At 42.7% G+C, this 115,343-nt stretch carries 107 protein-coding genes and 2 tRNA genes (2 of these 109 cut by a window edge); 50 read left to right on the forward strand and 59 right to left on the reverse strand.

From position 1 onward, the window contains the following. Positions 1-1,076, forward strand: the 3' portion of a protein-coding gene (locus K7G75_RS03890) for a Gfo/Idh/MocA family protein (protein WP_222982911.1). 61 nt of this gene lie to the left of the window's left edge; the window shows 1,076 of its 1,137 coding nt (coding positions 62-1,137); its start codon lies beyond the left edge, outside the window; it ends in the stop codon at positions 1,074-1,076. Between the two features lie 49 nt (positions 1,077-1,125). On the opposite strand, the gene K7G75_RS03895 is transcribed toward K7G75_RS03890, so the two are convergent. Continuing rightward, positions 1,126-1,590: an ASCH domain-containing protein gene (locus tag K7G75_RS03895; RefSeq protein ID WP_222982912.1), complete on the reverse strand. Its 465-nt coding sequence runs from the start codon at positions 1,588-1,590 to the stop codon at positions 1,126-1,128. 156 nt (positions 1,591-1,746) lie between these two features. Here K7G75_RS03895 and K7G75_RS03900 point away from each other — a divergent pair, with 156 nt between their 5' ends. The 5 genes from K7G75_RS03900 to nadD all read left to right on the forward strand — a co-directional run bounded on the left by K7G75_RS03900 (position 1,747) and on the right by nadD (position 5,725). Next, positions 1,747-2,799: a sugar phosphate isomerase/epimerase family protein gene (locus K7G75_RS03900; protein WP_222982913.1), complete on the forward strand. Its 1,053-nt coding sequence runs from the start codon at positions 1,747-1,749 to the stop codon at positions 2,797-2,799. Between the two features lie 80 nt (positions 2,800-2,879). Beyond that, positions 2,880-3,602 (forward strand): 3-keto-disaccharide hydrolase, encoded by a 723-nt coding sequence (locus tag K7G75_RS03905; protein ID WP_262420265.1) that lies wholly within the window; start codon positions 2,880-2,882, stop codon positions 3,600-3,602. An 80-nt stretch (positions 3,603-3,682) separates the two neighbouring features. Next, positions 3,683-4,540, forward strand: coding sequence for a YicC/YloC family endoribonuclease (locus K7G75_RS03910; RefSeq protein ID WP_222982915.1), 858 nt, complete (start codon positions 3,683-3,685; stop codon positions 4,538-4,540). Continuing rightward, positions 4,537-5,136: a guanylate kinase gene (gmk, locus tag K7G75_RS03915; protein ID WP_222982916.1), complete on the forward strand. Its 600-nt coding sequence runs from the start codon at positions 4,537-4,539 to the stop codon at positions 5,134-5,136. Before K7G75_RS03910 ends, gmk begins: the two co-directional genes overlap by 4 nt. A gap of 4 nt (positions 5,137-5,140) precedes the next feature. Then, positions 5,141-5,725: a nicotinate (nicotinamide) nucleotide adenylyltransferase gene (gene nadD / locus K7G75_RS03920; protein ID WP_222982917.1), complete on the forward strand. Its 585-nt coding sequence runs from the start codon at positions 5,141-5,143 to the stop codon at positions 5,723-5,725. A 17-nt stretch (positions 5,726-5,742) separates the two neighbouring features. Here the strand turns inward: nadD and K7G75_RS03925 are convergent, their stop codons facing one another. The 4 genes from K7G75_RS03925 to K7G75_RS03940 form a co-directional block, all read right to left on the reverse strand. Beyond that, the gene (locus tag K7G75_RS03925) at positions 5,743-6,852 is read right to left on the reverse strand and encodes a glycoside hydrolase family 130 protein (RefSeq protein WP_222982918.1); all 1,110 of its coding nucleotides are present in this window, start codon (positions 6,850-6,852) and stop codon (positions 5,743-5,745) included. Positions 6,853-6,856: 4 nt separating this feature from the next. Beyond that, complete coding sequence (locus K7G75_RS03930) at positions 6,857-7,567, reverse strand: DUF6503 family protein (protein WP_222982919.1); 711 nt, start codon at positions 7,565-7,567, stop codon at positions 6,857-6,859. 31 nt (positions 7,568-7,598) lie between these two features. Continuing rightward, entirely contained in the window at positions 7,599-9,893 is a 2,295-nt protein-coding gene (locus tag K7G75_RS03935) for an inorganic phosphate transporter (protein ID WP_222982920.1), read from the reverse strand. Positions 9,894-9,963: 70 nt separating this feature from the next. Continuing rightward, positions 9,964-11,178 carry a porin gene (locus tag K7G75_RS03940; RefSeq protein ID WP_222982921.1) on the reverse strand — a complete coding sequence of 405 codons (1,215 nt, stop codon included), beginning with the start codon at positions 11,176-11,178 and terminating at the stop codon, positions 9,964-9,966. 310 nt (positions 11,179-11,488) lie between these two features. Between K7G75_RS03940 and dgt the strand changes: the two genes are divergently transcribed. Beyond that, the gene (gene dgt, locus K7G75_RS03945) at positions 11,489-12,847 is read left to right on the forward strand and encodes a dGTP triphosphohydrolase (protein ID WP_222982922.1); all 1,359 of its coding nucleotides are present in this window, start codon (positions 11,489-11,491) and stop codon (positions 12,845-12,847) included. On the opposite strand, the gene K7G75_RS03950 is transcribed toward dgt, so the two are convergent. Both K7G75_RS03950 and dxs read right to left on the reverse strand, forming a co-directional pair. Next, on the reverse strand, positions 12,844-13,902 hold the full coding sequence (locus K7G75_RS03950; protein WP_222982923.1) for a DUF3078 domain-containing protein: 1,059 nt from the start codon (positions 13,900-13,902) through the stop codon (positions 12,844-12,846). The two genes, dgt and K7G75_RS03950, sit on opposite strands and share 4 nt — an antisense overlap. After that, positions 13,893-15,671 carry a 1-deoxy-D-xylulose-5-phosphate synthase gene (dxs, locus tag K7G75_RS03955; RefSeq protein ID WP_222982924.1) on the reverse strand — a complete coding sequence of 593 codons (1,779 nt, stop codon included), beginning with the start codon at positions 15,669-15,671 and terminating at the stop codon, positions 13,893-13,895. The genes K7G75_RS03950 and dxs overlap by 10 nt, the downstream gene beginning before the upstream one ends. A 79-nt stretch (positions 15,672-15,750) precedes the next feature. Between dxs and K7G75_RS03960 the strand changes: the two genes are divergently transcribed. Beyond that, positions 15,751-16,203, forward strand: coding sequence for a nucleoside deaminase (locus K7G75_RS03960; RefSeq protein ID WP_222982925.1), 453 nt, complete (start codon positions 15,751-15,753; stop codon positions 16,201-16,203). Positions 16,204-16,259: 56 nt separating this feature from the next. On the opposite strand, the gene K7G75_RS03965 is transcribed toward K7G75_RS03960, so the two are convergent. The 4 genes from K7G75_RS03965 to aspS form a co-directional block, all read right to left on the reverse strand. Continuing rightward, positions 16,260-16,451 (reverse strand): cold-shock protein, encoded by a 192-nt coding sequence (locus K7G75_RS03965; protein WP_222982926.1) that lies wholly within the window; start codon positions 16,449-16,451, stop codon positions 16,260-16,262. An 83-nt stretch (positions 16,452-16,534) separates the two neighbouring features. Continuing rightward, positions 16,535-16,798, reverse strand: a complete 264-nt coding sequence (locus K7G75_RS03970) for a hypothetical protein (RefSeq protein WP_222982927.1) — start codon at positions 16,796-16,798, stop codon at positions 16,535-16,537. After that, entirely contained in the window at positions 16,795-18,579 is a 1,785-nt protein-coding gene (locus K7G75_RS03975) for a chloride channel protein (protein ID WP_222982928.1), read from the reverse strand. Before K7G75_RS03975 ends, K7G75_RS03970 begins: the two co-directional genes overlap by 4 nt. 60 nt (positions 18,580-18,639) lie before the next feature. Continuing rightward, positions 18,640-20,388 carry an aspartate--tRNA ligase gene (aspS, locus tag K7G75_RS03980; protein ID WP_222982929.1) on the reverse strand — a complete coding sequence of 583 codons (1,749 nt, stop codon included), beginning with the start codon at positions 20,386-20,388 and terminating at the stop codon, positions 18,640-18,642. 424 nt (positions 20,389-20,812) lie between these two features. Here aspS and K7G75_RS03985 point away from each other — a divergent pair, with 424 nt between their 5' ends. Next, positions 20,813-21,079 carry a toxin-antitoxin system YwqK family antitoxin gene (locus tag K7G75_RS03985; RefSeq protein WP_313777809.1) on the forward strand — a complete coding sequence of 89 codons (267 nt, stop codon included), beginning with the start codon at positions 20,813-20,815 and terminating at the stop codon, positions 21,077-21,079. Positions 21,080-21,148: 69 nt separating this feature from the next. Here K7G75_RS03985 and K7G75_RS03990 read toward each other — a convergent pair whose 3' ends face one another. The 6 genes from K7G75_RS03990 to K7G75_RS04015 form a co-directional block, all read right to left on the reverse strand. After that, positions 21,149-24,658: an efflux RND transporter permease subunit gene (locus K7G75_RS03990; protein WP_222982931.1), complete on the reverse strand. Its 3,510-nt coding sequence runs from the start codon at positions 24,656-24,658 to the stop codon at positions 21,149-21,151. A gap of 9 nt (positions 24,659-24,667) precedes the next feature. Beyond that, positions 24,668-25,843, reverse strand: coding sequence for an efflux RND transporter periplasmic adaptor subunit (locus K7G75_RS03995; RefSeq protein WP_222982932.1), 1,176 nt, complete (start codon positions 25,841-25,843; stop codon positions 24,668-24,670). A 19-nt stretch (positions 25,844-25,862) separates the two neighbouring features. Continuing rightward, positions 25,863-27,197, reverse strand: coding sequence for a TolC family protein (locus tag K7G75_RS04000; RefSeq protein ID WP_222982933.1), 1,335 nt, complete (start codon positions 27,195-27,197; stop codon positions 25,863-25,865). After that, positions 27,198-27,803 (reverse strand): TetR/AcrR family transcriptional regulator, encoded by a 606-nt coding sequence (locus K7G75_RS04005; RefSeq protein ID WP_222982934.1) that lies wholly within the window; start codon positions 27,801-27,803, stop codon positions 27,198-27,200. It abuts the gene before it with no gap. A gap of 222 nt (positions 27,804-28,025) precedes the next feature. Beyond that, positions 28,026-28,448, reverse strand: a complete 423-nt coding sequence (locus tag K7G75_RS04010) for a hypothetical protein (RefSeq protein ID WP_222982935.1) — start codon at positions 28,446-28,448, stop codon at positions 28,026-28,028. Further along, positions 28,427-28,996 carry an RNA polymerase sigma factor gene (locus tag K7G75_RS04015; RefSeq protein WP_222982936.1) on the reverse strand — a complete coding sequence of 190 codons (570 nt, stop codon included), beginning with the start codon at positions 28,994-28,996 and terminating at the stop codon, positions 28,427-28,429. Before K7G75_RS04015 ends, K7G75_RS04010 begins: the two co-directional genes overlap by 22 nt. Before the next feature lie 168 nt (positions 28,997-29,164). On the opposite strand from K7G75_RS04015, the gene K7G75_RS04020 reads away from it, so the two are divergent. Then, on the forward strand, positions 29,165-30,148 hold the full coding sequence (locus tag K7G75_RS04020) for a polyprenyl synthetase family protein (protein WP_222982937.1): 984 nt from the start codon (positions 29,165-29,167) through the stop codon (positions 30,146-30,148). Here K7G75_RS04020 and K7G75_RS04025 read toward each other — a convergent pair. From K7G75_RS04025 to K7G75_RS04050, 6 genes are all read right to left on the reverse strand, one after another. After that, positions 30,145-31,287 carry a lycopene cyclase family protein gene (locus tag K7G75_RS04025; RefSeq protein WP_222982938.1) on the reverse strand — a complete coding sequence of 381 codons (1,143 nt, stop codon included), beginning with the start codon at positions 31,285-31,287 and terminating at the stop codon, positions 30,145-30,147. The genes K7G75_RS04020 and K7G75_RS04025 overlap by 4 nt on opposite strands. Positions 31,288-31,353: 66 nt before the next feature. Further along, on the reverse strand, positions 31,354-32,895 hold the full coding sequence (locus tag K7G75_RS04030) for an amidohydrolase family protein (protein ID WP_222982939.1): 1,542 nt from the start codon (positions 32,893-32,895) through the stop codon (positions 31,354-31,356). A gap of 158 nt (positions 32,896-33,053) precedes the next feature. Continuing rightward, positions 33,054-33,884, reverse strand: a complete 831-nt coding sequence (locus K7G75_RS04035; RefSeq protein ID WP_222982940.1) for a LytTR family DNA-binding domain-containing protein — start codon at positions 33,882-33,884, stop codon at positions 33,054-33,056. 40 nt (positions 33,885-33,924) lie between these two features. Next, entirely contained in the window at positions 33,925-34,224 is a 300-nt protein-coding gene (locus K7G75_RS04040) for an antibiotic biosynthesis monooxygenase family protein (RefSeq protein WP_222982941.1), read from the reverse strand. Between the two features lie 43 nt (positions 34,225-34,267). Continuing rightward, complete coding sequence (locus K7G75_RS04045; RefSeq protein ID WP_222982942.1) at positions 34,268-34,909, reverse strand: cation efflux transmembrane domain-containing protein; 642 nt, start codon at positions 34,907-34,909, stop codon at positions 34,268-34,270. Positions 34,910-34,986: 77 nt separating this feature from the next. Continuing rightward, positions 34,987-37,254: a TonB-dependent receptor gene (locus tag K7G75_RS04050; RefSeq protein ID WP_222982943.1), complete on the reverse strand. Its 2,268-nt coding sequence runs from the start codon at positions 37,252-37,254 to the stop codon at positions 34,987-34,989. Positions 37,255-37,333: 79 nt separating this feature from the next. On the opposite strand from K7G75_RS04050, the gene K7G75_RS04055 reads away from it, so the two are divergent. After that, positions 37,334-37,987, forward strand: a complete 654-nt coding sequence (locus K7G75_RS04055; protein WP_222982944.1) for a metal-dependent transcriptional regulator — start codon at positions 37,334-37,336, stop codon at positions 37,985-37,987. 1 nt (position 37,988) lies between these two features. Next, positions 37,989-38,810: a ZIP family metal transporter gene (locus K7G75_RS04060; protein ID WP_222982945.1), complete on the forward strand. Its 822-nt coding sequence runs from the start codon at positions 37,989-37,991 to the stop codon at positions 38,808-38,810. A 3-nt stretch (positions 38,811-38,813) separates the two neighbouring features. Here the strand turns inward: K7G75_RS04060 and K7G75_RS04065 are convergent, their stop codons facing one another. Next, positions 38,814-39,287, reverse strand: coding sequence for a hypothetical protein (locus tag K7G75_RS04065; protein ID WP_222982946.1), 474 nt, complete (start codon positions 39,285-39,287; stop codon positions 38,814-38,816). A 434-nt stretch (positions 39,288-39,721) separates the two neighbouring features. Here K7G75_RS04065 and K7G75_RS04070 point away from each other — a divergent pair, with 434 nt between their 5' ends. Continuing rightward, a complete protein-coding gene (locus tag K7G75_RS04070) occupies positions 39,722-43,681 on the forward strand; it encodes an FG-GAP-like repeat-containing protein (RefSeq protein WP_222982947.1) in 3,960 nt (1,319 codons plus the stop codon). Positions 43,682-43,719: 38 nt separating this feature from the next. Here the strand turns inward: K7G75_RS04070 and K7G75_RS04075 are convergent, their stop codons facing one another. The 5 genes from K7G75_RS04075 to K7G75_RS04095 form a co-directional block, all read right to left on the reverse strand. Then, positions 43,720-44,478 carry an SDR family NAD(P)-dependent oxidoreductase gene (locus tag K7G75_RS04075; RefSeq protein WP_222982948.1) on the reverse strand — a complete coding sequence of 253 codons (759 nt, stop codon included), beginning with the start codon at positions 44,476-44,478 and terminating at the stop codon, positions 43,720-43,722. Between the two features lie 180 nt (positions 44,479-44,658). Further along, the gene (locus K7G75_RS04080) at positions 44,659-45,405 is read right to left on the reverse strand and encodes a DUF6090 family protein (protein ID WP_222982949.1); all 747 of its coding nucleotides are present in this window, start codon (positions 45,403-45,405) and stop codon (positions 44,659-44,661) included. A gap of 76 nt (positions 45,406-45,481) precedes the next feature. After that, positions 45,482-47,059, reverse strand: coding sequence for an acyl-CoA thioester hydrolase/BAAT C-terminal domain-containing protein (locus tag K7G75_RS04085; RefSeq protein ID WP_222982950.1), 1,578 nt, complete (start codon positions 47,057-47,059; stop codon positions 45,482-45,484). Between the two features lie 5 nt (positions 47,060-47,064). Then, on the reverse strand, positions 47,065-47,583 hold the full coding sequence (locus K7G75_RS04090) for a hypothetical protein (RefSeq protein WP_222982951.1): 519 nt from the start codon (positions 47,581-47,583) through the stop codon (positions 47,065-47,067). Positions 47,584-47,644: 61 nt separating this feature from the next. Beyond that, positions 47,645-48,772, reverse strand: coding sequence for a helix-turn-helix domain-containing protein (locus tag K7G75_RS04095; RefSeq protein WP_222982952.1), 1,128 nt, complete (start codon positions 48,770-48,772; stop codon positions 47,645-47,647). A 63-nt stretch (positions 48,773-48,835) separates the two neighbouring features. On the opposite strand from K7G75_RS04095, the gene K7G75_RS04100 reads away from it, so the two are divergent. The 6 genes from K7G75_RS04100 to K7G75_RS04125 all read left to right on the forward strand — a co-directional run bounded on the left by K7G75_RS04100 (position 48,836) and on the right by K7G75_RS04125 (position 54,145). Beyond that, the gene (locus K7G75_RS04100; protein ID WP_222982953.1) at positions 48,836-50,866 is read left to right on the forward strand and encodes a S9 family peptidase; all 2,031 of its coding nucleotides are present in this window, start codon (positions 48,836-48,838) and stop codon (positions 50,864-50,866) included. Further along, a complete protein-coding gene (locus tag K7G75_RS04105; RefSeq protein ID WP_222982954.1) occupies positions 50,866-51,996 on the forward strand; it encodes a helix-turn-helix domain-containing protein in 1,131 nt (376 codons plus the stop codon). The genes K7G75_RS04100 and K7G75_RS04105 overlap by 1 nt, the downstream gene beginning before the upstream one ends. Positions 51,997-52,073: 77 nt before the next feature. Next, the gene (locus K7G75_RS04110) at positions 52,074-52,805 is read left to right on the forward strand and encodes a CPBP family intramembrane glutamic endopeptidase (protein WP_222982955.1); all 732 of its coding nucleotides are present in this window, start codon (positions 52,074-52,076) and stop codon (positions 52,803-52,805) included. 62 nt (positions 52,806-52,867) lie between these two features. Further along, complete coding sequence (locus K7G75_RS04115) at positions 52,868-53,302, forward strand: hypothetical protein (protein WP_222982956.1); 435 nt, start codon at positions 52,868-52,870, stop codon at positions 53,300-53,302. A gap of 35 nt (positions 53,303-53,337) precedes the next feature. Continuing rightward, entirely contained in the window at positions 53,338-53,748 is a 411-nt protein-coding gene (locus tag K7G75_RS04120; protein ID WP_262420238.1) for a DUF2141 domain-containing protein, read from the forward strand. Between the two features lie 4 nt (positions 53,749-53,752). After that, positions 53,753-54,145: a DUF423 domain-containing protein gene (locus K7G75_RS04125; RefSeq protein ID WP_222982957.1), complete on the forward strand. Its 393-nt coding sequence runs from the start codon at positions 53,753-53,755 to the stop codon at positions 54,143-54,145. A gap of 3 nt (positions 54,146-54,148) precedes the next feature. Here the strand turns inward: K7G75_RS04125 and K7G75_RS04130 are convergent, their stop codons facing one another. The 7 genes from K7G75_RS04130 to K7G75_RS04160 form a co-directional block, all read right to left on the reverse strand. Next, positions 54,149-54,862: a DUF4097 family beta strand repeat-containing protein gene (locus K7G75_RS04130; protein ID WP_222982958.1), complete on the reverse strand. Its 714-nt coding sequence runs from the start codon at positions 54,860-54,862 to the stop codon at positions 54,149-54,151. 24 nt (positions 54,863-54,886) lie between these two features. Further along, a complete protein-coding gene (locus K7G75_RS04135; protein ID WP_222982959.1) occupies positions 54,887-55,639 on the reverse strand; it encodes a DUF4097 family beta strand repeat-containing protein in 753 nt (250 codons plus the stop codon). Positions 55,640-55,659: 20 nt separating this feature from the next. Continuing rightward, positions 55,660-56,451: a HEAT repeat domain-containing protein gene (locus tag K7G75_RS04140; RefSeq protein WP_222982960.1), complete on the reverse strand. Its 792-nt coding sequence runs from the start codon at positions 56,449-56,451 to the stop codon at positions 55,660-55,662. A gap of 2 nt (positions 56,452-56,453) precedes the next feature. Then, entirely contained in the window at positions 56,454-56,978 is a 525-nt protein-coding gene (locus K7G75_RS04145) for an RNA polymerase sigma factor (protein ID WP_222982961.1), read from the reverse strand. A 272-nt stretch (positions 56,979-57,250) separates the two neighbouring features. After that, the gene (feoB, locus tag K7G75_RS04150; protein ID WP_222982962.1) at positions 57,251-59,488 is read right to left on the reverse strand and encodes a ferrous iron transport protein B; all 2,238 of its coding nucleotides are present in this window, start codon (positions 59,486-59,488) and stop codon (positions 57,251-57,253) included. Continuing rightward, a complete protein-coding gene (locus tag K7G75_RS04155; protein WP_222982963.1) occupies positions 59,485-59,727 on the reverse strand; it encodes a FeoA family protein in 243 nt (80 codons plus the stop codon). The genes feoB and K7G75_RS04155 overlap by 4 nt, the downstream gene beginning before the upstream one ends. 84 nt (positions 59,728-59,811) lie before the next feature. After that, positions 59,812-60,486 carry an SCO family protein gene (locus K7G75_RS04160; RefSeq protein ID WP_222982964.1) on the reverse strand — a complete coding sequence of 225 codons (675 nt, stop codon included), beginning with the start codon at positions 60,484-60,486 and terminating at the stop codon, positions 59,812-59,814. On the opposite strand from K7G75_RS04160, the gene K7G75_RS04165 reads away from it, so the two are divergent. The 3 genes from K7G75_RS04165 to K7G75_RS04175 all read left to right on the forward strand — a co-directional run bounded on the left by K7G75_RS04165 (position 60,485) and on the right by K7G75_RS04175 (position 62,095). Continuing rightward, positions 60,485-60,625, forward strand: coding sequence for a hypothetical protein (locus K7G75_RS04165; protein ID WP_222982965.1), 141 nt, complete (start codon positions 60,485-60,487; stop codon positions 60,623-60,625). The two genes, K7G75_RS04160 and K7G75_RS04165, sit on opposite strands and share 2 nt — an antisense overlap. A gap of 17 nt (positions 60,626-60,642) precedes the next feature. After that, on the forward strand, positions 60,643-61,959 hold the full coding sequence (gene rseP, locus K7G75_RS04170; protein WP_222982966.1) for an RIP metalloprotease RseP: 1,317 nt from the start codon (positions 60,643-60,645) through the stop codon (positions 61,957-61,959). Between the two features lie 62 nt (positions 61,960-62,021). Further along, positions 62,022-62,095 (forward strand) — tRNA-Asn (locus tag K7G75_RS04175). On the opposite strand, the gene K7G75_RS04180 is transcribed toward K7G75_RS04175, so the two are convergent. Together K7G75_RS04180 and K7G75_RS04185 are read right to left on the reverse strand one after the other, a co-directional pair. After that, positions 62,061-63,593, reverse strand: coding sequence for a recombinase family protein (locus tag K7G75_RS04180; protein ID WP_222982967.1), 1,533 nt, complete (start codon positions 63,591-63,593; stop codon positions 62,061-62,063). The two genes, K7G75_RS04175 and K7G75_RS04180, sit on opposite strands and share 35 nt — an antisense overlap. Before the next feature lie 221 nt (positions 63,594-63,814). Next, the gene (locus K7G75_RS04185; protein WP_222982968.1) at positions 63,815-64,603 is read right to left on the reverse strand and encodes a MerR family transcriptional regulator; all 789 of its coding nucleotides are present in this window, start codon (positions 64,601-64,603) and stop codon (positions 63,815-63,817) included. A 229-nt stretch (positions 64,604-64,832) separates the two neighbouring features. Between K7G75_RS04185 and K7G75_RS04190 the strand changes: the two genes are divergently transcribed. From K7G75_RS04190 to K7G75_RS04205, 4 genes are read left to right on the forward strand one after another with little or no spacing between them, the layout of a single operon-like run. Next, positions 64,833-68,075, forward strand: coding sequence for a helicase-related protein (locus K7G75_RS04190; RefSeq protein ID WP_222982969.1), 3,243 nt, complete (start codon positions 64,833-64,835; stop codon positions 68,073-68,075). Positions 68,076-68,077: 2 nt separating this feature from the next. Further along, the gene (locus K7G75_RS04195) at positions 68,078-71,602 is read left to right on the forward strand and encodes an Eco57I restriction-modification methylase domain-containing protein (RefSeq protein WP_222982970.1); all 3,525 of its coding nucleotides are present in this window, start codon (positions 68,078-68,080) and stop codon (positions 71,600-71,602) included. Between the two features lie 4 nt (positions 71,603-71,606). Further along, complete coding sequence (locus tag K7G75_RS04200; RefSeq protein ID WP_222982971.1) at positions 71,607-73,004, forward strand: GmrSD restriction endonuclease domain-containing protein; 1,398 nt, start codon at positions 71,607-71,609, stop codon at positions 73,002-73,004. 3 nt (positions 73,005-73,007) lie between these two features. Further along, entirely contained in the window at positions 73,008-74,828 is a 1,821-nt protein-coding gene (locus K7G75_RS04205) for an AAA family ATPase (RefSeq protein ID WP_222982972.1), read from the forward strand. A gap of 2 nt (positions 74,829-74,830) precedes the next feature. Here K7G75_RS04205 and K7G75_RS04210 read toward each other — a convergent pair whose 3' ends face one another. Both K7G75_RS04210 and K7G75_RS04215 read right to left on the reverse strand, forming a co-directional pair. Next, positions 74,831-75,094, reverse strand: coding sequence for a hypothetical protein (locus K7G75_RS04210; protein ID WP_222982973.1), 264 nt, complete (start codon positions 75,092-75,094; stop codon positions 74,831-74,833). Positions 75,095-75,326: 232 nt separating this feature from the next. Continuing rightward, complete coding sequence (locus K7G75_RS04215; protein WP_222982974.1) at positions 75,327-75,482, reverse strand: hypothetical protein; 156 nt, start codon at positions 75,480-75,482, stop codon at positions 75,327-75,329. 237 nt (positions 75,483-75,719) lie between these two features. Between K7G75_RS04215 and K7G75_RS04220 the strand changes: the two genes are divergently transcribed. From K7G75_RS04220 to K7G75_RS04240, 5 genes are all read left to right on the forward strand, one after another. Next, positions 75,720-76,352, forward strand: coding sequence for a Crp/Fnr family transcriptional regulator (locus K7G75_RS04220; protein WP_222983452.1), 633 nt, complete (start codon positions 75,720-75,722; stop codon positions 76,350-76,352). A gap of 62 nt (positions 76,353-76,414) precedes the next feature. After that, entirely contained in the window at positions 76,415-78,148 is a 1,734-nt protein-coding gene (locus K7G75_RS04225; protein ID WP_222982975.1) for a SulP family inorganic anion transporter, read from the forward strand. A 59-nt stretch (positions 78,149-78,207) separates the two neighbouring features. Further along, positions 78,208-79,617, forward strand: coding sequence for an MBL fold metallo-hydrolase (locus tag K7G75_RS04230; RefSeq protein WP_222982976.1), 1,410 nt, complete (start codon positions 78,208-78,210; stop codon positions 79,615-79,617). Positions 79,618-79,624: 7 nt separating this feature from the next. Then, positions 79,625-80,005, forward strand: coding sequence for a rhodanese-like domain-containing protein (locus K7G75_RS04235; protein WP_222982977.1), 381 nt, complete (start codon positions 79,625-79,627; stop codon positions 80,003-80,005). A 63-nt stretch (positions 80,006-80,068) separates the two neighbouring features. After that, complete coding sequence (locus K7G75_RS04240) at positions 80,069-80,410, forward strand: rhodanese-like domain-containing protein (RefSeq protein ID WP_222982978.1); 342 nt, start codon at positions 80,069-80,071, stop codon at positions 80,408-80,410. 36 nt (positions 80,411-80,446) lie between these two features. Here the strand turns inward: K7G75_RS04240 and K7G75_RS04245 are convergent, their stop codons facing one another. Genes K7G75_RS04245 through K7G75_RS04260 form a run of 4 tightly spaced genes read right to left on the reverse strand, consistent with a single transcriptional unit; the run spans position 80,447 to position 83,973 of the window. Further along, positions 80,447-81,319 carry a sterol desaturase family protein gene (locus K7G75_RS04245; RefSeq protein WP_222982979.1) on the reverse strand — a complete coding sequence of 291 codons (873 nt, stop codon included), beginning with the start codon at positions 81,317-81,319 and terminating at the stop codon, positions 80,447-80,449. A gap of 2 nt (positions 81,320-81,321) precedes the next feature. Continuing rightward, positions 81,322-82,221 carry a sulfurtransferase gene (locus K7G75_RS04250; RefSeq protein WP_222982980.1) on the reverse strand — a complete coding sequence of 300 codons (900 nt, stop codon included), beginning with the start codon at positions 82,219-82,221 and terminating at the stop codon, positions 81,322-81,324. A 52-nt stretch (positions 82,222-82,273) separates the two neighbouring features. Beyond that, positions 82,274-82,753, reverse strand: coding sequence for a monoheme cytochrome C (locus K7G75_RS04255; RefSeq protein ID WP_222982981.1), 480 nt, complete (start codon positions 82,751-82,753; stop codon positions 82,274-82,276). Continuing rightward, positions 82,753-83,973, reverse strand: coding sequence for a sulfite oxidase (locus K7G75_RS04260; protein WP_222982982.1), 1,221 nt, complete (start codon positions 83,971-83,973; stop codon positions 82,753-82,755). Before K7G75_RS04260 ends, K7G75_RS04255 begins: the two co-directional genes overlap by 1 nt. 585 nt (positions 83,974-84,558) lie before the next feature. On the opposite strand from K7G75_RS04260, the gene K7G75_RS04265 reads away from it, so the two are divergent. From K7G75_RS04265 to K7G75_RS04295, 7 genes are all read left to right on the forward strand, one after another. Further along, positions 84,559-85,110 (forward strand): YeeE/YedE family protein, encoded by a 552-nt coding sequence (locus K7G75_RS04265; protein WP_222982983.1) that lies wholly within the window; start codon positions 84,559-84,561, stop codon positions 85,108-85,110. Positions 85,111-85,112: 2 nt separating this feature from the next. Next, positions 85,113-85,526: a YeeE/YedE family protein gene (locus tag K7G75_RS04270; RefSeq protein ID WP_222982984.1), complete on the forward strand. Its 414-nt coding sequence runs from the start codon at positions 85,113-85,115 to the stop codon at positions 85,524-85,526. Positions 85,527-85,630: 104 nt separating this feature from the next. Continuing rightward, a complete protein-coding gene (locus tag K7G75_RS04275; protein ID WP_222982985.1) occupies positions 85,631-86,041 on the forward strand; it encodes a response regulator in 411 nt (136 codons plus the stop codon). A gap of 100 nt (positions 86,042-86,141) precedes the next feature. Continuing rightward, positions 86,142-86,213 (forward strand) — tRNA-Arg (locus tag K7G75_RS04280). Positions 86,214-86,267: 54 nt separating this feature from the next. Then, positions 86,268-86,708 carry a molybdenum cofactor biosynthesis protein MoaE gene (locus tag K7G75_RS04285; RefSeq protein ID WP_262420239.1) on the forward strand — a complete coding sequence of 147 codons (441 nt, stop codon included), beginning with the start codon at positions 86,268-86,270 and terminating at the stop codon, positions 86,706-86,708. Between the two features lie 3 nt (positions 86,709-86,711). Beyond that, positions 86,712-87,140: a cyclic pyranopterin monophosphate synthase MoaC gene (gene moaC, locus K7G75_RS04290; protein ID WP_222982986.1), complete on the forward strand. Its 429-nt coding sequence runs from the start codon at positions 86,712-86,714 to the stop codon at positions 87,138-87,140. Positions 87,141-87,209: 69 nt separating this feature from the next. Beyond that, positions 87,210-87,521: a hypothetical protein gene (locus K7G75_RS04295; protein WP_222982987.1), complete on the forward strand. Its 312-nt coding sequence runs from the start codon at positions 87,210-87,212 to the stop codon at positions 87,519-87,521. A gap of 4 nt (positions 87,522-87,525) precedes the next feature. On the opposite strand, the gene K7G75_RS04300 is transcribed toward K7G75_RS04295, so the two are convergent. Next, positions 87,526-88,467, reverse strand: a complete 942-nt coding sequence (locus K7G75_RS04300) for an NAD-dependent epimerase/dehydratase family protein (RefSeq protein WP_222982988.1) — start codon at positions 88,465-88,467, stop codon at positions 87,526-87,528. 66 nt (positions 88,468-88,533) lie between these two features. Here K7G75_RS04300 and K7G75_RS04305 point away from each other — a divergent pair, with 66 nt between their 5' ends. Both K7G75_RS04305 and K7G75_RS04310 read left to right on the forward strand, forming a co-directional pair. Continuing rightward, on the forward strand, positions 88,534-89,031 hold the full coding sequence (locus K7G75_RS04305) for a hypothetical protein (protein ID WP_222982989.1): 498 nt from the start codon (positions 88,534-88,536) through the stop codon (positions 89,029-89,031). Then, on the forward strand, positions 89,021-89,518 hold the full coding sequence (locus tag K7G75_RS04310; protein WP_222982990.1) for a nuclear transport factor 2 family protein: 498 nt from the start codon (positions 89,021-89,023) through the stop codon (positions 89,516-89,518). Before K7G75_RS04305 ends, K7G75_RS04310 begins: the two co-directional genes overlap by 11 nt. Before the next feature lie 23 nt (positions 89,519-89,541). On the opposite strand, the gene K7G75_RS04315 is transcribed toward K7G75_RS04310, so the two are convergent. From K7G75_RS04315 to K7G75_RS04325, 3 genes are all read right to left on the reverse strand, one after another. Then, complete coding sequence (locus tag K7G75_RS04315; protein ID WP_222982991.1) at positions 89,542-90,234, reverse strand: tetratricopeptide repeat protein; 693 nt, start codon at positions 90,232-90,234, stop codon at positions 89,542-89,544. A gap of 78 nt (positions 90,235-90,312) precedes the next feature. Further along, complete coding sequence (locus K7G75_RS04320; RefSeq protein WP_222982992.1) at positions 90,313-91,122, reverse strand: NAD-dependent epimerase/dehydratase family protein; 810 nt, start codon at positions 91,120-91,122, stop codon at positions 90,313-90,315. Continuing rightward, positions 91,115-93,394, reverse strand: coding sequence for a M28 family peptidase (locus tag K7G75_RS04325; RefSeq protein WP_222982993.1), 2,280 nt, complete (start codon positions 93,392-93,394; stop codon positions 91,115-91,117). The genes K7G75_RS04320 and K7G75_RS04325 overlap by 8 nt, the downstream gene beginning before the upstream one ends. Positions 93,395-93,516: 122 nt before the next feature. On the opposite strand from K7G75_RS04325, the gene K7G75_RS04330 reads away from it, so the two are divergent. After that, complete coding sequence (locus tag K7G75_RS04330) at positions 93,517-93,987, forward strand: CBS domain-containing protein (protein ID WP_222982994.1); 471 nt, start codon at positions 93,517-93,519, stop codon at positions 93,985-93,987. A gap of 9 nt (positions 93,988-93,996) precedes the next feature. Here the strand turns inward: K7G75_RS04330 and K7G75_RS04335 are convergent, their stop codons facing one another. Together K7G75_RS04335 and K7G75_RS04340 are read right to left on the reverse strand one after the other, a co-directional pair. After that, positions 93,997-94,350 carry a hypothetical protein gene (locus K7G75_RS04335; protein WP_222982995.1) on the reverse strand — a complete coding sequence of 118 codons (354 nt, stop codon included), beginning with the start codon at positions 94,348-94,350 and terminating at the stop codon, positions 93,997-93,999. 116 nt (positions 94,351-94,466) lie between these two features. After that, positions 94,467-97,622: a VPS10 domain-containing protein gene (locus K7G75_RS04340; RefSeq protein WP_222982996.1), complete on the reverse strand. Its 3,156-nt coding sequence runs from the start codon at positions 97,620-97,622 to the stop codon at positions 94,467-94,469. 159 nt (positions 97,623-97,781) lie between these two features. Here K7G75_RS04340 and K7G75_RS04345 point away from each other — a divergent pair, with 159 nt between their 5' ends. Together K7G75_RS04345 and K7G75_RS04350 are read left to right on the forward strand one after the other, a co-directional pair. Further along, the gene (locus K7G75_RS04345; RefSeq protein WP_222982997.1) at positions 97,782-98,531 is read left to right on the forward strand and encodes an SDR family oxidoreductase; all 750 of its coding nucleotides are present in this window, start codon (positions 97,782-97,784) and stop codon (positions 98,529-98,531) included. A 38-nt stretch (positions 98,532-98,569) separates the two neighbouring features. Then, positions 98,570-99,154 (forward strand): TetR/AcrR family transcriptional regulator, encoded by a 585-nt coding sequence (locus K7G75_RS04350; RefSeq protein ID WP_222982998.1) that lies wholly within the window; start codon positions 98,570-98,572, stop codon positions 99,152-99,154. 23 nt (positions 99,155-99,177) lie between these two features. Here K7G75_RS04350 and K7G75_RS04355 read toward each other — a convergent pair whose 3' ends face one another. After that, the gene (locus tag K7G75_RS04355) at positions 99,178-99,669 is read right to left on the reverse strand and encodes a DUF6265 family protein (RefSeq protein WP_222982999.1); all 492 of its coding nucleotides are present in this window, start codon (positions 99,667-99,669) and stop codon (positions 99,178-99,180) included. 37 nt (positions 99,670-99,706) lie between these two features. Beyond that, positions 99,707-100,408, reverse strand: a complete 702-nt coding sequence (locus K7G75_RS04360; protein WP_222983000.1) for an SIMPL domain-containing protein — start codon at positions 100,406-100,408, stop codon at positions 99,707-99,709. A 117-nt stretch (positions 100,409-100,525) separates the two neighbouring features. Here K7G75_RS04360 and K7G75_RS04365 point away from each other — a divergent pair, with 117 nt between their 5' ends. Next, a complete protein-coding gene (locus tag K7G75_RS04365; RefSeq protein ID WP_222983001.1) occupies positions 100,526-101,677 on the forward strand; it encodes a glycerate kinase in 1,152 nt (383 codons plus the stop codon). On the opposite strand, the gene K7G75_RS04370 is transcribed toward K7G75_RS04365, so the two are convergent. The 4 genes from K7G75_RS04370 to K7G75_RS04385 form a co-directional block, all read right to left on the reverse strand. Then, positions 101,668-102,264, reverse strand: a complete 597-nt coding sequence (locus K7G75_RS04370) for a GNAT family N-acetyltransferase (protein ID WP_222983002.1) — start codon at positions 102,262-102,264, stop codon at positions 101,668-101,670. The two genes, K7G75_RS04365 and K7G75_RS04370, sit on opposite strands and share 10 nt — an antisense overlap. A gap of 61 nt (positions 102,265-102,325) precedes the next feature. Further along, positions 102,326-102,595 (reverse strand): Ada metal-binding domain-containing protein, encoded by a 270-nt coding sequence (locus K7G75_RS04375; RefSeq protein WP_313777810.1) that lies wholly within the window; start codon positions 102,593-102,595, stop codon positions 102,326-102,328. Continuing rightward, the gene (locus K7G75_RS04380; RefSeq protein WP_222983003.1) at positions 102,579-103,289 is read right to left on the reverse strand and encodes a 2OG-Fe(II) oxygenase; all 711 of its coding nucleotides are present in this window, start codon (positions 103,287-103,289) and stop codon (positions 102,579-102,581) included. The genes K7G75_RS04375 and K7G75_RS04380 overlap by 17 nt, the downstream gene beginning before the upstream one ends. 19 nt (positions 103,290-103,308) lie before the next feature. After that, positions 103,309-104,148: a methylated-DNA--[protein]-cysteine S-methyltransferase gene (locus K7G75_RS04385; protein ID WP_222983004.1), complete on the reverse strand. Its 840-nt coding sequence runs from the start codon at positions 104,146-104,148 to the stop codon at positions 103,309-103,311. A 332-nt stretch (positions 104,149-104,480) separates the two neighbouring features. On the opposite strand from K7G75_RS04385, the gene K7G75_RS04390 reads away from it, so the two are divergent. The 4 genes from K7G75_RS04390 to K7G75_RS04405 all read left to right on the forward strand — a co-directional run bounded on the left by K7G75_RS04390 (position 104,481) and on the right by K7G75_RS04405 (position 109,524). Further along, on the forward strand, positions 104,481-105,278 hold the full coding sequence (locus K7G75_RS04390) for a LytTR family DNA-binding domain-containing protein (protein ID WP_222983005.1): 798 nt from the start codon (positions 104,481-104,483) through the stop codon (positions 105,276-105,278). Between the two features lie 102 nt (positions 105,279-105,380). Further along, on the forward strand, positions 105,381-105,845 hold the full coding sequence (locus K7G75_RS04395) for a (2Fe-2S)-binding protein (RefSeq protein ID WP_222983006.1): 465 nt from the start codon (positions 105,381-105,383) through the stop codon (positions 105,843-105,845). Continuing rightward, complete coding sequence (locus tag K7G75_RS04400; RefSeq protein WP_222983007.1) at positions 105,842-107,329, forward strand: CRTAC1 family protein; 1,488 nt, start codon at positions 105,842-105,844, stop codon at positions 107,327-107,329. Before K7G75_RS04395 ends, K7G75_RS04400 begins: the two co-directional genes overlap by 4 nt. After that, positions 107,326-109,524 (forward strand): xanthine dehydrogenase family protein molybdopterin-binding subunit, encoded by a 2,199-nt coding sequence (locus tag K7G75_RS04405; RefSeq protein WP_222983008.1) that lies wholly within the window; start codon positions 107,326-107,328, stop codon positions 109,522-109,524. The genes K7G75_RS04400 and K7G75_RS04405 overlap by 4 nt, the downstream gene beginning before the upstream one ends. 448 nt (positions 109,525-109,972) lie before the next feature. Here K7G75_RS04405 and K7G75_RS04410 read toward each other — a convergent pair whose 3' ends face one another. The 3 genes from K7G75_RS04410 to K7G75_RS04420 form a co-directional block, all read right to left on the reverse strand. Further along, positions 109,973-110,458: a hypothetical protein gene (locus tag K7G75_RS04410; RefSeq protein WP_222983009.1), complete on the reverse strand. Its 486-nt coding sequence runs from the start codon at positions 110,456-110,458 to the stop codon at positions 109,973-109,975. Between the two features lie 110 nt (positions 110,459-110,568). Continuing rightward, entirely contained in the window at positions 110,569-110,748 is a 180-nt protein-coding gene (locus K7G75_RS04415) for a hypothetical protein (protein WP_222983010.1), read from the reverse strand. A 325-nt stretch (positions 110,749-111,073) separates the two neighbouring features. Then, on the reverse strand, positions 111,074-114,235 hold the full coding sequence (locus tag K7G75_RS04420) for a tetratricopeptide repeat protein (protein ID WP_222983011.1): 3,162 nt from the start codon (positions 114,233-114,235) through the stop codon (positions 111,074-111,076). Between the two features lie 257 nt (positions 114,236-114,492). Here K7G75_RS04420 and K7G75_RS04425 point away from each other — a divergent pair, with 257 nt between their 5' ends. After that, positions 114,493-115,017, forward strand: a complete 525-nt coding sequence (locus K7G75_RS04425; RefSeq protein ID WP_222983012.1) for a hypothetical protein — start codon at positions 114,493-114,495, stop codon at positions 115,015-115,017. Between the two features lie 265 nt (positions 115,018-115,282). Next, positions 115,283-115,343, forward strand: partial view of a single-stranded DNA-binding protein gene (locus K7G75_RS04430; RefSeq protein ID WP_222983013.1) — the 5' portion only. Its footprint extends 272 nt past the window's final position; only the first 61 of its 333 coding nucleotides appear in the window; its start codon is at positions 115,283-115,285; the stop codon falls past the right edge of the window.

A 115,343-nucleotide genomic window follows, 5' to 3' on the forward strand; every position in this document is an offset into this window, starting at 1 on the left:
TTCACAGGATAGCCGCTTTCATAAACGACAACTATGAAATCACGGGAGGTGTCTTCAATGCGGTATACGAGGAAAGCATCAAATTTGCAAAGGAGATTGATATTCCCACTGACCGCATCTATGGCGATCTTGATGCCCTGGTTGAAGCGGAGCTAAAACTTCCAAAAGAAGAACGCATACAAGTTTGTTCCATACTTACCCCAAATTTTTTGCACTTTCCCATGGCAAAAAAGCTTTTGGAAAACGGGTTCCATGTCATCTGTGAAAAACCCATGACCACCACCTATGAGGAGGCCAAAATATTGCGGGACACGTTGAGGAAGGCGGGGACTGTTTTTGCGGTCACCCATACCTATACCGGTTATCCCATGGTGCGCCAAATGCGCGAAATGATCAAGGAAGGCGCAATCGGCAAAATCCACAAAGTGGATGCGCAATACTACCAAGGATGGATGAACCCTATTATCCATGATAAGGAAAAACGTTCCACAGTATGGCGCTTGGATCCCAAAAAGGCGGGCATCAGTTCTTGCATGGGCGACATAGGTGTGCATGCCTTCAATATGATAGAGTTCACCACTGGATTGCAGGTTGAGTCACTGCTTTGTGACTTCAACTACCTATATGACGACAACCAGATGGACATGGACGGTACCGTGCTCATCCGTATGGGGAAACATGTAAAGGGCATCATTAGGGCAAGCCAGGTCGCAACAGGAGAGGAAAACAATCTATCCATTGCCATTTATGGTGATAAGGGAGGACTGAAATGGGAACAGGAGAATCCCAATTATCTATACAAACTGAACGACCCTGAACCTTTGCAGGTATACAAACCGGGTCATCAATACAACTCCAAACTTTCCTTGGATGGCTCCAAGTTGCCTCCCGGTCATCCCGAAGGTATTTTCGATGCCATGGCAAACATTTACCTAGGCGTTTCCAAAGCCATAAGAGGACAGGAATATAACGACGGGGAATTCCCAACAATAACGGATGGGGTCCGTGGACTGAACTTTATTGAGGGCACTGTGGCTTCCCATAAAAAAGGGAATGTTTGGATAAACTTGGATTAACCACCTTACAATAAATCATGAAGGATGATGGTCGCCCGAAGGGCGGCCATTATTTTTGAAAGAGATTTTCAAACTCCTCAAAAACAATGATCATGCTTTCCCTTGGGATTTTACCAAACGCGGATAGTTCCCGGGTATAGTAGTCCCAATGGGTTTTTTTCCAATGCTCCAGACTTTTGTCGCCCTCCCCTTCCAAACGGGCATGTTCTTCCCGAATGCTGAAAAAGGGAACCAACCTTACCGATGTGGTCCGAATAATGCATTTAGCCTTTCCCGACCAATCGGTCACAACGGCAAAATCCCCGATTCTGGGAAGTTCCTCATGCCTGTGTTGCAAGCCCAGGAGCGAATGTGAAGTGGCCCTCTTTATGTCTTTGCAGACCAAATCGGCACAGGTATTGGCATCTTTTTCGTTATCGCAAAAATGAAACACCTTCGGAGCATCTTCGGAGGCGAACTCCAAGTGTTTGTCTAAAAAATCGCCCCAAAGATTTCGGGCGGAAGCATTTTCCATAAGTAGTATTTAAGAAGATTTATAACACACTAATTATTAACGAATGGTTATATTTATGTTTTGCTACGATTGGGGCAAAGAATCGTAGATTTTTCTTAAATATATGGGATAATTCGTAATTATTTGCGGATCTACCCAAACCTAAAACCAAATTTAATGAGGACAATAAAAGGACCAGCCGTATTTCTGGCCCAGTTTGTGGACAATCAACCCCCCTTCAACTCGTTGGACGGAATGTGTAAATGGGCTGCCGACCTGGGTTATAAAGGCATTCAGATTCCCACGTGGGAGACATTCCTGATCGACCTGGACAAAGCCGCCGAAAGCCAGGATTACTGCGATGAGCTCAAAGGAAAGATAAACTCTTATGGACTGGAGATCACCGAGCTGTCAACACACCTACAGGGACAATTGGTGGCCGTACATTCTGCATACGATATTATGTTCGACAATTTTGCCCCTGATGCCCTAAAGGGCAAACCTAAGGAAAGAACAAAATGGGCGATTGAAACCGTAAAAAAGGCGGCCACTGCAAGCAGAAGACTGGGAATAAAGTCCCACGCCACTTTTTCTGGGGCGTTGCTTTGGCACACAGCCCATCCCTGGCCACAGCGACCTGCTGGTTTGGTGGAAATGGGATTTGGGGAACTGGCCAAAAGATGGATGCCCATACTGAATCATTTTGATAAGGAAGGGGTAGATGTTTGCTATGAGATCCATCCCGGAGAGGATCTGCACGATGGTGATACTTTTGAAAGATTCTTGGAGGCCACAGGCAACCATAAAAGGGTCAACATTCTGTACGACCCCAGTCATTTTGTTTTGCAACAATTGGATTATATAGCATACATTGACCATTACCACGAGTTTATCAAGGCCTTTCATGTCAAGGATTCGGAATTCAATCCAACTGGAAAAAAAGGTGCTTTTGGGGGCTACAACGACTGGGGCGATAGGGCTGGAAGATACCGTTCGCTTGGGGATGGACAAATCGATTTCAAGACCATTTTTTCCAAACTTACGCAGTATGGGTGCGATGTTTGGGCTGTTATGGAATGGGAATGCTGCATCAAAAGTCCTGAACAGGGTGCCAGGGAAGGAGCAAAGTTCATCCAAGATCATATAATTGAGGCAACCACAAAAACTTTTGATGATTTTGCCGGTGCGGAAATCGATTCCGAACAGCTTAAAAGAATATTGGGACTATAAAAATACCCACCAAACATCAACCTTAAAATCGAAAAAATTAGGATATGACCAGAACAAATATCATTTCATTGGCATTTTTTATGGGGGCTTTCGGATTTCTTTGTGCCCAGGAAAAGGAACCGACCAACCCGGAAGCAACCGAGGCCTACGAACCGATTCCCCCCAAAGTTGTTCCGGGAAAAAATGGAGCACCACCCAGCGATGCCCTTGTGCTTTTTGATGGCACTGACCTAGATGCATGGATCAGTGCTGTTGATAGTACGGAGGCCAAATGGCATCTGAACAATGATGGCAGCATGACGGTGAGGGACAAGAGCGGTGACATCCAGACCAAAAGAAATTTTGGAAGTGTCCAGTTGCATTTGGAATGGAGATCCCCCAAGGAAGTGAACGGACAGGGCCAGAGCAGGGCCAACAGCGGAGTTTTTCTACAAAAACGATACGAAGTGCAGGTATTGGACAACAATGACAATGACACCTACGTAAATGGCCAGGTAGGCTCAATATACAAGCAAAGTGTTCCCTTGGCCATGGCTTCGGTGCCCTCGGGAGAATGGAATACCTATGACATTATATTCCATACCCCACAATTTAGTAGGGGAGGAAACCTAACCAAACCGGCTACTATGACAGTGCTTCACAATGGGTTGCTTATACAGGACCATTTCGAGCTTGAAGGTCCAACAGAATATATCGGTTGGCCGACATACCAAGCGCACGGTAAGGGACCAATAGTGCTACAGGACCATCGGGACAATAGCCGGGTGAGCTATAGGAATATTTGGGTAAGGGAGCTCGATTAAAAGTTTTGATAATGGGCGGACAGCCGTCAACCCTTGCCATGAGCTATTTTGGTTACCTTTGACAAAATTTATCATTCTTTATGATACAATCCATGACCGGCTTTGGAAAACATGTGGTTCAATTGCCTTCCAAAAAAATTACCGTAGAGCTTAAATCGCTCAATAGCAAAAGCTTGGACATCAATGCCAGAATGCCTCAATCCTACCGTGAAAAGGAGCTGGAACTGCGCAAAATGATAGCAGATACCTTGATCCGGGGCAAAGTGGATTTCGGACTCTATGTGGAGATCACTGGGGAGGAGACCACAGCGGAAATTAATCAGGGCGTGGTCAAAAAATATATGGAACAATTGTCCCAAATCGCCCAGGGAGATGACCTCAAATTGCTAGAACTTGCGCTTCGCATGCCAGACACCTTAAAAACGGATAAGGACGATATGGATGCCGATGAGTACGAAGCCATAAAAAAGGCCATGGAACAGGCGCTTATGGAAATAGATGATTTCCGCAGTGAGGAAGGGAAGGTTTTGGAAAAGGATTTTGTGCAGCGTATTAAAAATTTGAACGATTTGCTCGTAGAAATCAAGGAATTGGATCCGGAGCGTCTGGGAACAATCAGGGAAAGACTTGATAAAGCAGTCGCCGATTTGAAAGTGGAGGTCGATGCCAATCGATTTGAACAGGAATTGACCTATTATCTGGAGAAGTACGACATTACTGAGGAAAAAGTGCGGTTGGCCAATCACCTGGATTATTTTGAGAATACCTTACATTCTGCCGATTCCAATGGAAAAAAACTTGGTTTTATCGCTCAGGAAATAGGTAGGGAGATAAATACCATTGGCTCCAAGGCCAATTATGCGCCCATGCAGCAATTGGTGGTGCAAATGAAGGACGAACTGGAAAAGATCAAGGAACAAATGCTCAATGTATTATGACCGAGGGAGGAAAACTCATCATTTTTTCGGCCCCTTCCGGTAGTGGAAAGACCACTCTGGTCAGGTATTTGTTGGACCAGCCCGAACTGAACCTGGCATTTTCCGTTTCTGCCACCTCACGGCCCCGAAGGGGAAAGGAAAAACATGGGGTCAATTACTACTTCATGTCCATTTCGGAGTTTAAAAACCATATAAAAAAGGGTGATTTTTTGGAATGGGAAGAGGTGTATAGGGACAATTTTTATGGCACCTTAAAAAGTGAAGTGGAACGCCTCTGGGCCGATGGAAAGAACGTTATTTTTGATATTGATGTGGTTGGGGGGCTGCGCATAAAGAAAAAATACCCGGAGCGTACACTGGCGGTATTTGTGAAACCTCCCAGTGTGGATGAACTCAAGATACGATTGAAGAAGCGGAGCACGGAAAGCGATGACAAGATAAACATGCGCGTGGCCAAGGCTTCCGTGGAGCTTGCCACAGCACCACAATTTGACAAAGTCATAAAAAACTACAATCTCGATGTAGCCCTTAAAGAAGCACACCAATTGGTGGCCGATTTTTTGGGTGTAAACATTCCCAAGCAAGAAGAGGAATAGATCAATGAAAAAAGTTGGGCTGTTTTTTGGAACCTTCAACCCCATACACATAGGTCATTTGGTCATCGCCAACCACATGGTTGAGTTTTCCGATTTGGATGAGGTATGGTTCGTCATCACACCACAGAGTCCATTCAAAACCAAACAGTCCCTGTTGGATGATCACCATCGTTACCAAATGGTCTATGAAGCCGTTAAGGATTACCCCAAACTGAAACCCAGCAAAGTCGAGTTTGACTTGCCCCAACCCAATTATACCGTGGATACCTTAACCCATTTGTATGAGCAATATGGGGAACAGCATGAGTTTGCACTGATCATGGGCGAGGATAACCTGAAGAGCTTTCACAAATGGAAAAATTATGAGGCCATTTTGGAACTCTATCCCATCTATGTGTACCCCCGAATTTCGAAGGGAGCCGTTGACCATCAATTTGAGGGACACCCAAAGATTTCCAAGGTGGACGCACCAATTATGGAAATATCATCCACCTTCATAAGAAGTCAGCACAAAAAAGGAAAAAATATAAGGCCACTTCTTTCGGAAAGCGTTTGGCTGTATATGGACGAGATGAATTTTTATAGGTAAAGCTTACCTGAATGCCATTATTTGGCGGTTACGACACTCACCATGCTGTCCGCTGTGCCATAATAGAGATACCACTGCCCGTTGAAGCGCACCAAACCTTCCAAAAAGGTGGTTCCATCCTTGTACTGGCCAGATTTTTCAAAAGGAAGTTCTGGCTTAATGAAAGGCGCATCTCCCCGGTCGAGCAATTTCCAAGGCTCTTGGGCATCAAAGAGGGCCTGTCCCCCGGTATAGACCCTGTTGCCCAAATGGGAAACACCTATGTTCTGCGAATTACCTGCATTATAGAGCATCACAATGCCTTCATCGGTGAGCAGGGGTGGAGGGCCTGCTTCCACCAACCACGAATCAAAATATCCAGGTCTTGGACTCAAAACAGGCGCTAAAGTTCCCTCATAGGTCTCAATGGGCTCCCAGTCCACCAAGTTTTCAGAACTGGCCAACCAAATATGGGGCACGCCGTAGTACATCCAATATTTACCATTGATTTTGGCCGCTACAAGTTTTCCATTCTTGAGTTGGGTGATAATGGCACCAGATTTTGTCTCCCGATCTAAATAGACACCTTCCCTATGTTTTTGAAATGCAGGGCCATGTTTTTCCCAATTCATCAAATCGGTTGAAGTGGCCACTGCCAACCGAGGAACTTTCCGGTTCCATTGCGTATAGGTCAGCACGTACAGCCCATCTTCGGTTTCCACGATACGTGGGTCTTCCACACCTCCAGGCCATTCATTCTTTTTTTGGTCATCTTCTGCGGGATAAAATGCAGGGACCGCTTTTTTGTTGTAAACAAGACCATCCACCGAAGTGGCCATTCCAATTCTGGAACGGTGTCCACCAATTTCCTGTTCCCCTAATTTTTCCTCGGCTCTATAAAGCACAAATAGGGTATCGTTTTTTATGATGGCCGCCGGATTAAAAGTGGCCATGGATTCCCAATGGACATCTTCACCCGTGATGGGATCCGTAAACCGCGAGGCAGCATCTTTCTGGAGTATGGGCTTTGCATTTTGGGGTCTATGGAAGGGACCGAGCATCCACTCTTTTTCCTTGTGTTGTGCTTGGAGTGAAATGTTGGCAAAGAGTAGGGCAATGACGGGTAAGCACTTTAAAATGAATCTCATCTTTTTATTTTTGCAAGTGATCGGTGCCCAGATAGGCATCATTGTTGTTTACATACCAAGACCTCACCTTTGGCATTTTGATACCATTGATTTCTTCCAACCCTTCCAAAAGGATGTATTCACCATCATTTTTCGCCTCTTCATGATAAAACTGGTACACTTCCATGGCATATGTATTGGGGTCGAAGTAAAAATACCAAACATCTTTGCCGACCGTTTCATCATAGTTCACCTTCAGCACCAAATATTCCTTCCCTTTAAACTTTCTTGTATGTACATTAGGGTCCAGTAAGGTTCCAGGGTCCTTTAGTTTCATGGGCAAACCGTAGAGATAGGTATAGTAGTTGCGCATCATTTTACCCCTATCGCAGGTCAACCTATGGGTTTTTCTATCCTCTTCGGAAATCTGTGAGGACCCATTGAGGGTTGTCGTGCAGCGTTCACCATCGAATACGTAGCTGTAAACGGTCTCATCCTTTTCCACATTCAATTCAAATGTTCGCCCTGGATGGTCCATGGAAATGGCACTCAATCGGTCGCTGGAATTGGGCGTTTTCATCAAAACCTTGAACGAGCCCTTAAAAGCCTTCCATTGCCCATTGGGGTCATGAAAGGCTATGGTACTGTCCAATAAATCGGTTGGGGTGATTTTCTGGGAATACAATGGATTGCCTCCACAGAAAATCAAAAATGATAGACAGAGAATGTTCCGCATGGAAACAAAAGTACACAAAGTTCCGGTTGTGTTACTTTCTTTCTACCCGTGCCGGTTCCACGGTGCTGTCGTGTTCACGGTAATACTGCTCCAAAAGATTCATCATGGCGGTCATCAAATCCTTGGTCTCCAACAAAAGGGAAAAATACAGGGTAGTGTTCTTTGGACTGGATTCCTCGGCCCTGGTTCTGGCAACCTGGATGTCTATTTTTTGGGATACCAAATCATAGAGCTCCTGCTTTGAGCTCAAAATGGCCCCAATTTGTTCAAAGGATTTTTCTTCGAACGCTTTCTGGGCATTGTCAAATATTTCCTCGAGCTTAAGATCAATTTCCTTCAACTCTTTGATTTGGTTATATTTAAGCTTTTTGTGGTTATTGTTGACATGGTTATAGCTAACCTTACCAATATATTCGAGCGATTGGGACATGTCCGTCAAATGGGCCATGGCATTTATATAAAAATTACTGGCACCAATATGGGCTTCCTCCAGATTTTTGATGAAGTAGAAGGTATGCTCCCGAAGATCCTCAATCTCCATGGCAAGTTTGTTGCCCTGTTTTTTATTCTTCTTCAACAGGTCAAGATCTTTTTTGGCCAATCCGTTGATAGAATTCGAATAAATCTTGTTGCTTCGCTTTACAACATTGGCAATGTTCGCAGCACTTTCTTCAATTACACCTTGAATGGAACTGCTTTCCGCTTTTCTTAGGCGATCCTCGGCCTTAATTTCTTTTGTTTTTTTGTTGTAGGACACATAGTTCCTAATCAATAAAAGTACTGCGGCGAACAGGAGAATGGCTATCGCCGCCCCTTTTCCAAAACTTATCAGCGCAAGTACGGTTCCGGAGGCTATAAAGGCAATGATCGCCGTACTAAACCATCCCGCAATGACATTGAGTACACCAGCGACCCGATACACGGCACTTTCGGCACCCCAAGCCCTATCTGCCAAGGATGTGCCCATGGCCACCATAAAGGTTACATATGTTGTGGACAAGGGCAATTTCATGGAGGTAGCTATGGAAATCAATACGCTCGCTACCATTAGGTTCACCGAGGCCCTTACCATATCGAATGCCGGCAATTGTAGAACCTTGTCCTTTGAAAGTGTTATTACTGGTTTTTGGAATCTTTTGTCGATGGCGTGTTTCCAGGAATTGGGAACGATGGAGCTGAACCAAACGGAAACCGCAATGGAGAACCGAACGAGTCCTCTTGACAGAAAATTTGGTTGGAACCTTTCCTTGGCATCACCCTCTCTTGAAAGGTTAATCTCCGTGTCGGCTACATAACGGGCTTTTTTGGAGAGCCATAAGGTAACGACCATTACAATTCCGGATAAGAAAAGTAAAAGCGTGGGAGTCTCTACTTTTTCGGAAAGTACCTCCATGCTAAACTCAGAAGCGGGGACACCTGATGCAATCCAGGCCTCGTACGATTGCCAAGCAGCAATGGGTACTCCAATAAAGTTGACCAAATCGTTGCCAGAAAAGGCCAATGCCAGGGCAAAAGTGCCCACTCCAATAATAAGCTTGTATATGTTGGAATTGGCAAATTTGATGAACAAATAGGATATCAATGACCACAGTGCAAAGTTGACCACAACGATTTGATACACCTCTGTTTCGAGAAAATCCTTGATTTTAACACCTCCAATGAAATCATAGGTCTGTTCGGCAAACGGGGTCCCTTTAATTCCTTTTAAAAGAATAAAATAGGTGATGGCCGAAAGTGCGGCACCTCCAAAGATGGCCCCGACCCATTTTGGTTTTTTAAGAAAATCATATGAGAGTAGAACTCTTGAGACCCATTGCACAAATGCCCCAATAGTAAATGCAATGACCACGGAGGATAGGATACCAGTGATAATGCTCAACGCTTTGTCCGTGTTTATATATTGGATTACATCGGTGAAATTACCGCCTTCGTCACCAATTTTCAGGAATGCCATGGCAACGGCGGCACCCAATAAATTGAAAACAATGGAGACTGTGGTAGATGTGGGCATCCCAAGTGTGTTGAAAAAATCCAAAAGCAGGATATCCGTGATCATGACGGCCATGAAAATGAACATGATCTCGTCAAAATAAAACTCACCTGGATTGAAGATGCCTTTTCGAGCAACTTCCATCAGGCCACTTGAAAAAATAGCACCACATGCAATGCCGATGCTTGCCACAATCATTATGGTCCTAAATGAAATAGCCTTGGACCCTATGGCTGAATTCAGGAAGTTGACGGCATCATTGCTTACACCAACAACCAGGTCGGCAATGGCAAGCACCGCCAAAGCAACCATTATTAAAAGATAAATATTGTCCATTGTTAAATTTCAAAAAATTGTTCAAATATCAAGAGAATGCCCTATCGTTAGGTTACGTAAAGGTTATTTTTTAAAAATGTACGTCCAATTGTAGTCTGTACATCAATTCATCAGTTCCATTTTGTACGTTCAAATAGCTCAAATCTGTCTGTACTTTCAATTTATGGCCCACAATATATTTGGACAAGCCCAAAGTATATTGTTGTTCTGGGTTTCTTCCAGTTATATTCTGGTCCAGCTTTATTGTTGTATACCTTCCTGAGATTTCCCAGTCTTTTCTTAAAAGATAGCCTGTTTGTAGGTTCAGTCCAGAACCAACTTGTACCACATCTCCTGTTTCTGTTCCATCGGAGTTTAATGCAATGGGAGCATCGGCATCACGCTTTGCATATTCACCCATAAGGGAAAACCCATTGTACTTGAACATAAGGTCCACGAATAGGGTATTGATGTCCGTCTCATAAAACCCGGTATCGTTGAACATATAGGAGCCCAGATTGCTCCTAGTTTTAACGGCGTCGGCATTGATGTCGTAGGTGGCAGCCAACATCAATTTTGGCTTAGGTTCCCTTGCCAGGTCGCTTCCGCTGTAATCTCCCTTGTTTTTGAATTTTCCAAATGGCAATAGTTCCAACCTTCCCGTATATTGATGCCCTCCTAGATTGCCTTCGGTGATATTTCTACCTTCTCCTTGGGAGAACGCCAGTTTTTCCCTTACCAGAAAATTTGGACCAATGTTGAAATGGTGCCTCAATTGAAAACCAATGTCCCGGTCTATATTGAACCGACTGTTCACCAAGGAACGATCTACCTGTTGCATATTGCCAGAGGAAATCACCCGTTCAATATTTCCAGGTAACTTGGTCTGTCCAAACCACAGTTCAAAGTTTTGGTAGAAATTCCACATAACCACGGCATCCAAAATATACCTGGGCGTATTTCGGGTGAATTCAGATCCTCCAGAGATATCACGATTGGAAAGCCCAAGTTCAATCTTGTACTTAAGCTTTGGGGTATATGCGAATCCATCAAACTTTAACCTCGCCCTTCGAACCAAAAAATTCTGTTCCGGATTTCCAAAGCCATCATTGTCATCGTTGCTCCAATCCGCAATGGCCAAAATTTGCATTCTGGTTCCTATTTTCATTGTCCAACTGCTGTCCTTGCCCACAATATTGAACAATCCTTTTCCGAAAGATGAAGAGTTTATTTCCTGAGCCCGGGAAAAGGGCACAAATAAAAAAAGTAGAGTAAAGCCAATAATGGCTAACTTTCTAGAATTCATTACGGTACTTGTTTTTGTCGCCGCAAATAACCGTACTTAATGTTAAGTAAACGTTGTTTTAGTGTTATATTAAGGCCCGAAAATAAAAAGCTACCTCGTGAGAGGTAGCTAAGGACTTCAAATCATAGTCGACAAAAACTAATAACCGTAAGAAATCCGCTCCAAAAGTTGCTTAACTACATGTCTTAGACGTAATGCTAAGTTTAAGTAATCATTAAACTTTGAACTCCTTATGGTTTATTGTTTGAATGAAATTGAGTATTCTTGGAGTATACCTAGCGTTGGATGTATATTGCGCCAATAATATGATATGGACTGGGAACGGCTACTTTCCTTGAAACGACAGGGGGATGTTAACAAAAGACTCCGCAAAGAGCAGAAAGAAACACGTTTGGGTTTTGAGGTCGACTATGACCGGATCATCTTTTCTTCAGCTTTTAGGAGCCTTCAGGATAAGACGCAAGTGATTCCGATGCCCATCCATGTGGGGTCCAAGAAGGATTTTGTGCATACCCGGCTTACCCACAGCCTTGAGGTTTCAGTGGTTGGCAGAAGCTTGGGTAGGATTGCCGGACAGGAAATTTTGTCCAAGTACCCCCATCTCGGTGAGGTTCATGGATACCATTTCAACGATTTTGGGGCCATTGTTGCCGCTGCGGCCCTGGCGCACGATATTGGCAACCCGCCCTTTGGTCATAGTGGGGAAAAGGCCATTGGCAATTATTTTGAGAGTGGCCCAGGGTCAAAGTACAGGGAAAGTCTCTCCAAAGAGGAATACCAAGACTTGATAGATTTTGAGGGCAATGCCAACGGGTTTAAACTGTTGACGGAGTCAAGGGATGGGGTTCCCGGCGGACTACGGCTAAGCTATGCCACCTTGGGAGCCTTTATGAAGTATCCAAAGGCTTCACTGCCCAAAAAGCCGTCAAAACATATCGCAGATAAAAAGTTTGGGTTCTTCCAGTCCGAAAAACAGTTTTTTCTGGAAGTTGTGGAGGAGATTGGATTGGCCAGGAACCCTGGCAATTCCGGAGTGGGATTTTACAGGCATCCCTTAACATATTTGGTAGAGGCGGCAGATGACATTTGCTATACCATTATAGATTTTGAGGACGGCATCAATCTGGGGCTGATCTCGGAGGAATATGCACTGGAATATCTCATCAACCTGGTCAAGGACAGCATCAACATTAAAAAGTACAATGCCATGACCAATGCCAGTGATCGGTTGAGCTATTTGCGGGCATTGGCCATAAACACCCTGATCTCCGACGCCATTGATGTCTTTGTGCAGAACGAAACCGAAATAAGGGATGGAAGCTTTGGCACCGCACTATTGGAAAAGGGGAGGTACAGGGCGCAGGTTGAGGACATTATTAACCTGAGTGTTCAAAAAGTATACCGGTCGACAGAGGTAACCGATAAGGAATTGGCAGGATACAGAATCATTTCGGACCTGCTTGAGGTCTACACCTCAGCTTTGGTGAATGCCATGCATGGCAAGGCCACCAATTATGACCAATTATTGATTCGGAGTCTGCCTGAAAATTATAGGAACACGGATACGAGTCTTTATAAAATACTTTTGGACACCAGTTGCTTCGTTGCCAGCTTGTCGGACAGTGCAGCCGTGCACATGCATAACAAGGTTATGGGGCGGCAGTTCTAAAAAGTGTACAGCAGCCCGATGCCCAGCAATTGCTTAAACTGGATTCGGGGCACCCCTGAGTCGATTATGGTGCCATCATCGGCGATGATCTCATCAAATTTAATATCGTCATCAAAAATCAAGTGGGTGCCAATATTGGCATTGATGTACTGGTTCACTTTTAAGTTGAAGTTAAGCTCCCAATCCACATCCACATTGCCAAAACTCAATAGGTAATCGGTGTACAAACTGATACGGTGGTTCATCAATATGTTCTTGATGATTTCCTTTTCCCAGGTATTGGTCACCAAAAATCCCAGTTCCAGAAACACATTCTCCCCACTTTCCACACCAAAGGCCCCCTGTTCGGATAAGGTTTCGTCCAGTACAAATGTGGATTTCAAGGTTGCTGGGGATATGAACAGGTCAAATTTTTTGCCCGCCGAGATGTAGGACTTGCCCATACCCAAAAAAAGGTATCCAGGAGACATGAACCTCGATATCGGGTTATCCCTATCCGGATATTTGAAACCGTTGGAAAACTGGGTGTTGAAATTGGCCTTGAACGAATAGTACCAATTGGTGATGGTATCCTTTCTGTAGCTGATGGTGGAAGACAGCCTTATTTGGTCATCTGTTTTCCGGAGCTTTCTTCCTTCTTGCGCATTGATGCCATAACGGAATATGATCTCATTGTCCCAGTTAAAGTACCTGAACTTGTAGTTTCTTTCAAAACGCATGTTGGCAAGCGCCGAAACCGAATTATCGCCCCCGGCGTTCCAGTTTACAAAGGCAACTTCATTAATGTTCAGGCCAAATTCGTTCGTTTTGTCCCAAAAAGAGGTCGGAATAAAGCGCTTGTATCTTTTTCTAACTGGCTTCACACGGTTCAAAACGGTTCTGGGATCGGTGAGTTTGGCGCCCCGCTTAAGATATTTCAGCTTCACGTCCTTTATGCGCACCACCTTAAAGCCCACTTCGCTGCTGTCGCGTTCAAAGACTTTGAGATTTGTCACCTGGGCTTCGGCAGAACGAACTACAAAAAGGAAAAGGATACAAATACCAACTATTCGCATTGTTTCAAAGCTGATTTTAAGTAGGAACGGATGGATTCAAAATCTATGCCCGCCAAGCTGTGGGTTTCCTCCATGGTTCCATGCGCAATAAACCGATCGGGTATGCCGAAAATCTTGATGGGCTTAGAAAAGGCTTCTTTATTGGCAAATTCGAGAATGGCCGAACCAAAACCTCCCATTTCGCAGCCATCTTCAATGGTGACTATATGGTCATAACCTTTAAATATTTTTTTTAGCATTTTTGAATCCAAGGGCTTTATGAAGCGCATATCGTAGTGGCCCACATGTTCTGGATGCTCTAGGTCTTCCAATATTTTGGCCACCATGTTGCCCACATGACCTATGGTCAAAACAGCAATGGAACTGCCTTCTTTCAAACATCTTGCCGAGCCGATTTCAATAGCGGAGTATTCTTTTCTCCAATCCAAGTTGACCCCTCTTCCCCTTGGATATCGAATAGCAAGCGGACCGTTTTTGTGGAACTGCGCAGTGTACATGATGTTGCGAAGTTCCATCTCGTCCATTGGAGCAAATAGGGTGAGATTCGGGATACATCTCAGATAGGCGAGATCGAAGACCCCATGATGCGTGGGCCCATCGTTACCGACAAGACCTGCTCGGTCCAAACAAAAAATAACGGGCAGTTTTTGTAATGCCACATCGTGAATGACTTGATCATAGGCCCGCTGCAAAAAGGTGGAGTAAATATTGCAAAAGGGAACAAGGCCCTGGGTTGCCATTCCGGCTGCAAGGGTAACCGCATGTTGCTCTGCAATGCCAACATCAAATGCACGGTCGGGAATCGCATCCATCATAAGCTTCATGGAGCTGCCCGTGGGCATGGCCGGGGTGATGCCAACGATAGTTTCATTTTCAAGGGCAAGTTCCACCAGAGTATGTCCAAAAACATCCTGGTATTTGGGAGGCAGGGGTTCTTGACTTTTTTTTAGTTGTTCTCCAGTGTGTTTGTCAAATTTTCCGGGAGCGTGGTAAACCACTTGGTCTTCCTCCGCTTTTCTGAGCCCTTTTCCCTTGGTGGTTATTATGTGGAGGAATCGAGGCCCCTTATTTTTTTTGATTCGTTCCAGTTCCTCTACCAATTTGGGTAGGTCGTGTCCGTCCATTGGACCTGAGTAGTCCAAGTTTAGGCATTCAAACAAATTCTCATCCTTTGCTGTGCCGGATTTCACATTGGTCAGATATTTTTTGAGGGCACCAACACTGGGATCAATTCCAATGGCATTGTCATTCAGCACAATGAGCACATTGGCATCCGTTACACCGAGATGGTTCAATCCTTCGAAGGCCATGCCACTGGCGATGGAGGCATCCCCTACCACTGCAATGTGCTGTTTGGAGGTTTCCCCTTTGAGTTGTGAAGAAAGGGCCATCCCCAAAATAGCGGAGATTGCGGTGGAACTGTGTCCGGTCCCAAAATCGTCGAACTCACTCTCATCCCGTTTTGGAAAACCGCTTATGCCCCCAAGCTGCCTGTTGGTGTCAAAAACTGCTTTTCTCCCGGTCAATATTTTATGACCATAGGCCTGATGGCCAACATCCCATATGAGTTTGTCGTTGGGCGTATCAAAAACATAGTGAAGGGCAATGGTGAGTTCCACAACGCCCAGGCTGGCACCCAAATGCCCTTCTTTCGAGGAAACCACATCAATGATGAAGTCCCTTAGTTCTTGGGCAAGCTGAGGCAAGCTTTCCACAGGAAGCTTTCTAAGGTCGTTAGGTGAATTGATATGTGGTAAAAGCTTTTTCAATGGACGAAAAACAAAAGTACCTATTATTGATCAAAATTTTTTATGTGTAGTTTAGCGAACGCAATCATCTTTTAAAAAAATGGTCGATAACCCCTTTGACGATACTTATTTTATGAAGAGGGCCCTCCAAGAAGCGGAAATTGCCTTTGAACAAGGTGAGGTTCCGGTCGGGGCCGTTGTTACCGTGAACAACAGGATCATTGGCAGGGCGCACAACCTTACCGAACGCTTAAAGGACGTGACGGCCCATGCGGAAATGCAGGCCATAACTGCGGCCTCAAACTTTTTGGGGGGCAAGTATTTGCACGGGTGCACGCTATACGTAACCCTGGAGCCTTGCCAAATGTGTGCTGGGGCACTCTATTGGAGCCAGGTTTCCAAAGTGGTATATGGTGCGGCGGATCTGGAAAGGGGATTTAACGTAATGGGGGGACACCTCCATCCGAAGACGGAAGTTATCGGCGGCATTTTGGAAAATGAGGCTTCCGAGCTTTTGAAGCGCTTCTTCATCCAAAAACGCAACTTGAACTAATAAAAAACCCTGGTCATGAACCAGGGTCTACTCAAAATCAAAATAAAATGTTATCGTCAGATTACCTGCACCTGTGCGGCAACTAATCCTTTTCTTCCTTCTTCTTCTTGGTATTCTACTTTGTCTCCTTCGTGTAATTCCACTCCGTTCAATGAGGTAACATGAACAAAAATGTCCTTTCCGGTTGCGTCGTTGGTAATGAAGCCATAACCTTTGGATTCATTGAAAAATTTTACTGTACCAGTCATTCAAAAAAAATATAATTGTTAAAATGCGAAAGTAGGGTATTTTATGGGGCTTTGTATAAAATGGACATTAAATCTTTTGAAAATTATTGATTTTCAGTTTTTTTACGCTCTTTATCCTGCATTTTTTTAATATTATCATGGGTCAGCATATAATCTTTCATGTTTTTGCCCTTACTTTCCTTGATCAGGAACAGGGGCATGGCTACCAAAAAGAGCCCGATTGTTCCCAAACCTATGCATTTATGGCCCGCAGCCGGCCGGGCTTCCTTGATGGAAAAACCATAGATGATGGAACCAAAGGAGAGCAGCATAATGAGCACGACGATATATTTAAGCTTGAGCCTCATCCTGTATAATTGATTAGTTCCCTGCGATAGGCTGTAAGCAGCTTGGACTTCGAAATGAATCCGATATATTTTCCGTCCTTGATGACCGGCAAATTCCAAGCACCGCTTTCCTGAAATTTTTTCATTACCTGTTTCATGCTATCCTTTCCATAAAAGATTTGTTCCGGGGGGGCATGCATCAGGTTTTCGACGAACACCGAGTCGTAAAGGTCGGTATTGAACATGAAATCCCGGATATCGTCCAAGACAATTATGCCCATTAGCCTTTCGTCCGCATCCAGCACGGGAAAAATGTTCCTTTTGGATTTGGAAACGGAATCATGGAGCATTTGGCCCAGGGACATTTTAGGGCCAACGGCCTTAAAATTTTGCTCAATAACGTCGTCCATTTCCATTAGACCCAAAACCATTTGGTCCTTGTCATGGGTCAATAAGGCGCCAATTTTTGCAAGCTCTTTGGTATAAATCGTATAGTCCAGGGCATTCTTCGTCATAAGGTAGGAGATGGATGCAGTAATCATTAGCGGAACAAACAGTTGGTACCCTCCAGTGATCTCGGCAATCAAGAAAATGGCGGTCAAGGGTGCGTGGATAACCCCTGCAATCAACCCGGCCATTCCGATTAGTGTAAAGTTGCTCTCCGAAACCGCAAATCCGAGCCCAAGATTGTTGATGACCTTGGCGACCACGTTGCCCAGGGCACTGCCCATGACCATGGTAGGGATAAAGATGCCCCCGGCTCCCCCGGCAGCAAAGGTTGTGGTCATGGCAATGGCCTTGAAAATGGTGATGCCGAACAACAGGGCTATGACCACCCAAATGTTATGGGTATAGGAGTCGAAGGGAGTTTTCCCCAAAGCTTTTAAGTGATCCCCGTCGAGAAGGTTGTTGATGAACCCGAAACCTTCACCATACAATGGTGGAATGGCGTACAACATGATGCCGATGGCAATACCCCCTATCAGGAGTTTATATTTTGGACTTTTGAAACGTTTAAAAAAACTGAAAATGGCAAAGTACATCTTGGTAAAATAGATGGATGCAAAGGCCGTGCCCACACCCAAAACAATATAGAATGCCGTGTCTTTCAACTGAAAGCCCTCGGATAACGAAAAATTGAACAATACCTGGTTGCCCAAAAAGAAATAGGAGGTAAGCACTCCTGCAATGGAAGCCAAAAGCAGCGGAAGCATAGACAACATGGTGAGGTCCAAAGTGAATACCTCTACGGCAAAGATAATGGCGGCGATTGGGGACTGGAATATGGAAGAAATGGCACCCGCCGAGGCACAGGCCACTAAAAGCGAACGCGTCTTGGCATCAACACGGAAAAGACGGCTCAAGTTGGAGCTCAACGCCGACCCCGATTTGACGGCAGGCCCCAACAATCCCACAGATCCACCGAAACCAACGGTAAGCGGCGCGGCAATCAAAGGGGTGTAAATATCCTTTACCCGCAGTAGTCCCTTCTTTTTGGACAATGAAAAAATTATGGAAGAAACGGCGTGTTGAAGAGGTTCTTTATGGATGAATTTGACATATAGAAAAACCAATGTCAAACCAATGGTGGGCAGTACAAAGTACAGTTGGTTCTCCGAAAAGATGATGCCCATTTTCAAAAGGGACTCAATGAAATAGGTCAGGTTTTTTAGGGTAACGGCCACCAGCCCGGCCAAAAACCCAACAACCAAGCTCATGATATGCACAAAGGTCTTGTTGGAGATATTTTTGTACCTCCACTTCAGGAATTTTGTGAACAGCTTTTTGTATCTGCTTGGCATATGGTTTAATGGGGATACTTAAATGTATTAAAAAATCTCGCCGAAAGCAGGACAAAAAACTCATAAGTCCAACTTCAGATGCAGTTCTTTAAGTTGTTCTTCATCAATAGTGGCCGGAGCATCTATCATCACGTCCCTACCACTGTTGTTTTTTGGGAATGCTATGAAATCACGTATGGTCTCCTGTCCGCCCAAAATGGCCACAAGTCTGTCCAAGCCAAAAGCAATTCCGCCGTGGGGAGGGGCACCGTATTGAAAAGCATCCATCAAAAAGCCAAATTGTTCCTTGGCCTGTTGCGGGGTAAAGCCCAAATGCTTGAACATGATGGCTTGTGTTTCCTTGTCGTGGATGCGGATGGATCCCCCGCCAATTTCGTTGCCGTTGAGTACCAAATCGTAGGCATTGGCCTTTACGGCACTGGGGTTGGTTTCCAGCAACTCCAACTGACCTGGTTTGGGTGAGGTGAACGGATGGTGCATGGCGTGGTAGGTCCCTGTCTCCTCATCGAGTTCCAACAGAGGAAAATCCACTACCCAAAGAGGAGCAAATTCACTAGGTTTTCTAAGACCAAGGCGTTCAGCCAATTCCATGCGCAGTGCGCTGAGTTGCGCACGGGTCTCTTTTATGCTGCCGGAAAGGATGCAAATAAGGTCACCCGGGTTTGCCCCAGTGAGCTCAGCCCATTTGGCCAAATCTTCCTGATCATAGAATTTATCCACAGAAGACTTATAGGTGCCATCTTCATTGCATTTTACATACACCATTCCCTTTGCTCCCACCTGTGGCCTTTTCACCCAATCAATAAGGCTGTCGATTTCCTTTCGCGTGTATGATCCTGCACTTGGCACGGCTATGCCCACCACCAGTTCTGCTGCGTTGAACACATTGAAATCCCTGTGCTGGGCCACTGCGTTCAATTCGCCAAATTGCATTCCAAACCGGATATCGGGCTTGTCATTGCCATACAGTTTCATGGCCTCATCATAGGTCATTCTTGGGAACGCGCCGATTTCCACACCTTTTATTTCTTTGAGCAAATGTCTGGTAAGTCCTTCGAAGGTATTGAGGACATCTTCCTGCTCCACAAAGGCCATTTCACAGTCTATCTGGGTAAACTCCGGCTGCCTATCGGCCCTAAGGTCCTCATCCCTGAAGCATTTCACAATTTGGAAGTATTTATCCATGCCCCCTACCATCAATAGCTGCTTGAACGTTTGGGGAGATTGGGGCAGAGCGTAGAACTGGCCTTCGTTCATTCTACTGGGAACCAAAAAGTCGCGGGCCCCCTCTGGGGTGGATTTTATAAGATAGGGAGTTTCCACATCTATAAAACCTTGGTCGGAAAGATACTTACGCACTTCCATGGTTACTTTATGCCTGAAGATGAGGTTGTTCTTCACAGGATTCCTGCGGATGTCCAGATAGCGGTATTTCATGCGGATATCCTCTCCACCGTCCGTTTCGTCCTCAATGGTGAAAGGAGGAAGAATGGATTTGTTGAGTACTTTTAACCCATTAACCAACACCTCAATGTCCCCAGTGGGAATGTTTGGATTTTTTGATGCCCTTTCGATAACGTTCCCCACGACCTGAATCACCGTTTCCCTGCCCAGTTCCCAGGCCTGTTCCAGAAGCACTTTGGAAGTCCTGTCCTGATCAAAGACCAATTGGGTGATCCCATAGCGATCTCTCAGGTCTACCCAAACCACAAAACCTTTGTCCCGGATTTTGTGAACCCAACCACTCAACACAACTTCGGAACCGATATCGGATGTCCTTAAATCCCCACACGTATTGCTTCTGTACATAATGCGTTCTATGAAAGGGCAAATTTAAGAGGAATGCGAAAATTTATCGGTAGATATGGGGAATTTCTGCTCTAACAAAATTTTTTGTCTGCTAACTACGTTATAATAAAGCAACCTTAAATTAACATAAAACTTACATTGTGTGCCATAAAAGCCAAAAGAATCATGCTTATAGGCCTTAAACACACAGTTAAATGTTTTATATGGTATTGATAACAAAGTGTTTATGATATCAATGTTAATTTAATGTAAACTAAATGTTACTTTAATATATATTTATAGTAAAATTTAAGTAACTTTACAGTTCTGGTTAAAGATTGTTTTTGAACTTATATCATATACAATGAAGAAAGCGATATTTTTTTTGGCGGTTATGTTTTCGGTTTGCATCCATTCCCAGGATACCGAACCCAAATTCGAAAAAATGGGGAAAATAGTAAAAGCCACCTATTTTCACGAAAACGGTGAGGTAGCCCAAACGGGATATTTGATGAATGGAAAGCTACACGGCCAATGGTTGATGTACGCCTTGGATGGTAAAAAAATTGCTTCCGGCAAGTATGTTGAAGGCAAGAAATCTGGGAAGTGGTTCTTTTGGGAAAATCAAATCCTTAAAGAAGTTGATTATGACGATAACAGGATCGTCAACGTAAAAAATTGGAACCAATCGGAAGTTGTCGCTGTTCAATAGCGGTGAACCTGTGTTCCAAAAAAAGGCCCGACCATTTGGTCGGGCCTTTTTTGTTTCCCATTAAAGCGTTTAAGCCGCTAGGTCCAATTGCTCTTTTTCCGCTTCCAGTTTTTTGAATTGCCTCCTTTTTATCCTAACCTTGATCCGGTAGACCAAACTGAACAGGATGGGCACCACTATCAGCGTTAGGAAGGTGGCTACCAAGAGTCCGTAGATAACGGTCCAGGCCAAAGGCCCCCAAAAGATTACGTTATCACCTCCAAAATAAATGTTGGGGTTGAACTCACTCATCAAAGTGAAGAAGTTGATGTTGAAGCCAGTTGCCAAAGGAATCAATCCCAGGATCGTGGTAATGGCCGTCAACAGAACGGGACGCAATCTTGCCTTTCCACCCTTTACCACGGCCTCAAGAAAATCCTCTGGTTCCAAAAGGTCATCCTCTTCCAGTTCCAGCACTACTTTTTTGCGGTCTATCAACAATTGGGTATAATCCAGAAGTACCACCCCATTGTTCACCACAATACCTGCCAGTGAAATGATGCCCATCATGGTCATCATGATCACAAACGCACTTCCTGTGGCCACAATTCCACCAAAAACACCTATCAAGCTCAAGAAAATGGCCAACATGATGATTCCCGGTTTGGAAATGGAGTTGAATTGGAATATCAAAATGAAGAAAATAAGTCCAAGACCTGTAAAAAAGGCACCCATCAAAAAGGCCATCTGTTTGTTCTGCTCCTCAATTTGACCGGTATAGTCAATGCTGATACCGGAAGGCAAACCTTCAAAGTCATCCATTTCTTCCTGAATTTTGCTGACAATGGCACCTGCATCGGTATAACCCGGGGCCAGGGCGGAGTACACCGTAACCACCCGTTTGGTATCCCTATGCTTTATGGCACTGAACCCGGTGCTGTTCAATTGGTTCGCCACTGCAGAAACAGGTACTTCCTTGATTTGTCCCGAGGACGGGTCCCTGAACGTGATACGTTGGTTAAAGATGGCGCTTGTATTGTAGCGGTTCTCCTCGTTGAAACGAACGTAAATGTCATAATCCTCCCCATCTTCTTTATAGATGCCCGCTTTTGCACCGAAGATGGAGTTACGTAGCTGTTGTCCCACCTGACCTGTGGCCACGCCGAGTTCCCCGGCTTTTTTTCTGTCCACAGCGACCAGCATGGAGGGCTTCGACTTGTTCACGTCAATTTTGAGCTCATCAATGCCCTGGATATTTTTGGAATTGATGAAGTTTCTCATTTCTTCGGCAGTGGCAATGAGCTCTGTATAGTCATCGCCCTCCAATTCTATATTTATGGGATAACCCGCCGGAGGTCCCACGGCATCTTTCTCAACAGAAATGGCCACACCAGGGTACACATCCTTGAGAGCTTCCTGGACCTTTTTCAGCAATTCGTTGCTATCCGCTCCCTCCCTAAATTTATACTCGCGCATGGTGGCCGTGATTTTCCCCCTATGCGGCATTTCGGCAGAGGAACCACCATCGGTTTGTGGATTTCCGGCACCTTCACCAACCTGGGACACGGCACTTTCGGTAAGGAAATTGTAGTCCCCGTGCAAGTACGCATCCTGATTGATGATGGTGTAAACGCGCTGCTCAATGTCTTTGGTGATCTCATTGGTCTTTTTGATATCGGTACCTTCAGGATACTCAATGTATACAATGATCTGGTTCGGGGTGTTGTCCGGAAAGAACTCCACCTTGGTCCTTTGGCTACCAACGGAGCCCCCAAAGCCCATAAAGGCAATAAAGAGCAGAGCAAAGGTTCCAACAGCGATAAAAATGGGTTTTCTGCCCGCAAGGGCATAGCGCAATGTTCTTTCATAAAACTTCTCCCAACGGGGTAAAACCCTATTTTGAAAACCATTGGCCCATCCTCTGAGAAACAGTCGGTATCCCCACAGCAAAATTGCGGTTACCACCATCAGGGTGCCCAAAGCACGATATTCGCCTCCAAAGAGCATTATCAAAATACCAATGGCCGATATGATGGACGTGATGCGGATGATCTGCTTCAATGGCATTTTCTTGTCCTCTGTGGTCATGTAACGGGATACCAATACCGAATTGAAAAAGATGGCCACGAACAGCGATGAGCCCAAAACCACCGACAGGGTCACAGGAAAATAGATCATAAATTGCCCCATGACACCTGGCCACAACCCTAGCGGAACAAATGCCGCCACAGTGGTAAGTGTGGAGATGATAATGGGAAAGGCAATCTCACCGATCCCCTTTTTGGCAGCTTCAATTCTGGACATACCTTCCTCATCCATCAATCGATATACATTCTCCACCACAACGATACCATTGTCCACCAACATACCCAATCCCATGATCAATCCAAACAAGATCATGGTGTTCATGGTATAGCCTAGTGTGTTCAGGATCATCAATGACATGAACATGGACATGGGGATGGCAAAACCAACAAAAAGGGCATTTTTGAACCCAAGGAAGAACATCAAAACGGTAACCACCAAAATGATCCCGAAGATGATGTTGTTCACCAAATCGTCCACTTGGCCAATGGTCTTGGACGATTGATCATTGGCAATGGTAACTTTTAGGTCCTGGGGGAACACGTTTTTGATTGCATCGTCCACGATTACCTGAACCTGCTCGGCTGCAGCAACCATGTTCTTCCCGGCACGTTTTTTCACATCCAGCATCACTACCGGATGTCCGAACTCCCTGGCGTAAGTGGTCTTGTCCTCCTCTTTGAAGGTGACCTCAGCTATGTCCTTCAGGTAGATTGGATTGTCATTTTCTGATTTGACCACAAAGTTTTCGAGATCGCCCGGATCTTCAATCTCACCGACAATACGAATGGTCCTGCGCTGGCCACTTGCTATTAGGTTGCCTGCGGAAGTGGTTATGTTTTCATTGGCAATGGTGTTCACCACATCATTGAAGCTGACCTTGGCAGCCGTCATCTTGTAGATGTCCACCGCTACTTCAACCTCTTTTTCCTGCGCCCCACGAATATCCACTTGCTTTATTTCCTGCAAACCTTCAATCTCATCCTGAAGGTATTCCCCATATTCCTTGAGCTTTTCAACGGGATAGTCCCCAGAAATGTTAATGTTCAATATGGGAAACTCTTCGGACAGGCTGAGGTCAAAAACGTTGGGTTCCACTTTGGCACCGTTAAATGTTGGCCAATCTTCACTGGATGTTTTGGAATCCACTTCGTCCTTTACCTTTTGCAAAGCCCCTTCAACGGTTATCTTCTCATCAAACTCCACGATGATGATGGAATAATCCTCTTGGGATGTGGAAGTGATCTCCACCACATTGCTGACGGTTTTCAGCTCGTCCTCCAAGGGATCTGTAATGAGTTTTTCGATATCCTCGGCGGTGTTTCCTGGATATACAGAACTTATATAGATCTTGGTCTCCTTGATTTCAGGGAAATTTTCCCTGGGCATGCTGAAATAGGCCGATGCCCCAAGAAATAGGATCACCGCGATCAGCACATACATGGTGGTCTTGTTGTCAATAGCCCATGAGGCAAGTCTGAATTCCTTGTCTACACTTTTCTTTTGCTTACTCATAATGTTTGGCTATATGTTGTTCTTGATCTTTACTTGCTGTCCTTCTTTCACGCTTCTTGCGCCTTCGTCGATAATGCCGTCGCCCACATTTACTCCAGAGAGCACCTCCACGTAATCTCCTTGTGTCTTCCCTGTTTTGATGACCACTTTTTTGGCGATGGGTTCAGAGGAAATGGAATCGGCGTCCACCAAATACACGTACTGCTCCCCATCGGCATTTTCCGAAACAATGCTCTGTGGGATCAAAATGGCATTCTCGCTGGTATAGTCGTTGATCATTACCTTGGCGGTCAGATTTGGTTTAATTTTTCCATCATTGCTTGGAACCGGAATTTCGGCTGTGAACGAACGGTTGCTCGGATTGATGAAATTTCCTGTCTGCCTGATCTTGGTTTGCACACTATCCCCCAAAATCGGGAAATAAACACGCACATCTTTACCTGGGGTAACATTTGTTAAATGGCTTTCGGGGACTTCCACTTCAATATACATATTGGAAAGGTTGACTATCCTAAAAACCTCTGATCCCTGTCCAGGAGCTACCACGGTGCCCTGATCTTTGATTACATCGTCGATAATACCTGCAAATGGTGCCCGAATGGTGGATTTTGCGAGCTGGCTCTCCATTTGTTTTACGGCACTTTCCTGGGCCTCATAGTTGGTTTTGGCTTGCAGGTATTGGATTTCGGAACCAATGTTCTGTTCCCAAAGTCTTTTTTGACGTTCAAAGGTGGTCTTGGCAAGTGCTGCCTGCGTCCTCATTTGGGCCAGGCTACTGGAAAGTCCACCATCATCAATGGAGGCCAAAAGCTGTCCTTTTGCCACGCTTTGACCTTCTTTTACATATATGCGATAGAGGGTCCCGGCCATTTCTGGATAAATGAGCACATTTTGCTTGGTCATCACATCGCCCTGCAGTTCCAAATAGTGGTCAAACTTTTGCGGTTGGGCCTGTATGGTGGTCACCAAGGGCAGTTTGGCATTGTCATCCAACTGGGCTATTACGGAATCAAGGGTCTTAAGGTCGGATTCCAACGCTTTTTGCTGTTGGGAAATTTCTGCCTGTTTGGCACGGATTGCCTCCAGGTCCTGTGTGGCAATGACACTTTCCAGGGAATTATTGCCGCTGTTACCACAGGATGCCAAAAGGATTCCGGTAAGTACTATATATATTGTTCGTTTCATGATGGTGTGGATTATGCGTTTATTGATTTAGAATAGTTTCCAGTTCGGTTTTTTTGTTGATCACGGAGACCATGGATTGCAGGTATTCCTGTTGTGTGGAATAAAGCTGTGTTTGGGCCTGTCTTAGCTCAAAACTGGTCGCCAGGCCTTCGGCGTATTTGATTTGGTTCTTGTTCTCTATGCGTTCTGCCAGCTCCAAGTTCTGTTTGGAGGTGCCATATTCCTCAATTGCCAAAATGTAATCGCTTTTGGCGCTTTCCAACTGTAGCCGTATTTGTTCCTGGGCCTCGGTGAATTGGGTCTTGGCCTTTTCCAGGGCAATTTTGGCGCGCTGGGTACTGGCACTTCTTCCCAAGGAACTAAAAATGGGGATACTCAAGTCAAATCCTAGGACCGAGGATTCAAACCAGGGTTGTCCGCTGCTCAGAAAATTGAATCGGTCACTGAAGGAGTTGCCCCCATAGTTTACAAAAGCGTTCAGGGTGGGCAACGCCCGGCTCTTGGCCAACTTCAGCTCAAAGAATCGCTGTTGGTTCAGATTTTGGGCCAGTTTGTAGTCCACGTTGTTTTCAATGTTGAACTCAGAATCCAATAGTCCCAGGTCAATCTGTTTTTTGGTAAGGTCATCTAGATTCTCTGTGAGCAATGTTTCATTTTCAATCGGCAGACCCATGACCAAATTGAGCATTTGGAGTGTGATTTTCTCCAAACGCTGGGCATTCTTCAATTGATTTTCCACTGAGGAAAGTGTTATCTGTAGTTGGTCCACACTTTCTTCATCCCCAAGGCCATTTTCATAAATGCGCTTGGTCTCGTAGAGATTCTTTTCGAGCGTAGCTTTGTTCTTTTCAAAAATGGCAACACTCTCTTTTGCCAAAAGTACATTGCCATAGGCCTCAACAACCGCTTTTCTGACCTCGAGGTCGGTTTTTTCCTTGTTGTTACGACTGTAGCTCAAAAAAGTCTTTGTGGCCTGTACCCCAACAATGTAAGAGCCGTCGAATATTTGCTGTTTCAATGTGGCCGTTGCGGTTGCCGATTGGGGCTGGCCAAACACGACTTCTTCAAAGGTGCCGGGTTCTCCACCAAAAAACTCCGCGGGAATCTGGGCCACGGGCTGGATCAATTGATTTTGGTAACCAATGGCACCCGAAATCTGGGGCAGGCCCGTTGCAATGGTTTCCCATTTTTGCTTTTGGGCATCCACCAAATCCCTTGAGGCATTCATTGCACTGTAGTTATTTTCCATGGCATGGGCAATGGCTTCGTCCAAACTGAAACTGTTGTTGGGAGTGTCCTGTGCCCATGATGACCATGACAATATTATGAGTAAGGTGATAAGGGTTGATCGCATTTATTCTTGATTTGAATTGATGATTGAGTTCAATATTTTCCTACCCTGCGGGGTAACAATGCCCCTGATGTGGTATTCCAGGTAAAAATCCATTAGTTGTGGCATGGAAAAGATGTGTGTTGGGAAAATGTCGTTGTCCTTAATGCAGGTGACCCCTGAAAAATAGATCCTCGCCACAAACTCCACGTTCAGGTTGTCCCTATAGATTCCCATGGCAATACCGCGCTTTATGTTGTCCACCACACACTCCAACATCACCTCGTACTGCCGCTGCTTCAAGGTATTGTGTATCTTGGGATAGTACTTCTGCAGCTGGTACTGGGGTGAGGACTTCTCATCTTTGAGATGGAGCATGACGAATTTTTTTATTTCGTACAGTTCTTCAATAGGGTTTTTTCGTTGGTCCATGATCACATCTATACCATCCGAGATAAAACAGAACAGGTTCAGGGTACATTCCTCCACCAATTGCGTCTTGTTCTCAAAATGGGAATAGATGGTCTTTTTTGATATGCCCATTTCATTGGCAAGATCATCCATGGTGACACTCTTGAATCCAAGATTCAGGAACATGTCGGTTGCTTTTTGTAAAATCTTCTCCTTCATACGGGCCGCTAAAGTAGCGAGGAAACTTTAAAAACAAAAAAAGTTTCCAAGGTTTTACATTTTTTTAACGTATGCCCAACATCTTGTTTTCAAAGAGGCCAGTCCACAAAAGAATGACGAAGCAGGAGTGCCTTTTTGGACCGAGTCATATTTTTGGCATTCAAGCTCCAGAAAAACGATCTGTACTGATGTCGGTGCCTTTGTTCCTTTGGTCTTTTCTCGCTAGGTATCATGATTTTCGTTTTTGATTCGTTCCACATAGGCCTTGTAGGCTTCCTCGCCTTCCTCTTTCCAGAATTTTTCATAATGTTTCCATTCTTCAAAATCCCTGCGCAAGGAACCACATCGGTTTGACGCTTTGTGCCTTCCTTGTTTACTGGAGCTGCCTTTGCTTTTTCCGCCACCTCCTCCAAAGCCAAAAAGGAGCTTGGCCATCACCATTATGCCAAAGGCTTGCCAATAGTTGATGGTGGACAGTCCAAAAAGGTCTGGCATAAGCCAGTTCCATAGGTACATGAGCACATAAATTGCCAGTAAAAAGAGTACTGTAAAAATCAGTACCATCATAAAAACTTTTATGATTTTCTTTAAATAGTGTTCTGCTTTTCTTTCCATTCTGCTTTCTATATCTCTTGTATGTTCCATAACTGATTGTTTTTAGATTCTTTAATGTTTTCTAAATTTTTTGATAATAGTGAAAGGGCGCGATGCCTTCTGGACATTAGGGTCCCGGAGGGGATGCCTGTCCGTGTTGCTATTTCTTTATAGGAGTAACCTTCAAAATCCACTGCAATGATGATATCCCTATATGGAGCTTTCAATTCGGTGACGGCAGTTTTAAGGGCCGCTTCCATTTCTGGTGCGTACGAATTGTCCGCAGCACCATAAAATAGTTCCGCAAAATCCCGCCATTGGAGATCAATGTCCTCGCTGGAATATTTTCTTTCCGGTCGGCCTCGCATAATGTCTATGATCCTATTTCTTATGGCACTATAAACAAAGCCACCAATGTTATTGATTGGCAGTATGTCATCAGCCTTGGAGAACACGCGCAGCGCGACATCCTGCACAATGTCCTCCGCATCCCGCTCCGAGGTGTCCCGTATCTTGGATTGCACATAGGACCTCAACGAATGATATTCATCATTGAAAAAAGCCGTTAAGTTGTTCCTGTTCTCTGTTTTGGATGCCATTTTAATAAAGGCTGGTTGTGTTCCTCATCTCTAAAGACGAATGATTTCAAATCTATTGCATTTTATGGGCAACTTTTTTTTTCAATTGATGGAATTCGTGAATCATCAACCCAAATGATTCATGAAATGGCAGGTTAGATTTTGGTTTTTTGCACGTATTTTTGGCCCATGGCAGATTCCAACACCATTGAACAGTACCGGACCAAGTTCATCGCACAGCTTGAAGCTAGGATTCAACTTTCCGAACCCAAGAATCTTTACGAACCCATCCAATACATATTGGGTCTGGGCGGAAAGCGCTTGCGGCCCGTTTTGACGCTGATGGCCGTGGAGCTTTTTGGAGGAAAGGCCGAAGCGGGCATGGATGCTGCCCTGGCTGTGGAAATGTTCCATAACTTTTCGTTGATGCATGATGACATCATGGATGATGCCCCCCTGAGAAGGGGAAAGACCACCGTCCATGAAAAATGGGATGTGAAAACGGGCATACTCTCTGGGGACGCCATGTTGATATTGGCCTATCAGTTTTTTGAAAGCTATCCACCCGAGGTTTTCAAGGAGCTCTCGAAGCTTTTCAGCCAAACGGCAATTGAGGTTTGTGAGGGCCAACAATATGATGTGGACTTTGAGACACGTTGGGATGTGACCATTCCGGAGTACCTCAAAATGATTGAATACAAAACTTCCGTATTGGTTGCCGCAGCGTTGAAAATGGGTGCGATTGTCGCCAATGCGCCAAAGGAGGATGCGGAGGCCATTTATGGCTTTGGAAAGAACTTGGGGATTGCCTTTCAATTGCAGGACGATTATCTGGATGCTTTCGGAGACCCCAAAACCTTTGGCAAACAAGTGGGCGGGGATATCATGGAAAACAAAAAAACCTTTCTCTATTTAACATCCATTGGGAAAGGAACAAAAGAACAGCGGGAAAGTTTGCTCCATCTCTATTCTATTAAACCAAAGGACCCGACCGCCAAGGTGGAAACAGTGAAATCCATATTTGAGGAGTGCGGTGCGGTGGAGGCCACCAAAGCTGAAATAAAATCCTTTACGCAAAAGGCTTTTGACACGCTGGAGAGGATGAGACTTTCAGAAGCTAATAAAGGACTTTTGTTGCAATTCGGAAAAAATTTGATGCAGCGTACCGTTTAAAAAAGCCGATGCCATAACGCCCTTAAAAATGGAAGTTTGGGACAGGCACTAATTATTTGAAGTTCCTCCCAGACACTGGTTTTGTCATCAAGGAACTTTAGGATAAGGCTGGCTTTTCTTTTTTTGAACATGGACTCAAATACGGAACGGCCCCTGGAGTTGTCATGATGCAGGACGTCCAGCAAGAGCATATCATAGAACTGGAAACGACTTTTTTTGTAAAATTGGGTAAGTTCCTTCCCCTGTCTGATATGCTCCACAAGGTTTTTTACCTGTCTGCTGGTGTTGTAAAAGGTAAAACCAGTGCTAGGTTTGGCCCATCCACCAGCAATACCAATATGTAGAAGGCGTTCGGTGTTCAGGGCGTGAAAGGGATAGCACGTCATGGGAATGCTACCAAACTCCCGATCAACAATTTTATAGGGAACGGCATCATATTTTTCTGCTACATAGGATTTGATGGCACTTTCATAGTCTTCTTTTTTCAGCAATTTTTCCGAGAACAGTGTGTACTCCACCAAGGCTTCCGTTTCTGAAAAAGGAAGCACGTACATGAAGCGGGTATTCCCGTTTTGCGGAATTGAAAAATCCATAAAGGTGGCTTCCCTTGGATTAAAGGCCGCTTTTTCCGTTTTGATGAACCAACCCAAAAAATGCTGTTGCAGTACAGGAAACCTATCTTGGTTTTTTACAGGATCAACATCAAAAATGCTATTGAAGACCACTTGGCCCCCATATTCACCCTTTTCAGTTTTGACGGACACATGATGCTTACCTTCCGAGATGTCAAATACCAGATCTTCCACCCATGTGATGTTTGCATACGACTTTACCTTGGGCACGTAGTGACGGTAAAAATCTATCCCCCGCATCATTTTGTAGGCGTAAGGTACTATGGAAGTGGACAAGCGGAGCTTTTCACCAGCAACATAGATGTTATCCCATTTTTTGTGGACCAAGGCATCAAAATCACCCGAACCCCTTTCCCAAAAGCACCAAGTACGATCATTACTGGCTTTGGTTCCTTTTTCCAACACCAATATGGACTTGGAGTGGAAATAGGGATCCTTTCCTAGAGCATCCGCCAGCAGCAAACCTGAGGCACCGGCACCAACAATGATATAATCGTACTGGGACATGGGCTAAAAATACGGAAAGGATGTATAATGGGAACATGAACGATCAAGATTGAATCGATGGTTTGTCTATTTGATGAATCTATCTATATTGACTTTTCTACTTGCATCATTGGCTTCCTTTACTGAGGCCAATATACTATCTAGCAAATCACGATCGTATACAAGACCGTTGTTGATAACCATATTAATGGTTTTGGTATTCGCAATGTTTTCCAGTGGATTATTATCAAGCAGTACAAGATTAGCCCGATAACCGGTTTCTATCTTTCCAGAATTACTCTTTAACCAAGCGGCTGGTATGGCTGTTGCCGATTGAAGTATTTGTGCTGTGGACATCCCTGCCCGATTTAGACTTTGTAATTCATCATGTAGTGAAAATCCGGGTACTGCGGGAGGTAGATTTGAATCGGTCCCAGTCATAATCTTAACACCTAAGCTGGAAAGTTTGTTTGCCAATATTTGGCAAGCCTTTGTATAGGTTTTCCAGTATTTTTTTCTGCCGTTCTTTTCTTCTTCTGTTAGATTTTCAGGCAGTTTGTACCGATTTACTTCGGGAAGCCAGCCCAACCCTTGTGGAATGTAACTGACCCATTCACTAATACCTGGATTTTCGTATTCCAGTTCAACTTCCTTCAAAACTTCCTCAATGGCAAAAGGTTGCCTGGCGAAGCTTTCTGTAAGCCATAAGGTGGAAGTAACGGCGATATCATGCTTTTTAAGGTTCTCGGCCAAGGAAGCACAACGATCTTCGACAAAAGTCAGGAATTCTTCTTCCTTTCCATAGAAGCTCCCAATGTTTACTTTGTCGCTAAATTCCCGACTTAGCGCATTCATCAATTCCTCAAAATGAGCAATTCCACGTTGTCCATTTTTCCAAACCTCAGCCAGTTCAAGTTGCCAGGGGATATGTCCAAAAACAGGCATGCCAAGAGAATCGGCAGTTTGCAAAACCGCCATGTAACTCTCCTTATTTATTTGGCTATATATTTTTATGCCGTCATAGCCTTTATCGTGAAGGCTTTGGACCTTTTCACGGGCTTGTTGTGCATTTTGGACATTCATGTATCCCTGTGACCAAGACATAAACCATCCCTCCATGGATTTAAAACTGCCCAATCTTGGAGAGGCAACGAACATTTTGGGACCTAGCCTTTTTCCTTGGTCTATCTCATCGCGCCATTTTAGATGATCTTCCTCACCAATCAACTCTCTAATTTCAGTAACTCCATTGGCTAAATACAATAGCAGATCGTTGGGGCTTTGAAACAGATGCACATGGGTGTCAATCAAACCAGGTATAAGATATTTTCCCTCGGCATCAATCACTTCGGTTTTGGCTGAAATTGTTGTCGGGGGGCCTATTTTGGAAATCAACCCATTTTCAATCAAAACAGTTTGGTCAGGGATAATGCTATCCATTTCGGAGTGTACAATATTCACATTCACAATGGCAAAAGACCCGTTCTTGGGAGAGAATTGTTCTGAATTTACTCTTTTGGTGAGTCCTCCATACATACGTTTGCCATCTTTGGTCATTACTAATATTCCAATCCCCAACAATAGGATGAATGAAATTCCAGTGTACTTTAATGTTTTTTTCCAGTTCATTTGTAAAAGTTTTAGCTGTTTGTCTTGCCAAACTTATCATGACCTTTTTTTGATCACAAGCAAAATGTGACGGCCTGTTTGTTTTGGGATGGATGACAAACTAAAAGGGATAGACGGCAAAGAACTGGGACGAATGACAAAAGTGGCAGAGTCGAATTCTAGCGAAAAACAGAGACAAAAGATCTGGAGACGGGAACCAAATGATTGCATCCGGAAAGGGCCAATAGTAGACCTTGGGCATTTCCTGAGGTAGAAACAATGGCATTTTTGTTGACAAGATATGATCTATGGCATTTGACTATTCCACTATTTTTGGCTTTGGCCAGAACCTCTTTTAAGGTGGTACGCTCTATTACTGTCCTTAACTGGTCCTTTGAATCGATGTAATAAACCTTCACATAGTTTTGTAGAGCCTCTATGTATCTTATCTGTTTCGTGGGAATTTCCAAAAAATCACGATTCCTTGTTTCAACATCCCTGAAACCATGTATGTTTTTTTGGTTGATATGATTTGCAATGCCCTGATATTTTCTCTCTTGATTAAAAACGGTAATGACTCCAAGAACGGTAATGGGGATTATGCCGATCATAAAGGTGCTGTATATCATTGTGGGGAAAAGGGACCAATCGATATAACCTATGATCAAAATTCGTGCAAAAAGAAAATTGGCCAAACTGATGAGCAACATAATGCCAAGGTTGTGGATTATCCATTTTCCAAGGGTCCAATCTTGTTGCTTTCCCCTCAAACCAAGAAGTCTATATACCACTAGGTCGTATAGCATGGCGGCAATAAAGGTCATACTGCCAAATCCCAAACAGATAGGAAACTTGTTGGATTCCAATGTTTGGATTCCAAAAGGTTGGAAGATGAACAGAAAGAAAGTTACAAATACGCTAAGGACGACACTGTTCCTCAAATAGACCTTCCCAGTGTCAAAAGGGAAAGGTTTTTTAAAAAACCCAATAAATTGATTGAGGATGCCCATAGGTTAAAAATACGGAAAGGAACTAGATGTTGTGCAAACTTCAAGCCAATTCAATGTGCTCGAAATGGGACACGGAGCACGCCGTTATATATTTTTCCATGCCTTTAGGTATATGGGCCTGGTTCCAATCCTCCCCTGCAAATACGATGAGGTCCTTTACACTTTCCCATTTGGAGATCATTACAAAATCGTTGGGATTCCATTTTGATGGCCTCCCGATTTCCAAAGACACCAAACCTTGGTATTTTTTTACCAAAGGGACCGAAATTTCTTTGAACTTGGCCTCAAATTCGTCGTGTAGGTCTGTGGGGATCGTGGCGGTAAAGATTCTTATTATCATTTTTTCTATAGGGTTTTAAAACAGATTCTGGCCCGGGGCCATTTTAATCACAGGCACAATAGCTGTCACTGCCAGCTTTTTTAAAACACTCCCTGCCCTCCTTAAAAGCAAAGTAAGAAAGTCCAAGTGTTCCGATACTGTCTATATAAGGAATGCCAAAAAGTTCATAAATACCACTGCTCAAAAGCAGGATGATGGACATATAAACACAGACCATGGTACAGCTGGCATCGGCCAAAATGGGCTCAGAATTCAATTGTTTACCCACTTTTCTTTTCCAAAGTACCAGCACCCACATGACCAATATTGAAATTACAGAAATGACCACGCCCCAAAAGGTCTCCAAAGGTCTGTGTCCAGTCCAGATAGTGTAGATGCTGGTCAGTACCAAACCTAAGGTCAACAGATAGAACGCAACTCCGGTCATCCTTAAAGCGGTACGTTCAAAGTGGCCCCTGTGGCTATCCGGATTCTTTTTGATCCGTAAGACCATGTAAGCAATCCCCAATCCAGATATGACTTCAATAAAACTATCCAATCCAAAACCGAACAAGGCCAAACTCTCATCCTCAAATCCTATATAGGTTGAAATTAGACCTTCGACAATATTGTAGAGTATGGTAAACAATGCGAGTCCGAAGGCAATGTTGTAGCGCTTTGTGGTATTTGTCAATTCTGATGTCATCCTACTTTGAAGCTCTGGCAATTCCACTGGAATGTATTAAACTATTTGACATCTAAGGTAACCAATCCAAAACCTATCTAAAAAACCGTATACCGCAATCCAAAAAAACCGCGAACACCTTGGTTGGGACCATACACATAGGTAGGATCAAAAGTGAGCGCAAAGGGATTGTCCGGAGTGGCCTGAGCATTTCCGTTGGCATCAAAGGTTACGTTCTGGTCAAAAGGATCGTTAGATCTTGCAATGATGAAAGGATTGCCCCTGTTTGGGGTCCAGTCCAAAAGATTTTTTACCCCACCATACACTTCAAAATCCTTTAGGCCCTTATAGGTGAACTGGATATTTTGAATGCTCCAAGTAGGTGAAAACTCCTGGCGCGGGTCCAATGCACCCAAAAGGGGCAAGCGCATGGGACCATAAAGGTTCCCCGTGTAATCCACAGATAGGTTCAGGGAGTGGAAGGTGTAGGATATGTTCCAGGTGCCCGTAAAACTTTCAGTGAGTATCTGTCGCTGGGTGATGCCATTCTCCGTATTGCTCACATCTTGCCAAGTGGCCCCTGCCAAGAATCGGAAACCATTGGCAAAGACCATTTCCAAATTGGCGCTGACACCTTGTGAGATGGACTTGCCGTCCAGATTATCATAGATAATGGCATTGGGATCCGTATCGTAATCTGGTAAAATGATGTTTGAGAAATGTGTGTAGAAAACGGAGGCATCCATGCTGATGAATGTTCCATTGTCGCTATAGATTTTTTTAAGGTAGTTAAGATTCACGTTGATGGAACGCTCTGGCTTCAAGGCTTCGACAATTACCACCTCCCGAGACCCGGTGAGGGCCGCATGGTCTTCCGTGAAAAGATTCACTACACGAAATCCAGTCCCGGCATTGACGCGAAAAATGTCGTGGTCCGAAAATTTCCATTTGTAGGCCGCCCTTGGGGTGAAAATATTGCCATGCCGTTTATCATAATCATACCTGAGCCCTGCCAAAAAGGAATGTTTTGGCGCCAGTTTTATTTCATCCTGAACAAATAGGCTTGGAATAAGGATATTATCAGCGCTTGTCGTGGCCGGTGTATTGTCGTCATAGTAATTGTAACGCAGGGCACTGCCCACCAGCAAGTCATGCTTTCCAATGGATTTGTCCCAGGTCAATTGCCCAAAACCGATGCGCTGGTCCGCCAAATAGAGTTCGTTTCCATAGGCCGAGTTTTGGCTATGGTCATTATAGGACAGCGAAAGCAACATTTTTTCCTTTAGGGGGAGTTCGTATTTGCCCAAAACCTCCCATCTACGGGTATAGATGCTTTCGCCATAGATTTCATTCCCACCCCGAAATTCTGGGGTCCATTGCATTTCTCCCCCCCAGCGGTCTTCGTAAAAAAAACGACCAGCCAATGAAAACATACGAGCGTTGTTCCGTTTAAAATTCCATTTTTGGAAAATGGAGATTCGGTCTTGCAAGGTGACGTCAGTGAAGTTATCCCCATTATTGTCAATTGGGATATCATAGTTAAAATAGTTGACGCCCAACAATAGATCTGTTTTTTTACCCATCTCAATTTTGGAGCCTATATCCAAGTTATATTCGCCCCACCCGGTAACGAAACCATCGGCAAAAAACTCTGGGGCATTTGGGGCATGTTTGGTAATAATATTGATTAACCCGCCAACGGCTTCGCTGCCATATAGGGTAGATGCGGGTCCCTTTACAATTTCAATTTGTTCTATCAATGAGTTAGGAATTCCTGTAAGGCCATACACCGTCCCCAAACCACTTACAATGGGCATTCCATCGATGAGCACCAAAGTATAGGGTCCTTCCAGGCCGTTTATGTGGATATCGCCGGTGTTGCAAACGCTACAATTGATCTGCGGACGTACCCCATTTACGTTTTGAAGGGCATCAAATATGCTGGGTGTTGGATTTTTTCTGAAAAAGGCCGGGGTATATACCTCCACGGGAACCGGACTTTCCAATCGGCTGACGGGTTTCAAGGTTCCGGTAACAACAGTTTCTTCCAAACTCTCCGCGGAAGGCTCCATCTGAATTTCGAGCCACTGGGCTTCCCCGGGCCCTACCTTTATCAAGGTTCGATAGGGAAGATAGCCTATGGAAGAGGCAATCAATACATACGATCCCGGATCTAACGATTCAAAGGAAAATTGGCCTTCATCGTTCGTTGACACCCCAATCTGGGTTCCCTTGAGCATCACATTGACATACGGCAATGGGTTGCCGCTTTCGGTTATGCTCCCCGAAAGGGTCGCTTTCTGGGCCGTTCCCAAAACCGAAGACAAAATCAATAGGAGTGGAATTAAGAACCGTAGTTTTTTCAATTTATATAAAATTAAATTTAGACAAATCTAAAAATTGATTTTGAGAAATAAAAATGTATTTTTGAAAAAAGTCTGTTCAATGACCCGTTCAGAAGAGAATTATCTCAAGACCATTTTTCATTTAGGTGGAGGCAGGGACGCTTCCATTACCACCAATGCCATTGCGGAACAAATGGAGACCAAGCCTTCTTCCGTAACCGATATGGCGCGGAAATTGGCAGAAAAGGGACTGCTTCACTATAAAAAATATCAAGGGGTTTCGCTTACTGACCTTGGTACGAAAAAGGCGCTTTCAATAATTAGAAAACATCGGTTGTGGGAGGTTTTTTTGGTTGAAAAGTTGGATTTTACTTGGGACGAGGTCCACGAAGTGGCCGAGCAATTGGAACACATCAAAAGCGAAAAATTGATAGACAAGCTTGATGAACTCCTGGATTTTCCAAAATATGATCCCCATGGCGATCCCATTCCGACCAAGGACGGGAAGTTCATGGAACGGGACAAAAAGTTGCTCAGTGAAATGCCAATCAGCGCTTCCGGGGTCTGCGTTGGGGTAAAGGATTCCTCCGTGCCGTTTCTCAAGTTTCTGGACAAAAACAAAATAGCTTTGGGAAATACCATAAAAGTGCTGGAAAAAGAGGATTTTGACCAATCCCTTCGTATACAGATGGAAGGGAAGGATTTTCGTATTTCCCATCAGATAGCATCCAATCTTTACGTTAAAACCGAATAAAATGGAAGAAGTAATTGCATATTTACAGTCCATAGACCCCATTTTGGCAGCTTTGTACGCTACACTGTTCACTTGGGGATTGACAGCGGCCGGAGCCGCCCTGGTCTTCTTGTTCAAGAGTCCGAACAGGGCCCTATTGGATGGCATGTTGGGTTTTACGGGCGGCGTGATGGTGGCTGCCAGTTTTTGGAGTCTGTTGGCCCCGGGCATTGAAATGAGCGAAGGAGAAGGATTTGTCAAGGTGATTCCCGCTGCGGTGGGTTTTTTGATGGGGGCCGCGTTTATATTTGGATTGGATAAGGTTTTGCCCCATGTACATATCAATTTTAAGACCAGCGAGGCCGAGGGTGTAAAGACTCCTTGGCATCGGACCACACTTTTAGTGCTGGCCATAACGTTGCACAATATTCCAGAAGGGTTGGCCGTAGGGGTCCTCTTTGGGGGTGTTGCCTCTGGGTTTGAGGGAGCCACCATTGGAGGGGCGGTGGCTTTGGCTTTGGGAATAGGACTTCAGAATTTCCCCGAAGGTTTTGCCGTGGCGGTACCCATGCGAAGGCAGGGATTGAGCAGACGTAAGAGTTGGGTATATGGCCAGGCTTCGGCCTTGGTAGAGCCCATTGCCGGGGTTTTGGGCGCATGGGCCGTATTGACATTTGAGCCAATCTTACCGTATGCGCTAGCTTTCGCAGCAGGAGCCATGATTTTTGTGGTCGTTGAAGAAGTGATACCAGAAACCCAGCAGGACAAATACACTGACATCGCCACCATGGGCTTCATCGGGGGCTTCATCATCATGATGATGTTGGATGTTGGGCTTGGGTGAAAATTATTTAAGCTCATCCAACATCAATCCATAATCGTATTGCAAATCTTCATGCAGCGATTCGATTTTTTTTTCAATAAAGGTCAACTGCCTCCCATACAAATTTAACAGGGGGGTATTTTTATGGATAGATGGTCTGAACGCCTTCAACTTTTGGCAGAAATAAAGCAGTAATTCCACCTCGGTTTCTTTGTTTCCCGAATAGCGGATGTACTTTTTTAGGGCTCTAAGAATCTTGCGGATGCTTTTTTTGATGTAAAAGAAACTACTGGCATTGATTTCTGAAAACATTCCATCCACCTCTGCCTTTATGGTTTGGATATAGGCTGCTTCATTGTCAGCTTCAAAAAGCAAATAGGTGAGCAGTTCCTTATTTTCCAGTTTAAATCGTGCCAATCGCAAACACAGCTGCAGTATTTCGTCGGCATTTTGATGCTGAAGTTCTTTTTTAAGTTGGGCAATGGTAGCGGCTTTCATCAGCTTCGAAGATACGAAGCCCTATTCAAATAGGTAAAGATTCTTTAGGGACTTAAAGCGCCTTCACGCTCTAGGTTTATGAAAAAATCTGGTGTTTTTCCTTTAGGGTTGTGTGTTTACTATCTAGTACAGGCGCATCTCATACTTGGAAGGATATTGTGGAAGGAAAAATATACTTGTATAGCGCTTAGCTAAGGATTAGGGCATTTAATCTATATCGATTGTTGATTTCAACTCAATTTGTTAATATTGCACGTTTTACAATTACTTAACATTTCATGGGAAGTAGGTGCTTAGTACTTTTCTTTTTTCTACTAATATTTCAGGCGCAGAGTGTTTCGAGTCAAGTTTACTTTGAAAGGTCTTCTATATTTTCTGGTGGCGAAGTCGGCTATGGTCAAGTAACTACTTTTCATGGCCCCGGTGTTTCATTTATGGATTACGATAATGATGGTTGGGACGATATAACCATTCCGGCATCTTCCACTAAGGATTTCCAATTTTTAAGAAACAATGAAGGGCAGTTTGAAATTCAGAGCCTTCCAATTACCAGTAATGGGCTGCAGGCCAGACAAGTAACATGGGTGGACTTTGATAATGACGGTGACAATGATTTTTTTGCAACCAGTGATTTAGGGCAATGTTGGTTCTATAGAAATGATGGCAGCAACAATTTCACCGATATTCTTCAGTCCTCTGGGATAACCTTGCAAAGCTATCCTTTTTGGGGAGTTGCCTGGGGGGATTATAATAACGATGGATTTCTTGATCCTTTTTTGATGGTACGGGATCCGATTTTGGTAGCGCATAATCTTTTATATAGGAACAATGGTGATGGCACATTCACGGATGTAACCGAGGTAGCGGGGCTCAACTTGATCGGTGAAATGACCCAGAGCGCCTCCTTCTTTGATTATGACAGAGATGGATTTCAAGATTTAATCCTGGCCAATGACAAGGATTTAATAAAAAATGTACTCTACCGGAATAATGGTGACGGGACATTTCAGGATGTAAGTATCATTTCAAACATGGATTTGGAAATGGACGGTATGTCCACCACCATATCGGACTATGACAATGATGGTTTTTTAGATGTTTATATAACCAATATCTATCCCCCTGACATTGTTACAAGTGTATTTGGAAATGCTTTTATGCGCAACAATGGTGACGGCACATTTACCAATATTGCACAAAACAATGGTACCCGATTTGATAGTTTTGGGTGGGGAGCAGTTTTTCTGGACTCAGAAAATGATGGCGATCTGGATCTGTTCGTTGATGGCCATTTAGATGGAACGCAAGGAAGGATTTCTTCCGCTTACTATGAAAATGACGGCAGTGGGAACTATACCATTCCGCAGGATTCTGGCTTTGAAAATGATATGGCGGCTAGTTATGGTAACGCCATAGGAGATATTCAAAATGATGGCCTTCCTGATATTGTGGTGATAAATATCGAAGATGAACCTTTGGATGTTTGGGAAAACAAAACGGCGACCCAAAATAACTGGTTGAAAATAAAACTCTTAGGTACCAGTAGTAACCGTATGGGCGTAGGCTCTTATATTAAGGTTGCGGTTGGTGACAAAACCTATTATAGATATACGTTGTGTGGTGAAGGCTATATAGGACAAAACAGCACTTATGAATTCTTTGGATTGGGACCCGCCACCAATGTGGATTCCATTGAGGTTACCTGGTTGAGTGGGACTGTGGATCTTATCGTAAATGTAGAAGCGAACCAGGCAATAACCATAACCGAGGGTTCCAACGAGATCGAAGTTGATGATAATCATGGAAACAGCTCAAATGACAATGAGTCTGATCATTCTGTGGCAAGGCAATGGAATGAAGTCTTACTGAACGCAATAAGATGGGATTTTGCCAGACCAACCGTTCATGCCCGAAACCTGTTCCATACTTCGGTGGCTATGTACGACGCATGGGCCATTTTTGACAATACAGCAGAATCGATTTTCTTAGGTAAGACCTTCGGAGGTTATTCGTGCAATTTTGAGGGAGTCGTAGAACCCGCAAACGTTGAGGACGCTGCGGCGGAAGTCATGAGCTACGCCATGTATGGATTACTAAAGCATAGATTTGCCGAATCTCCCGGTGGCACGGCTGTCTCTCAGCTTGCGGATAATTTAATGAATAGGTTAGGTTATGATTCTGCAATAACAGGTGTGGATTATAGTGAAGGCTCTTATGCGGCATTGGGAAACTATTTGGCTGAACAACTGATAGCGTTTGGTCTACAAGATGGATCAAATGAGATGGAAAGTTATGGGAATAGGTACTATAATCCTGTCAACCAACCACTGGAGCTTGATGCTTACCAGGAGCCGTTTGAGCTAGCAGATCCCAATCGATGGCAGCCATTGACGTTTGAAAGTTTTGTAGACCAAAGTGGGAACAGCATTACTGGCAGCACGCCAGAATTTCTTAGCCCAGAGTGGGGTGAAGTCATACCCTTTGCCCTGAAGCAGATGGATTTGGAAATACTTCAAAACGGTTTTGATAGTTATATTTACAATGACCCGGGTGCGCCACCATCCATTCAATTGGGAAACGGTATTGATGATCCCTATAAATGGCATTTTGCCTTGGTGGCCTCTTGGTCTTCACATCTTGACCCGAGTGATCCAACGGAAATGGACATATCCCCTGGTTCCTTAGGAAATGTGGACATCGAAGATTATCCAACCAACTTTTTAGAATACCAAACCTTTTATAATTTTATGGAAGGTGGGGACATAGGTACGGGCCACCCATTAAACCCAACTACCCAGCAACCCTATGAACCCCAATTGGTAAAACGTGCTGATTATGCAAGAGTTTTAGCCGAGTTTTGGGCGGATGGACCGGATTCAGAAACCCCACCAGGACACTGGTTCACCATTCTTAATTATGTTTCCGATCATCCAGAAACCATAAAACAATTTGGAGGTAATGACACATTATCAAGCAATTTGGAATGGGATGTAAAGGCGTATCTTGCTCTGGGGGGAGCCATGCACGATGCGGCGGTAACCACATGGGGAGTAAAGGGTTATTATGATTATGTAAGACCTATTTCTGCCATAAGGTATATGGCGTCCAAGGGTCAAAGCACCAATCCCGAGCTTTCCAGCTACGACCCACATGGAATTCCCTTGATACCAGGAAGAATCGAATTGATTGAAGCTGGCGATCCGCTTGCAGGACCTATGGATGAAAATGTAGGCAAAATAAAAATATTGGGTTGGAAAGGCCCCGACTTTATATTTGATCCCACTACAGATGTTGCAGGCGTGGATTGGATTCTTGGAACGCAATGGTGGCCCTACCAACGCCCCACTTTTGTAACACCCCCGTTTGCAGGCTATGTTTCGGGACACTCTACTTTTTCAAGGGCTGCTGCGGAAGTGTTGACATTGATTACAGGTGACGCTTTTTTTCCTGGAGGAATGGGGGTTTTTGACATAGAACAAAATAATTTCTTGGTTTTTGAACAAGGCCCAAGCGAAAATCTAGTATTGCAGTGGGCCACCTATAGGGACGCTTCGGACCAAACCAGCCTTTCAAGGATATGGGGGGGAATTCATCCTCCTGTGGATGATATTCCAGGAAGGCTTATGGGTGAAAAAATAGGTAAGCAATCTTTCGGTTTGGCGCAAGAATACTTTGATGGATTGGTCAACTTCGCAGCCGATAATTTTTTGATTGAAATTACTGGGGAAACATGTGTGGACAACAATGACGGCAGTGTAACCATTATTCCCAGGGACTACTACAAATACACGGCAAATTTGGACGGTCAACAATATAACTTCACTTCAGAATACACCATAAATGAACTGACCCCAGGGAATCATTATCTTTGTTTAGGGGTACAGGGCAATGATGAAATTGAACAGTGCTACAACATAGTAGTTTCGGAGGCCAGTCCAATGGTAACAACTACAGAATTGCAGGGTGAAGGAGATGGTGTGCTGCTATCCCTCAACGTTGAGGGAGGTACTCCACCCTATTCTTTGGAGATCAACGGCACCATGTTTGCTGAATTTGAAAATCAAAAGTTCAGTACAACCGTAAAAAATGGGGATGTGTTGCGGGTGTATTCCGAAGTTCCATGCGAGGGTTCTTATTCGGAGGTTATTGATATAAAAAACAGACCTATCCTGTATTCCAATCCCAGTTCTTTTGAAACCATGCTTCGAGTTGGGCAAGATAATGGTAGTATTCCTATTGCCATTTTTGGCATTAATGGGCAATTTATAAGGACCAGTGATTATGAAATCAACAATGGGGACATAAGAATTCCCACGTACGATTTACCTTCCGGAATTTATATATTGGTAGTATCTACAAATCCAGAAGTTTCCTTTAAATTGGTAAAAGAATAGGGGCTATTTAGAACTTTGATGAGCCCTAGCGAATTTTATCAGCTTCGAAGATACGAAGCCCCGTTGACATCGATGATGGCCCCGGAGGAATATTCAGCCCCTTCCGAGGCCAAAAAAAGGATGGCATGGGCCACTTCTTCGGGTTTTGCCATACGCCGAAAAGGGGATTCTGACAAAAGGCGTTCTTCCTCCTCGGGTGTAAGGGCTTGCGTTCCCATATCCGTTTCCGTAAAACCGGGGGCCACTACGCCCACATAAATTTTGTGAGGAGCCAGTTTTTTTGCAAGCGACTGACTCATGGCATTCAAAGCAGCTTTGCTGGCCCCATAGGCCGGGGCATTGGGCTCACCCCGAAAAGCTCCCCTGGAGGAGACGTTTACAATGCGCCCTCCACCTGATTTCATCATGGCTTGGGCCGCCCAATAGCTGAGGTTGGCCGCGGCAAATAAGTTGGTCTTGAATATTTCTTCGAAGGCATCGGTCCAGTCATCAAAATCAATTTCATCGATCCCATGGCGCAAAAAGATGCCTGCATTGTTCACCAAGACATCGAGCCGTCCATAGCTTTTTAGGAAGTCGTTAATGAGCGCTTTGGGGCCTTCTTTTTTTGAAATGTCTTCTTTAAAAAGTCGGTGCCCCTCTCCAGGCAATGCCGCCAATGTTTGTTTGGCGGCTTCTTCGTTGTTCCGAAAATTGATGCCCACTTTGGCTCCTTTTTGGGCAAAGGCAATTGCTGCTGCCTTTCCAATGCCTCGGGAGGCGCCTGTGATCAACACATACCTATCCGTAAAATCCATATATGAAGATTATGATCAATTCAATTATTCCATGGCTTGCTTGTTCCTCTCGTTCCAGTTATTGATTTGCAACACGATAAAATCTCAAAGATGACCTGCACAATTTCCCCAATAGCGTAAAGCAAGTATTTGGAGAATCGGTTTTCTTGAAGCAGTTTTTGATGGATTTTCCGGAAGAATTTAATCATGGTCAAGCTTTTGATCCAGAATTTTCAACAAGGTTTCGGTATCCTCCCGTATTGTCGGATAGACATTGCTTTGCTGAAAGTTGAAAAGTACAATGACATTATACAAAAGATTGTGATATAATCTGTATTGTTCTGAATTTAAGTCGAGCTGCCAATCTTTTACCGAGATATGCTGCTTTTTTGAGTATTTGTTCTCGTACAGATTATCTGTGGCCATCACATAGTCTTTCGTAATTTCTATAACACCCTCTAGGGTCTTTCTTTCATAGTATTGGAAGATCTCATGACTGTTTTTAAGCTTTGCAATGGATTCTTTCTCTTCTTTGGAAAAAAGGGAAATGTTGCCGGTGGCGTTCAATTCATCCAATATAAATGAAGATTTGTTAAAAGTATTTATGGCGTAGTCGATACTGTCTTTTTTTTGGCCAAGGATAAAAATGTCAACATTTTCTTGGTTATAGTAATCAATATACTCTTCAATCTTTCGCTTATGTATGGCCATTAAATTTTCAAGTTGATTCAAGGTGCTTAAATCGGCGTTGAGTTCGGTAATAAGGCTTATTCGATATTGTTGTAGTTGATTTGCTTTCTTTTTGTCCTCATTCCAGTTATTTATTCCAAGCGCAATCAAAATACCAATGACGACTAGGATGATTTCACCTACAGCATACAAAAGATATTTGGAAAACCGATTTTCCTGAAGGAGTTTCTGGCGGATTTTACGGAAGAAATTAATCATTGTAGGTTGGCTATGTGCCATAAATATAACAAGTTATGGCTTATGCTCCTGAATATGTTCCATTTTGGGAATGAAACTAGTTAAAGGCCTCGGTCAACTCCATTTCCAAATCTTTTTTTAATGGAGGACTTAAAGTGTTGTCTTGTTCTAACAATATTTTTGCTTGACGATAATGGGACTGTGATTTTTCGATAAAATTATTTTTTTCAAAATAGTAACCAAGACGGTAGTGGTTCAAAGCGGATTCAGGGTAACTTTCCACTGCCATTTCATATAAACGCATCCGATTAACGTAGTCTGGGTCTTTTTTCCAGGCCAACCAGTTTTTAAAATCATTGTAAAAGGTGTTTGAAAATGGTTTGGCATTTCCTTCGGAAATATGGGATTGGTAGATGCTGTCAATAGCGGACATCCCATTGGCGACAAAAAGATTCTTGAGTACGGCCATGTTGGGGGGAGGGTTGAATCCGTCCAATCTAAAAAGCGTATCGACCGTCTTTTCAAGGGATTTGGGTATTCCCCCACTGTAAAATTGATCCAATTTTTCCGATTTACTTTTCAGTTTGGCATCCAAAAAAGCCAATACCAAATCAGAAGTAATTTTAAATCCCATTTTGGTATCACCTTTTGGTTCCCCGATAATGTTGGGAATGTATTCCTCGAATACCCCAAAATTTAAAAGATGAAACTCCGTCATTCCCGGGAAATGGGCAAAATAGCGTTCACTATAGGTCAAATCATAAATGAAATGGGGTGAAATGCTAGGGTGGGGCGCATAAATCGCCATTATTGGAATAGTAATGTTTTGTGGTTGATAGAAGCTGGTCTCATTCAAAATGTCCTGCTCAAACTGACTTAAAAACCCACCTTCCAAGCTTATCAGCGCTTCTATCTTTTCATTACGGGAAGCCAAAGCTGCGCAGAACGACGATTCAATGGCATTGCCCATTAAGGCAATTTTGTTTTGGTCAACATTCGGAAGCTTCAGTAATTCTTGCAGTGCGAATTCCAAATCGTCCACAGCAACCTCCAGTCCCAGAACGGAGGCGTCAATAGGATGGGAAAATTGTCCCTTCAAGGACACACCTGCCACGATGTAGCCATGACTTGCCAATAATTCGCAGAGGATACTTTGAAATGCTGGGCTTGACCCATTTGGAAATATGACCAAAGGGAATTTTTGTTGTAGTGCTGTTGAATTTAACGAAGCATTTGTTTTCAGGCCCAGGAGCGCGTCCATTTGTTCGGGCCCAAAATCCTTACCTCCTCCAAGTTCACGCACCTGATACGAAAAAACTTGTTTGTAGAAGGAATCATTTTGGTTTAGGAATTGATTTTCGGTCTCAACAGTGTTCAACCTTGCAAAGTGATGAAAGGGCAAAAGTTCCTGATCGTTTTCTTCTGCAGGATACCAAATGTGCAGGGGTAAATTTCTTCCCGCTGATTCTACATTTTTGGGATAGAGCTTTCCTCCCCAATCGGCATAGGGAACATTTTTCCGGGAAAGATCTGACACGAAAAGTGTCTTAAAACCAACTGGATGTTCGCCATAGTCCAAAAAACTGGTGAACGCTTCTTGATTTTCATTTTCTGGGGGTTGCTGGCATGCGCCAAAAATGAACAGAACAATCCAAAGCATCTTCTTATTCTCCATGTGGATTATTTTACTCTGATGGTTACATCGTTAAAAATCTGCTTCCATTCTTTATCTTTTAAATAAACACTGGCCCATCCGTTCCAGACCAATCTGTTTTTATCAGAATAGGAGATAGTAGCTCTAAAAAAACGGTCCTCAATTACGTTTTTTGGAGAAATGGCATTGAGTTGTTGGTTCTCTTTATCCAAAAACCATTTGTGCTGCCCATGCAATGGAAAATCATGTGCCAAGGAAGTCACCAAAAAAACATCCTCCTTTTTATGATAGTTGATAAGGTAGGCATAGGCACGTTCTTGTTGATTTCTTTGGTCCACTGTTTTGGATTCACATTTAATAAAGCTTCCATTTAAATAGTATTCGCAGGTTCGGCTCCCAAGTTCCTGATACTCTTTTTCCGTACCTGGGTAAATAGTCTCAACGACTTTCCATGTGCCAATCAAAAAATCAAGGTCATTAATGGATTGCGAAAGTAATGTGTTGAAGGCAGCAAGGAATAGCATTGGCAATATGGATTTTTTCATTGGATTATGTTTTTGCCCAATGTAATCTTGTTCCGCTATCCAGAGGTATCAATGCCTGTTTTTAGGTCTCAAAAAGAGAATTTTCCGCTCTTTTTTGTGTTTTATACTCCCTTGGGGTAAGGCCTGTGTATAATTTAAAGATCCTATTGAATGTTGCTTTTGAGTTGAAGCCGGAATCATAGGCCAAACTGATAATTTTAAGGTTGTGGTTGAGGGGATCTTTGAGCTTTTCCTGTACATCACCTATTCGGTATTCGTTGACGAATTGGTAAAAGTTTTTGCCGAGCCCGCCGTTAATGGCCTCGGAAATATTTCTTTCCGGAATTCCCATCATTTTACTTAAAGAGGAAAGACTCAATTCAGGGTCTCTAAAAAGCTTTTGACCTCTCATGCCCATGTCCAGTTTGGTAATAATGGTAACGGATTCATCATTAGAAATTTTGGCTTCCAAGCCATCAGCTTTCTTGATTTGTAAAGTCTGTGCCTGCCTATATCCATGAATGCTCAGCCAGTAGAGGAAACATGCATAACCCAAAAGCACCACTGACCTATACGTGTCCCATTGACCAAATAATTCCTTTCCACTAATCCCTGTACTTATTGCAAGAAAAATCAAAATCATTACAAATGATGCCATTATGATCTTGATACAATTTTTAATCCAGCCAAGATCAAGGCTGTCCGTATTTGATACATGGTCAAGTAACATTTTTTGATACCGCACAATCATTTTTAGAGATAGGACCATGTAAACAAGAATAGATATGACGGCTGCTGATTCCAGAATTTCCGCAACAAAATGAAAGTAGTGCCAAGGGGTCTTACTTCCGGGGAAAATAGCATGGAATATACTGTGCAGATAGTTCAGCAAAATGGGAGAAAAATGCCAAAGATGTATTTTTTTGAATCTTTCCTGAGGGCGGGTAAGAGTCCTCACATAAAAATAGAACGAAGGCCCAATCCAGTATGATACCGAAAAAGGCATCCAGGCAAGCCATCGGTATTTATGCCATATGGAAGGATCCAACATATACGGGGTAAATGTCAGGCACAGACATAGGATGCTCATGGAAAGAAAACGATTGGCAAACCGGTTTTCCCTTTTTTCCAATAACAATAGCCCAAAAACAAAGCCATTGGCCACAGCACAAATTGTTATTAGTTGAATGATGGAAATGTTAAGTTGCATGCGCAATTTTGTTTTGAGGCGTCTTCCTTTTCCGCTACCTTTAAAACTACAAATTTCAAAACTATGCGGAGACTTCTTCTTTTTCTTCTTGCATCCAGTGCCCTGCAATTCACAATGGCACAAAACCAAAGTTTTTCCTATCTCGATATTTTTGACATACAATATGCTGACGATCCGCAGATTTCTCCAAACGGAGAGTGGGTGGTCTATCGAAGGATGGGTTTTGATATCCTAAAGGACCGATCCGTGGGCAATCTGTGGATGATAAGGACCGATGGTAGCCAGCATCAAAAGCTCACTGCCCGGGAAACCAATGAAAGTGAGCCGCAATGGTCACCCAGCGGTGACCGTATCGTTTTTTCCAGTACCACGGATGAGGGATCGGAAATTTATATGTATTGGGTTGCTTCAGGGAAGGTCGCAAGGCTATCACAACTTCCGTTTAGCCCAAGTTCGTTGACATGGTCACCCGATGGAAAACAATTGGCATTTTCAATGAACGTGCCCCAAGACCCCCCGGTAATAGCCAAAATCCCTAAAAAACCAAAAGGGGCCGAGTGGGCCGAGGCACCCAGAATCACAGACCGCGTGTACCATGAAGCCGATGGCAGGGGCTACATCAATCCTGGATTCAACCACATATTTACAATTCCTGCCGATGGGGGAGCCCCGCGCCAAATCACTTCTGGCGATTGGCACCACAGGGGCGCATTGTCCTGGTCTCCCGATGGTACAAGAATATATTTCTCCGCAAATCGGGTAGAGGATTGGGAATATCGTTTCAGGAATAGTGAGGTCTACTCCGTAGATGTGAAAAGTGGCGAAATCTTGGCCTTGACCGATAGAAACGGACCAGATTATGATCCTCAAGTATCACCCGATGGAAAACAGATAGCCTACTTGGGCTTTGAGGATAAGGTACAAGCCTATCAAACCCACAAATTGCATATCATGAATGTGGATGGCAGCAATAAACGGATGATTTCTGGAGCTTTGAACAGAACGCTGGCCCAAATTCGATGGGACGAAAATGGGAAGGGGCTATATCTGTACTACGATGACAAGGGGAACGGCAAAATTGGATATATCTCCCTATCCGGAAATATGCAAAAGTTGGTGGACAATGTTGGTGGTACAACAGTGGGGCGACCCTACGCCAGTGGATCCTATAGTATTTCAAAAAATGGCACTATGGTGTTTACCCAGACGAGACCAGACTATCCTGCTGAGTTGGCGATATTGAAACCAAAGACAAACAACCCCATAAAGATTACAAACCTGAACAGCGCTTTGCTCAATTACCGAAGCCTCGGCAAGGTGGAGGAGGTGTGGTACAAATCTTCTTTTGATGGACGGGACATTCAAGGTTGGGTCGTTTACCCACCAAATTACGATAAGAACAAAAAGTATCCCTTTATGGTTGAGAACCACGGAGGACCTATTTTGAACTACGGAGATCGCTTCTCCATTGAAATGCAGCTCTATGCCTCAGCGGGCTATATTGTTTTCTATCCCAATCCAAGGGGGAGTACCAGTTATGGGGAGGAGTTTGGAAATCTGTTGTTCAACAACTATCCCGGACAGGATTATGACGATGTTATGGATGGTGTGGATCACTGCATTAAAATGGGAATCGCACATGAAGACCAATTGTTCGTGACCGGAGGAAGCGCCGGTGGCATCATGTCGGCCTGGATCATTGGGAAAAACAATCGGTTTGAAGCCGCGGTGGTGGCCAAACCCGTCATGAACTGGATCAGCAAGACGCTCGTGGCCGACAACTACTTCTATTATTATGACCATCGCTATCCCGGACAGCCTTGGGAAAATTTTGAGGGCTATTGGAAATTTTCACCCATTTCGCTGGTTGGCAACGTACAGACCCCGACCATGGTAATGGTGGGAATGGATGACCTGAGAACGCCGCCCAGTGAGGCCAAACAGTTGTACCATGCGCTTAAATTGAGAAAGATTGAGACGGTTTTGGTGGAAATACCTGGAGCAAGTCATGGCATAGCAAGCAAACCAAGCAATTTAATGACCAAAATTGCACACACCGTGGCGTGGTTCGATAAGTTTAAGAGCAAAGATTGATGCATCTTGATTGGAACATAGCACTGCTCCTTGTTGTCACGTTCCAATTGTTTTTTATTTCCGTTTTCTTGCTCACCATCAAGAACAGGAAAAGGGCAGGCAATTTGGTTTTGGGAATTTTCTTTTTGGCCTTGGCAATCAACATTGGAGATTTGCTGCTGCAACTCACCGATAGAAACCACGCTTTTCCACTCTTTTTTCTACTTGATGATACACTTCTGTTGCTTTTTGGCCCATTGGTCATTTGGTATGTGAGGTACAATATGCAGAAAAACTTCAAAATTGATTTAAAGCAAATAATACACTTAATTCCTTTTTTGATTTGCTTAGTAGGCTTGTTTTTAGTGTATTCCTGGGGTGCACCTAGTTATGAAGAAGCACAAAACGCCGTGACCCAGGGAAGCTCAAAAGCAGTTTTCTGGGTATCGATAATATTCTACACCCACCCTTTGGTTTACTTCTGGTGGAGCAAGAGTATGTTGAACCGGCATAAAAATGCATTAAGGGAAAACTATTCTAATGCGGTAAAGGTGGACTTGAAATGGCTTGATTTTATCCTAAACTCCATTGGGGTTATTTGGATATTGGGCATGGTCCATTCCATTATTCCATTTTCATCCCTCGGAGAATATCTGCACATCAGCCTGTTGCTTTTCACCATTGTTTTGTTTGTATTCATCAATCGAGTGCTGTTCAAAGCCCTTAAAAAACCGCAATTGTTTTTACAACCCTTGGAGCCCATGACCAAAAAGTATGCGGGATCCAATCTTGGGGAAGTGCTGAGCAAGAGCCTTGCAAAGAACCTAGCCCAAAAAATGGAATTGGAAAAGTTGTACAAGAATCCAGACCTTACCATTTCAGATTTGGCGAATCTGATGGATTTGTCCACCAAGGAAGTCTCGCAGATAATCAACCAAACTTTCGGCCAACACTTTTTTGATTATGTGAATTCTTACCGAATCGATGCTGCCAAGGAACTTTTGGCAAGAAAGGACCACCAGATGACCATACAGGAGATCATGTATGAGGTTGGTTTTTCCTCAAAATCATCGTTCAATACGGTCTTCAGAAAAAAAACGGGGGTGACGCCTACAGAGTTCAAACGTGGGCAAAAAGAAGCTAAATGGTAAAAGGGTTCGGCTTCCTGAAATAAAACCGTAAAACCCCAAATGATCTTTAGCTTGGATCCAAAATCAATCTTTAGATCATGGAAACAAAGCTCAAATATAGATGGGGAAGGTTATTGAATCAGAATAGAACAGCCATTATTGTTGAAATAGCCCTTGTTTTTGGCCTTCCCATGCTTTTTATGGTTTTTGTGTCGCCATACGCCAAAGGAAATTTGCTTGCCGAGCATGTTGTGGTCTGGTTCACCAATGCCATTATGATTCTACTTATTTCGATTGGACTTTGGTTACGGGGTGAAAGTTGGAAGGATTTTGGAATAACGCTGCGTTTAGGGAACACCAAGGAACTTTTACGGGTATTTTTATGGTCACTTTTGGTCTTTGTCATTACACTGATCGCATTTGGATTGGGATATAAAGTTGCCATACTTTTTTTGCAAACCGATCTGCAAATGGATATGTCCGGCTATGAATATTTAAAAAACAATACAGGAGTTTTTATTCTCTCATTGGTGGGGGTATACGTTATCTCCTCATTTGGTGAAGAATTCATTTATAGGGGGTTTTTGGTAAATAGATTGGCATGGCTTTTTAACGGCATAAGGTTCAAAAATGTGGGAGCTATCCTTTTGAGCTCAATCTTATTTGGATTGATCCACTATAAATGGGGTGCCATAGGCATGGTTCAGACTTTTTTTATGGGATTGGCATTAGCCAGTAGTTATGTTCTTTTAAAAAAGAGATTGAACATCTGTATATTGGCGCATGCCTATATGGACAGCTTGTTGTTTTTAAATATCTACTTTGGATAAATATTGAATTAAAATTTTAACCCGTTTGCATCGTTATAGCTTAGGCACGCGACACTAATTTCATGAAAAAAAGACACTGGTTTTGGAACTTGTTGATAGTATTGACCCTCATAGTCTGCCTGATGGCCTTTGTCATACATTACAAAAATTGGCATAAAATCAAAGAGGGCGAGCTACGAATACTATCAGGCATATATTACCAGAAAGTCCCCTTGTCCGAAATGGACAGCATCACCATGGTCAATAGGTTGCCCGAAATGGAACGTTCATCCGGTTTTTCATGGATGATGAAGGAAAAGGGTATTTTTTTGGATTCCTTGAACCAGACAAAAACCTACGTTTTTGTGGATGATCTTACCCAACAAAAAATAAGGTTGGTCCATCATGATTCCATCAAAACGTTCTTTAATTTTCAGGACAGCATCCAAACCCAAAAAATATATGCTATTTTGCAAACAGAATTAGAGAAAGCCAGAAAGAACCATAACGATTTTTAGCATCGTATATGTAACAAAAACTTAAAATGTCCCAGATGGATATGAGATTTCTTTCCGCTTTTGTATTCCTGCCAGCATTGATTTTTTCCCAAAACACCATTTCGGTCCATGTAAAAAATGTGGATTCCACCTTGGGCCAGGTAAACGTGGCTGTCTATGATTCGGATGACACTTTTTTGTCCTTCGACAAGGTGCTTAAAACAGGGACCGTTCGTGCCCACAAGGGCATGGTCACACTAAAAATTGAGGATTTGCCCGTAGGGGAGTACGCCCTGGCCGTGTTTCATGATGAAAATGCGAACGGACTTTTGGACACCAATTGGCTGGGCATACCCAAGGAGAAAGTGGCATTCTCCAAAGGAAAGATGCATACTTTTGGACCACCTAAATACCATGAATGTTCCTTTATGGTCACTTCGGACTACGAAATCAGCATAGAGTTATAAAACTATGGAAACAATTTTCCTCGCACAGGTCATGGGAGCGCTTTATGGTTTTTTGGCCATAGTGTTAGGTGCTTTTGGCGCTCATGCCCTAAAACAAAAATTGACCCCCGAACTGTTGCACAGCTTTGAAACAGGGGTCAAATATCAAATGTACCATGCCATTGTACTCATTGTGTTGAGCTTTAACCTCGGTTTTGATAAACCTTTGGATTCAGCTATCGTCAATTGTTTTATTTATGGTACCCTTTTGTTCTCTTTTAGTATTTATGCACTTTGCCTTAGTGGAGCAAAGGGTAAAAAGCTACGCTTTTTGGGCCCTGTTACTCCCATCGGGGGATTGCTTTTGGCTGCTGGATGGGCCTTGTTGCTCTACAGCTTTGTAAGCCCAATTATTTAACGGTCAAAGTCTCAGGTACATATTCCCGTTAATGGTGTTGAGCTCCAGGCGATACTTTGCCTGATCAAAACTCCCCTCCACTTTTTGTCCCACGTGGCGGTCGGCGACTTTCAAATTCAATTTTTGGTCTGCATAAATATTGCCATGTATGGTCTCCGCAATCAATCGGGAGTTGTTGACCACCAAATCTATCTCGCCGTTTATGGTTTTCAGGTCCATATCCCCTTCATACCTTCCAATGGTTATATTGCCATTGATTAAATCTGCGATGAAGTCCCCCTCGATGACCTCGGCATTTAAATCCCCATTGATGCTGCTCACCTTAAAAGAAGCATTCTTTGGCACATAGAGTACGTAGTTGAATAGATAGGTCTCATTGGTATGATAATACCTCTTCCTCCCCTCCGGAGCATCTTTGTTCCATTCGTCATAAAAGGCCTTGAACAGGTCTTCAGGATTGGAGGTAATGGAAATGGAACTGCTACTTTCCCTAATGTCCAATTTATATAGGTCCAGGTACTTTCCATCCTTGGTGGTAATGTCGGCCTTGAAGTAAACGGTGGACTTGTCCCAGGTTTTTACCTCAATATCGGAAGCAAACCTTACATCAAGAGTTATAAATTGATTGGAATGATCAAACGTTTTCTCAACGATTTTCTGGGCACTTGAAGGCAGACCTAATAGGCCCAGTATTAGGATAAGGGCAAATTTTCTCATGACTGTTCGTTTTTATGATGATGATTATTTCTTTCTTAAGTAAATGTTTCCGTTGGTGGATTTTAGGGAAATGGCCACCCCACCATTGTTGATGGAGGCCCTTATTTTTCTTCCGGTCCAAGACTTTAGGCCATCCTTTTCCTCCCTTTTTATGTCAAAATTGGTATAGATGTCACCATTGGTGCAATTCATGGAAAGATTTGCAGGGGTGTTACCGGGCATGGTCACATCCACGGCACCGTTGGTATTGTAAATGGAAATGGGGGAGTCCTGATTTATGGTGCCAAACTCAACCGTGATTTCCCCGTTCAGTGCATTGGCTGTGACGGGGCCATTCACATCCCTGAGAGCAACGCTTCCATTGAGCTGGGCGTCCGCTTCAATCTCCCCTGTAAAGCCATATATTTCAATATCGCCGTTCCAAGTGCTTTTCACGGAGACATTTTGGTTTTTGGGGAGAAAGATTTCGGCACTTTCCGATTTTCTCAGACTCTTTACAAGCAAGGTGTTCCCATCGGCTACCACATAGAAACCAACTTCGGTATTGTCATTGCCTCCCTCGCCCACCAGTCGGAGTCCTTTGGCTTTTTCGGAAACTTTGTGGGCGCCACTGCCTTTTATCAACAGTTCATTGGAATTGTGGGTACGGACAACGATATCCGCTTTGGACTCGATTTTTACCCATTCTATCCCGCTAAGGGATTTGGTGTAATCGTTCTGCGCGCTGGCCATGGTCCCTAAAAATAGGGCCATAAATGCAAGGGTTAATTTTTTCATGATTTTTCGTTTTTTGATGTTTATATAATTTTTGGCAATCCTTCTTTTATCTGATTTTTAATGAAAGGCTGGGTATCTTCCTGCTCCAACAATTTTTTCATTGGGGCAATGGCCTTTTTTTCCTGCATCTGTACCAAAGTCTGTATGATGGCAATCTGGATACTTGGATTTTTTTCGTTTTCAAGAGCTTTTATGAATACATTTTTTACCGTTTCAGAAGCCGTGAACCTGGATAGTGCCTCAAAAGCGGTCAGTCGCACATTGTCGTTTTCGTCGTGCAAAAAACGGTCCGCCAAAGCATTGATTATGGCCTCATCCGGATTTTCGAACTCCTCAATATAGCTTACCCCCTGTATTCGTTTACTGGCCGATTGGTTCTCCATCAAGGAGAGCATCGCTGTCTGTTTCATTTGAAGACTTTCATTTTGAAGAGCCAAAAGATTCTCATTGGCCTTCCGTTGTTGGAAAACCCCTCCCATTTGAAAGGAAGCTATCAAAAGCGCAATACTGGCCGCCACCTTGAGGAGATTGGAGGCCCAATTGGATCCATTTCTTTCCTGGGAGATGGCAACCACTTTGCGCGCGGCCTTTTTTTCCATTTTCAGGAAATCCTCAAAGTTCTTTCGGAGCCTTTCGGTGGGAACTTTAATTTGGTCCTCGTCCATGGCTTGAAACAATACGCTGAGTTCTTCCAATTCTTTCCTGCATGATGAACAAGCTTCCAAATGCAGTTCTACGGCTTTTCTCTCTTTTTGGGATAAGGCCTTATCCAGATAATCTGGAAGTAAGTCCGAGATATGATTTTTTTCCATGGTCATATGGTTTCCAAATAGATTTCCTTTAGTTTTTTCAATATTCTGCAGACTTTCGTCTTAACGGCCCCGGGCGTACTGCCCACAATCTCGGCAAGCTCTTCATAGCGAATGTTGTTGAAACGGTTCAGCACGATCAACTCCCGTTCAGGGGCACTCAGTTTATTCAATGCACTCTGTAAATGGGAATAATCCTCCCGCACTTCGTTTTCATTCTCAATAATTTCATGATCAAGTTTATCTGCACCCAAATGGTTTTTGTGATTTCGGACAAAATGGGTCTTCAAATTGTTTCTGGCAATGGTGAACAACCAAGACAGAAATGAACCATTGTTATAGGAACTTCGATACTTGATCAACTTGTAAAACACATCCTGCGTTAAATCCTCGCTCAACATACTATCCCCGCACATTTTGTATAAAAAATTATATACATATTTATGATGCCTATCAAAAAGAACTTTTAGCAGATCTAGATTGCCCTCGGCGACCTTTTGCATTATCATTTCATCTGAAAGCGTTTCCAAACGTTGTTTTGTGTTAGTGTTTGACCTATATAGTCCGAAAACTGGGAAAGGTTACAACAAGATCAAAAAAAAAGATTGTAAATGCCAAAAAGTTGGTGGCAAGGATGAAGTGGAACGGAATATTATGAACACCCGCAATTATCGGACCCGCAGTCCTTGGAATGTTTTTTCTTTCCCGGCAGAAACGATTTCGGAAGCACAAATCTCCAGAGCAAATAACATATCGCCACCCCTAAAACAATGTAGACCAATATGTGCTGAAGGGTTTCCATTTACTTCAGGATTTGATATGCCGTCAATGCCACAAGATATGCAAAAGTGCTCATAAATACGAGCTGAAGCAGGGGCCATTTCCAAGAGTTGGTCTCCCGCTTTACTATGGCCAGCGTGCTCATGCACTGCATGGCAAAGGCATAGAAGAGCATTAGGGAAATGCCCGTTGGCAAATTGAACAAGGGGTTTTTGCCAGAGGGGTCCAATTCTGCCGCCATTCTATTCTTAATGGTCTCTTCCTCATCGCTGCCCACACTGTAGATTGTGGCCAAGGTGCCCACAAATACCTCCCGGGCGGCAAAGGATGTCAATACCGCAATGCCTATTTTCCAGTCGTATCCCAGAGGTTTTACCAGGGGCTCTATCGCTTTTCCCATATAACCGATATAAGAATGCTCCAATTTATAACTGGCAATTTCTTGGGCCCTTGCTTTTTCTCGAAGTTCAGTGGTCATAAGCTGTATGGAATCCTGAAGGGATTTTAGTCCAACGGCATTGGTTTGATCCACCACGCTAAGTTTTGTGCTTCGAACGTAAGTGCTTATATTGTTTTGAATGTAGTTTTTGCTGTAGTCGGAAAGTCCCTTTTCTTCAATGCGCTGGGTCACTATGGTTTCAGCATTTTTGAATTCCTCTGAGTGACCATTGGAGCCCAAGAACCATAGCACAATGGAAATCGCCATGATTATCTTGCCCGCACCGAACACAAAGCTCTTTGTTTTTTCCAGCACGGTGAGGGCCACATTTTTCATAAGTGGCAGACGATAGGTTGGCATTTCCACCATAAACAGGGATTTGCTCTTGATCTTCAAGATCTTGTTCAGTACCATGGCGGACAGTATGGCCATACCAAAACCCAAGAGATATAGGAGCATCAATGTAAGGGCTTGGTAGCTCAATCCTAAAATTCTTCCTTTGGGAATGACCAAGGCTATAAGGATAAGATATACCGGCAACCGCGCGGAGCAAGTGGTAAATGGTGTCACCAAAATGGTGATCAGCCGTTCTTTCCAGTTGTCAATGGTACGGGTAGCCATTACGGCGGGAATGGCACATGCCGTTCCAGAGATAAGGGGCACCACACTTTTGCCGCTCAGACCGAACGGGCGCATCAACCGATCCATCAAGAAGACAACCCGGCTCATGTATCCCGATTCTTCCAAAAGGGAGATGAACAAAAACAAAAAGGCAATCTGCGGAATAAAAATGACGATTCCGCCGATACCCGCAAGGATGCCCTCGGCCAACAAATCGGTAAAAACCCCTGGAGGCAAGGTATTCTTGATCCATTCCCCGGCATTGGCAAATTGCTCGTCAATAAAATCCATGGGGTAGGTACTCCAATCGAAAATGGCCTGAAAGATGGTCAATAGGATGGCCAAAAAAATCACATAGCCAAAGATCCTATGGGTCAGGATTTTGTCAAACGAGGACCTGAGGCCCCTGGCGGCCTGGAGATCTACTTTGTAGGTTTCCCTTAAGGTGTTGTTGATGAACTGATAGCGCAGTGCTGTCTCCTTGTGCTGAAGCTTTTTGAGTTCCACCTTGGATTTTGTGGCGAATGAAGTTGCATCTTGTATCCTTTTTTTTTCGATCGGCATAAAGTTCACATCCTGGGTAATCACGAGCCATAGTTTGTACAAATCTTCCTTGGGGAAGGCCTTTTGTAATCGGTCGAAATATTCTGGAGCGATTCGGGAAGCATTCAGATTTGGTAAGGTGGAGAGATTTTTATGGTCCGCAATGAGTTCTTTGATGCGCTCAACACCTTGATTTTTTCTTGTACTGACCAGGGCAATCTTGGTGTCCAACTTCTGCTCCATCAAATCCAAATCCAAGGAAATGCCTTTTCGGGACATCCGGTCAGACATGTTGATGACCAAAACGGTTGGGATTTTCAGGTCCTTGATTTGGGTGAACAGGAGTAGGTTTCTCTTGAGGTTTTCCACGTCGCTGATAACCACGGCAACGTCGGGATAATCCTTGTCCTTTTTGTTGAGCAACAGCTCCACGACAACACTTTCGTCCAATGAGGTGGTGTTGAGGCTGTAGGTGCCGGGAAGATCTAGGATGTGGGCTTTTTTACCTTTTGGAAGCTTACAGATACCTTCCTTTTTTTCAACCGTGATACCGGGATAGTTGCCCACTTTTTGTTTGAGTCCCGTAAGTTGATTGAAAACCGAGGTCTTACCAGTATTGGGATTGCCAACCAAGGCAACTTTGATGGTTTCACTCATAGGGTTTGGCTATCATCTACAATTTCCAGCTCGATCAACTGGGCCAAAGATCTCCGTATGGCAATATGGCTCCCACTCAAATTGATGTACAAGGGGTCGTTCAATGGGGCAATTTGGATCAGTTCAATGCTGTTTCCCGGCAAACATCCCAATTCCATGAGCTTTACGGGAAGCATATCTTCCGAAAAACTCTTTATTATTCCCCGTTGTCCCTGGGAAAGATCTGCTACTGTGGGCACGGCACTTATTTAGATTGATTATAAGTAAGCAAAAGTAAGTAAAAAAGGGAAACCTACCTCTTAAAAGAAGGATAAACCGGTCTCCTATTCCAGATAGCTGGTACGGAGCACTTCAAGATCCTGGAGCAATCGCCCCACATCTTCCTGATCGGTACCATCGTAAAAGCCCCGGATACGCCGTTCTTTGTCCACCAAAATAAAATTTTCGGTATGGATCATGTCATACGGTCCGCCGTCGCCATCATTTTTTACCGCCAGGTACGATTTTCGGGCCAGTTCGTAAATCTGCTTCTTATCACCAGTTACCAGGTTCCATTTTTCGTCAAAAACACCCTTTTCCAAGGCATACTTCTTTAGTTGGGGAACCGAATCAATTGCTGGAGTAACGGAATGGGAAAGCAAAAGCACATCTTGCTTGTCCAAAATGACCTGCTGTATTGCCGCCATGTTCTTGGTCATTATTGGGCAAATAGTTGGACAGGTCGTAAAGAAAAAGTCGGCCACGTAGATTTTGTCCCTGTAGTTTTCTTGCGTGATGGTCTCCCCATTTTGGTTGATAAGTTCAAAATCCCCGATGGTGTGGTACTTCTTTTTGTAGTGCAAGGTACTGTCCACCAAAGTCTTGTCCACCATGGAAGGTTGGTATATGGGAAGTGCTTTCTTGGGTTCCAGGGCACCATAGAACAACAGGACAATGACAATGGAAAGCCCCAACAGCACCATCCCGAACATTTTGTATTTGGCAAAAAATGACCTCATGGACCACAAAATTACTACCGGTCTTGCCATTGTGCCAATGAAAAGTGAAGTTTTTGTTGCCAAAACTTTCTTAAATCGCGGTTATACAGAAATCATCTTTTTATTAACAGCACTAAAAACGTACTTTTGTCAGCTTTAAACCAGATGTTGTAGTAGATGGATTTATTCACACAGATAATAATGTTCGTACTGATAATCTCGGTACTGGTGATTTTGCATGAACTTGGACATTTTATACCGGCTAAGTTGTTCAAGACCAAAGTGGAAAAGTTTTATCTTTTTTTTGATGTAAAGTTTTCCCTTTTTAAGAAAAAAATAGGGGAAACGGTGTATGGCATTGGATGGCTTCCCTTGGGAGGCTATGTGAAGATCGCCGGGATGATCGACGAGAGTATGGATACCGATCAGATGAAGGAGGAACCAAAGCCTTGGGAATTCCGCAGCAAGCCAGCGTGGCAGCGATTGATTATTATGTTGGGAGGAGTGACCGTTAATTTTCTTCTTGCATGGGCCATATACACTTTTATGCTCTACAAATATGGTGATTCTTATATACCTTCCAAAAGCTTAAAATATGGAATAGAGGTAGATTCAATTGGCGAGAAGCTTGGATTGAAAACGGGCGACAGAATATTGGCCGTAGATGGTAAAGAGTCAAAAAGATTCAATGAAGCAGTCTTAGACATTATACTGGGAGACGAAGTAACTATTGAGAGGGATGGGGATGAAGTTACTATTCCACTAACGGATGAAGGCAAGCGCATTGTTTTTCAAACACAGGGAAGAAATTTCATAACCTATAGGTCCAAACCCAGAATTGCCATTGTTTCGGATTCTTCCGTGGCTCAATTATCTGGAATGTTACCTGGAGATGAAATTCTGGAAGTCAATCGCACACCAATTAATTACTGGGACGAGTTTAGAAATAAAATCCAATCTTCAGCAAATCAATCCTTGAACATAACCGTTAGGCGAGATGGGAAGAATGAGGAGCTTTCATTGATAGTGCCAAAGGAAGGTAAGATAGGAATAGTATTGGATTTTCAGGATTTGACGACAACAGATAAGTTTGGTTTTATTGAAGCAATTCCGGCAGGATTTACAAGAACCATCAAGGTCCTGACCGATCAAGTGAGGCAGTTTAAGGTCATATTCAATTCTGAAACAGGGGCATATAAACAGGTGAAGGGGCCCATCGGCATAGTTGAGCTAATGCCCACTTCATGGGACTGGACATTTTTCTGGGGATTCATGGCCATGTTCTCAGTATGGTTGGCTTTTATTAATGTCCTTCCTATACCCGCTCTGGATGGCGGGCATGTGATGTTTTTATTGTATGAAATAGTAAGCGGGAGATCTCCAAGTCAAAAAGTGTTAGAGAAAGGCCAAATTGTGGGATTCATACTTTTAATGGGATTGATGTTGTTGGTTTTTGGAAACGATATTTGGAATATTATCAAAAGATTCATTTAGGAAAAATTCTTTGCGGTGTTTTAAAGAAACACCTATATTTGCACCCGCTTATAAGGAAATATTCCTCCTTAGCTCAGTTGGTTAGAGCATCTGACTGTTAATCAGAGGGTCGCTGGTTCGAGCCCAGCAGGGGGAGCCCAGTTAGACAAGCCGCCGTTCTTGGCGGCTTTTTTGTTTAGGTCATTCTTCAATCCACTGTGATTATTGGCAACCAAAGCTATAAAGGTGTTTAATTTGTAGGTTCGATATTTTTCACCGGTAAAAATTAATTTCTCAGGGTATATCGAATCAATTAACTGTTGCTTAACCTCTATAGTCATGCCTTGATAATGTTTGCCTAGATTTGTAATTAAGAAAAGTCCATTCCTAAAGTATTTTTCAAGATTTGTTTCTTTTCTTTTGCATGCCTCTAATTCTTCATTAAGGATAGAGATTCTGGACTCCAATTTATTTGTTAATCGATTGAATTGAACTGTATCGATTTCTTGTGAAAGATAGTCTTCATCCAGTTTATCCTTTTTAAGTATTTCCTTTTGCAATCTATAATTTATGCCTTCCAGTTTTTTCTTTTTACTCCTTTCTTTATTCTTGAAGATATCACGCATTGTTTCTTCATATAGCTCTGCCAAGGATTCTGTTATTGATAGTTTTTCAAGCTCTTTAATTAATAGATTATTGGCCAATTCAGAACTAAAACGTTCTTTACAACCATTCTGACAGTGGTAATAAGAATATCTCTTATTTCTGCCTTTTGAAGTACTAGCTGTTAAATTATTTCCACACCGTTTGCAAATTAGACGACCTCTAAGGGGAAAAAGCACATTAGTTCTATTTGGAGTTGATTGTCTTCTTTTATTTCCACTCAAAACGAGTTGCACTTTATTAAATAGAGCCTCCGAAATAATTGGTTTATGATTTCCAACAACAATCTCCTCCGGCTCATCTTTCCAAGCATCGATTTTGATTTTGCCGATATAAAAGTGATTTCGTAATAGATTGTAAAACTGTTGTTTAGAGCATTTGAATCCTTCAAAGTTCAATTCCTTCCTTATGGTGTCAATTGGTCTTTGATTAAGAGAGACTTCTTCAAACGCTTTTCTAATGAATTTCGCATCCTCAGTTACTTCTATTGTCTTGTCACGTGTATTGTTTATGTAGCCTTTTGGCGCTTTCCAAACCCACCTCCCCAATCTCATTGCTTGTCTTAACCCTTGTTTGGTATTTAATCCCCTACGTTCGTTCTCTACTTGGGGCATAACCATGTTGAGCATATATGCGATTAGATTCTCCGGAATTGTCAAGTCTATGTCGTTTTCTAAAAAACGAAGAGTAACACCCAAACCTCTTAAGTATTCAATCATTTTAAGAGACTCAAACACATTTCTTGAAAACCTGTCCATTCTAACACACCACAATTCTTTTATAGATATATTTCTATTTTTTATATCCAAAAGAAGCTTATGAAATTCTGGACGTCTAAAATCCTTAGCCGAATAGTCATCTTGATAATGCGCAACTATACTTTTGCCTAATTCTCGACATTTTTTCCTTAGTCTGCGTTCTTGGTCTTGCAAGCTAAAGCCATGTTCCTTTTGCTCGTCTGTTGAAACCCTAGTGTATATTGCTACATTCATCATCATTAGATTTTAGGAAAAGTTGATAATCAATTTCACCTAATTTGTAAAGAGTATCTCTTATTACTTCAATTTCCTTATCAGTATACTTTTTCGTCCCTTTGTTCAGTATTTGTTTACATTTTTTAATTGAAATCAATTTCTAATTCAAATGCACTTATAACCCTTTTGTTTAAAGTAGTCAAAGCTTATTTTCATTAGCACTTTAAGGCTGCGTGCCTTTAATATTTAGTTTTTACTTTTCTTATGTACCCTACTACATGTCCATTCTCAACTATTGTCTCAATTCGTTGATGGGTATATTCATTCAAAATTTTATTGAAAACAGTTTTATTCTGTAAAATTTCTTCGGCTTCAATTCTGTTAATTTTCCCATCCTTTGTTTTGGTAACAATGGTTTTAAAGAGTCCGGATCTTAGCATAACAAGTAAATCTGCTTCAGCTTCGTCAACGGCAATCTCCTTTGTAGTAAATGAATTCGGAATTGATGGGAATAGTTTTCTAATCTTCTCGACAAGACTAATTGAGATATGACTTCCAATTAATCCAATTTCTTTTGTGGACTCAATGTTCCATTTGAAATTTACTTCCCCACTCCCATCTGATAAAACCACAAGATATATAGGTTTCGGATTTGATAAAGTTTGAACTACAAACATTTCTAATAATGGGAACACAGAATAATCTAATTTTTCGGAACTAAAGGTTAGACTTGATCGTAGATTTTTTATACAAGCTAAAGGCAAATTAAACCGTCTCAAGTCTTTTACTATTTCTAGCCAAATTATTTCCATTGGACTATAGATACGCCATCCCTTACCATTGATTCTATTATCATCAATTATTCCTTCACTTTCCCAATGATTAATTATCCGAGAGCTAACTTTTTCAGAAAGTTTAATTCTTGGGGTATTTAAATGATTTGAGATTTCCTTACCTCTTGCGCTATGGAAGTATTTACTATATGCAATAATAAGATCGTCTCCCCCAAGGGGTATAATTCTTCCCATAAAACTTACATTAGTGTAAAGTTTAAAGATAATAAAACTTACATTAATGTAAACTTTTTTAAAGTGTATTTTTAATTGGAGAACATGAAATATTTTAAAGAATTCTCTATTTAGAATTTAAAAAGAAAGGTTTTAGGTTTTTTATCTAAAAATTTCATTCACCTGTCATAAATTGTACTTTGCAGTCAATACTTACAATAAAAAACCGAACACAATATATAGGCAAATAATGGGATTTGACCAGACAGATTTAACTTTTTTTACTAACGAAGAGGGCCAAAGTCTTTTAAGTAGATTTAAATCAACTTTAAGAGATACTGAACTATTTGATATTTTGGTTGGTTACTTCCGAATGAGCGGGTTTCATAGAATCTATGAATCTCTTGAGGCTCTTGAGAAGATAAGAATATTAGTGGGTCTAAATGTTGATAAGGATTCTTATGATATTATCGCCTACCAACAAGAACAGGGTTTGTTGGATTTGGAATCTCATAAACGTACGAAAAAGGTATATGAAAAAAATCTTTTAAAAGAAATTGAAGAAAGTGAGGAGCCAGAAAATAAAATTCAAGAGGGAATAGAAAAATTCATCGAATTCTTACAGACTGACTGTTCGAATCCTGAAATTGACAAAGCCTATCATGGCAATGGCAAGAAATTAGAAATCAGGGCCTATCCATCAAAAAATATCCATGCAAAGGTTTACATAGGTAAGTTCAAACCTGAAGACAGAGATTATGGCTTTGTTATTACAGGCTCAAGTAATTTCTCTGAATCCGGGTTGATTGCTAATAGGGAATTCAATGTTGAATTGAGAAGTAAAAGAGATGTTTTATTCGCTGAAGACCAATTCAATAAATTATGGGCAGAATCTGTAGATATTTCTGAGGACTTCGTTGATACCATTGAAAAGAAAACTTGGCTTAGCGAAAATATTACACCGTATGAGCTGTATTTAAAGTTAATCTACGAGTACTTAGAGGAAGATATTAACCTAGAAGATGAGTTTGACCCATTTTTACCTGAAGGTTTCATGAAGCTAAAATATCAAAGTCAAGCGGCTATTCAAGCAAAGAAAATATTAGACCGTTACAATGGGGTCTTTTTAGCTGATGTGGTTGGACTGGGTAAAACTTTTATAACAGCCTTATTGTTACAGCAAGTAATGGGTAAAACCTTGGTTATTTGTCCTCCAGTATTGAGAGATTATTGGAAAGACTCTTTATTTGATTTCGGTATCAGAAGTTTCGAGGTTGAATCATTGGGTAAACTAGCTCATATTATCCGAAAGGGTACAGAACGTTATGATTATATAGTTGTCGATGAAGCCCATAGATTCAGAAATGAAGGGACTCAAGCCTATGCTGATTTATTGGAGATTTGCACAAACAAAAAAGTTATTTTGGTTACAGCTACCCCACTTAACAATACCATCAGCGATATTTTTGCTCAACTTAAACTGTTTCAATCGCCAAAGAACTCTACAATTCCAGGTGTTCCAAATCTTGAAAAGTATTTTGCGGGGTTGAGAACCCGTCTTAACAAAGTAGATAAGGCAGAACCAGAGTATAAGCTTCTCATAAAGGAAATATCAGATGATATTCGAAACAATGTATTACGATATGTAATGGTTAGGCGAACTCGGAATGATGTGATGACATATTTCAAAAAAGACATGCAGAAACAAGGTCTTGTTTTCCCTGTACTTAATGACCCAAATAAAATTGTGTATGAATATGAAGGCGACTTAGAGCATATTTTTAAATCTACGATACAGCAACTATTAGAGTTCACATATGCCAGATACACACCTTTACTTTACTACATAGGCAACAAACAGCTTACTGAGTTCGAGAAACAACAGCAGCGCAACGTTGGGGGCTTTATGAAGGGTATACTAGTTAAACGATTAGAAAGTAGTTTCTACGCCTTTAGAAAGAGTGTGGATAGGTTTATTAAGTCTTATGAAAACTTTTTAAAGATGTATGAATCTGGTACAATCTACATAAGCAAAAAAGTTGATGTCTACGATTTGTTGGATAACGATGACCTTGACAGACTAGATGAATTAGTAAGTGAAGACAAAGCTCATAAATACAAATCTGAAGATTTCACCAAAGACTTTATTACCAAACTAAATAAGGACCTGTCAATTCTAGAATATATCAGAGACCAGTGGACTACGGTTAATGAAGACCCTAAGTTAGAAAAGTTTGTAAGTGAGCTGAAATCTGATAAAACACTGAAAAATAAAAAGCTTGTCATCTTCACTGAATCCAAAGAAACTGGTGATTATTTGTACGAAGCTCTTCTGGATGAATTTCCAGACCAAGTATTATTCTTTTCGAGCAAAGGTGGTAGACATACTAATAAAACATCAGTATCCAATCAAACAGTTTCAAGAGACATTATTCAATGTAATTACGACCCCAATCGGAAAAAGTCAGAACAGGTCGATGAAATCAGATTTCTAATCACTACAGACGTACTAGCAGAGGGAATAAACCTGCATCGCTCTAATACTTTAATCAATTACGATTTACCTTGGAATCCTACAAGAGTATTGCAGCGTGCAGGTCGTGTTAACCGATTAGGTAGTGCCTTTCCTTTTGTATATATCTATAATTTCTTTCCTACAACGCAGTCTGATGTGCATTTGGGTCTGGAGACAAATATTACCAATAAAATTCAAATGTTTCATGACATTTTGGGTGAGGATGCTAAATACTTAAGTGATGGTGAGGAGTTCGGAAGTCAAGAACTGTTCAATACGTTGAATAACAAAAAAGCCTATTCTGGGGAAGATGAGGTTGGAGATTCAGAATTAAAGTATTTGGAAATCATAAGGGAAATACGAGACAAAAACCCTGACTTATTTGAACGTATTAAAACATTGCCAAAAAAAGCACGGAGTGGGTTTAGAAGTGATGATTTAGAGGCTTTGCAAATGCTTACTTTTTTTAGAATAGGTAAGCTTAAAAAATTCTACCGTTTTCAGGGTGGTAAATCCACCGAAGCAACATTCTTTGATGCTGTACAAGAATTAGAATGCCACCCCAAAACAGCACGAGCTAAAGTACCTAGCAACTATTTTGAAATGTTGCAAACTAACCGAGCCAAATTCACTCTAGATACTACCATAAAAGAAGAAACAGGTGGTAATAGAGGTCGTTCTAATGCTAAATACATTGAAGACCGAATCATAAAAGATAAGCTCTTTAAAAACTTCAAAGGCTTCACAGAATTAGACGAGGAATTTATAGAGGCAGTTAAAGCTACTCTCAAAGAGGGAAAAATGGCAAAAAAAACCGCTCAAATTGTAAAGAAAGAATTAGAGAAAGTCATTGAGCCACTACATGTCCTTCAAGTTTTAAGAAAATATGGACGTATTCAAATGGGTATTAACAACCAAAACAATAATAAGTTCCAGAAAAGAGAAGTCATCCTCTCAGGATATATTACCAAAAGTTAGTTATGGATAGAAATTCGGCTATTAACCTTATTGATAAAACCTTTAATTCTGCATTTGATGAAGCACAATTCACCAACTTCATTCAAAACTTATTAAACGATTTTGAGATAAAACCATACAAAGCAAGCGGGAATACAATTTGGGAAGACCAACGTGACCATGTAAGCTATTATAAACGAATAGGTAAATATATTGACCCAGAAGGTGAACCATTGGATGTGCTCATTGTACAGGTAAAAAATGTATCCAAACTAGAAAGAGCACGCACGGCTTTAAGAAACTTCGTCATTAAACACCTCAACAATTTTGAGAAAGATTATGCATTAGTGGCTTTCTACTCAAAGGAAGATGATGGTTATGATTGGCGTTTTTCTTTCATCAAAATGGAATACCAATCCTATTTGGATGAAGAAAAGCAAAAGGTAAAAATGCGCAAAGAGTTTACACCAGCGAAGCGATACTCTTTTTTAGTAGGGAAATACGAAAAATCATATACAGCAAAAGCTCAACTTCTACCACTATTACAAAATATTTCTAATAACCCAACCATTTCAGAATTAAAAAAAGCCTTTAGTATTGAACGGGTTACAGACGAATTCTTTGAACAATACAAAAGCCTCTATATAAAAGTCTATGAGTATTTTGAGAATGAAAATCTACCAATATTTCATGATGGTCAAATAGATGCATCTGGATTCACGAAAAAGCTGTTAGGGCAAATTGTATTCTTATATTTTTTGCAGAAAAAGGGTTGGCTTGGAGTACCTAAAAATGAAAGATGGGGTGCTGGTGACAAGCACTTTGTTCAGAAGTTATTTGTAAAAGCACAAGAGAATGGTCAGAACTTCTATAATGGATACTTACAATACCTTTTCTATGAAGCACTAGCGAAAGAGCGTGACAATAACAATTCGTTTTATCCAAGATTTAATTGTCGTATCCCATTTTTAAATGGTGGTCTTTTTGAAGCGCCCTATGACTGGGAAAACATCAGTTTCTCAATCCCAATGGGCCTTTTCAGAAACGATGAAAAAAATAAATCTGGTGATGTAGGTACAGGTATTTTGGATGTTTTCGACCGCTATAATTTTACCATAAAGGAAGACGAACCACTCGACAAAGAAGTAGCGGTTGACCCAGAAATGCTGGGGAAAGTCTTTGAAAATATGTTGGAGATTAAAGAGCGTAAAAGTAAAGGAGCGTTCTATACCCCTCGTGAAATAGTCCATTATATGTGTCAGGAAAGCCTGATTCATTATTTAGATAATGTCTTGAATAAAGATGATATAGCAAGGGTGCCCAAAGATGATATTGAACAGTATATAAGAGAAGGTCATTTAGCTCTAGAGAATGATGTTAGAGTTGCGGAGAGAGGAGAAACCCGAACGTATAAATATCTATTACCTGAGAGTGTACGAAGGAATGCCGATGTTATCGATGCGAAATTAACTGAAATACGAATTTGTGACCCTGCCATTGGTTCAGGAGCTTTTCCAGTTGGCTTATTACATGAATTGGTAACCGCTCATTTGGTATTAAAACCACATTTAAGTTATTCTTATTTAGACCATAAATTAATTGAATTTGATTTTCATGAAAGAGAAAGTATAAATGAAAGTCGCTATGTATATCGTCTTAAAAAACACATTATTCAAAAAAGTATTTATGGGGTTGATATAGACCGTTCTGCGATTGACATAGCACGTTTGAGGCTATGGTTATCACTAGTAGTCGATGAGGATGATTTAGAGCCTATTGAAACGCTACCTAACCTTGATTATAAGATTGTTTGTGGTAATTCAATTATTGGGTTACCAGAGCAAGGGGCGGATAGATATCCAACGCTAAAAGATGAGTTAGAAGAATTAAAGAAGCAATTTTATAATGAAACTAACGAGGAAGAAAAAAGATTTTTGCGCAGTCGTATAAATGAAAAGATTCATACCGTTTTACAAACGGCTGAAGATTTCGAAGGTTATTCAATCGATTTTGATTATCAACTATTTTTCTCCGAGGTTTGGAAAGAAAAAGGTGGATTTGACATTGTTATAGGTAATCCACCTTATGTACAAATTCAGAAATTTGACAAAGAAACTAAAGAAATATTCAAAAAACTTAAGTTCGAAACCCTATCTTCTACTGGGGACCTTTATGAACTTTTTTATGAAAAGGGAAATAACATATTAAGATTAGGCGGACATCTTTGTTATATCACTTCCAATAAATGGTTAAGGGCTAATTACGGGACCTCAACGAGAAAGTATTTCTTGACCGAAACGAACCCTAAATTGTTGTTAGATTTCGGACAACGGATGGTTTTTTCGACAGCAATAGTTCATTCTAATATTCTTCTTTTTGAAAAAAACAGATTCAAAAATGAATTTAGGGGTTGTCAATTTGAGAATTCCAGTTTGGAATCGCTGGCAAGCTATTTTTCCGAAAACTTCATTCATTTAGACTATCTAAATGAAGATGTATGGTCTATCTCCAACCCTAGACTTATCAGAATCAAAAGTCGACTGACATCTATCGGAACAAAATTGAGTGACTGGAAAATTAATTTTAGAAGAGGAATTTTAACTGGCTTCAATTCAGCTTTCATTATTGATGAGGAAACAAAAGAGAACCTTGTATTAACCGATTCAAAATCAAAAGAAATATTACACCCTATACTTAGAGGTAGAGATACTCGAAAATATTATTGTAATTATAAGAATCTTTATGTAATTGGCACATTTCCAACGGTTAATATAGATATAAATGAATATCCCAGTATAAAAAATTATCTCTTGTCATTTGATAGAAGAAAATTAGAACAAAATGGGATTACATATATCGATGATAATGGGGATAAAGTTAAATCGAGGAAAAAAACGAAACATCAGTGGTTTGAATTACAGGATTCAACTTCTTATTGGACTGAATTTGCAAAGGACAAAATAATATTCTCAGAGATAGTTTCTGAACCTCAATTCTACTATGACACAAAAGAATTCTACCCTGAAGCTAGTGCGTTCTTAATTACTGGGCAAAATTTGAAATGGCTTATTGCTTTTCTTAATTCGGAACCGATAACTACTATATTTAGACTCTTTTTTGCAGGTGGGGAACTTGTTGGTAAGTATCGTTATAAAAAGGCTTTTTTAGCAAATTTACCTATTCCATTACCTAGACAGGAATATTTATTTGCTGTTGAACTCTTAGTTCATTACTTAACTTTTTATAAAGGCTTATACAAAGACAAATCAAAGGAGAGTGCTATCTCTAATTATTATGAATTATTAATTGACGCACTCGTTTATGAAATATTATTTGCTGAAGAGTTTCAATTAGCGAGTAAAACCATATTGAATCACCTTGTAGACCTTAAACCAATTAATGACAAAATGAGCGATGAAGAAAAGTTAAGCATTATACAAAATGAATACCAAAGATTATATCATCCAGACCATCCTATTCGGTATGCCATTGAAACTATTGAAAGTATAGAGGAAGTAAGAATTATTAAAGAAGCAAAAAAACAATAATTGAATGGCATTTAATCCTAAATCAGAGTATATAATTACCCCTAAAGAAATCAGCATCAAAGATTTTTTTGACTACAGCGAAGACTATGTTACTAGACCGCCATATCAAAGGAAGGCTGTATGGAAACAAAAGAAAAAACAAGCACTTATGGATAGTTTGTTTCGAAGATATTACATACCGAAATTAGTAGTTCGGGAGGTAAGATTGGATGATAGTACTACTGTATTTGAAATAGTTGATGGTCAGCAACGGATAACAACAGTTCAAGATTTTTTTGATAATAAATACAAGCTGCCAAAAAGTTTAGCAGACCTCAGTAATGACTTAGCTGGAAAATACTACAAAGATTTGGGAACAGATGTTCGCAAGTTTATAGATAAGTCTTTAAAATACCAAGCAGACGTAATTAAGAATATCGATGAACCACAACATGTAGAACATCAAATCATTGCAACTGAAATATTTTGGCGTTTGCAACAAGGAGAAACCCTAAACTATATGGAGGTTGCCCATGCACAATTGTCAAGCTTAACCAGAAACTTTATAGTAAAATATGCGGATGACCTGACATTTGATTATGATAAATATGAACCTGTAGATAGCAACCCTGATAAGATGCCCTTCTTCGAATTATTAAACGTAGATAATGACAGAATGAAACATCTTCAATTTATGGCAAGGTTCCTATTAATTGAAAAAAATGGTGGATATGCGGATTTAAGTGATAAAAAAATAACTGAATTCATTGAAGATTCTAAAACAACCAATGGCATTGGTGATTATTCTTATGAGAATACCCATGAAGCAATTGCTGTTCGGAAAAACTTAAAAACGTTCTATGACATTTTTAAAGATGACCCGATGTTAGATGAATCAAACGGAATTAGGGAGTTTTCGGTCGAATACTTCATTATATCATGTTATATGCTTATCCGACATTTAAGAATGCATTACGTTCTAGATGAAGAAACTAAGAATGTGGTTAGAGAATTTATTTATGCTTTTCATACACGTTGGAAGACCTACGAAGAAGCTGAAGATACAGATATGCTCACATTTAGTAACCGCAGACAGCAAGGAGAAAATGATTTGGAAGCAAGGGACAGAATAATGCGTCAAGTCTTTTTCGAATACTTACGTGACAACGATTTTGAAATAAAGGAGAAAGATGAAAATAGAGTGTTTTCAGAGTTACAAAGAATTATAATTTACCGAAAAGGAAAAGGGCTATGTCAAGAATGTCTGAGAGAAGGTAAGCCTGAAAAAGAGGCAAGAGTAAGCTGGTCTAATTATCAAGCAGACCATGTTATTCCACATGCCAAAGGAGGACAGACTACTTTAGAAAATGCAGAATTATTATGTGCACACCATAATCAATCTAAAGGTGCAAAAGTGATTTAAGCCATGAAAATCCAAAACATTACCATTAATAAATACAAAGCTTTTCAGCGTTCAGAAACTATCGCTGTTGGTGGTAAAAATGTCTTTATTTACGGTGAAAATGGTAGTGGTAAAAGTTCTGTTTATTATGCTCTCAAAGATTTTTTTCAATCTAGTGTAGAGACAATTAAAATGGCAGACTTGCGCAATCTATTTCTCAATGATGGGAACACAGACTGTTCTGTTGAGGTAGGATTTGATAATGGCAACTCATATTTTTTAAATGAATCTTCCAAGAATACTGCGATTACTAGTATCACGGATGCAAATAGATTAAAAAGCTTTCTTACTTATAAACATCTTTTGGGGGTACATAATTTTAAGTTGGATAATGAACTTAATATTTTCGATTTGGTTGTTGAAGGGGTTTTAAGACATTTTAGGTCACAAACAGTAACTGGTGGAATTGAATTAATAGAACTATGGAATGATGTTGTAAACGAAAGTAAAATACCATATGGCCAAGGTAAATATTATCATGCTCGTCAAAAAAGAATCGCCATGGAAGAAAGAGCTATTAGATTCAATAACGCACTAGACCGTTTATTTTTCACAGGTGGTAGTGATTATTTGGGACCAGCTGTAAATAATATATTAGCCAAATTATTCCCAGACCTTGAAATAAATTTTTTACGTCATAGAATAAATGTAGATAACAAAGGCAAAATTTCAAAGCCTAAAATTGCATTACAGATAACTAGTGGCGGTATATCTTTAGACTCTCATCGACCTCATTTCTCCCTCAACGAAGCAAAGTTATCAGCGATTGCAATTGGTATTTTCTTAGGTACAATTGTAAGCCAATCTCGATTCTCTAAAGATATTAAAATTCTCTTCTTGGATGATATTTTAATTGGATTGGATAACGAAAATCGATTGAAATTAATTCAACTATTAAAAGGGCCTGAATTTAGAGATTTTCAGATTTTTGTGACCACCTATGACAGACATTGGTACGAGGTGGCAAAGGTACAATTAAGTGATTGGAAGTTTCTTGAATTTTACAAGGGCGTTAATGGACCTGAAATTAATGATGACGTAAAAACAGATATTCAAAAGGCAGAGATATATAAGAATAGTTATGACTATCCAGCTGCTGCAAACTCTTTACGAAAAGAACTAGAGAAGACCTTAAAAGATAAACTCCCTGAAACATATTCTGTAAGTGAAGATGTAAAAGGGCTTTTGAAACCTCCTAGTTTGGAAACATTAATAAATAGGCTTAAGCTCTATTACAAAGAGGTTGATGTGGATATACCTGAAAAATTAATTGATGGACTAAAGGTCTATAAAACTATTTTATTAAATCCAATGTCCCACGATGATATCCAAAGTCCTATCTATAAGAATGATATAGATGAAGCCTTTAAGGTTATTGATGATTTAAAAAAAATCAAACTTCCCTCAAAATTATTGGTGATTGAAAAAAATCAAATATTCAATATTAATTTACCAGCTATTTCATACGTCGCAGAAGTTATTTTAGCAAATAATGTATATAAGATAGATAATGATGGTACCATTACTTTCACCATTCCGGAGTTCATTTTTCTTAACTGGGAAAGGTTAGGCGTAAACTATGCAAAAATGACTGGAAATCCACCAGCAGCATATACCAAGTCAAAAAGGCTTGATATACTTAAAAGAAGCCCATATAAGCTAGATAAAATAATAGTCTCTATAAATAGGACTTACGATGAGCAGGGTCAACCGTTGATAACGGTATCTGATTTAAAGAATGCAATGAGTTGTGAGGGTAAGAATTTGACTCAGTTGATGATTTAATTTTAGATTCGCCAGTCCAAATCAATTATTTTTTCTGGTTCATCTTTTTCCATTGAAACTGGTTTAATTTTAGGCAAAACAAAAGGAGCCAGTTTTATTATAGCCTCAATTCTTTTTTCTGTAGATAGTTTATTTAAAAGTTCCGGAAGTTTATCAAGCTCATCTGAAAAGATGTTCTTCAATACAAATCTCATCTCATCAGAATATCTATTTGGAGTTCCTTTCTTCCTGCCTCCTATTTTCTTATGTCCTTTTTCGAATGGCATTTTATACTATTTCTTTACTACTATAGTATGTTCAATTATAATGTGGGATACTGTAATGCAGATTCATTTAGATCATTATACCTTGCATTATCTATTGAAACACTTAATGTGTAGAGTTTACGGGTATCCTCTAAGAACTGGTTCGAGAATAGAACAGTTGGGGGAGCAAAACAAAAAAGCCTTTCGTATAATCGAAAGGCTTTTGCTTTTTTTTAGGGCTGATTTTTATCGCTTATCCTCCCTGTCTGATTTTTGAATATTTATTGGATGCCGTGTTGGGTGGCAAAATGTGTTTTCCATCCTTGTTCTGGGCTACATTTTGCGTATTTTTTATTGAGGAGCATCCAAAAATAGAAATAACGAATAAAAGAGCTACTATTTTTTTCATATCGACAAATTTAGGCTACATCAAAAATAGTGAGGAAAATGGGATAACAAGCATAAAAAAGTATTAATATTTCTTATTGCGGTATTGCAGAATGGTCTCCAAAATTGGAGTTTCAAATGGTTTGTTCGCTTTGTGGAATGCAATTTTGACCGGTGCCCGAAGCACTACATGGGTTTGAAAAACACAATACGTCCTTTGGATCTAAATAAGTACCTTAGAAGTGCAATAGTCTTTATTATGGTGGAAGAGTTGTACACAACATTCAATGATCAGTTTGAAATGGAACTGGTAGAGGAAATCGCGTCCATTGGAAAATTTATAGAGGTGAAGGAGGGCGAAATCCTTATGGACATTGGTAATTACATTAGGTCCATACCTCTGCTGCTATCCGGGGCAATAAAGGTGCTCCGAGAGGATGATGAGGGGGATGAATTACTGCTGTATTATTTGGAGGAAGGTGATACGTGCTCCGTTACCATGGCATGTTGTATGGGACACACCAAGAGTGAGATAAGGGCAATTGCCGAGACAGATTCCAGGTTGGTGATGGTACCGGTCCAAAAGATGGAGGAGTGGATGGGCAAGTACAAGGGATGGCGAAAGTTTGTTCTGGAAAGCTATCACAACAAACTGAACGAGTTATTGCAGACCGTGGACAGTATCGCTTTTAAGAATCTGGATCAACGATTGGTGGAGTATCTAAAACGAAAAATGCAGGTAACCAACGACAACCTTATCCGAAACACCCACCAAGAAATTGCGTATGACCTTCATACCTCCCGGGTGGTGATCTCTAGGCTGCTCAAAAAATTGGAGAACATGAAAAAATTGAAATTGCACAGAAACCATATCCAGATTCTGGACCTGTAAGTATGTGCCCATGGTTACACTGAAATCACAATAGGAACCCTATTTTTGTAAAAAACCCTTGCATGCTCAAAAGGTTTTTCCCGTTTACGACTTGGATAGTCAACTATAATAGGACCTCCCTATATGGCGACCTTGTTGCAGGCGCAACTTTGGGGGTCATGCTGGTACCTCAGGGAATGGCATACGCCATGATTGCGGGCATGCCTCCAATATATGGACTTTACGCCGCCTTGGTACCGCAGTGTGTCTATGCCCTTACAGGTACATCCAGGCAATTGGGTGTGGGACCCGTTGCCCTGGACTCCCTTTTAGTGGCTGCCGGTATTGGGGCTTTGCAATTGAGTGGGATCACGGAATATGTTTCGGTGGTGCTCTTTTTGACCTTGTTGATAGGTGGCCTTCAGCTCCTGCTGGGATTTCTGAAAATGGGCTTCTTCATTAATTTTCTTTCCAAGCCGGTGATCAGCGGGTTCACTTCCGCAGCAGCCATTGTTATAGGCTTGGGTCAACTCAAACATGTTTTGGGAGTGGAGCTATCCCAATCCAGTAAGATCCATCAGCTAGTGGGCAATCTTTTCGGAAATATGGGAGATATAAATCCCCAGACGCTCATCATGGGCCTTGCAAGCGTGATGGTGATACTCATTTTGAGAAAGATACATAAGAAAATACCTACAGCCCTATTGGTGGTCATCGTGGGAATTTTGGCCGTTACACTGTTTCAATTGGATGACGTGGGCATCCAAATTGTAGGGGATGTCCCCAAGGGATTGCCTGCATTTCATGTACCCCCGATACGAACCGATTTGCTCGGACAGCTCGTTCCGCTGGCCATGACGGTAGCCCTCTTTGGATTTATGGAGTCCATCTCCATAGCAAAGACGGTCGAGGAAAAACATCCGGAATATGAACTTGATGCCAACCAAGAATTACGGGCTTTGGGACTCTCCAACCTTCTAGGGTCTTTTTTTCAATCATTTCCCGTATCAGGAAGCTTTTCCAGAACGGCAATAAATGAAGAGGCTGGCGCAAAAACGGCCATGTCATTGGTTTTCAGCTCCGTGTTCATAGCCATAGTCCTGTTATTCTTGACCCCATTGTTCCATAACTTGCCCAATGCCGTTTTGGGAGCGATTATCATGGTATCGGTTTTTGGGTTGATAGACATAGCATACCCCATTCAGCTTTTTAAGAACAGAAAGGATGAATTCTTCTTGTTGATCGCCACCTTTATAATGACACTGTTCATCGGATTGATTGAGGGAATCGTGCTTGGTGCGCTGTTGTCCCTTTTGCTGTTGGTCTATCGAAGCTCCAAGCCCCACATTGCCATTTTGGGACGGATCAAGGGCACCAATTACTTTAAGAACATAAATCGGTTCGCTGAGGACGTTGAAGTGGACAGGGACAAGTTGATTTTGAGGTTCGATGCCCAACTCTACTTTGGCAACAAGGATTACTTCAAAAAAGAGCTCTACAAAGAAATAGCCAAAAAGGGCCCTGAACTCCGGTATGTGATCCTGAATGCCGAGGCCATAAACTATATAGACAGCACTGCCACTGTGATGTTGGAGCGGTTGATCATGGATCTAAGGGAAAAGGGCATTGAACTTCTGGTCGCCGGGGCCATTGGACCCACAAGGGACATTCTACACAGCAGTGGACTAATTCATATTTTGGGAGCGCAAAATCTTTTTGTACAGACCTTTGAGGCTGTGGATTGCTGTTCTGATCACAAAGAAAGAAGCAGTATTCAAAAAAAAGTGTCCCTTCAGGCCAAAAATAGGACTTTGTAACTTTGGTGACCGAGCAAAGCTTTTGGCTGTGCTATCTTTGAAAAAAAAATTAAGGAAAGATGAAAATTGAACAGATATACACAGGATGTTTGGCCCAGGGAGCCTATTATATTGAAAGCGAGGGAGAGGTGGCCATAATTGACCCATTGCGCGAGGTACAGCCCTACATCAAAAAGGCTGCGGATAACAAGGCAACCATCAAGTATATTTTTGAGACGCATTTCCATGCCGATTTTGTAAGTGGGCACGTAACGCTTTCAAAGGAGACCGGGGCACCCATCATCTATGGACCCAATGCCAATCCATCCTATGAGGCCATTATTGCCGAGGATGGGCAGGAGTTCCAGTTGGGGAAGGTTACCATCAAGGTATTGCACACACCAGGGCACACCATGGAAAGCACTACGTATCTTTTAAGGGATGAAACGGGAAAAGACCACGCAATCTTTAGTGGGGATACCCTTTTCCTGGGTGATGTGGGCCGGCCCGATTTGGCACAAAAAGCCGCTGACATGACCCAAGAAGAGCTGGCAGGCACATTATATGACAGCCTTCGGAACAAGATCATGCCATTGGCAGATGACGTTATCGTATACCCTGCACATGGGGCCGGATCCGCCTGTGGAAAGAACATGATGAAGGAAACCGTGGATACCCTGGGCAATCAGAAAAAGATGAACTACGCACTTCGTGCCGATATGACCAAGGCAGAGTTCATCAAAGAAGTGACGGAAGGGCTGCTGCCACCACCACAGTATTTCCCACTGAACGTAAAAATGAATCGAGAGGGCTACGAAGATATAGACGCCGTATTGGAAAGAGGTACCCAGGCCCTTGGTCCGGATGCCTTTGAGGTGGCGGCCAATGAAACAGGGGCTGTGGTCCTGGATGTGAGACACCAGGATGATTTTGCCAAAGGACACGTACCAAGGTCTATTTTCATCGGGTTGGGAGGAAGTTTTGCCCCATGGGTAGGCTCACTGATCGCCGATGTAAAACAGCCCATACTTTTGATCGCCCCTAAGGGCAGGGAAGAGGAAGCCATAACCAGACTTTCCAGAGTTGGGTTTGATGGCACTATTGGCTATTTGGACGGAGGCATCGAGGCCTGGAAAAAGGCCAATAAGGAAGTGGATACCGTGGAAAGCATCAATGCCGGAGAATTCAAGAGCCGATTGGAACATAAAGTTCAAGTGTTTGATGTTAGAAAAGAACCCGAGTACTTGGCCGAACACGTGGAAGATGCCAAGCTGGCCCCATTGGACTATATCAATGACCATTTATCCGAATTTCCAGAGAAAGAAACCTTTTATGTGCATTGCGCAGGGGGCTATCGCAGTATGATTGCCGCATCCATTCTCAAAAGTAGGGGAATCCACAACTTGGTGGATGTCGCCGGGGGATTCAAGGCAATCAAAGAAGTTGGTATTCCGGTTACGGATTATGTATGCCCCACAACACTGAAATAAATTTCAAATGAAGCGAAAGGGAATATCATTGCTCTTTGGGTTGATCTTTTTGATGACGGCCTGCTGCAGGACCAAAACAGAGGAAGTTGTTCAAAATGTGGACAAGAACACCATACAGACGGAGGTGATTGGAAAGGAAGTGCAACTGGTGGATGTGAGAACCGCCCAAGAGTATTCGGAAGGTCGTATTGACGATGCGGTCAATTTTGATGTGAATGGAGAATTCTTTATGGAGCAAATAGGGACATTGGACAAGACCAAGCCCGTATATCTTTATTGCAAGATGGGAGGACGGAGCAGTAAAGCCGCGGAAATCCTAAAAAATGAAGGATTCAAGGAAATCTATAATTATACGGGAGGATACAATGATTGGAGCTCCAAGGATTAAGCCCATCGCAAAATCGAAGGAATGGAATAGGGAACATTTCTCAGAAAACAAAACCCAAACACTATGGCGTTACTAGATTTCTTATTCAGGAAATCCACGGATTCAGAGTCCATCAAAATATTAGATCCAGAAACATATAAAAAAGCCATCGCAAAACCCAAGGTGCAGTTGGTGGATGTGAGAACGGCAAGGGAGTTCAACGCTGGACACATCAAGGGCGCCCAGAACATGGATTTTTTTCAAAGGTCAACTTTTGAAGCCGGTTTCTCCAAAATGGACAAGTCCCAACCGGTTTATCTGTACTGTCAATCTGGAAACCGAAGCCAAAAGGCCGCTAAGAGGCTCTTACGCATGGGTTTTACCGAAGTATTGGATTTAAAAGGGGGCTATAAGGCCTGGAAATAAGGCATACATACCACTTAAACCCCTTCAGGCTTAATTTCATCTTTTCTTGCGGAACCCGTAGATCACTTGGCCCCAAAATCCTTTGGGCATGGTTTCATCCCCGGGATATCCCAATTCAATGGTCCCACTGTCTTCAGGCACGTAATTGGTCTTAAAAATATAATCCCAAAGGCTAAGGCTTATTCCAAAATTGACTCCGTATGTTCCTTTTGGCAATACGTAGGAATGATGGTACAGGTGCATCACCGGATTGTTGAAGACATACTTCAAGGGTCCCCAGGTTATTTTTATGTTGGAATGGTTCAAGTGCCCTATGGCTATGGCCACAAAATGGACGATGTAGGCCTGCTCCGGTTCAAACCCGCCCAGCAGCATCACCCCAAACGTTTTTAAGGGCTTATAAAATATATTCTCCATCCAATGGTACCGCAAATGTGCGGCAAAGCCCATTTCCTTTACACTATGGTGCACTTGGTGAAATTTCCAAAGGAATTTGTATCTGTGTAGCAGCACGTGGGTGAACCACTGGACAAAATCAAGGATAATGAAGAAGACCAGCAACTGTGCCCAGGTCGGTAACGTGGTCACATTGATTATGGCCAAGCTTTTGGCGGTGATGCCGATATCGGAAAAGAAAAGCCCCAATAGTTTGTAAACCCCACTGATGACTATCGCAAAAATGAAAAAGTTGAAATACATGTAAAAACCATCCAGCCAAAAATCTCTTCTGAATATGGATTGCTCCTTGCGCCAGGGGAAGACCATTTCCAAAATCCAGACCAAAAATGATATTGCTGTAAGCCCCCAAAAATAGTTGGTGTACCATGGCACTTCAAACAAAATGGAATTCCAGGTCCATTCTGCCGTGTTTAAAAATGCATCTGCAAATGCTCCCAAATATTTTTCCATTACTATTGATTTATCGTTGTTGCACTGTCTTTCTCTATTGGAAATGCTTCCATATGGCTCCACTCCACCCAGGAGCCATCATAATTTTTAACGTTGGTATATCCCAATAATTCGGTGAGCACATAGGTGGTATGCGCAGATCGCACCCCGGAATGGCAATAGGTGATTATGGGATGGTCTTTTGACACCCCAAGCGCGCCATAAATGGTCTCCAACTCATTATAGGACTTGAACCTTTTGGTGTTGTGGTAGTCCACTGCTTCGGCCCAGTCGATGGATTTACTCCCAGGAATTCTCCCCGCCCTAGCCGCGCCGCGCTTTTGCCGCTTGCCAGTAAACTCATCCTGCGTTCGGGCATCCAATAAAAGTACCGTACCGGGGTTGTTTAGGGCTTGCAGGACATTTTCCTTATCGGCATACAATTTCATGGAAGGTTTTTCAGAACCGAACTTAAAAATGGAAGGCTTAAACTCTGAAATTGCATTCGTTACGGTCCCATCCAGAGCGAGCCAAGCATGCAGTCCTCCATTCAGCAGCTTTACAGTTTCAAAATCATAGTTCCGAAGTACCCACCAAAGCCGAGCCGCATCACAGGCACTGCGTTCATCATATACCACCAAAGTATCACTGGGTGCGATGCCAAGTTTGGAGAAAAGCAGGTTCACAGCTTCTTTTTTGGCCATCATGCCTTGGTACGGATAGGAATCATCTTCAATATCCGTCAGTTGTATGTTTATTGCGTTGGAAATATGCCCTTGTAAATAGTCTTCCTCTTTTCTGAAATCAATGATTTTGTAGTTGGAATATGCGGGTTTCTTCAGTAGTTCACTGGCATCAATGAGATGTTCTGTATTGAAGTACCCAACGACACCTGACGAAGTCGTCCCCACCGGTTCAGCCATATGCCTGTTTTTTTTGCACGATATGGTGAACACAACAAAAAATGCTATTAAACTAATCTTCCAGTACATACCACTCAATAGCTGTCAAGTTTTGCCTTCTGCCTTTTTGCGTTGGGGCATAGTAGGTGGCCAAATAGTTGACAATGGGCTCCTGGTTGTTTCCAAGATCCCATAGGTTTTGGGTTTCCTGCATCCATCGGATGGTGGCTTCCCAACCTTCCTTGCTCATCCGGTTTTGCGTGACCAATTTGGCCGAATGACAGTTGGTGCAGTTGTTAACGACCAGCATCAGGCCCTCGCCTTCCACAAATCCCGTGCGCACGTGAATCCCATTTTCTATTTTGTCATAATCGTCCGTTTCACTGACCGAGGTATATTCCTCCATTGCCTTCGGACTTTTGAAGGCAGAAAATGTAGGGTCGATGGTCAGGTATACCAAAAAGGCTCCCAAAACCGCAAATACTGCAAATATGGAGAGCATCATGCTATAAACGGCCCTTGCATTCTTCTTAAATTTCTCCGTGGGATCCATCAGCTTACTTTAACGGCTATTCGATGACATGCATTATTAAGATACCCTTTGGGATTCCAACCAGGCAAGACCATGGGTTGCGATTCTCCCTGGGAATCGGTTGCCTTGGCCCAGACCTCGTAGTACCCCTTTTTTGGAAATTGTACAGAAGCCGAAAAATGTTGCCAGGCCAAACGATTGACAGGGGATTCGAGCTTGCATGTTTTCCAGGTGCTTCCAAAATCGATGGAGTACTCCACCTTGGCCACTTCCAGTTCTCCTGCCCAGGCATGCCCCCGAATGCTGAGTGAACTTCCATTTTTGATGGTGGCCCCAGTTTTGGGGTAGGTGATCAATGATTTCACAGGCATGGATTCAATAATGCACATATCCTTATCCTCAACCTTTTCACCTGGGGCAACAGGCTCGCAGGGGACCCGGTAGGATGAACCGGTCATCTTTTCGCCATCATGCACCTTGTTTCTTATACTGATCCCATTGATCCATTTTCCAGAAACAGAAGCGGGCCATCCACCAGCCACCAACCGCAATGGATAACCGTGGGCCAGGGGAATATCCTTTCCGTTCATTTTAAAGGCCAATAAGGTTTCATCCTGAAAGGCTTTTGCCATTGGGGCGCCCCTTGAAATGGGCTCCTTGTTTGGGTCACCGCTGAGGTGGGTATCCGCAGCATGATAGCCGATATAGACCGCATCATTTTTTAAACCTACATCTTCAAGAACATCCCGCAGCCTTACCCCGGTCCACGTGGCACAGGAAACTGCACCAACCGTCCATTGGTTGCCCTTGGCAGGAGGGTCAAACTCGCTCCTACCGTTTCCACCACACTCCAAGGTAAGTTGGTAGGTGTGGTGCTCAAATTTAGACTTGAGTTCCTGTAGTGTATAGGACTTTTTTTGTTTGACGGATTCACCATCAAAGCGAATTGACCATTCATTTTCATTTATGTTTTCGGGAATCTTGCCATTGTTTCGGATAAACATGTATTTGTTTGGGGTAATTCTGTCATCCAATAAATGGGCCACGGCCTCAATGTTCCAAGGTTTGTCGTTCAACACCACCATTTGTGGGTCCTTGTTGAACATTTTGAAGGGGTCAGGGTCTTGTAGCGCAAGCAGTCGATACCCTTTGGGAAGGGCATTTCCATAGACAATCTCGCTGCCAATGGCTGCAGCAAGTGTTGACAGGGCACTTTTTTCGATAAACTTTCTTCGGTTCATTGAAGCAGGGTGATATGAATTAATAAACGTACTGTTTTATGTCGGGTTTTTTGGTAACACAGGTTACAAACCATTACTTCTTGAGTAGTTACTTTTATTGGAAATGAAATCAAACAAAATTTTAAAGTTTTTGTTGGTCTGTCTTTTGTGTGTCGTGATCATAACGCTCATAGTAATGACGGTTCAATATCTAAACAGCTAAAAATAACCATTATAAAGAGAAGTACGTCCGCTGCGCAGCGTCCAATTTGATTACAAATCCCTTTGGCAACTGCAACATAATTGTACTTCAATATGATTTCGGGAACTTTGGTCTTCAACCTATTCCTATTGGTCATAACTTTTTTAATGACAAGTTTGTTGGTTTTCGCCCCTTGCAAACCCTAATCGGGATACCTGCCAGTGGGCTTAAAACCAGGTTTTTTGATTGGTTGGTTGATTGAAATGCCACCCCGATGGGGTGGCATTTTGTTTGTCTGGGTAACACAGGTTACTTTATGAAGCCCCAAGACATCATATTTTTGGCCGTCAATAGTCCAAAAAGGGCCAATGATTTTTAGTTAGATTTGTATAAAACCATAGACTATGATTTATGAACCTTGGCCTTGGTATGTTTCGGGCCCTTTGATTGCCTTAGTGATGGCCATCCTGATCTTATTGGGCAAACGATTTGGTATGTCCTCCAATCTCGAGACTTTCTGCTCCATTGGAGGTGCAGGAAAGTGGGTGGATTACTTCAAGGTGGATGTAAAACCCAAACAATGGAGTCTTTTGGTGGTATTGGGCGCAGTTATTGGTGGGTTCATTGCGGCCAACCTGTTATCTCCCGATGAAGCCGTCGATATTTCTCAAAAAACCATAGAAAATTTGAGAACATTAGGCTTTGAAAGTGCTGGGAGCGCTTATATGCCTTCGGAACTCTTCAATACCGGTGCGCTGGCCCATCCGAAGGTTTGGATCGTACTATTGATAGCTGGGTTCTTGGTCGGCTTTGGTGCCCGATATGCTGGAGGGTGCACATCGGGACACGCTATTTCTGGGCTTAGCAACCTTCAGCGACCATCGCTGATAGCGGTAATTGGGTTTTTTGTTGGAGGACTGTTTATGGTCCACGTATTGTTTCCCATTATATTTTGATCATGAAGAACGTATTATATCTGCTGGTTGGTATTTTTTTCGGCATTGTGCTCTACAAATCCGAAGCGGCCTCTTGGTTTCGCATCTATGAGATGTTCCGGTTCGATTCATTTCACATGTATGGGATAATAGGCTCAGCCCTAGTATTTGGAATGTTATTCGTCTTTTGGGCGAAAAAAAACTCCGTGAAATCATTTTTTGGAGAACCTTTGAGAATAGAGGAAAAGGAACGCTCGTTCACCCGTTATGCCGTTGGGGGCATTTTGTTCGGTTTGGGATGGGCTTTGGCCGGGGCCTGTCCAGGCCCTATCTATATCTTGGTCGGCGCCGGATATTGGCCCATACTTATTGTGTTGTTTGGGGCCATTGTGGGAGCTTTTGTTTATGGGATTTTGAGGCAAAAACTGCCCCATTGAAGTGGTCTTGAACGGGATATTTGGACAGAACGACGAATTAGGACGGGTTATTTAAGGTAAGGTATTAGCTTTGAAATTGATAACTTCCCCGTTAATAACCCCAAATGAAACTTACTTTTTGCATTATTGACGATGATTTGGTGTCGCAGTTCGCGACCCGATACTGCATTCAGCAAAGCGAGAAAAGTTCTGATATTATTACCTGTTCCAGCGGTGAGGAAGGGCTGTCCGTTTTCATGGAATTGTTGGAAAGGGGCGAGAAGCTCCCGGACATTGTTTTTTTGGATCTGGTAATGGGCGGCATGGATGGGTGGACCTTTCTTGAAAACATGAAAAACCTGTTCGAGGGGCATAAGCTGCCCAAGGTCTATGTACTGTCGGCCTTTGCCAATCTCAAGGATAGGGAGATAGCGAAGGCACATACGCTGATTTCTGGTTATGTGGACAAACCACTGTCTCGTAATTTTCTGGACAAGGTGCTAAAGCAGGAAACCGAAAAACGTCCCCTCCAGTAATTTCCCAAAACCTGCTGATATTGGAACAAGCGACATATGTTGCGTTTTGTATGCAAAGTTTTTCAAAAAAACATATTTTTGCAGTCCGTTTTTCAGGATTGGCCCCGTAGTTCAATGGATAGAATAGAAGTTTCCTAAACTTTAGATGCAAGTTCGATTCTTGCCGGGGCTACAAATCTCCCATACTTTTAACTTTTCTTAATTACCTTAGCAAAAACTTGTTTCCATGGAAAAGAAAATGAAAAATGTGTTCCTGCAAGGAGCCATTTCTCCTGATTTTATAGCGGAATCCATTGCAAAGCACCAATCCAAGACCCAGATAGGTGCCCATGACATTTTTTTGGGACAGGTTCGGGCGGATGAAATAGAAGGAAAGCTTGTTTCGGCAATAGAATATACTTCCTATGAAAGTATGGCCAACGCAAAATTCCATGAAATAAGGGAAAACACTTTTTCCAAGTTCAACATCACCTGCATGCACATATACCATAGCTTGGGCAAGGTTAATGTTGGAGAGATATGCCTTTTTGTCTTTGTTTCCTCTCCACACCGAAGGGTAGCTTTTGAGGCATTGGAATATGTGGTAGAGGAGATAAAAAAGGAAGTACCGGTATTTGGGAAGGAGCTTTTTCACGATGATTCCTATACCTGGAAAGTAAACACCTAAAACATGGTCGATATAACCCAAAAACAATCCACCCATCGGACCGCTATTGCCCAGGCTGTGGTTAAGGTAAGCAGTTCAATCACCATCAAGGCCATTGAACAAGGTACCGTTCCCAAAGGGAACGTTTTTGAAATGAGCCGTGCAGCAGGATTCCTGGCAGTAAAGAAAACCTCCGACCTTTTGCCCGACTGCCACCCTCTTCCCGTGGAGTATTGTGGTATTACTTACGAGGTGAACGGTCTGGAAATCCTAATTGAGATTGTCGTAAAGACCTTTTACAAAACCGGTGTGGAAGTTGAGGCCATGCACGGCGCCAGTGTGGTTGCCCTTACCATGTACGATATGCTAAAACCTATCGACAAGGGTGTTGAGATCCACCACATAAAACTGTTGAAAAAGACAGGGGGCAAGTCGGACATCAAAAGCGATTAATTTTTTTTGCATTTTCTCTTGACAATTCCATTTTTGTTCTATTTTTAATTTGATGTTAAGCTAACGGCCATGAATAACCTCAAGCGAGTTATAGTAGATTATAAAAAGCTGACCCCAGAAGTGCTTAAGCTCTTGGTGGACAAGTATCCCGACGGTTATGGTGACGATGATGTCATCAACTTTAGGAACCTCAAGGGAGAATTGATAGAAGCCGTGGAGGTTTCTACCGATGACACCAAGTATCTGGTGAAGATCAGCTCCAAGTTGGAACGCAGTATGGCCAATTTTGACGACGACGACGATGACACTCCAGATTTGGACACCGAAGATTTGGGAAAACTTTCCGATAAGGAAGATGATTTTGACTCAGAAGAGGAATAGTCCGCTACTTTTTTAGATTGTCCAGCATTTCCGATGTAGTCTGATCCAAATTGAAGCTCGGCTTCCAACCCCATTGCTTTCTGGCCAAGGAATCATCAATACTACTGGGCCAAGAATCCGCAATGGTCTGCCTAAAATCCGGTTCATACGTGATTTCAAAATCAGGGATATGCCTTTGAATGCTTTCGGCCATTTCCTGAGGGGTAAAGCTCATGCTGCCCAAATTGTAGGAGGAACGTACCTGTATTTTTTCGGTTGGACTTTCCATTAACTCCATCGTGGCCCTGATGGCATCGTCCATATACATCATCGGTAATTTGGTGTCCTTGCCCAAAAAGCATTGGTAAGCTCCTTTCTCCAACGCTTCATGATAAATTTCAACAGCGTAGTCCGTGGTGCCGCCCCCTGGCATGGTCTTCCAGCTTATCAGACCCGGATAGCGCACACTTCGCACGTCCACACCATATTTTTTGTTGTAATATTCACACCATCGCTCCCCCGATTGCTTGCTTATGCCATATACCGTGCTAGGCTCCATGATTGCATGTTGGGGCGTGTTTTCCTTTGGGGTATTGGGGCCAAAAACGGCAATGCTGGAGGGCCAAAATATCTTGGAAATCTTTTTTTCCTTGGCCAAATTGAGCACGTTGAACAGCGAATTCATGTTCAGGTTCCATGCCCTATTCGGAAATTTTTCGGCCGTGGCACTTAGCATGGCGGCCATTAAATAGACTTCGTCTATCTCGTAGTGCATCACAACATCCTCAATGGCCTCATAGTTGGTGGCATCGAGCAGCTCAAAAGGGCCAGAGGCCATCAGGGAATCGTTTCCTTCCCTAATATCACTGGCAACAACAGTTTCGGAGCCATATTTGTTTCTGAGTTCATAGGTCAGTTCGGTCCCGATTTGACCGCATGCACCAAGGATAAGGATGGTTTTCTGCATTTAAAAAAAGAAGTTAATTGCACTTTCGGGTAAAGATAGCCTTTCTTAAAATTTGTACATTCGCCTATGCGAAAATTGTTTTATCTCCTGATTTTTGGCGCAATCTTTGTTGGTTGCAGGCAGCAGCAAGATGCGAGCAGCAACGGGACCAATGAGGAACTTGATTTCAATTATCAAAAACTACCCAATAGGGCCACCATCAATCCAGAAGCACTGGCCATAGTGGAACAGTGGAAGGGGTTCATAAAATTCAATGAAAGCATGGATGCTTTGTACAGGGCAACCAACAATGAAGATTTGATTTTGGCCATTGACGACCTTATTGAAAAAGAAAAATTCCTGAGTGAGTCGGACTACCCTGAAATTTTCAACACCTTTCAGATTAAGAGCAGACAACAGGTGATCAGGACCTATCTCTACAAGGTGAAATCGCATATTCTGGAAAATCAGGAAACCACACAGCCCACTGTGGAGATGTTGGAGGCCTACAATGCCCTGCGGAAACAACTGAACATCATTGTGAACAGTCAACTGGACAAAAAACTTATATTGGATGAGGAATAACATTGTAATTGCACTTTTTTGTGCAGTATCCATGGCCCTAATGGGTCAAAACGAGGAAAAGGAGAAGATAAATCTGCTTTTGGATGCTTGGCACCTGGCTGCTTCCGATGCCGATTTTGATGCGTATTTTGATAAAATGACCAATGATGCTGTTTTCATAGGCACAGATGCCACGGAAAATTGGCAGAACGATGCGTTCAAATCGTTTTCCAAACCCTATTTTGATAGGGGAAAAGCATGGAGCTTCACAGCGGTGCAGCGCAACATTTATATAGGAGAGGATGGAGATTTCGCGTGGTTTGATGAACTATTGGACACGCAAATGAAAATCTGTAGGGGGTCCGGAATTCTCAAAAAAGCGAACGGGGAATGGAAGATTGCCCACTACGTGCTTTCCATAGCCGTTCCCAATGAAAATGTTGCCGAACTCATCAACATCAAAAAGGAAAAGGACAGTCTACTGCTCCTTCAACTGAAAATGGAATGAAAACCGATGGGTTTTTATAAAGGTTAGTTACCCTCTGGTTTTTCCTTTCTGGACTCCAAAGCTTGTTTGCTCAAGCTCGCCAGATTAAAGTTGGGATCAATTTTAAGCGCTTCATCGATTTGGGCAATGGCGCTGTCAATATTGTTCTTATCGGTATTATAGGTCACCAAACCTTTGAGATGGTAGAAAGCGGCCTTTAGCGGAACTTCATACGGTTGCTGTCTTTCATAGAAGGCATATCTCATATCGTCCTTGGCATTGGCAATACCATATTCGATATTTTTAAGGGCACCATCATTGTCCCCAACCAAAATTTTAAGGTCGGCCAGTTCATAGGCCAAATAGGCGGAGGGAACCCTACTGAAAAGCACTTCAAAATGTTCCAGTGCCCTTTTGGGCTGGTTTAGCGATTTGAGCGAAACAGCTTTCACCTGTACCGCAAGATCAGAATCATCGGCGTTCTTTTCTATGCCTATGGTATTCAAAGCCTGCATGTGCTGGTTGTTGTTCATGTAAACAAACGCCAATGTATCCTTGCGTTCCTTGGATGGAGCGAGCACGTTCAAATGGGTCAGTGCATTGATCACGCCTTCCACATCCCCTTGAAGACGCATCTCCTTATAGAAATCTTTATAGTGGTCCAACAGAGCGTTTTGGGATTGTGCCAATCCATTAAAACCGACAAACAACAGCAACAGTACAACAAGCTTTTTCATAGAGTATCGTTTAAGTGCGGCAAAACTATAAAAATTATCCGTATGGAGTTGTTAAAGAATGCACTATAGGTCAGCATTCTAAGCGTGGATGGATGTTTTGAAATTGTGGCCCTTCTCCTTGAAGTTTTTCCCAACGACAATTTTTCCCGACAAGGGTGCGGTGTTTTGGGGGTATTTGGGAAGGGGAATCCCTCTTTTCTTCGCTTCAGAAGTATAGTATTCACGCTTGGAAGGATGTGATGGATACACCCCGTTAAAGATTTCACCCCAATAGTTGTTTTTTATTATAGTGGTGATCAGAAGAATGCAATCGTCCCTGTGGATCAAGTTTACAGGGGCATTGCCGTTGAATACGTTTTCCCTTCCCGACAGCATGGTCACTGGGTGTCTGTCCGGACCGATGAGTCCCCCGAACCGAATTATGGTAGCTTGAAATTCCTCTGCATTCATTAAAAGATGCTCGCATTCCAGCAGTTGTTTCCCAGATTCGGAAGTAGGTTCCGGGACCGATGCCTCGGAGACCTCCCCTTGCTCATCACCATACACTGAAGTGCTGCTAACAAAGATTATTCTGCGGACTTGGCTTTTCTCAATTTCATGAATGAGCAGTTTGATTTTCCCAACGAAGTTTTCCGAATTTTTACCCCTTAATCCCGGAGGAATGTCGATGATCAATATATCGATATGACCCAGAAATTTACTTATGTTCCCGTCTATTTTTTCTTCGGAAAGAATCAGTTGATAGGGTATTATCCCAGCTTCTCGCAGCACGGAAATTTTCCCTTTTGAAGTGGTGGAGCCGTGTACTTCATATGCATTTTCCAATAATGTCGTGGCCAGGGGGAAACCCAGCCAACCACAGCCCAATATACCTATCCGATCACTCAAAACGTAAGGTTTTTGTCACCATAATGACATCGTTGAGGACAAAGGGCATGGGAATACTGCTTTTTGGTCGTTGGGGGACCGTAAAATCGGGATGGGATAGCAGGTCATTGGAAGCTTCATAAAATGTCAGCTCCAATATGCTGTCCTTTGGATAGCTCATGCCCAATTCGGTAAACTCGTTGTTGGAAATATAGTGGGTTATCAGCCTTTTATTTCTGTTCTTCAAGTAGTATTCCGACAAGGGAATGTTGTTCACTTTGGCCGAGTTGAGGGCAATATCGTTGGTATAGATATCCAGGCGGTTGACATTTCTTTTGGGTGTAATGCACAATTCCAAGATTCGTTCGTTGCCAATCACGGTATCCAGCACGGTATCAACCCATGGCATTGCAATTTCCTTTTTCGGGGCATCGGCCAAGTGGGTGAATCTGGTCAGGTATTTACTGGACAAGGTCTTCAGGGCTTCATCTTCGGGATTTTTGGCACCATCTTTTAAAAATTGGTTGTTCCATGCGATGGGCTTTTGGTCATAGGTGGCCCAGGATGCCCTGTCTGCATCTGCATCATAAACATAAAGAAGGCTACTTGGTTTGGGACGTTCCTCATTGAAATCGGAATTGATGTGCGCCGAGATGCCAAAGGCCAAGAAGAGGGTGAACGCAAAATAGGCAAAGCGGTCCTTATTTTTCATCAACCCCAGAAAGGGAAATGCCAAAAAGAAAAGCAATGTGGTCAAGACCGTGGCGGCGACCATCATTTTGAGACCAAGTCCCACGGGAAACATTTTTATGAACGGAGCATAGATGAATATGGCGGGCAAGGCAAAAAATACCAATAGGAAGGGATTTGGTTTTTCTTGATGGATATGCACCATAAGAGCGGCCAATATTCCAAAAACGGGAATAATGAAGAAGCTAGCACCTTTTAAATAGACGCCAACCAGTGCACAAATGACCAACCAAACAAAAATTGGGGCCACCAATAAATTGGGGATACTGGTCCTTTTGAATATATTATAAAACCAAAAGCAAACCCCGGTGGACAACATGGCGAACATAAATATGTAGGTATGCCCATTGTAAGTGAATCCATGAAGCATATCCTTGAATTGAGGATACCACCAGGTCAAAATCTTCCAAAAATAATATCCGGCAACACCATTGATGGCCAAGGACAGTAAAAGCGGTATAAATCCTTTGGTGATTTCTTTACTATTCAATTTGGCCTTCCGGAAACCGGAAATCAAAAGGAATACAAAAGCCAATACGGCCAATGTGAACATGGGCCAAATCCACTCGTATGGATACGAAATAAGTCTAAAGAAAGGGAGGTTGAAGTATATATAATCATCCAAACTCTTTAGGTTATTTAGATCAGAATCACTGAAGTGTTCCAACAAGGGTATCAAATAAGATCCCTGGTGCGCCAAGGTGTTTTTGTCCAGCCTCTCATGGGTGTCCAATGCGGTATGGTAATCAAAGTGGTCGTCGATGAAGGCAAAATTAAAACCCTCAATGTCGGCATCTTCCCTAAAAACGGTCAGATCCGTATCGTTGGGCAGCATTTTATAAATACTGTAGGCCAATGAGTTGCCAACGGGATATGCCGGATTGGCTTCACTGAACGCTTTGATAAGATTCCCATTTCCCCTGTTGGTCTCGATCAACATATAACTTGGACCGCCACTGCCTCGGGCCTCAAAATTGAGAACAAGGCCAACATCTTTTGCCCACGGGTGTTTGTTTACGAAAAGGCTTGCCCCGTTAAGGCCCAATTCCTCGGCATCCGTAATCAATATGATTATGTCGTTTTTTGGAGTTTCGTTATCGGCCATGAAAGCACGGACTCCTTCCAGAATCGTGGCAATGCCACTGGCCGCATCACTGGCCCCGTAGGAAGAATGCGGGCTACTATCATAGTGGGACAACAGCACTAGGGCCTTGCCCTCACCAGCACCTTTGATTCGCGCTAGAATGTTGGTGGCCTTGCTCAGGTTTCCCCAGTCACCACTGGTGTATCCTTCTTGGGTATAAGGTTGCAAGCCCAGTTTCCTTAATTCGGAGATGATGTAGCTTCGCACTCCTGCATGGGCCGGAAATCCAACCCCATGGGGTTCTTTGGATATGTTCTTTACGTGCTCAAGGGCCCTGTCCGTGGAAAATGTGGTGGACGCTGCTTCTTTGTCCGATTCATAAACGGGCATTAAGGACCTAAAGCTCCAATACACCATAAAACAAAGCAAGAGAAAGGCAAGGGAACGGGAGAACTTCATGGTATTGTTACGTTGGTATGTAAAAATAGGAAATTATGGAAGGTTCGCACATTTGGTCTGGAAAAAAGGCATAATTCGCCAAAAAAGGCTATATTTAATATTCAACCTTTAATACTAATCCTATGGCAATCAAGAGTTTTCAAGGCGTACGATCTAAAGAGGAGTCCAAAAAAAAGTACAATGCGCCCATTTTGGTTGAGGACTATATGACCAAAAAGCTTATAACCTTCACTCCGGAACAATCCATTTTGGAGGTGATGGAGGCCTTTGCGAAATATCATATTTCAGGAGGTCCGGTGTTGGACAAAAACGGGTTTTTGGTCGGAATCATTTCCGAGGCGGATTGTATGAAACAAATTTCCGAAAGCCGTTACTTCAATCAACCCATATTGGACAAAAGCGTGGAACGGTTCATGACCAAAAATGTGGAGACCATTCCGCACGACATGAGCATATTTGATGCGGCAGGAGTTTTTGTAAAACATAACCGACGTAGATTGCCCGTTATGAAAAATGACATACTGGTTGGGCAGATCAGCAGAAAAGATGTGGTTGTCGCCGCCTTAAAGCTCAGTTCCCATAACTGGAAATAAAGGGTCTTTTTATTCCCGTTTCACGATCATAAAATAATCGTTGTCCAAGGGCAAATACCCCAGGTCATAAACAAAACGGTAGGTACTTCCCTTTTTGGTGGTGTACAGGTTGGTGATGTGCTCAAAATCGAAACCCCGGTCCATCAGGCGCATTTTGGTCGTGGTGGTCTTGCCATCCTTTAAGGGGAAGCTGGCCAGAATCCGATAATTTTTGCGCAATTTATTGTTGATGTTGCGCACCAAGTTTTTACTATCCTTATTGAGTTTGTTGTTGAAGGCATTTCTGCAATGGTCCGAGCAGAATTTTTTATCCGCCCTGCCAATGAGCTTATCACCACATTCCAGGCATTTTCGTTCTTCCATAACGTAAGATTGGGGTGCCACAATATCTTAATTTTTTCAACATAGCATGCCTGCCTTCGGGCATTATTTATTGTGAACACCTCCGTTTATTACTCCTTTTAGGGGCAAACCCTCCCTTATTGCCCCTCGTTGGTCAAAATGATAGCGGGAATCTCCAAGGATCTGTACAAATCGTTATAAGCCTTCATTCCATTGCCCACAATGGCATTTTTTTCATTTTCGTAGTCTTTCCAGGCCTTTAAAAGATCGTTCAAACGTTCTTTGGCACCCTGGGTCACCTTGGGCTCGGCCACATCCACAAAGCCCTTTAGGTACATAAACTCGGCGTTGAGCTGATTGTGAAAGTTGATTACGTCCTGAAAAGTTTTCTGCTTGGGCTGAATCAATTTTTCTTCCCAAACCTTGATACGCTCCAATAGCTCATCGCCTTTTTTGATGAGTTCTTCCGTGTTTTCCTGCCCACTTAGCAATTCCTTGTATTTTTCCAATTGGGATTTGGCGTTTCGCATTTGGTTGACGGCTTGGTGCATGCCCAACAAGGCTTCGTCAATCTGTATCAAAACGGCTTGCTGCCCCACATAGTCCTCCTGGCTGCCCTCCACCTTTGGGTCTGCCAGCACCACCGCTTTGGTTTCTGCAGCCTCACCATTAAAGGAGAGCCTTAGGGTATAGGTGCCCGGTGCTACCCTGGACCCTTTATAATCACCAAAAATGAATACTTTATCAATTGCCGGCATGGGGTCTTTGGTAAAATCCCACGTGAAACGATTATATCCCTTTTTGGCAGGAAGCACATCTGGTTTTGGAGGTCCTCCGGGCCAGGTGCTGAATTTTTTCGGTTTCTGATTGGTTATGGTTCGAATAACCTTTCCATTGGATAGCACTTCCAGTTTCAACTCCAGCGAATCTGCTTTTTTGGGCAAATAGTAATCGAATGTCACTCCCGATTTTGGATTTTGGCCCAGTCCGGGGACAGGGTTGTCTGTGCTTCCGCCAAAAATCCGATATGTGTCCTTGGGAGTCACAATGGTTAAACCGTCTTTTGGGGACACACTATTTTGGATGGCGCCAAGCTCGTCCAATATCCAAAAAGAACGTCCTGCTGTGGCAGCCACTAGGTCGTTGTCCTGTATGATCAGGTCGTTTATCGGAACCACTGGTAGATTGAGTTGGAGGGGTTGCCATACTTGCCCGTCGTTCAGGGAAACATAGAGCCCTGTTTCGGTACCTGCGTAGAGAAGCCCTTTTTGAAGTTTGTCTTCCCGCACCACCCGCACAAAGGTGTGCTTGTTGTCAATGCCATTGGTAATCTTGGTCCAGCTATTACCATAATCAGAAGTTTTGAAGATATACGGCCTTAAATCCATGAACTTGTACCGCATCACTACAATATAGGCAGTAGCGGGATCATGTGGGGAAACCTCAATGCTATTGATAATGCCTTCCTGGAGATTGGGAGGGGTGATATTTTCCCAACTGGTACCGCCATTTTTGGTGATGTGGACCAAGCCATCATCCGAACCGGCGTAGAGCACGCCCTCTTCATGTGGGGATTCCACCAAGTACATCAGCGTGTTGTAGTTTTCACCACCTGCCGCTTCGTTGGTATAAGGACCACCTCCGGGCCCTTGTTTGTTTTTTTCGTTCCTAGTAAGGTCAGGACTGACCACCTCCCACGTGTTGCCCCCTTCCTTCGATTTGAACACAACGTTACCAGCATGGTACATCGTATTTCGGTCATGCGGAGAAGTGATGATGGGTGCATTCCAATTGTATCGATATTTGAAGTCCTCAGGAACCCTGCCAAGGCCGAGTTCGGGGTATTCCTTGATGGGTTTGGCCTCACGGGAAGCCTTCACCCACTTTTCAATGATCCCTTGATAACATCCACCAAAGACCACTTCCGGATTGTCGGGGTCAAAGGCCAAATAGGCACTTTCGCATCCCGCTACCGAGTACCAATCCTTCCAATCAATTCCTGCATCATTGGTTCTGCTGGCAATGGCAATGGCCGAATTGTCCTGTTGTCCTCCGTAGACATTGTAGGGCACGAGATTGTCCGTAATCACGCGATAGAACTGTGAAGTCGGTTGATTCTGCTGTGTGCTCCAACTTTGGCCACCGTTGTTGGAGACATTGGCCCCACCGTCGTTGGAGTTGATCATGATGTTGTTATTATTTGGATGTATCCATAAATCATGGTTGTCCCCGTGGGGTGTGGGCAGTGGGGCGAAGGTTTTGCCTCCGTCGATGGATTTCGTCACAGGCGCATTCATCACATAAACCACATTTTCATTTTGGGGATCTGCCAGGATTTCCATATAGTACCACGAGCGTGCAATGTTGATGCGATCCTTGTTCACCTGTGTCCAAGTTTTGCCGGCATCGGTACTTTTATAAACACCTCCTTTTTCCCCTTCGGCCTCGATTACCGCAAAGACCAATTCTGGATTGGCACGGGAAACGGAGATTCCGGCCTTCCCAAACTCCTCGGGCAAGCCTTTTTCCAATTTTTTCCAAGTGGTTCCACCATCAGTGGATTTATAAATTCCCGATGAAGGCCCTCCAGATTCCATGGTCCAGGGATATCGTCGATGTTGCCAAAGGGCGGCATATAGGATCAACGGATTGTTCATGTCCATGGAAAGGGACGATGCACCCGTGTTATCATCCACAAAAAGAACCCTTTCCCAGCTGGCCCCGCCATTGGTAGAACGATAAATGCCGCGCTCTTCTGAAGGCCCATATTGGGCTCCCTGTGCCGCCACAAAAAAGATGTTCGGATCATTGGGATGGATGATGACGTCTGAAATATGCCGTGTTTCGTCCAAACCGATATGTTTCCATGTTTTCCCGGCGTCAGTGGATTTGTAGGCGCCATCGCCCATGGAGGTCATGACCCCTCTGGCGGCGTGTTCTCCCATTCCGACAAGTACCAAATTGGGGTCGCTTTCTGAGACTGCAATATCGCCAACGGTGCCTGTTTTTAGATGTCCGTCCGAAACATTTTTCCAGGTGATGCCATCATCGGTGGTTTTCCAAATACCGCCCCCGGTGGTGCCCATGTAATAGGTCATCGGTTGACCAAGAACTCCGGTACTTGCCACGCTTCTTCCCCCGCGGAATGGTCCTATGTTTCGCCATTTAAGTCTTGGAAAAAGGGAGTCATTTATAACGACCTCAGCGGTTTTGGAATTTTTGTTTCTTCTTTGGGCCTCAGCGGTAAGGGAAACCAAAAAAAACAGGGTGAGTACTAAGCGGAATACTTTCATTTTTTTGAATTGAATTAGTTCTTGAAAGATACAAAACCAGAACCAAAGTGTTAATGAAAAGATAAATATCCATATTTATTTGGAACAATCGTTCCATTATTATTATGTTTGTATCGGAACGTTCGTTCCAAAAATAAAAACAACAACAAAACTTATATCATGAAAAAATTAGAAAACAAAGTAGCCATTGTAACTGGAGCTACCAGTGGAATGGGATTGGAAACAGCCAAAAAGTATTTATCCGAAGGCGCTAAAGTTGTGTTGACCGGAAGGAGTCAAGAGAAATTGGATGCCTTGGAAAGTGAATTGAGCGGCGACTTTCTTCTAATAAAGGCAGAGGCTTCCAGTATTGAGGACAGCAGACAGTTGATCGCAAAAACGGTTGAACATTTTGGGAAGATAGATGTTCTCTTTTTGAATGCCGGTATTTTTAGATTGGAGACCATTGATGCATTAACCGAGGAAATCTTTGACGAAGTACATAATATCAATGTTCGCGGACCTATTTTTACCGTACAAGCTGCCTATGAGTATTTAAATGAAGGAGCTAGTATTATCTTCAATACATCGATTGTGAATGTAAAAGGCTTTGGAGGAATGACCGCCTATGCTTCAAGTAAGGCTGCGCTTCGTTCTGTGGTGAGGACCTTGGCTTCTGAATTTGGACCTAAGGGAATCCGCGTGAATGCGATTGCACCTGGACCTATAGATACACCAATCTATGGCAAACATAATGTACCGCAAGAAAATATTGATCAAATGGCATCCCACTTTCCAGCCATGGTTTCTTTGGGCAGATTTGGAAGCTCAGATGAAATTGCCGCAACAGCCTTGTTTTTGGCTTCCTCGGATAGTAGCTACATTACAGGTGCTGAAATACCCGTGGATGGGGGGATGGCGCAGGTATAATTTTTTTCAATAATTTTGGAACAAATAGTCCAGAATCGATGCCGCGCACCAAACAATTCGATGAAGAAGAAGTGTTGAAAAAGGCTATGGAACTCTTTTGGAAAAAAGGGTTCCATGCCACTTCAATACAGGATTTAGTGTCCTGTCTCGGAATCAATAGGGCGAGTCTATATGACACCTTTGGAGGCAAGGACGAACTCTTTAGAAGGGCGTTTCAGGAATATAGAAATTCATCAGGGGATAAAGTGAAAGCCTTGTTGGCTGAAGGCGAAACCGTGAAGGCAGGATTTGAACGACTATTTTCTTACGCTATAGATCAAGCCGAAGAAAATGTTGAGAGAAAAGGCTGTTTTGTCGTCAATACAACTGCAGAATTGGTGCCTGGAAACACGGCAATTCAATCGATACTTTGTGAGAATATGGAAGGGATACTTTCCATTTTTAGCGATTATATCCAAAAAGGGATTGACCATGGTGAAATCAGTCCTTCAAAAAATCCCAAAGACATTGCGATAATGCTGTTCACCTTTTACAATGGGTTTCAGGTAATTTCCAAAATTGAAACCAACCGCAAAAAATTAGAAGACCTAGTGCAAACGGGGATTTCGGTCTTGGATGACTAAGCCACAACGAAATTTAAATTCATTTACTCCACTCTAACGTAGGCAAAGGTCACTTCCTCGGCCTTATTCTCTCCCCCGATGAGCACATGCATGTTTATTTCATCTTCATTTATCTTTTCGATGGTAAATCCCTCAAAAAAAGCTGTTGCTCCTTCAATTTTTATCAATTTGAAATCCACGGTTTCATCTTTTTCTTCCCATCCGTGTAGATTGCCATGAAAATGTTTCAGCTGGAGGATCAAACTGTTGTCAATTTCCTGGATATGGCCCACTTCATAAAAGGATATTTTGTCATTGTTGACCAGTTTAAAGACAAACATCATGGAACCACCGAGTGGCGGGCTCCAAATCTCTTCTGCCAGGCCGCCGAATGCCTCTCCCTGCCAATGTCCCGCAATCCACGATACATCATCCAACGAAGCTGGAGGTGATGTATGTCCTTCTGACCATTGCATTGTTTTTTGGGCCGAAAGGATCCCAAAACCAAAAATGAAAAATATGAAAACTGCTCTCATGGGTTCTATTTTTAGCTACATGACGAATGGAACCGGGCTAATTGGACAAAGCGAACTTAATGTTGACACTGGTCTCCACTTTTATTTTTTCAAAATCAATGTCCAAGGGTTCAGCTACTACTTCATCCATGGCCATGGCCTTCATTTCCATGCGAGGAGCTTGGTTGTATCTTGGGTAATAGGGCGTGGAGGTGTCCAGAATATGAATGGCCTTGCCTACCGACTGTCCTAACGGCTTGGTCAATGCCACCGCTTTTTGCTTGGCTTTTTTTACGGCCCTTGATTTCAGTTCCAATTCCAGTTCATCCATTTTGGAATATTCGGTCTTTTCCAGATAGGCATTGGCAATGTCCAATTGCTCCAGGGCCACCAAGACATTGCCGGCCTGTTTCCCGGAATAGACCAATAGCGAGTACTGCTTGCTTTTCAGCACTTCTTTTCCCCGCAGAAAGTATTTTTGAAAGTTGCTGCTCAGATCTTTTATGACCAACTGTTTGTCCAGATCTATGCCAAGGGACTTGAACCGCAGCGCCATCTTGTTTTCCTGTTCCTCCACGGATTTCTTTCCCTTGGAGTCCTTTTCCTGTATGGTGATGTTCAAATAAATTTTGTCAGGGGTCACCAGGGTATCCACCTGGGCTGAGGTCTCTAAATAAGGGATGTCCAAAAAGCTCTTGGTTTGAGTAAAAGCTGAAATGGAAAACAAAAGGGCTGCAATAGGGAGGATGATTTTTTTCATGGTCAGATTTTTATTTAAAGGTAAATACTTCCCATCAACAAGCAAAACCTGTTCCACAATTAAGGAAGCGTATTTTTTTGACACGGCATTCTGGATATTCTTGATTAAATTGGTGAAATGAAATTTGTTCTTGCTCCTGATAAATATAAAGGTTCCTTAACGGGAAATGAATTTTGCGAGGCGGTATCGAATGGGATCAGAAAAGTGTTCCCCAATGCCCTCATCATAAAAAAGCCATTGGCCGATGGTGGTGATGGCACTTTGGAGGTCGTAGAGAGCTATTTGAAGGGCAGCATGGTCAAGATGTTGATCAAAGATCCCCTATTTAGGGACGTGGAGAGTGCCTATATGCTTTCCGGGGATAAAAAGACAGCTTTTGTGGAAATGTCCGAGGCATCAGGTTTCAAACTATTGCAAAAGGATGAACTGAACTGTATGCACACGACTTCCTTTGGAACCGGGCAAATGATTCTGGATGCCATTGAAAAAGGTGCTGCGAAGATTGTGCTGGGAATAGGAGGGAGTGCGACAAACGATGGTGGAATGGGAATGGCGGTGGCCCTTGGATTTCGATTTTTGGATGGGGAAGGAAATATTTTGGACCCCATTGGCAAGAATCTCATCAAGGTGCAAGAAATTGATGCGAAGGGTGTTTCAGGCACATTGCGGAATGTAAAGGTACGGGTGGCCTGCGATGTCAACAATCCGCTGCACGGACCCCAAGGGGCAGCGTATGTGTATGGACCACAAAAAGGGGCCAACAAGGAGGAAGTGGCGTTTTTGGACAAAGGATTGGAGCATTTTGCGAATGTACTGCAAAGGACCTTTAGTGTTGATGTTCAGCGCATTCCGGGCGCTGGCGCAGCTGGTGGTTTGGGTGCTGGCGCAGTGGTCTTTTTAAATGCTGAACTAGCTTCGGGAGTGGATTTGGTGATGGATATTGCCGGTTTTGGCAACGCCTTGGACAACACGGATTGGATCATCACAGGTGAAGGAAAACTGGATGGGCAAACATCCGCAGGAAAGACCATTCAAGGGGTATTGAAGCTGGCAAAGAAAAAAGGCGTTCCAGTGGCTGCACTTTGTGGGGCTGTGGATGTTTCCATTGACGAAATAAAAGACATGGGATTGGATTATGCCGTCTCTATTATGAATGGCCCGGGCAGTTTGGAAGAGGCAAAGGCAAACACCTACAAAAATTTGGAATTGGCCGGCTATAATTTTGCCAATCTTGTAAAGAAAAGTAAGGAGATCCCTGGTCAAGAATAGCGGTTCATTTTAAATTCTAGCCCTTGCTTTACTGTTTTCCATTCACTGTTCAAAATGGAAAAGACCACAGTGTCCCTTAGATTACCATTTTGACCAATTCTATGGTTTCTAAGAATCCCATCCTGTTTGGCACCCAAACGGAGGATGGCATTTCGGGAAGCGTGATTGTGAAAATGGGTCCTGAACTCTACAGCGATTGCCCCCAAAGTTTCAAAGGCATATTCCAAAAGCAGGTATTTACATTCGGTATTGATTCCTGTGCGCTGGGCACTTTTGGCATACCAGGTATGCCCAATTTCTAGACGTTTATGAAGGGCTTCTATGTTCATATAGCGTGTGGAACCCACAATGGAATTCGTTTTTTTATCGACGACCACAAAAGGCAGCGAGTGTCCATTTTTTTGCTCGGCCAGGGCTGTCTGCAAATAAGAATCTATGGTTTTGGCCGAAGGCACTGAGGTATACCAAAGCTCCCATAACCTGCCATCGGTAGCCGCGGTCAACAATGCCTCTTTATGCGAAGTTTCCAGGGGCAGAAGCTTCACTAGGTTGCCTTCCAGTATGATAGGTTTTAGCCAAGGTTCCATAATTGCGCGCTTTAAGGCTCAAATATAGTTCATTGTAAAGCGATCGAGATATACTTTATGGTTACTTGAAAGCATCTTTTTTCCATTTGGCGTATGCTTTTTGCATACAATGACCACAAGGACGATACCCTTGTTGTATGGCTTCTTCCTCTGAATTGAAAAGCATCCGGTTTTCCATTTTCATGCGTTTTCCCGATTTGCACCTCAAAGTACCGTAAATCTTGAGCTTTCTGTTTCCTGCCCATTTGATTTCATTATCCCTCAGTGCTTTGAAAAGAGAGGTGGCCGAAATTTCTGAATGAAGCACCATGACACTAGCTGGTGGCGTCATGAAAAATGATTCCCAAGGTGTATCGTTCTCCGGAATGCACTTCACTAACACCGTGTTTCATGTTCACCTTATAGAAGCCATTTTTCCCTCTCACCGGTCTATGGTTGGTGGTGAACAAGACCATGGCCCCTTTTGGGGGATGCAGCACAATTGCCTTGGATTGGGCCCTGGGCACTTGTTGCATCATGACAAATTCTCCGCCTTCATAGTCTTTACCCCGTCCATTTAGGAACAGTACCATCTGCATGGGAAAATATACTTCCCCATACAGATCCTGATGCAGAGTATTATGGCCGCCTTTAGGGTATTTCAAAATCAAGGGAGTGGCCAAAAGCTGTCCATTTTCCCTGCATTTTTGTTGCAGCTTCGATAAGGTTTCAGGAAAGGTTGGGTCTTTTTTTAAATCCAGCATCCACTGGTTTGCTACTGGCACCAATTTTGGGTATACAAATTCCCTTAACTGTGCGATTACAGATGGCAAAGGATATTTGAAATACTTGTATAGGCCCTTTCCGAAGCGATAGCGTTCCATATCCACGGTCTTGCGGTAGTGCTCTGGTTTGTTGAAACTTGCGATGAGTGCTTCACATTGCTCATTGTCCAGTACATTTTTCACCACTGCAAAGCCATTTTCGTACAGGTCTTTTTGGACAGCTTTCCAAGAAATAGCTTCCAATTTCTTTGTTATTGACATTTGTGATTATTGAAATGAATTATTGGACCTGGGCAGCTTCCCAACCAATTATGGCTTTTTTTCGGATACTATCCCAACGATAATCCCCCAAGTTCCCTGAGGATTTTATCACTCTATGGCATGGGATCAGGTAGGCTATGGGATTATTGCCAATGGCGGAGCCCACTGCCCTTGATGCTTTGGGTTTCTCAATCATTTTGGCAATGTTCCCATAAGTGGCCAGCTTTCCTTTGGGTATGCGGAGCAGGGATTCCCAAACCTTCAACTGAAAATCGGTTCCCTTCAAGTGAAGTTTGATTTTTGAAATCTGGCCCCAGTCGTTGGCAAAGAACATCAGTGCATTTACTTGGGTTTGGTCTACCCTTTGCTGGTACTTTGCTTTTGGAAATTGCATTTTCAGTTCGTAAAGACCTTTTTCCTCATCATCCGTGAAAGCCACGTGGCACAATCCTTTTTCAGTTGCGGCGATGGTCACAAGTCCAAAAGGACTTTGGGCGAAGCTATAGTTGATGTTGAGGTTCTCACCTTGGTTTTTATACTCTCCAGGGGTCATGCCCTCTATGGTGATGAACAGGTCATGGAGTCTGCTTGTTCCTGAAAGACCTGTTTCAATGGCCGCATCAAAAAGTGTGGTGTTGGACTCCTCCAATATTCCTTTGGCGTATTGCACGCTGGTGTACTGTAGGAATTTTTTCGGACTTATTCCTGCCCATTCCTTAAAGATGCGTTGAAAATGATACGGGCTTAGGTGCACTTCCCGTGCCATTTCATCCAAAGAGGGCTGCTCCTTGAAATTGTCTCGGATATGGGCAATGGCCTTCGCTATCCGATTGTAGTTTATGATTTCTTGTTCGCTCATGATTTCCATTTTTTGTTTCCCCAAAAGTAGAGGGTATGCCAAGGAGCTAAAACCCGTTTCTTGCTGTCTTTTAGAGCGTCTGATCATGAAAACAGTTTCAATATACGGCGGAAAAAGGACCGGAAAAGGTTCCCCGTTCCTTAATCAATCTGAAAACCTCTAAAATTGTGATTGGATATAAATAGGCATGTACTTTTTAAAGATCTTGAATGCAATCTGAATTGGTTGCCAAATCACGTTGATCATACCGATCAATTAACAAGATTTAACATCTTGGGTTGTTTGCATTGACTTATATTGAAAATGTTTACCAAATCTGGATACCGAATGGGATGGAACAGAGTTTGGACAACGTGTTTTTTAAGATTCATGGCATGAAGACCAAAAACTTTTTCGTTTTATCCGTTTTAATAGCTGTTGTCCTAGGGCTGTTGATTTATTGGAGGGAATACGAAACACGGGAACAGGTCTCAGTGATTCATGTATTGCTATGGCAACTGGCGATTTGGATCCCTTGGGTCATTGGCTTCAAGGTCCTAGAGATGGTAACACAAAGAGTGCATGCCCTGAAGTATGGAAAACTTCGTGTAATTGGCTTTGGATTGTTCTGGGTCTGCCTGCACTACGGGTGGTTTTTTTGGCTTAGCTCCCATTATAGTCCATACCTCGATCTTCCAGGATCAAAGTTTGGGGTGTATTCCTATTTTTTTATTTTTTGGACACTGATCGATATAGCGCTGCTGTTATTTTTGATGGATAAGCTTAAGGCAAGGGAAAGCCGAGATTCCCGGCCTTCATTACGGTTTGAACTTACACGGGGAGGCAAAAAGTATTTTTGCGAGCCTTCAGAGATTTATTGGTTGGTGGCAGAGAACTATTATACAAAACTGTCCACCACCTCTGGAATTTTTGTAATGCGAAAGCCCCTGAAATCGTTTCATGATGTACTTCCTCCGAAAATGTTCCAAAAAATCCATAGATCCACTATCATCAATGTAGATTATGTGTCTGGGCTGTCTGGCAACTTATCCCAAGGCTTGGAAGTGGTTTTAAAAGATGGCACCAGTCGAAAAGTGAGCCGAAGCTGCTCTAAAGAACTCCTAGATTTTTTCAAGGAAAGGACCCTCTAGGGCAATTCACTATCAAAATCCTGTTCATTTACTGCAGTGCCTATTTTTTACCGCTTGTTTTGGTCAGATTAAGGATAAATTCATCTAAAAATCGATCAGAACATGTCATCCTTCAAGCTAATTGTAAACAAAGAAAAGAAAACCATATCTGCCGATCCGGACACTCCTTTGCTATGGGTGCTCCGGGATATTTTAGGTTTAACGGGCACCAAATATGCCTGTGGTAAAGGGCTCTGTGGGTCATGCACGGTCATCGTGAATGGAAAATCCGTGCGTTCCTGTACCTTGTCCGTCGCCGATGCCGCCCAAAGCGAAGTGATTACCATCGAAGGGCTATCTGAAAAAGGTGACCATCCAATTCAAAAAGCATGGATGGAGGCAGATGTACCCCAATGTGGTTACTGTCAGCCCGGTTTTATAATGAGTGCCTTCGACCTACTTTCCAAAAATCCCAATCCTACGGAGGAGGAGGTCAACAATGTCTTGTCGGGTAATATTTGCAGGTGCGGCACCTATTCTAGGATAAGAAAAGCGATGCAAATTGCCGTAAAAGTTGGGAATCAATGATACGGGGAATCTTTTTTCTATTTTTTGCTTCCTCAATTACCGCCCAAGATCTTCAATTTAAAAGGGTGCCTTTGGATGGCCCACCTCAAGGTTCAAGAGGTGTATCCATTGCCGACCTGGACGGGGACGGCCTGTTGGATATTACGGTGGCCAATCAGGTGGACTCCACGCTGTTATTGGGGAACACGATTTATTTTAACGAAGGAAATAGGTTTCGATCACAGTCCATTTCCGAAAACAATATAAAAGCTTGGAGTGAATCTGTGCATACAGTGGATGTAGATAGCGACAGGGATTTAGACCTTTTTTTCACGACCCAGTTTGGAACGCACAATTTATTATATCGCAATGATGGCACGGGAAATTTTACCGTGATGGAGGCTGGCGATTTAACCGCGGACAAAACAAATTCTCCGGGGGCCTGTTGGTGTGATTATGATTTTGATGGCGATATGGATGTGTTCGTGGTAAATCGGGACGGTGAATCGGACAATTTATACCTGAATGATGGAGGCGGAAACTTTAAAAGGATTAGCGAGGGCCCTTGGATCAACAACAAAGGCGATGGACGTTCGTGTGCTTGGGGAGATTTGAACGGTGACGGTTTTTTGGACTTGTATGTGGCCAATTTTGTGGTTAAAGATGAAAATGGCAGGGTAATCCGCAAGCACAGAAATTATGTCTATCTCGGAACAGAACAAGGGGGCTTTGTAGAGCTAAGGGAAGGTGTTCATATTGAAGAGGAAAATGCTTCGTACGGCGTTTCCCTAGTGGATTTTGATTATGACAACGACTTGGATATCTACATAACCAACGTTTCCATTTCCGATGAGAACGCCCTGTATGAAAACTCGGGAGAGGGACATTTTGTTAAGTCCACAAAAGAAGTGGCCAAAGATGTGCACCGTCCCTCAAAAGGACAGACTTGGGGTGATTTCAACAATGATGGTTGGCTGGATCTTTATGTGGCCAACGGCACCGAGGGATACCCTGAAATTCAAAATTTTATGTTTTTGGGACGGAAGGATTTCTCCATGGAACGTGTGTACAATGCCCTGCCTGCAATCGAAGGCCATATCTCCGCCGGAACCGCATCGGGCGATTTGGATAATGATGGGGACTTAGATCTCTATGTCTGCAATTGGGGAGCTGAAGCTGAAGCCAATGATTGTTATTTCAATCAAAACCCCAGCAAAAATTGGATTGTTTTTCGATTGAAGGGGTTGGAATCGAACACATACGGAATTGGAAGTTGGGTGAGGTTGATTTTGGCCGATGGGTCCATTGTAACACGATATTTTTCCCGGGAGACGGGCTACGGCAGTGAAAATGCCCCAGAAATACATTTTGGCTTAGGGGACCTAAAAATTCGAAAGGTTGAAATTTTATGGCCTTCGGGAATAAATCAAGAGGCTAACGGTCTTGAAGCAAACCGGTTTTATGAGGTAATTGAAGGAAAGGAAATCAAAAAACTAACACCATGAAAAATACTTTGGGAAGAAGAAATTTTATCAAACTAACCGCTTCGGCCAGCGGGGCATTGGTAGTGGGACTGCACTTTCAGTCCTGTGCTCCAAAAAAGGAGCCGGTGGAAAACTTCAGTTTTGTCCCCCTCATTGAAATTGATACCGAAGGATGGGTGACCCTTATCGCCAAAAATCCAGAAATAGGACAAGGGGTAAAAACAGCACTGCCCATGATCCTGGCGGAAGAGTTGGGAGCGGATTGGGACAAGGTAAAAGTGGTTCAAGGGGATTACAACAAAGCATATGAAGAACAATGGGCAGGGGGGAGCTATGCGGTCATTTTAAATTGGGATTTGATGCGGACCGCTGGCGCAAAGGTCAGGTATGCACTGATTGGGGCCGCCTCGCAGAAAATGAACGTTCCCACTTCCGAATTGATTACTCGAAAAGGTTCTGTTGTGCACAAGAAAACGGAAAAAAGCATCCCTTTTGGGGATTTGGTCGCCGCCGCATCCCAAATTGCACTGCCAGAAGAGGTGGAATTCAAACCCATGGACACCTATGAAATTGTAGGCAAACCATGTCCGCAGGTAGATTTGGACAACATTGTAAATGGAAGTGTCCAATACACCATTGATTTAAAACTTCCTGATATGGTATACGCCACTGTGTTGAAAAATCCGGTGCACAAGGGCAAGGTGCAAAGTTTTGATGATAGCCAAACGCGAAAGATATCTGGAGTGATCGATGTGATTCCCTTGGACAATAGCAATTATGGAGGGAGACTTATTGGTCCGAACAGTCCCAATTTTGTGAATGGAGTGGCAGTTTTGGCCAATTCCACATGGGCAGCTTTCAAAGGAACGGAAAAACTTGAGGTGGTTTGGGACAATTCCGAATCAAAAAAAGAAAACACACAGGACATTTTCTCCCATTATCATAACCAGTTGAATACAACTTCGGTGGAACGACAGGATGGCAATATTGATCAGGCAAGAAGGAGGGCAGTTTCCCAAGTGGAGCATGTTTACGAACTTCCTTTTTTAGCCCACGTTACCATGGAACCTATGAACTGTATCGTAGATTTTAGTTCCGAAATGTGCGAGGTTTGGGCGCCCACCCAAAATCCGGAGGCGTTGGAGCAAGGATTGATAAAACTCTTCGGATTGCAACCAGAACAGATCAAAATACACCTGCCCAGAATGGGAGGTGGTTTTGGCAGACGCTATTATGTGGATTATGCCATGGATGCGGCCGTACTTTCAAAAAAGATGGGCAGGCCCGTAAAACTTATTTGGACCCGTGAAGAGGACATAAAACATGATTGGTACCGTCCCGCCAGCGTACAGCGGCTTTCAGCTTGGTTAGATCAAGACGGAAAGGTTATTGGGTGGCGACAGGTTTTGTCCAATGCTTCCCGGGTAACATCGCTGGGCAGGGAAGGCAACCCAGCGGGAACAGAAATTGATGAATACGATTTTCCAGCCGGGTTTGTTCCCAATCTGCAATTTGAATACGGCCATGTGCTGAGCGATGTACCTCTGGGCCAATGGCGAGCAGTGGGGCCTACGGCAACAGCCTTTGCCGCCCACAGTTTTTTGAATGAACTCGCCATTCACAACAAAAAGGATCACATTGACTTTTTTTTGGAGTTTCTTGGTCCCCCAAGAATGGTTCCAGTAGTAGGGGATTTCAAGTATGATACGGGTCGCTTAAGAGCTGTTATTGAAAAAGTGAGGGAAAACAGCAATTGGAACAGTCCATTGCCCGAAGGGCAGGGCAGGGGCTTTGCAGCGCATAGACAAGCAGGGTCCTTTGTGGCCGAGGTGGTAACGGTGGAAGTAAATGCGGATAATCAGCTAAAGATTGTTCGTGTGGATGCCGTAGTGGACTGTGGCATTGTGGTTAACCCTTCGGGAGCGGAGGCACAGGTTGAGGGAGCCATTTTGGAAGGATTGTGTGCAGCACTATATGGTGAGATAACCATTGAGGATGGAGCCACGGTACAATCCAATTTCCATGATTATCGCTGGATGCGACTTGGGGAAATCCCTGAAATTCATGTGGAATTCATCAAGAACGATTTACCTCCCAGGGGACTGGGCGAACCGCCATTGCCCCCAGCCGCTGCTGCTTTGGCCAATGCCATATATGCCGCTTCCGGTGTACGGATACGAAGACTTCCCATTGGAAATCAACTTTTGGATATATAGTAGGGCACCTATAGGCACCTATATACAATATGGGACAAAGCAAATTTTAAATCGTATTTTAGTTGAACAAAATTCATTTCATGAATGCTCAAAGTGAATTAAAAGCAATAATTGTCAGCACAACAATAACCATATTGATAATAGTCGCCGCTCTCATATATAAAAACAAGTCTAAGAAAAAGTAACGCCAGTACCAGTAAATAAATCAATCCTTGACATGGTAGATAAGCGAAAATATGTCCAAAAATTTGGATCCGACCGGTATATTACATAGATTTGGAGAATGAAAAAAGGGAGCGGCCACGAACCAATCTCCCTTTTCCGACGGTAATTTTTCAAAGCCCTATCCTGATGAGAGATGGCACACTTTGATTTTCTCGTCTGGCCTGTCAAGGGCAATGTACAGTTTAAAACTGGGCCTATCCCTTCACAAAACGTATTTTGAGCCTCACATTGTGGGGCTTATTTTATATCTAAAAGGCATATGCTCCTGCCTTATCTCGTTTTTAGAACCCAACCATTTAGAATATCCCCAAACAAAACCTTGGGATGAATTGGAAACCTTTAATTTAATCAATCCCCGAACCTTTTTGTTCTTAAAGGCATCTGAAATGACCACAGATACCCGTCTTTTGAGATGATCAACATTTTTATCGGGATAATACGGCAATAACAGTTCCGCCATTTCAGTATTTCCCAAAAATCTTTCATGCTTATCTAATAAGTATAATAGCTGCTTCAACCAAGTTTTATCTTTTGGAAAACCATCTATCTCAAAAGGCGAGTCAAAATCCGGTTCTTTAATCTTTGAGTCAAAAACCATATAATGTTTAAAATCAAGCTCAGGATCAATATTGGAATATTCAGCTATAAGGGAATCCACAAGTTCCAGCTTCCTAACCAGCCTCTTGCGTTCACTTTTCAATCTTTCCAAATCAACAAACGACATATCTTGATCTTGTATACATCAAAATTGATCAGAAAATTACTACATATAAGATTTTGCATCTGTTAGTTATCCACAATTTGTTAACGATCCTATAGTTAATAGTTCTTCACCTTGTAAATACTGTAGATACCGTACTCCATAGGATTTTCAGATTTTAGAACCAATGTCCAGTAGCTAGGAAAATCTTTCCCGTCCATGTAATCGGTGATCTTTTTTAGATTGCCAAACGTACCTAAGGGAACACCATCCTTGACCAAAACATGGTATTTTAGCACCTATATACAATATGGGACAAAACCCCATCAGTACCAGTAAATAAATCATGAATTCACTGGAAAAACAGAGTACAGTTGATTGTAAACCTAGGAAATGACCTTGAAGTACTTGTTACGGAAAATGGATCCTGATGGATTTTGAAAATATTAGACATATCATCATGGAAAAGTATGATTTCCGGGCTTTATAGGTTGAGTAAAGCCCGTCAGTCAACGGCTTTTTATAAAATTAAGATAGTAGGGACATTTATCATAGCCATATCACTTAGAATAGCTGAAAAAGTATTGTTGTTCCAAAAGCATAGATCCAATACTTCAGATTTGATTATGAAGCATATTCAGAAGGTGTTTTTCCAAAGAGCTCCTTAAACCGTTTGGTAAAATAAGAGAGATTGTTGAACCCCACTTGATAGGCCACTTCTGAAATGTTACCCGCCTTACTTTTTAGCAGTTGGGCGGCTCTTTGCAATCGAAAATCCCGAATAAAGTCTTGGGGTGACTGGTTGGTCAGTGCCCTCATTTTCCGAAAGAGTTGTGTTCGGCTCATGCCGAGGTTCTTTGAAAATATTTCGACCCCAAATTCAGAATCGTCCAAATGTTTTTCCAACAGTTGTATGGCTTTGGTTAGGAAGCGTTCGTCAGCGGAAGTAACGGCCACGGTTTTGGGCTCGAGCGTAATTTGCCTACGGTACTTTTCCCGTAAAAGTTGCCGCTGCTGAATCAGGTTTTTGACCCGTACCATCAACTCTTTCTTATCAAAGGGTTTTACAATGTAATCATCGGCGCCAGTCTCGATTCCTTCTACTTTGGAAGCTTGAGAGGCCAATGCGGTCAATAATATCACTGGGATGTGGCTGGTCTTTTCATCTTTTTTGAGCCGTTCGCACAAGGCCATACCACCCATTCCAGGCATCATAACATCACTGATGATAAGGTCGGGTACGATTTTCTGCGCCAGGCCTAACCCTTCAATGCCATCGGAAGCCTCGTGTACCTGATACGTGTCATTGAGTTGTTTTTTAACGTAGGTCCTTACCTCATCATTATCCTCAACAATCAGAAGTATGGGCTGGTCTTTTCCAACTGTTTTCCCATCCGTTTTTTCGCCTACAATAGGTTTTGGAACTGATTTTTTGGATACTGTACCAATCTTGGACACTTCCTTATCACCGTCTACAATCGCTGTTTCATCAAAACACTCCTTGTCTATAGGTAGCATTATTGTGAAGGTACTTCCCTTGCCTAGTTCACTCTCGACCGAGATGGTTCCGCCATGCAAGGCAATCAATTCTTTGGTCAGGGCCAAACCGATTCCCGTTCCTGAGGTTTTATGGGCACCCGCCCCATCGCCCTGGTGGAAACGGTCAAAGACTTTCTCCAGCTCGTCATCCGGTATTCCCCTGCCACTGTCACTTACCTTTATCTTTAATCTTCGCACACTGTCATCTAAATCCATGTCATTTGCGTTGGCTAAGGTCGCTGAAAAATCGATCTTCCCCCCATTCTCGGTAAACTTGAAAGCATTTGAAAGCAAATTGTTGACCATTTTTTCAAGAGCATCTTCATCAAACCAACCCAAACTAAGCTCAGGAGATATGGTCATATTGTAGTCAATGTTTTGGAAGTGGGCTAAGGAACTGAAAGCTGCGGTATGGGTTTTTAAAAATATGCTCAAATCCCCTTGTCTTACTTGCAAGGGCCTATTGCCAGATTCCAATTTGGCCAGATCCAAAAGCTGGTTGACCAAATCCAAGAGTTTTTCACTACTCCGTTGCATCAACCTATAGCTCTGCACCCGTTCTTCTTTTTTGGGTTCCCGGGCCAAAAAATCCCGCAATGGTCCAAGGATCAACGTAAGGGGTGTTCTAAATTCATGGGAAATATTGGCAAAAAATCGGGATCTCAGATTGACGAATTCTTGTTGTTTTTTATTGATTAGCTCCCTCGACTTCAATTTGGTGCGATAGTTTCTAAATAGCAAGAAAGAAACCAACACAATTGAACCTATCCCTGCCAAAAGTAGATTTCTTTGGGTCGAACGCTTTTCTATAAGCGCCTGTTGGGCGACCACTTCCGCATCTTGTACCTCCCTTTCCTTTTCAAGCAATTGAATCTGCTGATCTTTTTTTGCAGTCTCATATTGAATTTCACGAGCCACGATATTTTTAGTGGTCTCCTCACTGAAAATGGAATCCCTCAACAAATCATATTGCTCGAGGTACCCGAGTGCTCGACCTTGTTGCCCCATCTTTTTATATAACTGGTACAGTGCAAAAGAGAGCTTGCTCCGCATATCTTTTGAATCAGTTTGCCTTGAAATCTCCAGACCTTCCTCCAAGGCTTTTTGCGCCTTGGAAAATTGCCGTTGTTCAGTGTGTATTTTACCCAACTCGTAGAGTGAGGTGGCCACATTAAAATCATCCAAATCGATGGATTCCTTCAAAGAGATACTTTTGTTTAGAAATGTCACTCCCTTGGCCATATCTTCTTTAGCATATAATGTTCCTAAGCTATGGTAATTAAGGCTCTGGAGATCCTTGAAATTGCCTTTCTCGGCCAATTGAAGACTTTTTTCAAAATAGTAAAGGGCTGAATCTTTTTTTGCACTTTTGTCCATAACTGCCCCTAAACTATGATAGTTTGATGTCGTCAGGCGCGAGTCACCCACCGTTTGGCTATAGTGAAGTGAACGCCGGTAGTATTTTAGGGCATTTCGATAATTGCCCATGTTCTCATAAACTCCCGCGATATTTTCTGTGCAGCTGGCCAACAAATAATGGTCTTCCTCTTTCTCAAAAACTTCCAACGAAGAAAAAAAGTCGTTCAGGGCCAAGTCGTAGTTGCTGAAGTTCCATTGTATCGTTCCCAAATTGAAATTCACCTTGGCCACTGATAGGTAATCGCCAGCTTGTGTAAAATACGGGACTGAGGCTGTAAGATTTTTATAGGCTTCTTGATTCTTTCCTTGATATAAATACACCGCACCCATGTTCAAGTAACCATCGGCTATTCCCAAGGTGTCCCCAATCTGGTTCCTATATTCAAAATCTTCCCTATAATAGGATATGGCTTTATCATACTCCGAAATCGATGCATGTAAAAGACCTAAATTGTAATTGATATCATGCACTCCATCAAGGTCTCCCAATGATTTAAATCGTTTCTGGCCTTTTTGATAATAGAAAATGCTACTGTCCATTTGGCCAGTGTACAGGAAATAAGTGCCTTTAATCTTATCTGCGGAAGCCCTGCCAAAATCATCATTCAATGAGGAAGCCAAATTGTAAGCCTTCTTGGCAAAAAGATAGGAGGTGTCCAAATTTATTCCCCTATAAGCGTTGGCCATATCAAGAAGAACCCTTACCTGTGAGGTATCTTTAGGGCTATCTTCCAGTTTTTGCCCTAAGCTGTCAATGGTTGTTCTTAATTGGGCATAGGTAAACCAGCAATTCATTCCCATGATGCCTAAAAGGAATAGCTTTTTCATCTTTCTTTTTAATGGATTACCTGCGGTCCTACTAAGTTAATGGGAAAATCTGTGAATTTGTAGGGAAAGGGCATAAAGACCCGAATTTCAAGGTTGACAGGTGTTCCGAGCCCGTTGCAACGTAAGTATTAAAGAACGCAACATAAGCTGCAAACAACAATGTATGGCAAGATTAATTTTGGGTTATGCCTTGTAATATGAAATGCAATGGTTGCAAAACAAGGTCTGAGATAGAGTAGTAATTAAAATTGAAAAAAATGGAAAGCAAAAGTATGTACCCCTCAGTGAAAAAAAGAAATGGGCTGTTTCGTGTCGGGTTTATTTTGATGGCCCTGTGCATTTTTATGTCCTGTAGCGGCGATAAAGAAGAATTCATGATATCATTGGATGGCCCCAATATTTCCGTATCTGATTTTACGGGTAGTTGGGAAGCGACCACTTCAGTATTCGAAAGCACCGATGGTTCTCAAAGATTGGATGTCATAGAGGTGGGCGGCACCACCTTGCTGCAAGTGCAGAACAATGGGCGGTTTACCATAACCATTGCTGTGCCAGGCCAAGGTTCTGAATCTTTTTCGGGCAAAATGGGCTTTAATGGAGACGAATATGGGAATCGGCTGATAGTACTTTTCGACGGAGATGCTATGGATGACTATGAACTGTTCAATGTTGATGTCAATAATGATGAAACCTTGTTCTTGAGTGGAATCACCACTTTTGACTTTACTGGAAGCGGCACTGAGGTGCTTGCCACAATAGATCTGGTAATGGTTAGAAGTTAGCATCTGTTAGGGACACACTTGGCAAGCGCCAATTTTTTAGGATCAATTGGGAATTCTGAGAACGGGATATTTTAGTTTGATTGCATATCGACATCAAAATTCATGACATAAACGGCACCTATATTTAATTCCAATCATTTACATCCGTTTACAAACGAAAACAAATGATTTCAAACCGAATGATGATTATTGAGCGTTCTAAGTTTGCCCTGTCGAATGATAAGAACTCGATAGTATTAACTGTTTAACGCAAAAATTAAAAATCATGAATTCACTAAAAAACAAAGTACAGTTGATTGGAAACCTAGGAAATGACCCAGAAGTAA

The organism is Flagellimonas meishanensis, from assembly GCF_019880545.1.
GTDB classification, from domain to species: Bacteria; Bacteroidota; Bacteroidia; order Flavobacteriales; family Flavobacteriaceae; genus Flagellimonas; species Flagellimonas meishanensis.

Excerpts from the sequence above, each read along its gene's own strand:
- K7G75_RS04005 (WP_222982934.1), bottom strand. The coding sequence starts at position 27,803 with ATGAAGGAGAAGATTTTACAAAAAGCAACCGACATGTTCCTGAATCTT.
- K7G75_RS03975 (WP_222982928.1), bottom strand. The coding sequence starts at position 18,579 with ATGCCAAGCAGATACAAAAAGCTGTTCACAAAATTCCTGAAGTGGAGG.
- K7G75_RS04045 (WP_222982942.1), bottom strand. The coding sequence starts at position 34,909 with ATGACATCAGAATTGACAAATACCACAAAGCGCTACAACATTGCCTTC.
- K7G75_RS04035 (WP_222982940.1), bottom strand. The coding sequence starts at position 33,884 with ATGGGCATCCTCAATCAATTTATTGGGTTTTTTAAAAAACCTTTCCCT.
- K7G75_RS04135 (WP_222982959.1), bottom strand. The coding sequence starts at position 55,639 with ATGAAAAAATTAACCCTTGCATTTATGGCCCTATTTTTAGGGACCATG.
- K7G75_RS04285 (WP_262420239.1), top strand. The coding sequence starts at position 86,268 with ATGGAAAAGAAAATGAAAAATGTGTTCCTGCAAGGAGCCATTTCTCCT.
- K7G75_RS04090 (WP_222982951.1), bottom strand. The coding sequence starts at position 47,583 with ATGAAAAAATCCATATTGCCAATGCTATTCCTTGCTGCCTTCAACACA.
- K7G75_RS04340 (WP_222982996.1), bottom strand. The coding sequence starts at position 97,622 with ATGAAAGTATTCCGCTTAGTACTCACCCTGTTTTTTTTGGTTTCCCTT.
- K7G75_RS04295 (WP_222982987.1), top strand. The coding sequence starts at position 87,210 with ATGAATAACCTCAAGCGAGTTATAGTAGATTATAAAAAGCTGACCCCA.
- K7G75_RS04160 (WP_222982964.1), bottom strand. The coding sequence starts at position 60,486 with ATGAGGTCATTTTTTGCCAAATACAAAATGTTCGGGATGGTGCTGTTG.
- K7G75_RS04405 (WP_222983008.1), top strand. The coding sequence starts at position 107,326 with ATGAAAAATACTTTGGGAAGAAGAAATTTTATCAAACTAACCGCTTCG.
- K7G75_RS04130 (WP_222982958.1), bottom strand. The coding sequence starts at position 54,862 with ATGAGAAAATTTGCCCTTATCCTAATACTGGGCCTATTAGGTCTGCCT.
- K7G75_RS04270 (WP_222982984.1), top strand. The coding sequence starts at position 85,113 with ATGAAGAACGTATTATATCTGCTGGTTGGTATTTTTTTCGGCATTGTG.
- K7G75_RS04185 (WP_222982968.1), bottom strand. The coding sequence starts at position 64,603 with ATGGGAAGAATTATACCCCTTGGGGGAGACGATCTTATTATTGCATAT.
- K7G75_RS04380 (WP_222983003.1), bottom strand. The coding sequence starts at position 103,289 with ATGTCAATAACAAAGAAATTGGAAGCTATTTCTTGGAAAGCTGTCCAA.
- K7G75_RS04375 (WP_313777810.1), bottom strand. The coding sequence starts at position 102,595 with ATGACGCCACCAGCTAGTGTCATGGTGCTTCATTCAGAAATTTCGGCC.
- K7G75_RS04325 (WP_222982993.1), bottom strand. The coding sequence starts at position 93,394 with ATGAAGTTCTCCCGTTCCCTTGCCTTTCTCTTGCTTTGTTTTATGGTG.
- K7G75_RS04010 (WP_222982935.1), bottom strand. The coding sequence starts at position 28,448 with ATGGAACATACAAGAGATATAGAAAGCAGAATGGAAAGAAAAGCAGAA.
- nadD (WP_222982917.1), top strand. The coding sequence starts at position 5,141 with ATGAAAAAAGTTGGGCTGTTTTTTGGAACCTTCAACCCCATACACATA.
- K7G75_RS04075 (WP_222982948.1), bottom strand. The coding sequence starts at position 44,478 with ATGGATTTTACGGATAGGTATGTGTTGATCACAGGCGCCTCCCGAGGC.
- K7G75_RS04260 (WP_222982982.1), bottom strand. The coding sequence starts at position 83,973 with ATGAACCGAAGAAAGTTTATCGAAAAAAGTGCCCTGTCAACACTTGCT.
- K7G75_RS04235 (WP_222982977.1), top strand. The coding sequence starts at position 79,625 with ATGAAGCGAAAGGGAATATCATTGCTCTTTGGGTTGATCTTTTTGATG.
- K7G75_RS03970 (WP_222982927.1), bottom strand. The coding sequence starts at position 16,798 with ATGAGGCTCAAGCTTAAATATATCGTCGTGCTCATTATGCTGCTCTCC.
- gmk (WP_222982916.1), top strand. The coding sequence starts at position 4,537 with ATGACCGAGGGAGGAAAACTCATCATTTTTTCGGCCCCTTCCGGTAGT.
- K7G75_RS03900 (WP_222982913.1), top strand. The coding sequence starts at position 1,747 with ATGAGGACAATAAAAGGACCAGCCGTATTTCTGGCCCAGTTTGTGGAC.
- K7G75_RS04140 (WP_222982960.1), bottom strand. The coding sequence starts at position 56,451 with ATGGAAAAAAATCATATCTCGGACTTACTTCCAGATTATCTGGATAAG.
- K7G75_RS03940 (WP_222982921.1), bottom strand. The coding sequence starts at position 11,178 with ATGAATTCTAGAAAGTTAGCCATTATTGGCTTTACTCTACTTTTTTTA.
- K7G75_RS04120 (WP_262420238.1), top strand. The coding sequence starts at position 53,338 with ATGGATATGAGATTTCTTTCCGCTTTTGTATTCCTGCCAGCATTGATT.
- K7G75_RS03960 (WP_222982925.1), top strand. The coding sequence starts at position 15,751 with ATGGTCGATAACCCCTTTGACGATACTTATTTTATGAAGAGGGCCCTC.
- K7G75_RS04065 (WP_222982946.1), bottom strand. The coding sequence starts at position 39,287 with ATGAAAGCCGCTACCATTGCCCAACTTAAAAAAGAACTTCAGCATCAA.
- K7G75_RS03990 (WP_222982931.1), bottom strand. The coding sequence starts at position 24,658 with ATGAGTAAGCAAAAGAAAAGTGTAGACAAGGAATTCAGACTTGCCTCA.
- K7G75_RS04205 (WP_222982972.1), top strand. The coding sequence starts at position 73,008 with ATGAAAATCCAAAACATTACCATTAATAAATACAAAGCTTTTCAGCGT.
- K7G75_RS04190 (WP_222982969.1), top strand. The coding sequence starts at position 64,833 with ATGGGATTTGACCAGACAGATTTAACTTTTTTTACTAACGAAGAGGGC.
- K7G75_RS04345 (WP_222982997.1), top strand. The coding sequence starts at position 97,782 with ATGAAAAAATTAGAAAACAAAGTAGCCATTGTAACTGGAGCTACCAGT.
- K7G75_RS04420 (WP_222983011.1), bottom strand. The coding sequence starts at position 114,235 with ATGAAAAAGCTATTCCTTTTAGGCATCATGGGAATGAATTGCTGGTTT.
- K7G75_RS04245 (WP_222982979.1), bottom strand. The coding sequence starts at position 81,319 with ATGGAAAAATATTTGGGAGCATTTGCAGATGCATTTTTAAACACGGCA.
- K7G75_RS04060 (WP_222982945.1), top strand. The coding sequence starts at position 37,989 with ATGGAAGAAGTAATTGCATATTTACAGTCCATAGACCCCATTTTGGCA.
- K7G75_RS04360 (WP_222983000.1), bottom strand. The coding sequence starts at position 100,408 with ATGAAAAAAATCATCCTCCCTATTGCAGCCCTTTTGTTTTCCATTTCA.
- K7G75_RS04200 (WP_222982971.1), top strand. The coding sequence starts at position 71,607 with ATGGCATTTAATCCTAAATCAGAGTATATAATTACCCCTAAAGAAATC.
- K7G75_RS04300 (WP_222982988.1), bottom strand. The coding sequence starts at position 88,467 with ATGCAGAAAACCATCCTTATCCTTGGTGCATGCGGTCAAATCGGGACC.
- K7G75_RS04020 (WP_222982937.1), top strand. The coding sequence starts at position 29,165 with ATGGCAGATTCCAACACCATTGAACAGTACCGGACCAAGTTCATCGCA.
- K7G75_RS04250 (WP_222982980.1), bottom strand. The coding sequence starts at position 82,221 with ATGGCTGAACCGGTGGGGACGACTTCGTCAGGTGTCGTTGGGTACTTC.
- K7G75_RS04080 (WP_222982949.1), bottom strand. The coding sequence starts at position 45,405 with ATGATTAATTTCTTCCGTAAAATCCGCCAGAAACTCCTTCAGGAAAAT.
- K7G75_RS04115 (WP_222982956.1), top strand. The coding sequence starts at position 52,868 with ATGAAAAAAAGACACTGGTTTTGGAACTTGTTGATAGTATTGACCCTC.
- K7G75_RS04350 (WP_222982998.1), top strand. The coding sequence starts at position 98,570 with ATGCCGCGCACCAAACAATTCGATGAAGAAGAAGTGTTGAAAAAGGCT.
- K7G75_RS04110 (WP_222982955.1), top strand. The coding sequence starts at position 52,074 with ATGGAAACAAAGCTCAAATATAGATGGGGAAGGTTATTGAATCAGAAT.
- K7G75_RS04400 (WP_222983007.1), top strand. The coding sequence starts at position 105,842 with ATGATACGGGGAATCTTTTTTCTATTTTTTGCTTCCTCAATTACCGCC.
- K7G75_RS04215 (WP_222982974.1), bottom strand. The coding sequence starts at position 75,482 with ATGAAAAAAATAGTAGCTCTTTTATTCGTTATTTCTATTTTTGGATGC.
- K7G75_RS04305 (WP_222982989.1), top strand. The coding sequence starts at position 88,534 with ATGCGAAAATTGTTTTATCTCCTGATTTTTGGCGCAATCTTTGTTGGT.
- K7G75_RS03950 (WP_222982923.1), bottom strand. The coding sequence starts at position 13,902 with ATGCGAATAGTTGGTATTTGTATCCTTTTCCTTTTTGTAGTTCGTTCT.
- K7G75_RS03905 (WP_262420265.1), top strand. The coding sequence starts at position 2,880 with ATGGGGGCTTTCGGATTTCTTTGTGCCCAGGAAAAGGAACCGACCAAC.
- K7G75_RS03925 (WP_222982918.1), bottom strand. The coding sequence starts at position 6,852 with ATGAGATTCATTTTAAAGTGCTTACCCGTCATTGCCCTACTCTTTGCC.
- K7G75_RS04330 (WP_222982994.1), top strand. The coding sequence starts at position 93,517 with ATGGCAATCAAGAGTTTTCAAGGCGTACGATCTAAAGAGGAGTCCAAA.
- K7G75_RS04040 (WP_222982941.1), bottom strand. The coding sequence starts at position 34,224 with ATGATAATAAGAATCTTTACCGCCACGATCCCCACAGACCTACACGAC.
- K7G75_RS03985 (WP_313777809.1), top strand. The coding sequence starts at position 20,813 with ATGGGGAAAATAGTAAAAGCCACCTATTTTCACGAAAACGGTGAGGTA.
- K7G75_RS04355 (WP_222982999.1), bottom strand. The coding sequence starts at position 99,669 with ATGAGAGCAGTTTTCATATTTTTCATTTTTGGTTTTGGGATCCTTTCG.
- K7G75_RS03965 (WP_222982926.1), bottom strand. The coding sequence starts at position 16,451 with ATGACTGGTACAGTAAAATTTTTCAATGAATCCAAAGGTTATGGCTTC.
- K7G75_RS04165 (WP_222982965.1), top strand. The coding sequence starts at position 60,485 with ATGGACCACAAAATTACTACCGGTCTTGCCATTGTGCCAATGAAAAGT.
- K7G75_RS04310 (WP_222982990.1), top strand. The coding sequence starts at position 89,021 with ATGAGGAATAACATTGTAATTGCACTTTTTTGTGCAGTATCCATGGCC.
- rseP (WP_222982966.1), top strand. The coding sequence starts at position 60,643 with ATGGATTTATTCACACAGATAATAATGTTCGTACTGATAATCTCGGTA.
- K7G75_RS04000 (WP_222982933.1), bottom strand. The coding sequence starts at position 27,197 with ATGCGATCAACCCTTATCACCTTACTCATAATATTGTCATGGTCATCA.
- K7G75_RS04085 (WP_222982950.1), bottom strand. The coding sequence starts at position 47,059 with ATGGAGAATAAGAAGATGCTTTGGATTGTTCTGTTCATTTTTGGCGCA.
- K7G75_RS04095 (WP_222982952.1), bottom strand. The coding sequence starts at position 48,772 with ATGCAACTTAACATTTCCATCATTCAACTAATAACAATTTGTGCTGTG.
- K7G75_RS04015 (WP_222982936.1), bottom strand. The coding sequence starts at position 28,996 with ATGGCATCCAAAACAGAGAACAGGAACAACTTAACGGCTTTTTTCAAT.
- K7G75_RS04315 (WP_222982991.1), bottom strand. The coding sequence starts at position 90,234 with ATGAAAAAGCTTGTTGTACTGTTGCTGTTGTTTGTCGGTTTTAATGGA.
- K7G75_RS04220 (WP_222983452.1), top strand. The coding sequence starts at position 75,720 with ATGGTGGAAGAGTTGTACACAACATTCAATGATCAGTTTGAAATGGAA.
- K7G75_RS04240 (WP_222982978.1), top strand. The coding sequence starts at position 80,069 with ATGGCGTTACTAGATTTCTTATTCAGGAAATCCACGGATTCAGAGTCC.
- K7G75_RS03930 (WP_222982919.1), bottom strand. The coding sequence starts at position 7,567 with ATGCGGAACATTCTCTGTCTATCATTTTTGATTTTCTGTGGAGGCAAT.
- K7G75_RS04210 (WP_222982973.1), bottom strand. The coding sequence starts at position 75,094 with ATGCCATTCGAAAAAGGACATAAGAAAATAGGAGGCAGGAAGAAAGGA.
- K7G75_RS04180 (WP_222982967.1), bottom strand. The coding sequence starts at position 63,593 with ATGAATGTAGCAATATACACTAGGGTTTCAACAGACGAGCAAAAGGAA.
- K7G75_RS04055 (WP_222982944.1), top strand. The coding sequence starts at position 37,334 with ATGACCCGTTCAGAAGAGAATTATCTCAAGACCATTTTTCATTTAGGT.
- K7G75_RS03910 (WP_222982915.1), top strand. The coding sequence starts at position 3,683 with ATGATACAATCCATGACCGGCTTTGGAAAACATGTGGTTCAATTGCCT.
- K7G75_RS04125 (WP_222982957.1), top strand. The coding sequence starts at position 53,753 with ATGGAAACAATTTTCCTCGCACAGGTCATGGGAGCGCTTTATGGTTTT.
- K7G75_RS04230 (WP_222982976.1), top strand. The coding sequence starts at position 78,208 with ATGAAAATTGAACAGATATACACAGGATGTTTGGCCCAGGGAGCCTAT.
- K7G75_RS04030 (WP_222982939.1), bottom strand. The coding sequence starts at position 32,895 with ATGAACTGGAAAAAAACATTAAAGTACACTGGAATTTCATTCATCCTA.
- K7G75_RS04385 (WP_222983004.1), bottom strand. The coding sequence starts at position 104,148 with ATGAGCGAACAAGAAATCATAAACTACAATCGGATAGCGAAGGCCATT.
- K7G75_RS04105 (WP_222982954.1), top strand. The coding sequence starts at position 50,866 with ATGCATCTTGATTGGAACATAGCACTGCTCCTTGTTGTCACGTTCCAA.
- K7G75_RS04255 (WP_222982981.1), bottom strand. The coding sequence starts at position 82,753 with ATGGATCCCACGGAGAAATTTAAGAAGAATGCAAGGGCCGTTTATAGC.
- K7G75_RS04025 (WP_222982938.1), bottom strand. The coding sequence starts at position 31,287 with ATGTCCCAGTACGATTATATCATTGTTGGTGCCGGTGCCTCAGGTTTG.
- K7G75_RS04335 (WP_222982995.1), bottom strand. The coding sequence starts at position 94,350 with ATGGAAGAACGAAAATGCCTGGAATGTGGTGATAAGCTCATTGGCAGG.
- feoB (WP_222982962.1), bottom strand. The coding sequence starts at position 59,488 with ATGAGTGAAACCATCAAAGTTGCCTTGGTTGGCAATCCCAATACTGGT.
- K7G75_RS04365 (WP_222983001.1), top strand. The coding sequence starts at position 100,526 with ATGAAATTTGTTCTTGCTCCTGATAAATATAAAGGTTCCTTAACGGGA.
- K7G75_RS04070 (WP_222982947.1), top strand. The coding sequence starts at position 39,722 with ATGGATTACGATAATGATGGTTGGGACGATATAACCATTCCGGCATCT.
- K7G75_RS03935 (WP_222982920.1), bottom strand. The coding sequence starts at position 9,893 with ATGGACAATATTTATCTTTTAATAATGGTTGCTTTGGCGGTGCTTGCC.
- K7G75_RS04390 (WP_222983005.1), top strand. The coding sequence starts at position 104,481 with ATGGAACAGAGTTTGGACAACGTGTTTTTTAAGATTCATGGCATGAAG.
- K7G75_RS04195 (WP_222982970.1), top strand. The coding sequence starts at position 68,078 with ATGGATAGAAATTCGGCTATTAACCTTATTGATAAAACCTTTAATTCT.
- K7G75_RS03895 (WP_222982912.1), bottom strand. The coding sequence starts at position 1,590 with ATGGAAAATGCTTCCGCCCGAAATCTTTGGGGCGATTTTTTAGACAAA.
- K7G75_RS04265 (WP_222982983.1), top strand. The coding sequence starts at position 84,559 with ATGATTTATGAACCTTGGCCTTGGTATGTTTCGGGCCCTTTGATTGCC.
- dgt (WP_222982922.1), top strand. The coding sequence starts at position 11,489 with ATGGACTGGGAACGGCTACTTTCCTTGAAACGACAGGGGGATGTTAAC.
- K7G75_RS04395 (WP_222983006.1), top strand. The coding sequence starts at position 105,381 with ATGTCATCCTTCAAGCTAATTGTAAACAAAGAAAAGAAAACCATATCT.
- K7G75_RS03995 (WP_222982932.1), bottom strand. The coding sequence starts at position 25,843 with ATGAAACGAACAATATATATAGTACTTACCGGAATCCTTTTGGCATCC.
- K7G75_RS04275 (WP_222982985.1), top strand. The coding sequence starts at position 85,631 with ATGAAACTTACTTTTTGCATTATTGACGATGATTTGGTGTCGCAGTTC.
- K7G75_RS04225 (WP_222982975.1), top strand. The coding sequence starts at position 76,415 with ATGCTCAAAAGGTTTTTCCCGTTTACGACTTGGATAGTCAACTATAAT.
- K7G75_RS04370 (WP_222983002.1), bottom strand. The coding sequence starts at position 102,264 with ATGGAACCTTGGCTAAAACCTATCATACTGGAAGGCAACCTAGTGAAG.
- moaC (WP_222982986.1), top strand. The coding sequence starts at position 86,712 with ATGGTCGATATAACCCAAAAACAATCCACCCATCGGACCGCTATTGCC.
- K7G75_RS04100 (WP_222982953.1), top strand. The coding sequence starts at position 48,836 with ATGCGGAGACTTCTTCTTTTTCTTCTTGCATCCAGTGCCCTGCAATTC.
- K7G75_RS04425 (WP_222983012.1), top strand. The coding sequence starts at position 114,493 with ATGGAAAGCAAAAGTATGTACCCCTCAGTGAAAAAAAGAAATGGGCTG.
- aspS (WP_222982929.1), bottom strand. The coding sequence starts at position 20,388 with ATGTACAGAAGCAATACGTGTGGGGATTTAAGGACATCCGATATCGGT.